At 41.1% G+C, this 115,343-nt stretch carries 119 protein-coding genes, 1 pseudogene and 1 riboswitch (2 of these 121 only partly in view); of the genes and pseudogenes, 88 read left to right on the plus strand and 32 right to left on the minus strand.

The genetic code is table 11. From position 1 onward, the window contains the following. The 3 genes from AC0VZ9_RS04005 to AC0VZ9_RS04015 form a co-directional block, all read left to right on the plus strand. Positions 1-304 carry the 3' portion of a hypothetical protein gene (locus AC0VZ9_RS04005; RefSeq protein ID WP_159865359.1) on the plus strand. The gene continues 128 nt to the left of window position 1, outside the view, so the window shows 304 of its 432 coding nt (coding positions 129-432); its start codon lies beyond the left edge, outside the window; its stop codon occupies positions 302-304. A gap of 297 nt (positions 305-601) precedes the next feature. Then, positions 602-991, plus strand: a complete 390-nt coding sequence (locus tag AC0VZ9_RS04010; RefSeq protein ID WP_159865362.1) for a thiol-disulfide oxidoreductase DCC family protein — start codon at positions 602-604, stop codon at positions 989-991. A 77-nt stretch (positions 992-1,068) separates the two neighbouring features. Beyond that, positions 1,069-1,950, plus strand: a complete 882-nt coding sequence (locus AC0VZ9_RS04015; protein WP_251157617.1) for a TIGR01777 family oxidoreductase — start codon at positions 1,069-1,071, stop codon at positions 1,948-1,950. 194 nt (positions 1,951-2,144) lie between these two features. Here the strand turns inward: AC0VZ9_RS04015 and AC0VZ9_RS04020 are convergent, their stop codons facing one another. Both AC0VZ9_RS04020 and AC0VZ9_RS04025 read right to left on the minus strand, forming a co-directional pair. Beyond that, positions 2,145-2,891: an alpha/beta fold hydrolase gene (locus AC0VZ9_RS04020; protein WP_192908176.1), complete on the minus strand. Its 747-nt coding sequence runs from the start codon at positions 2,889-2,891 to the stop codon at positions 2,145-2,147. 57 nt (positions 2,892-2,948) lie between these two features. Continuing rightward, on the minus strand, positions 2,949-3,479 hold the full coding sequence (locus AC0VZ9_RS04025; protein ID WP_159865371.1) for a helix-turn-helix domain-containing protein: 531 nt from the start codon (positions 3,477-3,479) through the stop codon (positions 2,949-2,951). 171 nt (positions 3,480-3,650) lie between these two features. Here AC0VZ9_RS04025 and AC0VZ9_RS04030 point away from each other — a divergent pair, with 171 nt between their 5' ends. After that, a complete protein-coding gene (locus AC0VZ9_RS04030) occupies positions 3,651-4,178 on the plus strand; it encodes a GrpB family protein (protein ID WP_192908177.1) in 528 nt (175 codons plus the stop codon). A 150-nt stretch (positions 4,179-4,328) separates the two neighbouring features. Here the strand turns inward: AC0VZ9_RS04030 and AC0VZ9_RS04035 are convergent, their stop codons facing one another. Beyond that, positions 4,329-5,567 carry an IS110 family RNA-guided transposase gene (locus AC0VZ9_RS04035; RefSeq protein WP_034297819.1) on the minus strand — a complete coding sequence of 413 codons (1,239 nt, stop codon included), beginning with the start codon at positions 5,565-5,567 and terminating at the stop codon, positions 4,329-4,331. 505 nt (positions 5,568-6,072) lie between these two features. Here AC0VZ9_RS04035 and AC0VZ9_RS04040 point away from each other — a divergent pair. Beyond that, a complete protein-coding gene (locus AC0VZ9_RS04040; RefSeq protein WP_159871975.1) occupies positions 6,073-7,275 on the plus strand; it encodes an IS110 family RNA-guided transposase in 1,203 nt (400 codons plus the stop codon). A 464-nt stretch (positions 7,276-7,739) separates the two neighbouring features. Here AC0VZ9_RS04040 and mleCBF read toward each other — a convergent pair whose 3' ends face one another. Beyond that, positions 7,740-8,582 carry a CBF family alpha/beta fold macrolide esterase gene (gene mleCBF, locus AC0VZ9_RS04045; RefSeq protein WP_192908184.1) on the minus strand — a complete coding sequence of 281 codons (843 nt, stop codon included), beginning with the start codon at positions 8,580-8,582 and terminating at the stop codon, positions 7,740-7,742. Positions 8,583-9,129: 547 nt separating this feature from the next. Here mleCBF and AC0VZ9_RS04050 point away from each other — a divergent pair. Beyond that, complete coding sequence (locus tag AC0VZ9_RS04050) at positions 9,130-10,362, plus strand: cytochrome P450 (RefSeq protein ID WP_009335262.1); 1,233 nt, start codon at positions 9,130-9,132, stop codon at positions 10,360-10,362. A gap of 135 nt (positions 10,363-10,497) precedes the next feature. Further along, positions 10,498-11,037 (plus strand): PadR family transcriptional regulator, encoded by a 540-nt coding sequence (locus tag AC0VZ9_RS04055; protein WP_009335261.1) that lies wholly within the window; start codon positions 10,498-10,500, stop codon positions 11,035-11,037. Between the two features lie 115 nt (positions 11,038-11,152). Here AC0VZ9_RS04055 and AC0VZ9_RS04060 read toward each other — a convergent pair whose 3' ends face one another. Beyond that, complete coding sequence (locus tag AC0VZ9_RS04060) at positions 11,153-12,106, minus strand: arsenic resistance protein (RefSeq protein WP_019379499.1); 954 nt, start codon at positions 12,104-12,106, stop codon at positions 11,153-11,155. Between the two features lie 182 nt (positions 12,107-12,288). On the opposite strand from AC0VZ9_RS04060, the gene AC0VZ9_RS04065 reads away from it, so the two are divergent. From AC0VZ9_RS04065 to AC0VZ9_RS04100, 8 genes are all read left to right on the plus strand, one after another. Continuing rightward, positions 12,289-12,816, plus strand: coding sequence for a CueP family metal-binding protein (locus AC0VZ9_RS04065; protein ID WP_180321086.1), 528 nt, complete (start codon positions 12,289-12,291; stop codon positions 12,814-12,816). A gap of 160 nt (positions 12,817-12,976) precedes the next feature. Beyond that, positions 12,977-14,047 (plus strand): flavin-containing monooxygenase, encoded by a 1,071-nt coding sequence (locus tag AC0VZ9_RS04070; protein WP_475397493.1) that lies wholly within the window; start codon positions 12,977-12,979, stop codon positions 14,045-14,047. 293 nt (positions 14,048-14,340) lie between these two features. Further along, on the plus strand, positions 14,341-14,757 hold the full coding sequence (locus AC0VZ9_RS04075) for an NUDIX hydrolase (protein ID WP_019379495.1): 417 nt from the start codon (positions 14,341-14,343) through the stop codon (positions 14,755-14,757). A gap of 258 nt (positions 14,758-15,015) precedes the next feature. Continuing rightward, positions 15,016-15,639, plus strand: a complete 624-nt coding sequence (locus AC0VZ9_RS04080) for a class I SAM-dependent methyltransferase (RefSeq protein ID WP_009335255.1) — start codon at positions 15,016-15,018, stop codon at positions 15,637-15,639. 107 nt (positions 15,640-15,746) lie between these two features. Then, on the plus strand, positions 15,747-16,223 hold the full coding sequence (locus AC0VZ9_RS04085) for a GNAT family N-acetyltransferase (protein ID WP_071157920.1): 477 nt from the start codon (positions 15,747-15,749) through the stop codon (positions 16,221-16,223). 38 nt (positions 16,224-16,261) lie between these two features. Continuing rightward, on the plus strand, positions 16,262-16,825 hold the full coding sequence (locus AC0VZ9_RS04090) for a ribonuclease FAU-1 family protein (RefSeq protein ID WP_180321091.1): 564 nt from the start codon (positions 16,262-16,264) through the stop codon (positions 16,823-16,825). 449 nt (positions 16,826-17,274) lie between these two features. Further along, positions 17,275-17,601: an antibiotic biosynthesis monooxygenase family protein gene (locus tag AC0VZ9_RS04095; RefSeq protein WP_009335252.1), complete on the plus strand. Its 327-nt coding sequence runs from the start codon at positions 17,275-17,277 to the stop codon at positions 17,599-17,601. Between the two features lie 173 nt (positions 17,602-17,774). Next, positions 17,775-18,209 carry an NUDIX hydrolase gene (locus AC0VZ9_RS04100; protein WP_217027556.1) on the plus strand — a complete coding sequence of 145 codons (435 nt, stop codon included), beginning with the start codon at positions 17,775-17,777 and terminating at the stop codon, positions 18,207-18,209. 367 nt (positions 18,210-18,576) lie between these two features. Here AC0VZ9_RS04100 and AC0VZ9_RS04105 read toward each other — a convergent pair whose 3' ends face one another. The 3 genes from AC0VZ9_RS04105 to AC0VZ9_RS04115 form a co-directional block, all read right to left on the minus strand. Continuing rightward, positions 18,577-19,902 carry a CitMHS family transporter gene (locus AC0VZ9_RS04105; protein ID WP_009335251.1) on the minus strand — a complete coding sequence of 442 codons (1,326 nt, stop codon included), beginning with the start codon at positions 19,900-19,902 and terminating at the stop codon, positions 18,577-18,579. A 280-nt stretch (positions 19,903-20,182) separates the two neighbouring features. Next, positions 20,183-20,878 carry a response regulator gene (locus AC0VZ9_RS04110; RefSeq protein WP_009335250.1) on the minus strand — a complete coding sequence of 232 codons (696 nt, stop codon included), beginning with the start codon at positions 20,876-20,878 and terminating at the stop codon, positions 20,183-20,185. Then, on the minus strand, positions 20,875-22,497 hold the full coding sequence (locus AC0VZ9_RS04115) for an ATP-binding protein (RefSeq protein ID WP_009335249.1): 1,623 nt from the start codon (positions 22,495-22,497) through the stop codon (positions 20,875-20,877). The genes AC0VZ9_RS04110 and AC0VZ9_RS04115 overlap by 4 nt, the downstream gene beginning before the upstream one ends. Positions 22,498-22,962: 465 nt before the next feature. Between AC0VZ9_RS04115 and helD the strand changes: the two genes are divergently transcribed. After that, complete coding sequence (gene helD / locus AC0VZ9_RS04120; protein WP_475397039.1) at positions 22,963-25,299, plus strand: RNA polymerase recycling motor HelD; 2,337 nt, start codon at positions 22,963-22,965, stop codon at positions 25,297-25,299. Positions 25,300-25,360: 61 nt separating this feature from the next. Then, entirely contained in the window at positions 25,361-26,881 is a 1,521-nt protein-coding gene (locus AC0VZ9_RS04125) for a DHA2 family efflux MFS transporter permease subunit (RefSeq protein WP_009335247.1), read from the plus strand. Between the two features lie 61 nt (positions 26,882-26,942). On the opposite strand, the gene AC0VZ9_RS04130 is transcribed toward AC0VZ9_RS04125, so the two are convergent. Further along, positions 26,943-28,718, minus strand: coding sequence for a beta/alpha barrel domain-containing protein (locus AC0VZ9_RS04130; protein ID WP_009335246.1), 1,776 nt, complete (start codon positions 28,716-28,718; stop codon positions 26,943-26,945). A gap of 279 nt (positions 28,719-28,997) precedes the next feature. Here AC0VZ9_RS04130 and AC0VZ9_RS04135 point away from each other — a divergent pair, with 279 nt between their 5' ends. The 4 genes from AC0VZ9_RS04135 (at position 28,998) to AC0VZ9_RS04150 (ending at position 31,046) form a co-directional block, all read left to right on the plus strand. Continuing rightward, the gene (locus tag AC0VZ9_RS04135; RefSeq protein WP_009335245.1) at positions 28,998-29,423 is read left to right on the plus strand and encodes a MarR family winged helix-turn-helix transcriptional regulator; all 426 of its coding nucleotides are present in this window, start codon (positions 28,998-29,000) and stop codon (positions 29,421-29,423) included. 12 nt (positions 29,424-29,435) lie between these two features. Further along, positions 29,436-29,954, plus strand: coding sequence for a spermidine/spermine N(1)-acetyltransferase (gene paiA, locus AC0VZ9_RS04140; protein WP_009335244.1), 519 nt, complete (start codon positions 29,436-29,438; stop codon positions 29,952-29,954). 21 nt (positions 29,955-29,975) lie between these two features. Beyond that, on the plus strand, positions 29,976-30,599 hold the full coding sequence (locus tag AC0VZ9_RS04145) for an FMN-binding negative transcriptional regulator (RefSeq protein WP_009335243.1): 624 nt from the start codon (positions 29,976-29,978) through the stop codon (positions 30,597-30,599). A gap of 159 nt (positions 30,600-30,758) precedes the next feature. Beyond that, positions 30,759-31,046 (plus strand): hypothetical protein, encoded by a 288-nt coding sequence (locus tag AC0VZ9_RS04150; RefSeq protein WP_009335242.1) that lies wholly within the window; start codon positions 30,759-30,761, stop codon positions 31,044-31,046. Between the two features lie 393 nt (positions 31,047-31,439). Here the strand turns inward: AC0VZ9_RS04150 and trmL are convergent, their stop codons facing one another. Together trmL and AC0VZ9_RS04160 are read right to left on the minus strand one after the other, a co-directional pair. Then, complete coding sequence (gene trmL / locus AC0VZ9_RS04155) at positions 31,440-31,910, minus strand: tRNA (uridine(34)/cytosine(34)/5-carboxymethylaminomethyluridine(34)-2'-O)-methyltransferase TrmL (RefSeq protein WP_009335240.1); 471 nt, start codon at positions 31,908-31,910, stop codon at positions 31,440-31,442. A gap of 143 nt (positions 31,911-32,053) precedes the next feature. Beyond that, complete coding sequence (locus AC0VZ9_RS04160) at positions 32,054-32,551, minus strand: PCYCGC motif-containing (lipo)protein (RefSeq protein WP_269465762.1); 498 nt, start codon at positions 32,549-32,551, stop codon at positions 32,054-32,056. 201 nt (positions 32,552-32,752) lie between these two features. Between AC0VZ9_RS04160 and AC0VZ9_RS04165 the strand changes: the two genes are divergently transcribed. The 12 genes and pseudogenes from AC0VZ9_RS04165 (at position 32,753) to AC0VZ9_RS04220 (ending at position 42,984) form a co-directional block, all read left to right on the plus strand. Continuing rightward, a complete protein-coding gene (locus tag AC0VZ9_RS04165) occupies positions 32,753-33,133 on the plus strand; it encodes a FixH family protein (protein WP_071157924.1) in 381 nt (126 codons plus the stop codon). Between the two features lie 183 nt (positions 33,134-33,316). Continuing rightward, the gene (locus AC0VZ9_RS04170) at positions 33,317-33,685 is read left to right on the plus strand and encodes an ArsR/SmtB family transcription factor (protein ID WP_019379488.1); all 369 of its coding nucleotides are present in this window, start codon (positions 33,317-33,319) and stop codon (positions 33,683-33,685) included. Next, positions 33,678-35,813, plus strand: coding sequence for a heavy metal translocating P-type ATPase (locus AC0VZ9_RS04175; protein WP_082919362.1), 2,136 nt, complete (start codon positions 33,678-33,680; stop codon positions 35,811-35,813). Before AC0VZ9_RS04170 ends, AC0VZ9_RS04175 begins: the two co-directional genes overlap by 8 nt. Positions 35,814-36,336: 523 nt before the next feature. Next, positions 36,337-36,882: a copper resistance CopC family protein gene (locus tag AC0VZ9_RS04180; RefSeq protein WP_475397040.1), complete on the plus strand. Its 546-nt coding sequence runs from the start codon at positions 36,337-36,339 to the stop codon at positions 36,880-36,882. 1 nt (position 36,883) lies between these two features. Beyond that, entirely contained in the window at positions 36,884-37,960 is a 1,077-nt protein-coding gene (locus AC0VZ9_RS04185; RefSeq protein ID WP_009335234.1) for a copper resistance D family protein, read from the plus strand. Between the two features lie 173 nt (positions 37,961-38,133). Next, positions 38,134-38,751: an alpha/beta hydrolase gene (locus AC0VZ9_RS04190; protein WP_009335233.1), complete on the plus strand. Its 618-nt coding sequence runs from the start codon at positions 38,134-38,136 to the stop codon at positions 38,749-38,751. Between the two features lie 478 nt (positions 38,752-39,229). Then, the gene (gene catA, locus AC0VZ9_RS04195) at positions 39,230-39,877 is read left to right on the plus strand and encodes a type A chloramphenicol O-acetyltransferase (protein WP_009335232.1); all 648 of its coding nucleotides are present in this window, start codon (positions 39,230-39,232) and stop codon (positions 39,875-39,877) included. 99 nt (positions 39,878-39,976) lie between these two features. Beyond that, positions 39,977-40,320 (plus strand): annotated as a pseudogene (locus tag AC0VZ9_RS04200) (VOC family protein). Between the two features lie 245 nt (positions 40,321-40,565). Further along, on the plus strand, positions 40,566-40,886 hold the full coding sequence (locus tag AC0VZ9_RS04205; protein ID WP_019379484.1) for a PadR family transcriptional regulator: 321 nt from the start codon (positions 40,566-40,568) through the stop codon (positions 40,884-40,886). A gap of 72 nt (positions 40,887-40,958) precedes the next feature. Beyond that, a complete protein-coding gene (locus AC0VZ9_RS04210; protein ID WP_009335229.1) occupies positions 40,959-41,300 on the plus strand; it encodes a DUF1048 domain-containing protein in 342 nt (113 codons plus the stop codon). A 172-nt stretch (positions 41,301-41,472) separates the two neighbouring features. Further along, entirely contained in the window at positions 41,473-42,234 is a 762-nt protein-coding gene (locus AC0VZ9_RS04215) for an ABC transporter ATP-binding protein (RefSeq protein ID WP_009335228.1), read from the plus strand. Beyond that, the gene (locus AC0VZ9_RS04220) at positions 42,235-42,984 is read left to right on the plus strand and encodes an ABC transporter permease (RefSeq protein WP_475397041.1); all 750 of its coding nucleotides are present in this window, start codon (positions 42,235-42,237) and stop codon (positions 42,982-42,984) included. Between the two features lie 111 nt (positions 42,985-43,095). Here AC0VZ9_RS04220 and AC0VZ9_RS04225 read toward each other — a convergent pair whose 3' ends face one another. Continuing rightward, complete coding sequence (locus AC0VZ9_RS04225) at positions 43,096-43,866, minus strand: SGNH/GDSL hydrolase family protein (RefSeq protein ID WP_475397042.1); 771 nt, start codon at positions 43,864-43,866, stop codon at positions 43,096-43,098. Positions 43,867-43,973: 107 nt separating this feature from the next. Between AC0VZ9_RS04225 and AC0VZ9_RS04230 the strand changes: the two genes are divergently transcribed. The 8 genes from AC0VZ9_RS04230 to AC0VZ9_RS04265 all read left to right on the plus strand — a co-directional run bounded on the left by AC0VZ9_RS04230 (position 43,974) and on the right by AC0VZ9_RS04265 (position 53,174). After that, complete coding sequence (locus tag AC0VZ9_RS04230; protein ID WP_009335225.1) at positions 43,974-44,900, plus strand: ABC transporter ATP-binding protein; 927 nt, start codon at positions 43,974-43,976, stop codon at positions 44,898-44,900. A 7-nt stretch (positions 44,901-44,907) separates the two neighbouring features. Beyond that, on the plus strand, positions 44,908-45,891 hold the full coding sequence (locus AC0VZ9_RS04235; protein ID WP_009335224.1) for an ABC transporter permease: 984 nt from the start codon (positions 44,908-44,910) through the stop codon (positions 45,889-45,891). 117 nt (positions 45,892-46,008) lie between these two features. Further along, positions 46,009-46,112, plus strand: a riboswitch (SAM riboswitch). 110 nt (positions 46,113-46,222) lie between these two features. Further along, positions 46,223-47,272: an LLM class flavin-dependent oxidoreductase gene (locus tag AC0VZ9_RS04240; protein ID WP_009335223.1), complete on the plus strand. Its 1,050-nt coding sequence runs from the start codon at positions 46,223-46,225 to the stop codon at positions 47,270-47,272. Positions 47,273-47,287: 15 nt separating this feature from the next. Then, positions 47,288-48,244: an ATP-grasp domain-containing protein gene (locus AC0VZ9_RS04245; protein ID WP_009335222.1), complete on the plus strand. Its 957-nt coding sequence runs from the start codon at positions 47,288-47,290 to the stop codon at positions 48,242-48,244. Between the two features lie 332 nt (positions 48,245-48,576). After that, complete coding sequence (locus tag AC0VZ9_RS04250) at positions 48,577-49,254, plus strand: GNAT family N-acetyltransferase (protein WP_009335221.1); 678 nt, start codon at positions 48,577-48,579, stop codon at positions 49,252-49,254. Positions 49,255-49,490: 236 nt separating this feature from the next. Continuing rightward, positions 49,491-50,222 (plus strand): class I SAM-dependent methyltransferase, encoded by a 732-nt coding sequence (locus AC0VZ9_RS04255; protein ID WP_009335220.1) that lies wholly within the window; start codon positions 49,491-49,493, stop codon positions 50,220-50,222. Positions 50,223-51,824: 1,602 nt separating this feature from the next. After that, on the plus strand, positions 51,825-52,340 hold the full coding sequence (locus AC0VZ9_RS04260; RefSeq protein ID WP_019379450.1) for a DinB family protein: 516 nt from the start codon (positions 51,825-51,827) through the stop codon (positions 52,338-52,340). A gap of 306 nt (positions 52,341-52,646) precedes the next feature. Next, positions 52,647-53,174 (plus strand): P-loop nucleotide/nucleoside kinase family protein, encoded by a 528-nt coding sequence (locus AC0VZ9_RS04265; protein ID WP_251263919.1) that lies wholly within the window; start codon positions 52,647-52,649, stop codon positions 53,172-53,174. 107 nt (positions 53,175-53,281) lie between these two features. On the opposite strand, the gene AC0VZ9_RS04270 is transcribed toward AC0VZ9_RS04265, so the two are convergent. Then, entirely contained in the window at positions 53,282-53,836 is a 555-nt protein-coding gene (locus tag AC0VZ9_RS04270; RefSeq protein WP_251263918.1) for a cysteine hydrolase family protein, read from the minus strand. A 118-nt stretch (positions 53,837-53,954) separates the two neighbouring features. On the opposite strand from AC0VZ9_RS04270, the gene AC0VZ9_RS04275 reads away from it, so the two are divergent. The 3 genes from AC0VZ9_RS04275 (at position 53,955) to AC0VZ9_RS04285 (ending at position 55,790) form a co-directional block, all read left to right on the plus strand. Next, a complete protein-coding gene (locus AC0VZ9_RS04275) occupies positions 53,955-54,401 on the plus strand; it encodes an Lrp/AsnC family transcriptional regulator (protein WP_009335216.1) in 447 nt (148 codons plus the stop codon). 250 nt (positions 54,402-54,651) lie between these two features. Next, positions 54,652-55,527, plus strand: coding sequence for a helix-turn-helix transcriptional regulator (locus AC0VZ9_RS04280; protein WP_475397043.1), 876 nt, complete (start codon positions 54,652-54,654; stop codon positions 55,525-55,527). Further along, on the plus strand, positions 55,524-55,790 hold the full coding sequence (locus AC0VZ9_RS04285; RefSeq protein WP_475397044.1) for a hypothetical protein: 267 nt from the start codon (positions 55,524-55,526) through the stop codon (positions 55,788-55,790). The genes AC0VZ9_RS04280 and AC0VZ9_RS04285 overlap by 4 nt, the downstream gene beginning before the upstream one ends. 254 nt (positions 55,791-56,044) lie before the next feature. Here AC0VZ9_RS04285 and AC0VZ9_RS04290 read toward each other — a convergent pair whose 3' ends face one another. Next, complete coding sequence (locus AC0VZ9_RS04290) at positions 56,045-57,103, minus strand: Ger(x)C family spore germination protein (RefSeq protein ID WP_026041529.1); 1,059 nt, start codon at positions 57,101-57,103, stop codon at positions 56,045-56,047. 361 nt (positions 57,104-57,464) lie between these two features. Here AC0VZ9_RS04290 and plsY point away from each other — a divergent pair, with 361 nt between their 5' ends. Then, positions 57,465-58,040, plus strand: a complete 576-nt coding sequence (gene plsY, locus AC0VZ9_RS04295) for a glycerol-3-phosphate 1-O-acyltransferase PlsY (RefSeq protein ID WP_475397045.1) — start codon at positions 57,465-57,467, stop codon at positions 58,038-58,040. A 95-nt stretch (positions 58,041-58,135) separates the two neighbouring features. After that, on the plus strand, positions 58,136-58,615 hold the full coding sequence (locus AC0VZ9_RS04300) for a DinB family protein (protein WP_019379443.1): 480 nt from the start codon (positions 58,136-58,138) through the stop codon (positions 58,613-58,615). Positions 58,616-59,132: 517 nt separating this feature from the next. Here AC0VZ9_RS04300 and AC0VZ9_RS04305 read toward each other — a convergent pair. Then, the gene (locus AC0VZ9_RS04305; protein WP_019379442.1) at positions 59,133-59,621 is read right to left on the minus strand and encodes a pyridoxamine 5'-phosphate oxidase family protein; all 489 of its coding nucleotides are present in this window, start codon (positions 59,619-59,621) and stop codon (positions 59,133-59,135) included. Positions 59,622-59,874: 253 nt separating this feature from the next. Here AC0VZ9_RS04305 and AC0VZ9_RS04310 point away from each other — a divergent pair, with 253 nt between their 5' ends. The 3 genes from AC0VZ9_RS04310 to AC0VZ9_RS04320 all read left to right on the plus strand — a co-directional run bounded on the left by AC0VZ9_RS04310 (position 59,875) and on the right by AC0VZ9_RS04320 (position 61,558). Further along, positions 59,875-60,066, plus strand: a complete 192-nt coding sequence (locus tag AC0VZ9_RS04310; protein ID WP_475397046.1) for a hypothetical protein — start codon at positions 59,875-59,877, stop codon at positions 60,064-60,066. Positions 60,067-60,122: 56 nt separating this feature from the next. Further along, positions 60,123-60,779: an NAD(P)H-binding protein gene (locus AC0VZ9_RS04315; RefSeq protein WP_475397047.1), complete on the plus strand. Its 657-nt coding sequence runs from the start codon at positions 60,123-60,125 to the stop codon at positions 60,777-60,779. Between the two features lie 176 nt (positions 60,780-60,955). Continuing rightward, the gene (locus AC0VZ9_RS04320; RefSeq protein WP_475397048.1) at positions 60,956-61,558 is read left to right on the plus strand and encodes a hypothetical protein; all 603 of its coding nucleotides are present in this window, start codon (positions 60,956-60,958) and stop codon (positions 61,556-61,558) included. Between the two features lie 59 nt (positions 61,559-61,617). Here the strand turns inward: AC0VZ9_RS04320 and AC0VZ9_RS04325 are convergent, their stop codons facing one another. The 4 genes from AC0VZ9_RS04325 to AC0VZ9_RS04340 form a co-directional block, all read right to left on the minus strand. Then, positions 61,618-62,442: an MBL fold metallo-hydrolase gene (locus AC0VZ9_RS04325; RefSeq protein ID WP_251174062.1), complete on the minus strand. Its 825-nt coding sequence runs from the start codon at positions 62,440-62,442 to the stop codon at positions 61,618-61,620. A gap of 29 nt (positions 62,443-62,471) precedes the next feature. Then, positions 62,472-64,034: a histidine kinase N-terminal 7TM domain-containing diguanylate cyclase gene (locus AC0VZ9_RS04330; protein WP_256815963.1), complete on the minus strand. Its 1,563-nt coding sequence runs from the start codon at positions 64,032-64,034 to the stop codon at positions 62,472-62,474. A 162-nt stretch (positions 64,035-64,196) separates the two neighbouring features. Continuing rightward, positions 64,197-64,847, minus strand: a complete 651-nt coding sequence (locus tag AC0VZ9_RS04335) for a pyridoxamine 5'-phosphate oxidase family protein (protein WP_372675474.1) — start codon at positions 64,845-64,847, stop codon at positions 64,197-64,199. Positions 64,848-64,871: 24 nt separating this feature from the next. Further along, complete coding sequence (locus AC0VZ9_RS04340) at positions 64,872-65,057, minus strand: hypothetical protein (protein WP_071158071.1); 186 nt, start codon at positions 65,055-65,057, stop codon at positions 64,872-64,874. A 196-nt stretch (positions 65,058-65,253) separates the two neighbouring features. On the opposite strand from AC0VZ9_RS04340, the gene AC0VZ9_RS04345 reads away from it, so the two are divergent. From AC0VZ9_RS04345 to AC0VZ9_RS04380, 8 genes are all read left to right on the plus strand, one after another. Beyond that, complete coding sequence (locus tag AC0VZ9_RS04345; protein WP_019379434.1) at positions 65,254-65,475, plus strand: hypothetical protein; 222 nt, start codon at positions 65,254-65,256, stop codon at positions 65,473-65,475. A 341-nt stretch (positions 65,476-65,816) separates the two neighbouring features. Beyond that, positions 65,817-69,647, plus strand: a complete 3,831-nt coding sequence (locus AC0VZ9_RS04350) for a S8 family serine peptidase (RefSeq protein ID WP_009335195.1) — start codon at positions 65,817-65,819, stop codon at positions 69,645-69,647. A 280-nt stretch (positions 69,648-69,927) separates the two neighbouring features. Then, positions 69,928-70,128 carry a hypothetical protein gene (locus AC0VZ9_RS04355; RefSeq protein ID WP_019379431.1) on the plus strand — a complete coding sequence of 67 codons (201 nt, stop codon included), beginning with the start codon at positions 69,928-69,930 and terminating at the stop codon, positions 70,126-70,128. Continuing rightward, entirely contained in the window at positions 70,125-70,325 is a 201-nt protein-coding gene (locus tag AC0VZ9_RS04360) for a hypothetical protein (RefSeq protein WP_009335194.1), read from the plus strand. Before AC0VZ9_RS04355 ends, AC0VZ9_RS04360 begins: the two co-directional genes overlap by 4 nt. Before the next feature lie 248 nt (positions 70,326-70,573). Beyond that, positions 70,574-71,680, plus strand: a complete 1,107-nt coding sequence (locus AC0VZ9_RS04365) for a sensor histidine kinase (protein WP_192908208.1) — start codon at positions 70,574-70,576, stop codon at positions 71,678-71,680. Then, complete coding sequence (locus tag AC0VZ9_RS04370; protein ID WP_009335192.1) at positions 71,665-72,354, plus strand: response regulator transcription factor; 690 nt, start codon at positions 71,665-71,667, stop codon at positions 72,352-72,354. Before AC0VZ9_RS04365 ends, AC0VZ9_RS04370 begins: the two co-directional genes overlap by 16 nt. Positions 72,355-72,995: 641 nt before the next feature. Beyond that, positions 72,996-73,622: a DUF5957 family protein gene (locus tag AC0VZ9_RS04375; protein ID WP_251156644.1), complete on the plus strand. Its 627-nt coding sequence runs from the start codon at positions 72,996-72,998 to the stop codon at positions 73,620-73,622. Continuing rightward, positions 73,619-74,119: a hypothetical protein gene (locus tag AC0VZ9_RS04380; protein WP_192908210.1), complete on the plus strand. Its 501-nt coding sequence runs from the start codon at positions 73,619-73,621 to the stop codon at positions 74,117-74,119. The genes AC0VZ9_RS04375 and AC0VZ9_RS04380 overlap by 4 nt, the downstream gene beginning before the upstream one ends. A 74-nt stretch (positions 74,120-74,193) precedes the next feature. On the opposite strand, the gene AC0VZ9_RS04385 is transcribed toward AC0VZ9_RS04380, so the two are convergent. After that, positions 74,194-76,161, minus strand: coding sequence for a M6 family metalloprotease domain-containing protein (locus AC0VZ9_RS04385; RefSeq protein WP_475397049.1), 1,968 nt, complete (start codon positions 76,159-76,161; stop codon positions 74,194-74,196). 297 nt (positions 76,162-76,458) lie between these two features. On the opposite strand from AC0VZ9_RS04385, the gene AC0VZ9_RS04390 reads away from it, so the two are divergent. From AC0VZ9_RS04390 to dnaB, 4 genes are all read left to right on the plus strand, one after another. Beyond that, positions 76,459-76,899: a GNAT family N-acetyltransferase gene (locus AC0VZ9_RS04390; RefSeq protein ID WP_019379425.1), complete on the plus strand. Its 441-nt coding sequence runs from the start codon at positions 76,459-76,461 to the stop codon at positions 76,897-76,899. 180 nt (positions 76,900-77,079) lie between these two features. Continuing rightward, complete coding sequence (locus tag AC0VZ9_RS04395; RefSeq protein ID WP_475397050.1) at positions 77,080-77,832, plus strand: conserved phage C-terminal domain-containing protein; 753 nt, start codon at positions 77,080-77,082, stop codon at positions 77,830-77,832. Then, complete coding sequence (locus tag AC0VZ9_RS04400; protein WP_033196444.1) at positions 77,825-78,166, plus strand: hypothetical protein; 342 nt, start codon at positions 77,825-77,827, stop codon at positions 78,164-78,166. The genes AC0VZ9_RS04395 and AC0VZ9_RS04400 overlap by 8 nt, the downstream gene beginning before the upstream one ends. Continuing rightward, positions 78,166-79,476, plus strand: coding sequence for a replicative DNA helicase (gene dnaB / locus AC0VZ9_RS04405; protein ID WP_475397051.1), 1,311 nt, complete (start codon positions 78,166-78,168; stop codon positions 79,474-79,476). Before AC0VZ9_RS04400 ends, dnaB begins: the two co-directional genes overlap by 1 nt. A gap of 289 nt (positions 79,477-79,765) precedes the next feature. Here the strand turns inward: dnaB and AC0VZ9_RS04410 are convergent, their stop codons facing one another. Genes AC0VZ9_RS04410 through AC0VZ9_RS04420 form a run of 3 tightly spaced genes read right to left on the minus strand, consistent with a single transcriptional unit; the run spans position 79,766 to position 83,238 of the window. Next, entirely contained in the window at positions 79,766-80,848 is a 1,083-nt protein-coding gene (locus AC0VZ9_RS04410) for a Ger(x)C family spore germination protein (protein ID WP_192908214.1), read from the minus strand. After that, entirely contained in the window at positions 80,835-81,914 is a 1,080-nt protein-coding gene (locus AC0VZ9_RS04415) for a GerAB/ArcD/ProY family transporter (protein ID WP_019379420.1), read from the minus strand. Before AC0VZ9_RS04415 ends, AC0VZ9_RS04410 begins: the two co-directional genes overlap by 14 nt. Further along, complete coding sequence (locus AC0VZ9_RS04420) at positions 81,904-83,238, minus strand: spore germination protein (protein ID WP_019379419.1); 1,335 nt, start codon at positions 83,236-83,238, stop codon at positions 81,904-81,906. Before AC0VZ9_RS04420 ends, AC0VZ9_RS04415 begins: the two co-directional genes overlap by 11 nt. Positions 83,239-83,422: 184 nt before the next feature. Here AC0VZ9_RS04420 and AC0VZ9_RS04425 point away from each other — a divergent pair, with 184 nt between their 5' ends. Then, positions 83,423-83,905, plus strand: coding sequence for a GNAT family N-acetyltransferase (locus tag AC0VZ9_RS04425; RefSeq protein WP_009335178.1), 483 nt, complete (start codon positions 83,423-83,425; stop codon positions 83,903-83,905). A gap of 38 nt (positions 83,906-83,943) precedes the next feature. Here the strand turns inward: AC0VZ9_RS04425 and AC0VZ9_RS04430 are convergent, their stop codons facing one another. Next, the gene (locus AC0VZ9_RS04430; RefSeq protein WP_475397052.1) at positions 83,944-85,371 is read right to left on the minus strand and encodes a polysaccharide deacetylase family protein; all 1,428 of its coding nucleotides are present in this window, start codon (positions 85,369-85,371) and stop codon (positions 83,944-83,946) included. 169 nt (positions 85,372-85,540) lie between these two features. On the opposite strand from AC0VZ9_RS04430, the gene AC0VZ9_RS04435 reads away from it, so the two are divergent. Beyond that, positions 85,541-86,803, plus strand: a complete 1,263-nt coding sequence (locus AC0VZ9_RS04435) for a YeeE/YedE family protein (RefSeq protein WP_252245950.1) — start codon at positions 85,541-85,543, stop codon at positions 86,801-86,803. A 272-nt stretch (positions 86,804-87,075) separates the two neighbouring features. Next, positions 87,076-88,965, plus strand: coding sequence for a Xaa-Pro dipeptidyl-peptidase (locus AC0VZ9_RS04440; RefSeq protein WP_009335172.1), 1,890 nt, complete (start codon positions 87,076-87,078; stop codon positions 88,963-88,965). A gap of 75 nt (positions 88,966-89,040) precedes the next feature. On the opposite strand, the gene AC0VZ9_RS04445 is transcribed toward AC0VZ9_RS04440, so the two are convergent. Continuing rightward, positions 89,041-89,550, minus strand: a complete 510-nt coding sequence (locus AC0VZ9_RS04445; protein WP_019379416.1) for a GNAT family N-acetyltransferase — start codon at positions 89,548-89,550, stop codon at positions 89,041-89,043. Between the two features lie 78 nt (positions 89,551-89,628). Between AC0VZ9_RS04445 and AC0VZ9_RS04450 the strand changes: the two genes are divergently transcribed. Beyond that, positions 89,629-90,237 carry a YitT family protein gene (locus tag AC0VZ9_RS04450; protein ID WP_009335169.1) on the plus strand — a complete coding sequence of 203 codons (609 nt, stop codon included), beginning with the start codon at positions 89,629-89,631 and terminating at the stop codon, positions 90,235-90,237. 88 nt (positions 90,238-90,325) lie between these two features. Further along, positions 90,326-90,520 carry a hypothetical protein gene (locus AC0VZ9_RS04455; RefSeq protein WP_071158045.1) on the plus strand — a complete coding sequence of 65 codons (195 nt, stop codon included), beginning with the start codon at positions 90,326-90,328 and terminating at the stop codon, positions 90,518-90,520. 127 nt (positions 90,521-90,647) lie between these two features. Here AC0VZ9_RS04455 and AC0VZ9_RS04460 read toward each other — a convergent pair whose 3' ends face one another. Further along, the gene (locus AC0VZ9_RS04460) at positions 90,648-91,568 is read right to left on the minus strand and encodes a DNA-3-methyladenine glycosylase 2 (protein WP_071158043.1); all 921 of its coding nucleotides are present in this window, start codon (positions 91,566-91,568) and stop codon (positions 90,648-90,650) included. A 119-nt stretch (positions 91,569-91,687) separates the two neighbouring features. On the opposite strand from AC0VZ9_RS04460, the gene AC0VZ9_RS04465 reads away from it, so the two are divergent. The 16 genes from AC0VZ9_RS04465 (at position 91,688) to AC0VZ9_RS04540 (ending at position 104,316) form a co-directional block, all read left to right on the plus strand. Beyond that, positions 91,688-92,263, plus strand: coding sequence for a bifunctional transcriptional activator/DNA repair enzyme AdaA (locus AC0VZ9_RS04465; RefSeq protein ID WP_251174052.1), 576 nt, complete (start codon positions 91,688-91,690; stop codon positions 92,261-92,263). Then, positions 92,253-92,750, plus strand: coding sequence for a methylated-DNA--[protein]-cysteine S-methyltransferase (locus tag AC0VZ9_RS04470; RefSeq protein WP_251263907.1), 498 nt, complete (start codon positions 92,253-92,255; stop codon positions 92,748-92,750). The genes AC0VZ9_RS04465 and AC0VZ9_RS04470 overlap by 11 nt, the downstream gene beginning before the upstream one ends. Positions 92,751-92,906: 156 nt before the next feature. Beyond that, entirely contained in the window at positions 92,907-93,335 is a 429-nt protein-coding gene (locus tag AC0VZ9_RS04475) for a DUF4181 domain-containing protein (RefSeq protein WP_251263906.1), read from the plus strand. Between the two features lie 107 nt (positions 93,336-93,442). Beyond that, positions 93,443-94,138, plus strand: a complete 696-nt coding sequence (vanR, locus tag AC0VZ9_RS04480) for a vancomycin resistance response regulator transcription factor, VanR-F/VanR-M family (protein WP_251263905.1) — start codon at positions 93,443-93,445, stop codon at positions 94,136-94,138. Continuing rightward, a complete protein-coding gene (locus tag AC0VZ9_RS04485) occupies positions 94,131-95,261 on the plus strand; it encodes a sensor histidine kinase (protein WP_475397053.1) in 1,131 nt (376 codons plus the stop codon). Before vanR ends, AC0VZ9_RS04485 begins: the two co-directional genes overlap by 8 nt. An 89-nt stretch (positions 95,262-95,350) precedes the next feature. Further along, complete coding sequence (gene vanY, locus AC0VZ9_RS04490) at positions 95,351-96,229, plus strand: VanY-A/VanY-F/VanY-M family D-Ala-D-Ala carboxypeptidase (protein WP_019379408.1); 879 nt, start codon at positions 95,351-95,353, stop codon at positions 96,227-96,229. Between the two features lie 195 nt (positions 96,230-96,424). After that, positions 96,425-97,117 (plus strand): AraC family transcriptional regulator, encoded by a 693-nt coding sequence (locus tag AC0VZ9_RS04495; RefSeq protein WP_475397054.1) that lies wholly within the window; start codon positions 96,425-96,427, stop codon positions 97,115-97,117. Between the two features lie 92 nt (positions 97,118-97,209). Further along, the gene (locus AC0VZ9_RS04500; protein ID WP_009335159.1) at positions 97,210-98,100 is read left to right on the plus strand and encodes an EamA family transporter; all 891 of its coding nucleotides are present in this window, start codon (positions 97,210-97,212) and stop codon (positions 98,098-98,100) included. A gap of 71 nt (positions 98,101-98,171) precedes the next feature. Further along, positions 98,172-99,155, plus strand: coding sequence for a DUF3231 family protein (locus AC0VZ9_RS04505; RefSeq protein WP_475397055.1), 984 nt, complete (start codon positions 98,172-98,174; stop codon positions 99,153-99,155). A gap of 160 nt (positions 99,156-99,315) precedes the next feature. Further along, positions 99,316-99,705 (plus strand): hypothetical protein, encoded by a 390-nt coding sequence (locus AC0VZ9_RS04510; protein WP_009335157.1) that lies wholly within the window; start codon positions 99,316-99,318, stop codon positions 99,703-99,705. A 40-nt stretch (positions 99,706-99,745) separates the two neighbouring features. Then, on the plus strand, positions 99,746-100,999 hold the full coding sequence (locus AC0VZ9_RS04515) for a multidrug effflux MFS transporter (protein WP_019379407.1): 1,254 nt from the start codon (positions 99,746-99,748) through the stop codon (positions 100,997-100,999). Positions 101,000-101,050: 51 nt separating this feature from the next. Further along, entirely contained in the window at positions 101,051-101,536 is a 486-nt protein-coding gene (locus tag AC0VZ9_RS04520; protein ID WP_009335155.1) for a nitroreductase family protein, read from the plus strand. 106 nt (positions 101,537-101,642) lie between these two features. After that, complete coding sequence (locus tag AC0VZ9_RS04525; protein WP_019379405.1) at positions 101,643-101,984, plus strand: hypothetical protein; 342 nt, start codon at positions 101,643-101,645, stop codon at positions 101,982-101,984. A 15-nt stretch (positions 101,985-101,999) separates the two neighbouring features. Next, complete coding sequence (locus AC0VZ9_RS04530) at positions 102,000-102,527, plus strand: hypothetical protein (protein WP_475397056.1); 528 nt, start codon at positions 102,000-102,002, stop codon at positions 102,525-102,527. A gap of 122 nt (positions 102,528-102,649) precedes the next feature. Further along, entirely contained in the window at positions 102,650-103,324 is a 675-nt protein-coding gene (locus tag AC0VZ9_RS04535) for a response regulator transcription factor (RefSeq protein ID WP_009335152.1), read from the plus strand. Continuing rightward, the gene (locus AC0VZ9_RS04540; protein WP_009335151.1) at positions 103,321-104,316 is read left to right on the plus strand and encodes a sensor histidine kinase; all 996 of its coding nucleotides are present in this window, start codon (positions 103,321-103,323) and stop codon (positions 104,314-104,316) included. Before AC0VZ9_RS04535 ends, AC0VZ9_RS04540 begins: the two co-directional genes overlap by 4 nt. Before the next feature lie 6 nt (positions 104,317-104,322). Here AC0VZ9_RS04540 and AC0VZ9_RS04545 read toward each other — a convergent pair whose 3' ends face one another. From AC0VZ9_RS04545 to AC0VZ9_RS04565, 5 genes are all read right to left on the minus strand, one after another. Beyond that, positions 104,323-105,519 carry an FtsX-like permease family protein gene (locus AC0VZ9_RS04545; RefSeq protein WP_475397057.1) on the minus strand — a complete coding sequence of 399 codons (1,197 nt, stop codon included), beginning with the start codon at positions 105,517-105,519 and terminating at the stop codon, positions 104,323-104,325. A gap of 24 nt (positions 105,520-105,543) precedes the next feature. Continuing rightward, on the minus strand, positions 105,544-106,278 hold the full coding sequence (locus tag AC0VZ9_RS04550) for an FtsX-like permease family protein (RefSeq protein ID WP_475397058.1): 735 nt from the start codon (positions 106,276-106,278) through the stop codon (positions 105,544-105,546). Beyond that, complete coding sequence (locus AC0VZ9_RS04555; RefSeq protein WP_019379402.1) at positions 106,275-107,021, minus strand: ABC transporter ATP-binding protein; 747 nt, start codon at positions 107,019-107,021, stop codon at positions 106,275-106,277. The genes AC0VZ9_RS04550 and AC0VZ9_RS04555 overlap by 4 nt, the downstream gene beginning before the upstream one ends. Positions 107,022-107,516: 495 nt before the next feature. Then, entirely contained in the window at positions 107,517-107,969 is a 453-nt protein-coding gene (locus AC0VZ9_RS04560) for a hypothetical protein (protein WP_009335148.1), read from the minus strand. A gap of 123 nt (positions 107,970-108,092) precedes the next feature. Then, positions 108,093-108,251, minus strand: a complete 159-nt coding sequence (locus AC0VZ9_RS04565) for an aspartyl-phosphate phosphatase Spo0E family protein (RefSeq protein WP_019379400.1) — start codon at positions 108,249-108,251, stop codon at positions 108,093-108,095. Between the two features lie 189 nt (positions 108,252-108,440). On the opposite strand from AC0VZ9_RS04565, the gene AC0VZ9_RS04570 reads away from it, so the two are divergent. The 6 genes from AC0VZ9_RS04570 (at position 108,441) to galE (ending at position 114,959) form a co-directional block, all read left to right on the plus strand. Beyond that, on the plus strand, positions 108,441-108,908 hold the full coding sequence (locus AC0VZ9_RS04570; RefSeq protein ID WP_009335147.1) for a hypothetical protein: 468 nt from the start codon (positions 108,441-108,443) through the stop codon (positions 108,906-108,908). A gap of 74 nt (positions 108,909-108,982) precedes the next feature. Then, positions 108,983-109,672, plus strand: coding sequence for a response regulator transcription factor (locus AC0VZ9_RS04575; RefSeq protein WP_009335146.1), 690 nt, complete (start codon positions 108,983-108,985; stop codon positions 109,670-109,672). Between the two features lie 14 nt (positions 109,673-109,686). Beyond that, positions 109,687-110,688 (plus strand): sensor histidine kinase, encoded by a 1,002-nt coding sequence (locus tag AC0VZ9_RS04580; RefSeq protein ID WP_009335145.1) that lies wholly within the window; start codon positions 109,687-109,689, stop codon positions 110,686-110,688. An 87-nt stretch (positions 110,689-110,775) separates the two neighbouring features. Continuing rightward, a complete protein-coding gene (locus tag AC0VZ9_RS04585; protein WP_009335144.1) occupies positions 110,776-111,540 on the plus strand; it encodes an ABC transporter ATP-binding protein in 765 nt (254 codons plus the stop codon). Beyond that, on the plus strand, positions 111,515-113,377 hold the full coding sequence (locus AC0VZ9_RS04590) for an FtsX-like permease family protein (protein ID WP_475397059.1): 1,863 nt from the start codon (positions 111,515-111,517) through the stop codon (positions 113,375-113,377). The genes AC0VZ9_RS04585 and AC0VZ9_RS04590 overlap by 26 nt, the downstream gene beginning before the upstream one ends. Positions 113,378-113,966: 589 nt before the next feature. After that, on the plus strand, positions 113,967-114,959 hold the full coding sequence (gene galE / locus AC0VZ9_RS04595; protein ID WP_009335142.1) for a UDP-glucose 4-epimerase GalE: 993 nt from the start codon (positions 113,967-113,969) through the stop codon (positions 114,957-114,959). Here the strand turns inward: galE and galU are convergent. Further along, on the minus strand, positions 114,954-115,343 hold the 3' portion of the coding sequence (gene galU / locus AC0VZ9_RS04600) for a UTP--glucose-1-phosphate uridylyltransferase GalU (protein ID WP_034297303.1). 471 nt of this gene lie beyond the right edge of the window; the window shows 390 of its 861 coding nt (coding positions 472-861); the start codon falls outside the window, past its right edge; it ends in the stop codon at positions 114,954-114,956. The genes galE and galU overlap by 6 nt on opposite strands.

The following is a 115,343-nucleotide window of genomic DNA, read 5'->3' on the forward strand; positions in this document are numbered from 1 at the left end:
AAAAGGTACTTTCAAGTTTCCTTTATTCTTTGTTTTACCAACGTTTTTTATTGATGATGAAGAAACAGGAAAGATGAAACAGCTTCAAATCGATTATCTTATTAATAAAAATAGTAAATGGGTGATTCTTAAAGTAGATTCTAAAGCTCAATTTAAACTAATAACCAAATATTGTGAGTGGTTGCTTATAATAGTTTTGGTTCGTTTATGTTCCAAGGTGAAAACATCCTTTATAAAGACTTATATCCAAATGTGCATTGGGACCATCCAACTGAGTTCCTTAATCTTAATTGGGATAAGGTAGCAACGTTAATTGATATACATAAAGTTGGATACACCGTAATTACTAACGATATTAGAATCAATAGCACAATAAAATTGTTAAACTATATTCCTAAAGAGTATGAAATTGATTTAGAGAATTGTGATATTTGATTTCAAGGTGCTTCAACTGGGAACGTGGGCATTAACCTAAGAACGATTGATTCCTTTTGATCTTGAATTTTCTTAATGTAGAAACGTGGCAGTTTAGTTGAATAACTAAAATTGTAAAACAATATAGAAATAATAAACGTTATACTAAAAGAAAGGTGGGATTGGAATGGAAAGAATTATTTTATTTGATGGAGAGTGTAATTTTTGTGACCAAAGCGTTCAATTTATCATCAAAAGAGACCCAAAAGGACACTTTAAATTTGCTTCGTTACAAAGTTATTTAGGAAAAGAATTATTGAATAAGCATAATGCTCCAGAGGATATAGATAGTTTTGTTCTTATAGAAGATAACAATTGCTACTTTAAATCATCGGCAGCCCTTCGAGTTTGCAAAAACTTGAAAGGAGCATGGAAGATACCTTATGTCCTGTTAGTTATCCCAAAACCCATCAGAGACTTCTTTTATGGGCTTATAGCTAAAAATAGATATAAATGGTTTGGCAAAAAAGAAAGCTGTATGTTACCTTCCCCCGAAGAAAGAAAACGGTTCTTATAATATTTGAAGAAATTGCTTGAGTATAACTATGGGAGGCTAGTAAGAAGCCGATTTATAAAACAGATTGGAGTTTTTTTATGAAAGTAGTTTTAGCAGGTGGAACAGGCTTTATTGGTGAATCTTTTAAGAACAAATTTAAGGAATTAGGATATGAGGTACATATCATATCAAGGCAAAAGCAACATATTTCTTGGGAAGATAAATTGAGTATTAAAGAGGCATTGGAAGATACTGAACTACTAATCAATCTTGCGGGGAAATCTGTGAATTGTCGATACAATGAAGCAAATAAGAATGAAATTATGAATTCAAGGATAAGGACAACTAAAATACTTGGAGAAGCTATACAGGCGTGTACTAATCCACCTGCCATTTGGATGAATTCCAGTACGGCAACTATTTATCGGCACGCAGAAGACCGTCCAATGACTGAAGAAAAAGGAGAAATTGGTTCAGGATTCTCGGTTAATGTTGCAACAAACTGGGAGAAAACCTTCTTTTCCTTTGACTTACCAAAAACAAGGCAAATCGCCTTACGCATAGCTATTGTATTAGGTAAGGATGGTGGAGTTATGACACCTTATCGAAATTTAGTGAAGTTTGGACTTGGAGGGATTCAGGGAACGGGAAACCAAAAGTTTAGTTGGATACATATCGACGATTTGTTTCAAATCGTTCTCTTTTTGAAAGATAAAGAAGAGCTAAGTGGTGTTTTTAATTGCTCTTCACCACAACCTGTTAGTAATCGTGAATTAATGAAAGAACTAAGAAAAACGCTGAATGTTCCATTCGGTTTACCTTCACCCAAATGGATGTTGGAGATTGGCTCATTGCTAATTAAAACAGAAACGGAATTGGTGTTAAAAAGTCGGTGGGTTCTCCCAGACCGGTTAGAACGTGAAGGTTACACGTTTACTTTTAAGACACTTGATAAGACATTGCAAGACATTCTAAAGTAATGAAATGTTCTATAGATAAAGATTGTGAAGAGTTACACTTAAAGTAAAGGGTGCTTTCGTCCAAGATCAGCTGCGAATCAGGCAGCTTTTTCTTATGCAACAAAAGGGGCAGGATAGTTAAATAAAAGATTCAAACTTATACTAATATATTTCCCATCCTGCCGTGTCAGTGGAAATTACAAAATGCAAAATACTTACTTACTTACCATCTCGACCATTTCCCTAATTGCTTCAATAACAGCTTCTGGTTTATCAATGTGAATAGCATGTCCCGCCTCTTTAATGATTATATGTTTGGATTTTGTTGACAAAGTTGCTAGTTCCTTTTGAAAATTCATCCATACGGCCATTGAGTCTGTTGTGTGAATAGGTTGGGTGCAGCCAGTCATTACCATAAGAGGAGTATTCCCAATGTCTGCTCCCCGAACTTGTTCTAGACTTTCTTCAAATTCAGTAAGGCTGCCTTCTATACCTTCTACGTGGAATTGAGCAAAATATCCTTCCTGAGCCTCTTTTGATAATAAAGGAGCCATTACTTTATTCTGGTCTTCGTGGCAAGACTCCAATAGGATTACTCCGGCTATCTCTTTTGGATACATATTCGTATATAATCTAGCGTTTACTCCCCCAAAAGAGTGCCCCACTAATATAAATGGGGGCTTAATATTGGCTTTTTGAAGCAGTGTTCTAAGGTGCTCAACGATTTGTAAACTATGTTTGGAGTTGTTCCCCTGGCTACTATTGCCTACACTTTCTCTGTCATACATAAATATCTTCGCAAATGTTGAAACATCTTCTCTAATCGGTTGCCAATTCTCCAATGGCCAGCCATATCCGGACATAAACACTATAGTTGGGCCATCGTTCTGCTCACCAAGGTATTCATAATATAATTCGGCTCCATCAATATTTATCCATTGACCGCTTACTTTAGTATCCATAATTTCCTCCTATAATAAGTAATGTTAATTTATAAATCTGCTTCCCTTAAAGTTAATTTAATCACCAGTTGGGATGAAGGTGGTTGCTAATTTGATCAATTTCCTGTCAGGCGAAGGTTTCTTACTAACAAATTCTCCAATTAAAACACGGTAACGATCAAAAAATTCTATCATCTCCTCTTCAGATAAGTGAAGAGGGGTAATTCCATATCTAAACCCATCCTCTATATAGTTCTCAACATCACGACTCAAAAGGTACTGCTGCATTTCCATTAAAAGGTGGGTGTTATAAACCATAAAAAAACGAAGGTGTTCATCTTGTGAATAGGCGGCAATATCTTGAGGAGAAAGCTGGAGATGTTCGTCAACCACACTGTAAATCTTCTCCGGTGTTCCCCTTACAAGTCTTTCCTCACTGACCTGAACCAGACCGGCATCAACTAAAGTACTTAGTTGACGGTACATGGTAGCTTGTGGCACATTTCCTAGTTTTTTAACTAGTTGATATACTGTCAATTTTTCTTCTAACAAGGCTTGTACGATACGCATTCGAACAGGGTGCAGTAATATATCTGCTTTATTTTTCATTATTATCACCTCTAACCATTATCATTATATAAAACGATAATGGTTTTGTTACAAAATGTAAAGGCTAAGACATCTTTTTGCATTTTTAACAAACGGGGCAGGTTAGTTAAGGAAGGATTTCTGGGACCAGGACCGAATCATTTACATTATCCCGAGAATGAGGTGGTTATAATGAAGTTGGGACTAAAACGAGATGAAGTAAGGTTAGAAGAACATAGCGTTGAATGGCAGAAAGAGTTTTATAAGGTGAAACAGGATATTCTAAATTCAACCCCTATTCAGGAAAATCGAATTGAACATATTGGAAGCACAGCTATTAAGGATATGGTTGCCAAACCCATATTGGATTTAGTTGTGGGTGTAGATGATATTGAAAATGTTGATAAGGTAATTTTTCAAGGGCTAAAGGAGGTTGGGTTTTTAAGACTTCGGGTTCAACGTCCTGACGAAATCGTGCTTGCAAAGTTTACTGATGAAACCTACGAAGAAAAGACCCACTTTATTCATTTAGTTGACTATAATAAAGAACTTTGGAACAACTTAATCTTTTTTAGGGATTACTTAAATGCAAACGAAACAGTACGGGCCCAATACAGAAATCTGAAAAAGAAATTTCTAGAAGAAAAAAATGGTGGAATTGATGAATATACTGACTATAAGGAACAATTCGTAAGAGAAATTTACGGGAAAAGAATTTAAGTCCTTGTTCAACTAAACCAGCTAATAGTTTGTCAACATTTTTCAATAAAAAGAATAATAACGTCATGATATACTAAAAATGTTCATGCCAAATAACCTTCCTCTATGTTTAATTTGGAAGGTTTTGTTGTATTTAGTTAGATATAGTTTTTAAACTGTATCTTGGAAAATAGTTCTGCTTTTTAATAAGGCAAAAATCCAATGTAAGAGCTTATTAACACATGCAATAACTGCTACTTTGAAGGGTTTTCCTTCTTCACGTTTTTTATCGTAAAACTCTCTTAATCTTTTATTGCGTGCGATGATTTTATCAGTCGTTTTCTTTTTACGAGCATCACGAATACCACTTTGAACTGCCATATACAAGGCATGTCGAAGTCTACTAGAACCTCGTTTGGTAATTCGATTTACAGATGCGGTAAACTTACCAGAAGAGAAAACACTAGGATCTACTCCAGCGAATGCAACGAGCTTTTTGGCATCATTGAACCGATCTATCTCACCAATCTCGGAAATAATCGTGGCGGCGATTTTCTCTCCAATTCCAGGGATAGACTGCAGTATATGATATTCTTCAATTTCTTTAGCGAGGGCATCTATTTCACCTGCAATCTTAGATAGATGCTCTTGGTATTGAAGAACGATCTTGACTAATAACTCTAGATTAAAAATATTACTCTGGTAGAGGTTGCTTTGAAACGGATTACGAAGGGCTGCTTCCCTTAATTTTTTGGCCTTTTCGTTTGCCCATGCATCTGAACGACTCATACATAGCGAAGCTATTTTCTCTGTTATTTCTCTTTCACTCACACTTAACACTACTTCTGAAGTAGGAAATTCTAATAATGTAAGCAATGAGACTTTGGAATATAAACTTCCAAAAACTCCTCTATATTCAGGAAATACCTGATCCAAAAGGGTATGCAGCTGTATTTTAGTCTGTGCTGATACTTCGGCAATACTTTCTTGTTGTCTTGTTAGATTACGAAGATTTAATAGTTGAATTCCTCTTTTTTTATAAGGCTCTAATTCTTCTTTATAAAACAGTTCGCAAAGGTGAAAAGAATCAATTGTATCTGTTTTTACCTTCCTTAAACTCGAACTTTTGGCTCGATGGGAGATAAGAGGATTGACAACAATATAAACAAAACATTGCTCCTCAAGAAATTGAATTACAGGAAAATGGTAATGTCCTGTTGATTCTAAAACCACCGTTGGCTGATGACCACCAGCTGAACTCTCTACTTCATGAAGGAACTCTAATAAACTACCTAAACCATCAGTATTGTGTTTGATACTAAAGCTCTTACGATACGGTTTGCCTTTGTCTAAAAATGCTTGAACCTGACTTTCACCTTTTGAAACATCCAGACCAATGACTGGATTCATAATCATATCTCCTCCTTTGTAAAACAACAATTGTCGGTATCCCCTAAGGCTTCTTGTAATGTCATAGGTTCGCTTGTTAAACGGGATCGTTGTCCCAACCAGCCTGAAACATGTTTATACAAGTAGGGGGTGAACAGTTTAGTTGACGGGATTTAACCCACGGGTGCGACGTTCTACCCCGACTACCGTAATATTAAGACCATAAATAAAAAGGTCAACCAGAAATATCTGGCTAACCTTATATTACGAACGGGTGCTTTCGTATTATAGAGTTAACCAGTTTTTACTGGTTGCTCTTTTTTTTATAGGACCTATTATTTCAGTAGCCAGGGTAGAACGTACGGGTGCGTGGGAGGTAGATCTCGTCAACTAAACTGTTCGCCCCCTACTTGTAGAATGATGTTTGAGGCTGGTTGGGACAAATGATCTCGTATAACAAGCGAAGCTATGGAACTACAGGAAGGTATAGGGGTTACTGGTGAGTAAAACTAAGGGAGAGATATTAATGAATCCAGTCATTGGCCTAGATGTAGCCAAAGGAGAAAGTGAGGTTCAAGCCTTTTTAGATAAAGACAAGCCGTTCGGGAAAAGTTTCAGTGTAAAGCATACCAAGGAGGATTTAGATTCGCTTATTTCTTTTTTGAGAGAGATAGAGGGACATACTGGGGTTAGGCCAGCAGTTATTCTTGAATCTACAGGACATTACCATACACCGATTATTCAATGTCTTGAGGGAAGTCAGTATCTATACATCTTGGTAAATCCCATCATTTCTTATCAAGCTAAGAAAACAAGCCTTAGAAAGGTAAAGACTGATGCAGTTGATGCATATCACCTTTGTGTTCTTTACTACAAGGAAGAATTTGAGCCATATAAGAAAAGAGGACTGAGACTTCTAAACCTGAGAACATTGTCAAGGCAATACGAAACCGTTACGAACCTTTACATCCAGGCAAAACTTCAGTTTCATACTCTTCTTGATCAGATATTTCCTGAATACAGGGGAGTCTTCGGGGATTTATTTTCGAAAGTTTCTCTTAAAATATTAAAGGAGTTTCCAACATCCGAAGATGTACTGATGGCAGGAGAAGCAAAGATTTTGGCACGAATTAAGGAAATGCGTATTAAACGATCCCCAAGTTGGATGAGGGAGAAGGCACACAAATTAATGGCTTCAGCTAAGCGGAATCCATTCCAACAAGGTGTTTATGAAAGCCAGTTGTTCAGTTTGGATATGTATATCAATATGCTTCTTCAATACCAAGAACACCTATCAAGCTTGGAGAGGCAGATAGATGTCCTGGCAGAAGAAATTGAAGAATGTAAGATAATCCAATCAATTCCCGGTATAGGAGAAAAAATCGCGGCAACGATTATTTCTGAAATCGGGGAAATTGACCGGTTTAATCACCCTAAAAAACTTGTGGCTTACGCAGGAATTGATCCAAGTGTCCATTCATCAGGTAAGTTCACAGCTACGATAAATCATATTACCAAACGAGGTTCAAGCCGATTACGGCACGCTTTATATATGGCCGTATTATGCGGTATAAGAAGCTCGAGGAACAAGAAGCTAAAAGAGTATTATGATCGGAAACGAAATGAAGGAAAGCCTTCAAAAGTAGCGATGATAGCTTGTGTAAACAAGCTTTTACACTGGATTTATGCAATCCTAAAAAGGAATGAGCAGTTCCTAGATATGGCTTAATCAACAAGAAAAAGCAGCTAATGAAAAACCTTCCAAAAGGTATTTGGAGGGTTATTTGGCGTGCCTTCCAAAGTATAACACGGAAGAAAAAAATTTTTAATAAGAAGTTCTTGACTCCTATTAGCTGGTTTAGTTCAATAAGACATAGTAATTAAGAACTTTAACAATCGGGCGCTTTTTGAAATAAGAAATGCGTTTTTTCTTTGTGAAAGGAGGAAAATTGCTGGATAGGCTTTAGCCCTTTTCTGATATAGTGTAATCTAAAATTTTTAAACAAATGCACTTATCACAATGGCTGTTTTATTTTAATGCCGTAATTCTGAAGTAAAAGCAGCCCAATTTCCCGCTCATAACATTAAGAAATTGGGCTTTGAACTTTCCTTTAAAAAAACAATTCAAACAATTCAATACAACTAAACCAAGACTTCTTGCGTGAAGGTGTATTTTCTTTCCACTTATTCTTCTTATCTCGCACTAAGCTTTATAACAGAATCTATAATCTGATTCCAGTCTTCACTATGAATCTCATGCCCAGTTCCATCAAGTGTCACTAATTCAGAATGAGGGATGGCTTTCTTAAGAGCAAGCCCGTGCTCGTATGGGAGAGCTGGGTCTTCTGTGCCATGAATAATGAGCACCGGTACACTGATCTCATCCATTCTATCGAAATATACGTCTCCACCTTGCAGCATGGCATGGTTAAATCTGCTCGGCAGATGTTTGGCGCGGTCTGCTTCCCTTGAAGCAAGTTTATATATTCTTTCCTGCTCGAAAGGTTTGGAGCCGGCTAAAGTTTTCCAGCCGCCCGCAAGAAAAGCAATTGCAGCATCCCGATCCGACCAATTGATAGAAGCACTCTTCGCGTGGTAATCCAGTATGTTCTGATCCATTGGAGGCAGCTTTTCCATCTCAGTCCCGAACACACTTGATGCAATCAGCGTAAGCGTCAGTACACGGTCCGGATATCTTAAGGCAAGTATCTGGCCAGTTAGGCCGCCCATGGACATGCCAACGATATGTGCCTGTTCTATATGATAAGCATCCAGTACACCGGCCGCATCGTCAGCCAAGTCCGTTATTGTATAATTTGAAGTACCAGGTTCATAAGTGGTCGATCGTCCCAGATCCCGATGATCGTATCGAATCACAAATCTACCCTTATCAGCAAGGCGGAGACAGAATTCCTCATCCCACCAGTCCAGTGAAGTCATTGCGCCCATAATCAAAAGGATAGCTGGATCCTTAGCATTTCCAAAGCTTTCTGTACATATATCCACATTATTTATTTTCAGAATTCGTTCAGTCATTTTTTACCTCCGTATTATCTAATCATCGTTACTATGTCGCAGATCAAATTCTTTCCGGAGCATGGTTGCCCTGCCCCTGTTAATTATCTGTGCCGAATCCCCTTGATAATCATGACGTGGCCTCCTTTTAAATCTTATTTAACAAGGGACTCATCTCTATATTTATTCCTTAACATATGACTAATCACTAAAAAACCAAAATTCCCATGTGTTTTTTTCTGGATATGCCACTTGTCATACTATATTTAGGCAGTGAATTAAAAAGGTACCTATCTATGAGTTGCAGACTTCGTATAAACAGCATAGGGAGGCTGCTTATACGCATGTTTTCTGAAAAAACCTCTCCCTATATGTAGGTTACATGGACTATATATAAAATTCCCCTCAAATAAAAAAATGGAAATCTTTAGCCGAAATTACTCTTTTTAAACTACTTTGTTTAGAGTAATGTAATAACGGAAGGTACATTTACCTTAGTAGATTATTAAATCTTATTTGGGTGCAGCCCAGTGAATCCCCATCATCTTAAAGGAGGAAAAGAAATAGTATGTTGAAAGAAGTCATTCCCGTAAATGAGATTACTAATTTTAAGTCACGTGCAGAAGAGTTTTTTCCTATTGAGTGGTATAAGGACATGCTTCACCATCATCCCGTGTATTATCATGAACAAACGAATACATGGAATGTGTTTACCTATGAGGGTGTGAAACAGGTGCTGGGCAACTATGAATTTTTTTCAAGTGCCGGACCGAGAACAACGATATTTGTTGGGGCAAATGACAAGCATGAGAAAGCGTCGCCTTTAACAAATCTTACACTTGTAGATCCGCCGGATCATCGGAAAGGGCGTTCCTTGTTAGCAGCAGCTTTTACTCCCCGCAGTTTAAAGAATTGGGAGCCGCGCATCAAGCAGATTGCCGAGGAGCTGGTAGAAAACATCCAGGATAATAATGAAATTAATATTGTTGAGGCTTTAGCAGCCCCGCTGCCAAGTATGGTTATTGCAGATTTATTCGGCGTGCCGATACAGGACAGAGCTCAATTCAAAGAATGGGTGGATATCCTTTTCCAGCCTTACGATAAAGAGAGACTGGAAGACATAGAGCTTCAAAAACAGAATGCTGCGAAAGAATATTTCCAATATCTCTATCCGATTGTTGTTCAAAAGCGGTCGAACCTTTCGGATGATATTATCTCTGATTTAATTCAAGCTGAAGTAGATGGTGAAAAGTTTACCGATAATGAAATTGTGCAGGTGACCATGCTGCTTTTAGGCGCAGGAGTGGAAACAACCAGTCATGCGATTGCCAATACGTTTTATTCATTGCTTTATGATGATGAGTCTTTATATGGAGAACTGCGTAATGACCTGGAATTAGTGCCAAATGCAGTTGAAGAAATGCTCCGCTATCGTTTTCATATGTCGAGAAGAGACCGAACTGTGAAAAAGGATAACAATTTATTGGGCGTTGAGTTAAAAGAAGGGGATGTCGTTATTGCCTGGATGAGTGCATGCAATATGGACCATCGGATGTTTGATGATCCTTTTTCTATAAACATACATCGTCCTAACAATAAAAAGCATCTAACATTCGGAAATGGCCCGCATTTCTGTTTGGGTGCACCTCTGGCACGCCTGGAAATGAAAATAGCACTGGAGACCTTCGTGAAGAAGTTCTCCAGCATCGAACCAGTGGAAGGGTTTGAATTAGAAAAGAATTTAACGGCATCAGCCACTGGCCAGTCTTTAACGAATCTGCCGATGAACGTGTATAAGTAAGGAATAAAGGCTCCCTTAAAGCAGGTACACTGACTGCTTTAAGGGAGTTTTAATATTGGAGAGGTAAAGGATGAGGCTGAAATACCAGCTTCATTTTGCTAAAATAAGGGTAATTCTCTTGAAGGAGCATAAAGAATGACCATTCAAATATTTATATTAACCAAACTGATGGAGGGTAAGAATTATCCTTATAAAATAAAAAAGCAGCTTTCAGAGCCTATTCCATTTGATCAGCTAGCTGGATTGACAGAAAGCAAGCTGTACTACCATTTCGATTCATTAGCGAAACAGGGCTTAATTGCAACAGTCGAAATAATTAAAGAAGAACATCGGCCGGATAAACAAATATTTGAAATCACAGCTAAAGGCCGGGAAGAGCTGCCGAAAAAAATCTACAAATTGTTTGAAACGGCCGATTCGATCGGTGAAATGTTGGTGGGTTTAGCCAACATCAAATATGTAGATCAAGATAAAGCAGTCGCTATCCTTGAAGAGAAATTAAAGAGCTCCAAGGCTAAGTGGGAGTATTATAAAAGTTTTGAACAGCTGATTGAAAAAGACAAAGATAATGAGAAACTGATCGAGTTTCTTGGCGGGTATGTGTCGACCAAAGCAGAGCACTCTATTTATTGGCTGGATAAGCTGATTGGGCAGATTAGAGAAGGGAAGATATGAGGGGTGTTATAACTAATGTATTCACATGAATGTTAGATTAACAACCTTTTTTGTGCTATTGAGACAAGTTAAGAAAGCACATATTCATAAATAAAAAGGATATGTGCTTTCATTTTTATGTTCTTTTCTCTTTAGTGATAAATAATAAAATCTGGGTGATGACTGCCAGGATAGGCAATTCCAGCAGAGGGCCTACTACTAAGGTCAACGCAATCAAAGGCTGGTCTGGAAATGCAGTCATAGCAATGGCTAAAGCAATCGGGGAATTTCTGGCTAAAGTGGTCAAGCTTAAACTGGCTCTGTCGGAGTTCGGGAATCTCATAAGCTGTCCAGCTTTTTGACTGACAAAAAGATTAATCATAAAAAATAAAAGAATAGGTATTGTTATTTTCCACAGTAAATCTAAATGGTTAAGCAATAATTGTCCCTGTGACGCAAACATTGCCACGATGGCAAAGTTTAGAAAAATAATTGGCAGCACGCTAAGGCTGGATACAAGGCTTTCTCTTAACTGATCCTTGTTTTTTAAGAGTATCTTTGTTAAAACAGCCAGAACTAACGGTATGATTAATGCAACCAGAATACTTTCAACTAAAAACCCCAGTTCTATTACTCCTGTCGTTCCGCCAAAGATCAGAAGGCAGATAGGCAGCAATATGACCTGTAAGATTAAGTTTAGAGGCAGGATAGCAGTTGATAAGGCAACATTTCCTTTTGCTATGCCTGTAAAGATTAGGTACCAATCAGTGCATGGTGTAACCATCAGCATAATAAATCCAATATATAGTGATGGATTATCGCCTAAAAATACCATTGCCAGCAGCCATGCCAGGATGGGTGTCCAGACAAAGTTTATGAGGATTGAAGTGTATGTAAATTTTATGTTCTTAAAAGCTATCTTGATATCTTCAATAGGAATTTGTAAGAAAGTAATATATAGCATTGCTACTAATAAAGGCACAATAAAACTTTCCGCATTAGCCCTTATTAACTCTGCTTGCCCTATACTAATACCAAAAATCACTGCTAAAAATATTATAACAGTATATAATTTTTCAATTAAGTTCAATTTGACTCACAGCCTCTGAAAATATCTATGCATAGATAACTTTAGCATAGTTACATTCGAATTGCTTATTTAAGCAGCGGGTGCTGCAAATCATTTCTCCATAATTTCTCCATATTTATTTGCTATTGTTTACTTTGGCAATAGTTATTTAAGCATGAAACTGAATAAGGATGTGAACAAAGATGAAGGTAAAACTATTTCTGTCTGTCTTACTCATTTCAATAGTATTAGCTGGCTGTGGACAAGCCGATTCAAATGATGAGGCCGCTTTGAAGGCTGATAACATCAAGGAATTGGTGAATGATTATAGTGCAGGAAACGTTAAGAGCGAGTCTGCTTCGATTACCTCACAGCAGCTACTGGTAAAAAAAGCGGATGGTGAAGAATTAGTCTATGATCTGCCGAAAGAAGAGTTTTTCGTTTCAATTGCACCTTACGTTAATGAAACCCACCCTTGAACTAATCATAGCTTGACAGGTTGTCAAGGTGAATTAGCTGATAAAGAGTTTGATGTATATATCGAAGATACGGAAGGCAATGTCATTTTGAACGAAAAAGTAAAGTCCCAAGCAAATGGATTTTTTGATTTATGGCTCCCAAGAGATGAAACATATCAAATAAAGATTAAGTATGATGGAAAAACATCGGAATCAGAAATTTCAACTTTTGAGAATGAGGGTACTTGTATTACAACCATGCAATTAACTTAAAGGGGCCTTCGGTTCATTGACAAAGAAGGTCCATTTTTTATGAACAGCTGCCAAGAGGCAGCTGTTTTTATTTTTAAAATGTGTATTCCTTTTTCTGGTTATTATATAATAATATTCAAATCAATATTTGAATAACTTTTGTGTGAGAGGAGTGAGAACCATAATAAATTATGAAGTGGCCATTATTGGTGGAGTTCAGGCAGGATTAGCAATGGGATATTATTTAAAAAAAGAATATGTATCCTTTGTCATATTAGAAAAAAATGGGGACGTGGGGTATCCCTGGAGGAAAAGATACCATTCCCTGGTTTTATTTACCCCACGCCGATATAGCAGTTTGCCTGGATTACAAATGGGAGGTTCATCAAATGAACTTCCAGCGAAAGATGAGATGGCGGACTATTTGATTGATTATGTTAAGCATTTTGATCTTCCAGTCATGCTTAACACTAATGTAATTAAGTTAAATAAGCAGCCTGATGGTTCATTTCTCTTAGAAACTAATAGCGGGAAGATGATAGCTAAGCAAGTAATCATTGCAACTGGAGCATTTCAAAAACCATATATACCTAATGCCATAAAAAAGGGGGCAAATACTTTTCAGCTTCACTCTTCTGAATATCATTCCCCAGGTGAAGTGCCAGGAAGTAAGATATTGGTTGTGGGCGGCGGCAATTCCGGGGCACAAATCGCCGTGGAATTAGCAAAAGATAAGAGCGTCACAATAGCTGTTGGTCACAGCATGAAATTTTTGCCATTAACGATACTTGGAAGAAGTGTTTTTTATTGGCTGGATAAACTCGGTCTGCTGTTTGCAGGAAAAGATACAGGAAAAGGCAGCTGGTTTCAAAAACAGAAGGACCCGATTTTTGGAAAGGAACTGAAAGAACTCATAAAAATCAAAAAGGTTGATGTAAAACCTAAAGTTTTACACATCAATGATACAGAAGTTCTATTTGAAGATCAGACTCGGAGGAAATTCGATAGTATTATCTGGTCCACTGGTTTCGTTCCTTCATACGACTGGATTAATATAAAAGGTGTCATCTCCAATGAAGGAAAACCAATACATAAAAGGGGGATCACTGAAGTTAAGGGCCTGTATTTTATAGGCTTACCCTGGCAATATCAGCGAGGCTCGGCTTTGATTTGCGGAGTAGGATTGGACGCTGAATATTTGCTTTCGGCAATTCTTTCTATTAGATCCCAAAAGTCAGGGTGCCTTTGTTGAGTAACTCCTGTGATGAGATTGAAAGAATTTAAACGGTATCCTAGTCTTTATTATTTTTTCATTTGATTGTTATTGATTGCAAATTTTGGTTTTTATTTTCCCTATGGGGCATGATTACATGGATTATTTCGATCGTGTCGGGACTTACCCTTTATAAACAAATAAGAGAGCCAAAATTGGTATTGTATTCTAGCTTTTTCATGGTTTTTTAGTTTTTGCAATCGTTTTTATTGATTTGGCTGTATCTTCTATGCCATAAAATTGTTTCTTTTAGTGGAGAGGAAAAAGCGTATATGCAAAATATTTTCACCCGTGTCCTGATAAAAGATGAGGACCATCATATTTTAGTAGTACAAGATAGAGGGGATCTGTGGAATTTTCCAGGGGGAAAACAGGAATTAGGCGAAACTCCATCAAAGTGTGCAAAACGGGAAGTAAAAGAGGAAATCGGATTAACCGTTCATGCACTTACTGAGGTGTATCAGGGAAATTTCTATTTCAGAGATATCCAGTGGACGGGTTACTTCTACTTTGCAGATTCTGTCAGCGGTGTACCTTGTATGAATGAATTAAATAAGATAAAGGGAATCCGATTTGTAAGTGATGCTGGGATAGTGAAATTTCCGGATGAGTTATCGGCTGTATATGAAGAATTATTTAAAAACGATCTTATCTTGAGGAAAACTACTTATTGGGTTGAAGGTACATAATATCGCTCCTTAATTATCATGTGCTTTTTCATAGCAGCTGCCAAATCAGGCAGCTTTTTGTTTACTTAAAGGAGCAGGCTGGCTTAACTTAATTGTAGTAAAGAATACATTCTGTTAATTGTTAAGGAATTACATTTACAAAAAAATAAAAAACAATTATAGTTATTAAAGAGTCATTATGTCTATTATTAAAAAATATATAAGTGTTAAGCCGCTAGTGCTGCAATGAAAATAAAACATAAAGGAGATAGAGATCTAATGGAATTCTGGGAATCCAGTTTTATAGAAAAACAAACGATGTGGGGATTTGAGGCTGCAGATTCCGCTATCTTAACAAAGGACTTTTTCCTTGAAGAGAATGTTAAGGATATACTGTTGCCGGGTTTTGGATATGGAAGAAATGCGAAGGTTTTTATTGAAAATGGCATAAATGTGACAGGCATTGAGATTTCAAAAACAGCCATTGATCTGGCAAGCCAACATGGGATTGACAGCAGAATTTTTCATGGCTCAGTAACTGACATGCCTTTTGATGACCAGCTTTACACTGGTGTATTCTCCCATGCCCTTATTCACTTATTGAATAAGGATGAGAGAGAGAAGTTTATTAAAGATTGCTATGATCAATTAAAGCCAAATGGCTATATGATTTTTACAGCTGTTTCAAAAAAAGCCCCCATGTTTGGCAAGGGCAAACAATTGGATAAAGATTATTTTGAGATCATGGAAGGTGTGAAAATGTTTTTTTATGATTCTCACACCATAAAACAAGAATTTGGACATTACGGCCTGATAGAGATTTCAGAAATTGACGAGCCAAATAAGGATATGAAAAATAAACCATCAATAAATTTCTTCATGATAAAATGCAAGAAAAAATAGTGCCAGCTGCCATCACGGCAGCTTATTGTTTGTTTTGGTTTAATAACTAAATTTTAACTGTACAAACATTTGTTCTTATCATACTATTGTACTGAGGGGGAGAATAAATGAAAAAGACAAATTATTTGGAATTGAAACATTTCTCTAATGAACATATGGATATCTTGAATTCTTTTGAGCTTCCTAAAGAGCAGGTTCAATTCACTTCACTGCCAAGCAATTATAAAGAAGTAACAGAAGGCCAGCATCGGATCGTTATCCTTTGTGATGGAGAACCAGTAGGCTTCTTTTTATTGCATTCAACTGAAAGAGTAAAGGAGTATTCGGACAATCCGCAGGCGATGCTGCTAACATCATTATCCATTAACCAGGCTAAGCAAGGACGAGGATATGCAAAGCAGGCTATGTTATTATTAAGAAAATTTGCTGCTGACGAATTCCCTGACTGTAATGAAATCGTGTTAGCTGTTAATCACAAAAACATTGCTGCTCAAAAACTGTATGTAAAAGTTGGATTTCAGGATACAGGACGCAGAAAAATGGGGCCAATTGGCGAACAGTACATTATGAATTTAATGTTGTAAATACATCTTTTCTTATTTGCCATTGGGAGGTTTCAACTATAACAAATTTAAGAACTCATCAATTCAATGGGGCTGAAATAATAGAAAGAAAAATAAGGTATGATTCCGAAGTCGTGGAATATAATTGTATGCTGTTGACAGTGCAAAATCAAAGTGCGGTGCTTTTTCATATTATTGAAGACACTTTTACAATGAAAGCCAATCAAGCTCAATTAACAATACCGAAAGGCAGCTATACAATTGCTTATTACTGGGAAAATCGCCCATATAATCTATATTTCTGGAGAGACCATAAAGGAAAGTATTTGGGCTCATATTTTAACATTGTAAAAAATACATTGATAAGCGATAGAATGGTATGTTTTGAAGATTTAATAATCGATATTTTAGTACTTCCGAATGGAGAATATTTTATTCTAGACGAGGATGAATTGCCTGAGTCATTGGAGAAATTTGAGAATGGTTCTGTCCAGCAGGCTTTAAACTTATTAACAAAATCTATTCATCATGTTCTTCTTCAAACGATTTCAGAATCTGAAGGCATTTATGCGCATGAGAAATTTATTCCTTTGTTGGAGCAGTTTGTGAAAAAGCATACGTAAAGTCATTATCCCGAAATCATAGGGGATTTAAGTGATATTTATATAAATAAAAGTTCATGGATGTTATGTAATGTAAAATTGCCTGACTGTGTGTCTTTTTCGCTGACCTCATCCTGGAGAATCACGGCAAGGACCACATTAGTGAAAAGAATTTATGAGGATTCTGCTAAAGTAAAAAAAATTGGAGGAATTAGTTCAGGCCGAAGCTTGTCAGCATTTATGCGTTTGATAAAAATATTCAAGTTAATGAAAAGTAGCCGAGCATGTCTTGATAATGACTGCGACCCCAGGCAGATTATAAATGGATGCAAATGACCAAATGAAACCATAAGTAAATATCTTATTAAATAGTGTGCGATTGCTCAATAAGGCAGTCGCTTTTCTTGTTTAAAAATATTTATAATAGAATAGTGGGAATTATAAAAATATTAAACTGGAGGAAACAATGTATGAATGGAATTGTAAAAACTCCTGAACCACCTTATTACGCAGTAATATTTTCATCACAGAGAACTGAGGGAGATAGAGGTTACGGAAAAATGGCGGAAAAAATGGCAGAGTTAGCTTCTCAGCAAAAGGGATTCTTAGGCCTGGAAAGTGCTCGTGATGAAGGGTTGGGAATTACAGTTTCATATTGGGCTTCATTGGATGCAATAAAGAATTGGAAGGAATACTCGGCACATCAAGTTGCACAGGATAGAGGTAAAAATGAATGGTATAAGAGCTTCGCACTAAGAGTGTGTAAAGTAGAAAGGGATAACTTTTTCGAAATATAATATTCTTGTCTTATACAATGGTGGATGCTGATGTTCGAGTTCAGCTGCCAAACCCAGTCGGTTTTTTTGTACAGCTGAAGGTGCAGGTTAGCTGAAATAAAAACATAGTAATGGAAGGGAAGTTAATGAGATTTAAAGAAAAATAAATACAATTAAATATTGGGGGACTTAAAATGTTTATTGTAAATGTTGAAGGTGCTATAAGGAAAAATGACAAGTGGCTAATAATTGAAAGAAGTAAAAAAGAGGAACACGCTGGAGGTCTGCTTTCCCTAGTTGGAGGTAAGGTGGATATAGAAGGAAGTTCATCTAATATACTAGAAAGAACTGTAAAACGTGAAATTTTAGAAGAAGTCGGTGTAAAAGTAAAAGACAGTTTAACTTATGTAAATAGCACCTCTTTTGTAACAGATACTGGTCAAAATGTGGTGGATGTTGTTTTTCTTTGCGAATATGAATCTGGTGAGGCGTTACCTATTATTCCTGATGAGGTAGAAAAGGTGTTTTGGTTAACTTCAGAAGAAATTTTAAACCACCCAAAATCACCTATTTACTTAAAAGAAAATATTAAGAAAGCCGAGGCACTGATTCCAATTCAATTGACATGACTCTCATTGTGAAGCAAAAGGACTATCGTAAAATTCAGCTGCCAATAGGTGGTTTTCTTTTTGTTGAACAAAAAAGTTAGGTATGTCTTTTAAAGGTATAAGCAGAAGAGTAATTTATGTTAAAGGGGAACATAAGGACTTGAAGGTTTATTCTATATTTAGATGTACTTTTATAACAAACATTTAAAACAGTAGACGATCATTACTTAAATCGCGTAAAAAACATAAAACGCAGCATCTGACTTTGGTTCATTTTATAGCTGTAAAATAAATAATGTTAAATAAGATTTATGTAGAATTATATTCAAACTATAGGATGCTTTGCAGATTTATAGGGTGATACAAATAATATGCATCACCCTAACTATTAAATCGAAATAACGCCAAATGCAATGGCAGCAATAATCATAAATACTGAAGAGCCAACTGCCCATTTTAAAGCAAAACGCTGATTCTGGCCATAGTCAATTCCGATCATGCCGACTAGAAGGTAACCTGCGGCATAGAGCGGGCTTAACACGTGAGCGGGCTGGCCGAGTACTGATGCACGGGCAATTTCAGCCATAGGAATATTGTAGCTGGCAGCAGTTTCTCCAATGATCGGGATAATTCCATAGTAATAGGGATCGTTTGCCATGAAATACGTAAATGGCATGCTCGTGATAGCTGTAATTAAAGGCAGCTGGGTTCCCAATTGTTCTGGAATGACTTGAACAAGTGCTGTCGCCATTGCATCTACCATTCCAGTCCCGTTCATGATTCCTGTGAATATACCAGAGGCAAAGACTAATGCGACCACTGCGAGAACATTTCCAGCATGGGCGGCAATGCGTTCTTTTTGCTGTACCAGGTTTGGATAGTTGATCATCGCCGCAATCGCGAACCCTAACATAAATAGAACAGGGAGAGGCAGCAATCCGGCAATTAAGGCAATCAGCAGGCCTATTGTCAGTCCGGCGTTAACCCAAATTAACTTTGGACGCTGCAGCTCTGCGGACTTTTCTCCATGATCTATAGCGGCAGCGGTTTGTTCCTTTGCCGCTTGAATCTCACTGGCAATTGGATCATCCATTTTGAAGATCCCAATCCGTTTCCGTTCCTTTAATCCAAAATGCCAAGCAACGAGAAAGGCAAAGGCTATTCCAGCTGCCATTACAGGAATAAGCGGAAGGAATACTTCCTCGGTTGTGAGCTGCAAAGAACTGATGACTCGGGCTGTCGGTCCGCCCCATGGTGTCATGTTCATGACGCCGATGGAGAGAAGTGCGAGTGTTGAGAGCATGTATAAATTCATATTTAGCTTTTTGTATAGAGGCAGCATGGCTGTGACAGTAATAATAAATGTTGTTGTCCCATCTCCGTCCAGGGCAACAAGTGACGCGAGAGCAACTGTTCCGAGGGCAATCTTTAGCGGATCCCCTTTTACAATCCGCAAAATCGTATTCACAATTGGTTCAAATAAGCCGGCATCAATCATGATACCGAAATAAAGGATAGCAAACACAAGCATAACGCCTGTAGGAGCAACTTGCTTTATCCCTTCGAGCATCATATCCCCGATTCCGGTATAAAAACCTCCAATTAAAGCAAAGACAATTGGTACAATAATTAATGCCAGTAGTGCAGACATTCGTTTTGTCATAATTAAAGCCATAAAAACAGCAACCATAATATATCCAAGCAACGCGAGCATATGAACCCTCCTAAATAGTTGTAAGCGCTTCCTTTCGAATTACTTTAACAGGGCTGCTCTCGTAAGAATAGATTAGTTGTTTTATTTGAATAAAAAGCAATAGTTTCATAATTTTCATATTTTTTATGAAAATAAGAGAAATACCGTAATATGTTAGATATCTATCATTCACTAGGAGCTTTCTTCTTAAACTGAACTTCTTGGTCAGGCAATGTTTATCCTATAGAAGCTTTCTTTAAGACATAGCTAAAAAAAGCAAGCCCCTTTATAAGAGGGCTTGCTAAGGTTGTTTGTATCGGCGTTCCGGACGGCCCACGCTGCCATAGACAATATCGACTTCCACCAAGTTAATAGAAACCAGATACTCTAAATAGCGCCTTGCCGTGGAGTGGCTTGCTCCGATTTGCAACCCTACTTCTTCAGCGTTTAGGCTTGTGGATGCAGCTTTCATTGCTTGTGTAACTTTGCGGAGTGTGTGTTTGTCGATGCCTTTTGGCAAATTCTCGGCCTCGTGCTTTGTCTCGGCAGCTGGAGTGTTTTTTTGAAAGAGCCGCTGTATTTCATCTTGTTTGATATGGGCATTTGTTTGCCGGGCATGCCTCGTTTGGCTGTACTCTTCAAATGTTGAAAAAAAGCTGTCAACCATAATCGGTTTCAGCAGATAGCTATATGCTCCTCCACGCATGGCGTCTCTTACTGTTTTGGCATCATTGGAAGCGGTTATCATAATGATATCTACATGACGGTGTGCGTGTTTGATTTGAAATAGCAAATCAATTCCATTTGCATCTGGCAGATGAACATCGAGCAGGATCAGGTCGGGAGTGATAACGTTTAGCAATTGAATGGTTTCTGAAGCTGTTTGTGCTTTTCCGATGACAGTGAAATCTTTTCTGTTTTGAATAAGCTGTTCATATACAGACGAAGCGACAGGGTCATCTTCAACGATCAGCACCCCGATGGATGGGTTAGTCATGATTTTTCTCTCTCCTTCGCAGTTGTGAAATCAGGATTAGCTTTTGGAATGGCGATTGTCATACATGTTCCTTCTGAACGATCTGTACGATACCATTCCCCGCCAAGCTGGCTCAATGCATGCTGCATAATGGTCAGGCCCAGACCATGCTGGGGGTCATTTTTGGTTGTCGCTCCTTCTGTAAAAAAGTAAGCTTCTTCTTCAGATGTCATGCCTTTGCCATTGTCTTCAATATCCATAATCAGCTCGTCTCCGTAGTCTGTAAAGGACAGGTGGACAGTGGCGCTTTTTCCTTTCCATGCAGAAGATGCTTCTAGAGCATTATCAATCAAATTACCAACCACTGTCACGACATGTTCGCTCTGTATGGTGTCAGGGAAGTCTAACCACTGGCTGTTTTCGTCAAATGTGATCAATACTTTCATTTCTTTGGCACGGTTCACTTTCCCTAGAAGAAGGGCAACAATCAAAGGATCTTTAATTGTAGACATTAAAAAGGTGACAGTTTGCTGCAGTTCTTGCACTTCCATCTTCATAAGCGCTTTTGCTTCTTCGTAACGCTCCAATAGCAGGAGCCCGTTTAATGTGTTCAGTTTATTTAAATACTCATGGGTCTGCGCCCGAATATGGTTGGCATGCTGCCGGATTTCAATAAGTTCATTCGCCAAATCTTCAACTTCAGAGAAGGGTCGAATAGTCAGGACGAATCCTGTTATTGCCGTTTCTTCAGCCTGGATGGGCGATATGTCTACAATGTATATCGAGTTGTTTATGAGCACTTGTTTTTGGATGAAAAGGTTGGGATTCTCCAATGCATTTTGTATAAGCGCTTTCAAATGCAGCTCAGTCAGCGTATCTTTTGCATGCTCACCTAAAATGCTGCGCGCTTTTTTATTGGCTGATAAAATTTTTAGATCAGGGCTGATAGCAAGCGTGGCATCCCCGATTGATTCCAGAATTGCCTGCTTTTCAGAGAAGGCGTGAGAAATTTCCTCTGGCTCCAGATTAAATATAAGCTTCTTGACACGGCGGGCGATATAAAAGGCTCCTGGTATGCCAATGAGAAGGGCAAGTCCTCCGAAACCGGCTACCCGCAATTGATAGACAAAAATTTTTCCTTCTACTTCATTCGTCAAGAAGCCAACGGAAGAAACACCGATAATCTTACCTGACTCATCATAAATGGGTGTTTTCGCTTTAACTGCTTCTCCTAAAACGCCATTTCCAATAAAAACAATAGAATCTCCTGCCAGCGGGGCTTTATTGCTTGTTTCTGTAGCCCTGCCAATTTGATTCGGATAGGGATGGGAATAACGAATACCATCCCCGTTCGCTATTACAATATAATCAGCGCCTGTCCGCTCTCTAAGCTTCTCGGCAATAGGCTGAATCATTTGTGCTGGATGATCTGTATTAAACGCATCGATGATGGAATCGTTTTCGGCAACCAATTCCGCAACTGTCAGCGCCTGCTGTCCGGTGGTTTTCTCAATCATTTGGTCAATAATGGATGAAAAGGAAATGATAATTAACAAGATGCAAATTAAGAGTACAGTAAGCACGAGCAGAACCATTTGCCCGAAAAGCCCAGGCTGCTTAAATTTAAAAGGTTTCGACAAAATGGCCACCTCTAGCAATTTTATTTTACTACTAGATTAAAGGAGGCAAATGCTTTCGGCAAGGTAAAGTTCACTTACTTTAAATGAATAAAGCTTTGGATGCAGGACAAGACTGGTGATCTCTCCTTAAAAGGCCATACTATTCGTTAACAATGTAACGGATGGGGAAGCTATTAAGAAATTGTCCTGATGGTTAACGGGGAGGGGATCAGTACAAATAAAGATAGGGGATAAATAAAATTAAAAGAGCCGTACTTAACATTGGGGAACGTTAAATACGGCTCTGTCGAAAATCGACAATCAAAGAATTAAGTAAAAACCATTGAAAAAAGTGAAACCCTGTGGTAAATTTATATAGATGTGCATTATGTAATAAAAAATAAATATATTTTCCCTATCTTAATTATATAATGCAATCAATTCGTTTGTCAACCCTTTTATAAATTTTTTTAAGGAGTGTTTGCTATGAATTCGAAACTTCAGCAGGAGCAAGTACGATTGGACAGTGTCATGGGGACAATTGCGGAGGAAGTCAGCAGATTGGAAGAGGAAACCTCCAGGCGTAAAAACGAAGTGGTTCATATCCGCAAACACTTTTGGGATGAAGTCAAGGTGAATATTGATACCTTTGATGATTACCTGGAGACCATCATCGGGTTGAGGCAGGAGGCTCAAGCTCTTTCGGTCAGCCAAAGCACCCACAGACATGCATCCAAGCGCTTGTCCACGCTGCGAAGGATGGAGGAGGTTCCCTACTTCGGCCGTATTGATTTTATGGAAGAAGGTTCATCAGATCAGGATCAAATCTATATTGGGATCAGCTCGCTAAGGGATGCCAGCGGCGAAAATTTCCTTATTTACGATTGGAGGGCACCGATCTCCAGTGTCTACTATGATTACCAGCCCGGTCCCGCCAAGTATGAAACACCGGGAGGCACAATCCAGGGCACATTGGAGAAGAAGTGGCAATATCTTATCCGCGGCGGCGTTTTGCAGTCCATGTTCGATACAAGTCTCACCATTGGGGATGAGATCCTGCAGGAGGTTCTGGGCAAGGGTACTGACAAACATATGCACAATATTGTAGCTACCATTCAACAGGATCAAAACCGGATCATCCGTCATGATCGCGGAAGGCTGCTCATTGTTCACGGTGCGGCTGGGAGCGGCAAGACATCGGCTGCCCTGCAGCGGATTGCTTATTTGCTGTACAAAGATCGGGATAATTTAAATGCGGAGCAAATTATTTTGTTTTCGCCTAACTCAATGTTTAACAGTTATGTGTCCAATGTGCTCCCGGAACTCGGTGAAGAGAATATGCAGCAGGTCACCTTCCAGGAATATTTGGACCACCGGCTGAGTAAAGAGTTTGAAGTTGAAAATCCATACGGGCAGCTGGAATACGTGTTAACTGCAGACCATACCTCTTCCTACAGGGCAAGGGTTACGGGCATTCAATTCAAAGCATCTGTCCGCTTTTTTGAAGCGATCCATGCATACATGAAGTCGCTGGAGTTATCCGGAATGCTATTTAAGGACATAGTCTTCAGAGGAAAGCCGATTGTCTCCGCGCAGCAAATGGCAGACAGGTTTTATAGCAGCGACACTTCACTTCGCTTTCATAACAGACTTGAAAAGCTGATGGAATGGCTTATTAAGCAAATTAATGAAGCTGAAAAGGCGGAACGGAATAAGCCGTGGGTACAGGAGGAAATCGAGCTGCTCAGCAATGAGGAATATCATAAGGCACATGCCTATCTCGCGAAAAAACGCGGCTTTAAAGAAGATTCGATTCATGATTATGAAATCGAGCCTGAAGTGTTAGCCCGCTTGATTGTCCGGAAAAAGCTGAAGCCGCTGCGAAAACGAATCCGGGCGTTGCGTTTTGTCGATTTTAAGGGGATATACAAACAGATTTTTACTGATCCCATAAAGATCAAACATTGGATAGAAGGGGAGATACCAGCAGAATGGACGGATATTTGTCAGGCGACGCTGAAAATGCTGGATGAAGGTCACCTGCTTTATGAAGATGCTACCCCGTTTTTATATCTGAAGGAGCAGATTCAAGGCTTTCAGACGAACAGCTCGATTAAGCACATCGTCGTTGATGAGGCACAGGATTATTCGCCATTTCAATTTGAGTTTCTAAAGCGCCTGTTTCCTGCGTCCAAGATGACGGTCCTCGGCGACTTTAATCAGGCGATCTTTGCCCATGCCAGCGAAATGGCTGATTTTCAACCGCTTGCTGGCCTGTACGGACCGGATGAAACAGAAGTGATCAATATAGCACGAAGCTACCGCTCCACAAAGCCGATCATTGAATTTACGCGAAGACTCGTTCCAAACGGCGAAAGGATCATCCCTTTTGATCGCAGCGGCAAGCGGCCCGAGCTGAAACAAATAACCGATCACGCACAGCTGCACAGCTGCATCGCCTCTAAAGTCGCGGATTTACGAAGCCAAGGGTTAAAAACTATTGCGATCATATGCAAATCGGCTGAAGAAAGTTTGCGTGCATATGAGGCTCTGTCCGGCATCGATGGAATTAAACTCTTGAAAAGCAACTCGACTGAATATGAACAAGGAGTGGTTGTCGTACCGTCGTATTTATCCAAGGGCATCGAATTTGATGCCGTCATTATTTATGATGCATCAGAGCATGTCTATGGTGATGAAAGCCTGCGCCGTGTATTCTACACCGCCTGCACGAGAGCAATGCATGATTTGCAGCTTTACAGCGTAGGGGCACCGAGCCCGTTTTTGCAAGACGTTTTGCGTGAAGGTTTCATCCAGGTCTGACTCGGTCGGGTTATCCGATAAACAAATCTATATTTAACATAGAAAGAAGGATTGATTCTATATGCCGCAGGAAACCAATACGGGTCAAAACAAACCGCCATATGGCATGATCGCCATTTTATTTATCGGGGCTTTTGTTGCGATATTGAATGAAACATTACTGAACGTTGCCCTCCCATCCATCATGGAAGAATTCGGTGTGAATGCAACAGCCGTACAATGGCTGTCTACAGGCTATATGCTTATTAACGGGATTTTAATACCGGCGAGTGCATTCTTCATTCAGCGATTTTCTGATAAGAAATTATTCATTACAGCCATGGCATTATTTACTTTGGGAACATTCCTGGCCAGTATTGCGCCTGCATTTGGTGTGTTATTAGGGGCTCGGATGATTCAAGCTTCAGGATCGGCGATTATGATGCCATTATTAATGAATGTCATGCTTACCGCATTTCCGGTCGAAAAAAGAGGGGCGGCAATGGGGATGTTTGGTCTTGTCATGATTACTGCTCCAGCGATTGGGCCGACTCTTTCAGGATGGCTGATTGAACATTACAGCTGGAGGATGTTATTTGACCTTGTTCTGCCAATTGCCCTGTTAACCGTAGTTTTGGCAGTCTTTAAATTAAAAGATATCACACCCCAGAGAGCTATTAAGCTTGATTTCATCTCGCTGGTTTTATCAAGCATCGGATTTGGCGGCTTGCTTTATGGCTTTAGTTCAGCAGGGGAAAAAGGATGGGATAGCCCCCTCGTGTACGGCACGATTGTGATTGGGGCACTTGCTTTAATTACCTTTGTACTCCGTCAGCTTCGGATGGATGACCCTATGCTTGAATTTCGCATCTACAAATATCCGATGTTTGCCCTGTCATCGGCCATTTCAATCGTGATATCCGTCGCCATGTTTTCAGCGATGATTTTGATGCCCATCTATGTACAGACCATACGGGGAATTTCACCAATGGAGTCGGGTCTATTGATGCTTCCGGGAGCGATTGTCATGGGGGTCATGTCTCCCATTACAGGGAAACTCTTTGATAAGTATGGGGCAAGAGTTTTGGCGGTAATTGGGCTGACCATTACCGTTGTAACATCTTATTACTTCAGCAGAATCGGCATGAATACAGCCTATTCTACTCTTGTTCTGCTGTATACCTTTCGGATGTTCGGGATGTCAATGGTCATGATGCCTGTCATGACAAATGGATTGAATCAGCTGCCGGCGATAAATAATCCGCACGGAACCGCTATGAATAATACGCTGCAGCAGGTATCCGGCGCCATTGGATCCGCGCTGCTGATTACCGTCATGAACAACCGCACGAAAGAAAAAGCAGAGGAACTGTCTGCTGACTCACTGGCCAATATGAGTGCCAGTGCAGCTCAGCCATCTGCACAGGCCGCAGCTGACATGCAGCAGCAAATCATGAATGAAGCGATGCTGCATGGCATTAATTTCACTTTCTTCATTTCTGCATTGATTGCGGTGATTGCACTCATACTTGCTTTCTTTATTAAAAGAGTGAAACCCCATTATGAAAATCAAACAGGTGAAGAAGCGGCAGTTAAAGATTGATCAAAAGGCCGAAACCCGGGCGGTATCCAGTTCTGATACCGTCCGGTTTTTTATTTACCCATTATTTTTTAAATAAAAAAGGGGCGGTTGCGATAACGCCAATCACATATAAAACCAATGCGAAATAAGCAGGAAGCAGGTGGATAAAATCCGTATAGTTAATAAAAAAATGAGTTAAGATCCCGGCGGCGAATGCCGGAATCGCCCCAATGGTGAAGGTCCACCACACCCATCTTTCCCCCTCGCGGATCCCCCATAAAGCCAGCATCAAGACGAGCAAGCCTACACTTAAAAGTGCGCTCCCAAATCCTGCACGGTCATGTGCGATCACAGGAATTAACCGATCGTTAAACTCGTTCAGAGCTTCAGGAGTCATGCAAAGATAAGTAAGATCAGTTGGTACAAATACATGTGAAGCCCCAATGACGGAAATGATCATCCCGCCAATAGCTAATGAAAACCCCAGAATCACAAAGCAAAGCTGGCCGAATAAGCTCAGCTTCCACTGCGGACTGTTGAAAAGATTTGAACTGGAGGGAGATGCACTTGCTGTTCTTGATTTTGCATATCCCAATATAAACAAGGGCAGTAATATAAGCCAAAACAGCCCATGGAGCCAATCGAAATAACCGTAGCCAATAAACAGGACAATGCCCAGGAAGCCGATAGCTCCTGCTATATTTACCGCTTTTCTTGCCCAGTGGAGGCCATTTCTTATTCCATGCCTGGCAAGCTGCATATAGATGATTCCGCCTGAAATCATTGTTCCTGACAGCGTCATTCTGTCATGAGCCATAAAGTATAAAATGGCAGGGTTAAAGGAAATAATATCTTTCCTAAAGATCCCCAGAAAGCTCTCGTCATAGGGAAGGATCACCGAAGTCATGCTGAAAAACAGGGCTATGAGCCCTGCAACGGCAATAGCTAAGCCGAACAGCCAGTACCAGCGCCATCCTTTCACTTCGACAGGCTCCTTCGTAAATGTGCTGGTATAAGCCTCGTTAATCCTCTTCGGCAATCCAGGTCCAGTGAAAATGTACTCATCGCCTAACATGATTAAAGAAGCTCCGCTTTCCAGCAGTTTAATAGCATCTGAAGGCTCTTTTACACAGCCTGAAGTAATGATGGGCAATTCTTCGCAGTACAGCTTCCTGAGAGCTGACAGCTTATGAATGAGTTCTTCCGGTGAAGCATTGCCTGTAAGAAGAATTCCGTCCGGGCCATAGTCCAGGCTGAGAGTATCATCCTGTGAAATAGAAAGGATGATAGGTTTATTTAATTCATATTTAAATTGGTTAAATTGACTCGCTGATTGAAAAATATGGCTGCCCAAAATAAATCCGTCGCTAAAAGGAAGCAATTCTTCACAAATTTGCAAGGCTTCCTGATAAGTTCCTTCAACGTTTATAAGAAGCGGAATCTTCTTTTTCTTTAAGGAAAGCAGCTGTTCCTTAGCTGCCATTAACTCCATTGAAGCGTCAGTTAATCTATGTATCTTCTCTAGTTTCGGGTCCATAAATAGTTCTCCTGATGACCCTCGAATGGAAACAGGTCCAACTTCAATAAAACCAAAGCCCAGATTCTGAAAAGCCTTCATCCCTGATAAGTGAGGATCAATCCTGCCGGTAAGTCCGACTGGAGTGGAAAAATGAACACCAAATAAATTTTTCGCATGCTTGCCGGAGGGTTCCATATGACCAAGAAATTCGATTAATCCTTCCCCTATACGGCTGGATGAAATCATGCTCATTCCGCGATGGATAAACTCCCGGCTGAAGGAAGGCGGGAGCTTCTGAAGTATGGGCTTAAAAATAGGATGATACGACCAATCCGGCAAATAAAACACCTCCCATTTTTATCTATTTTAGCATACGAGTTTGGATGGATAGGCAGTTTATTGTGGTGAAAGAGTGCTCCTTCTATTTAAACAGACCGTCAATAAAGGACTAATGACAATTGGATCATTGAAATTCATAGCAAGGAATACAAATTATATTATTTTTATTGCAAATGCAACAAAATTAAGGTAGATTGAATATATGGTATTATTATTGCATTTACAACAAAAATTCATGTTGAGGAGCTGAGTACACTGGAAATTCTCCGTGAAATTGGCATGATCGCTAGGGCACTGGATTCCATAAGCAATATCGAATTTAAAGAGCTTGACCTTACAAAAGGGCAGTACCTGTACCTTGTGCGAATATGTGAAAATCCAGGAATTATTCAGGAAAAGTTAGCTGAGATGATAAAAGTTGATCGGACAACGGCAGCCCGTGCGATTAAAAAGCTTGAAATGAATGGCTTTATAGAAAAGAAAGATGATGAACAGAACAAGAAAATCAGGAAGCTCTTCCCAACAGAGAAAGGGAAAAAAGTTTTTCCTCTTATAAAGAGAGAACATGAATATTCCAATGCGATTTGCTTAGAGGGGCTTTCCGAGAAAGAAGCAGAAACCATTTTCAAGCTGCTTCAAAGAGTTAGAAAAAATGTAGAGAAAGACTGGGAATATGTGAAAAAGGGGAACAAGAGAAATTATTAAAGGAGAGGCATAATGACTATTAATATGAAAAAATGTACACTTGAAGATTTAAGCAGACTTCAGGAAATTAGTTATGAAACCTTTAATGAAACGTTTAAGGAACAGAATTCTCCCGAAAACATGGAAGCCTATTTGGAAAAGGCGTTTAACCTAAAGCAATTAGAGACTGAACTATCTCAACGTTCATCACAGTTCTACTTTGTTGAAATTGATGGCGAGACTGCCGGGTATTTAAAGGTGAATACCGATGAGGCTCAGACTGAAGAAATGGGCGATGAAGCACTCGAAATTGAGAGGATATATATCAGAAGCCCATTTCAGAAACAGGGGTATGGTAAATATCTGTTCAATAAAGCCCTGGAAGTTGCGATGGAACAAAATAAAAAGAAAATTTGGCTGGGTGTATGGGAAAAAAATGAAAAGGCAATTGCCTTTTATAAGAAAATGGGATTTGTCCAAACGGGAGCCCATTCCTTTTATATGGGTGATGAAGAACAAACGGATTTTATAATGGCCAAGATTCTCAAATAATATTTTGAAGGGCGGATGATCATGTATATTCCTAAATATTATAAAGTCACAAATGCGGATGAAATATGGGAGTTTGTTCAAAGTAATTCGTTTGGCACGATGGTCACGACCAAACATGGAAGACCCATAGCCACTCATCTGCCATTGCAGTTAATAAAAGAAGGAGATACGTGCTATTTAACAGGGCATATGGCTTATGGAAACCCGCAATGGAGAACATTCGAAGCCTCTGAAGATGTACTGGTGATGTTCCAGGGACCACATGCTTACATTTCATCCTCATGGTATGAGGAAGAAAATGTCCCGACTTGGAACTATCAGGCTGTCCATGTATATGGTCGAGCCAATATTCTGAGTGAAGAGGAATTAAAGCAGGACCTGGCCATGCTGCTTCAAAAATATGAAAAGCATCGCAGGAATCCAGTTTTATGGGATAAGCTTTCTCCGGAGCTTTTAGAACAGCAGCTAAAAGGAATTGTTGGATTCAAGATTAGGGTAGAGGAAATTCAAGCTGCCGATAAACTAAGCCAGAACCGCAATGAAAGAGACTATCAAAATATAATTCATAAACTCCATGAAGAGAATGATCTTAATTCTAAGCAAATGGCCCAACTGATGGAGGGTAAGGTAAAAAAGAGATTGTAAGTTTATAGGAAAAAACAGAGGAACCAGGATGTCCCTCTGTTTTTTGGCATCTGGAATATTATGTTAGTATAGAGGCGAGGACGTTGATCTTATTTTTCATGAAACGAATTAATATCATTCTCATACAGTAGTTATTAAAAAGGGAGTGAAGCATCGAATATGAAAATCATTTTATTTTTGGCCATACTCGGTTTATGCTTGATTGGTTTTAATTGGCTTATGGGCTATAGAAAAAATCATATCACCATTGATTTGGATGAGAGGTACGTGGACTTTAAAGAGTATGTTGAAGCGATTCAGAGTGAACTTATCAAACAAGGGCGAGAGGTCAGTTATATGGGGAATCGAAAATTTATTATTGATGGCCAGACCTATATTTTCATAGAACGCAATGTTTCGATGGGAGGCGTTCCCCTGCAAAGAACTATTCTGAAACCGGAAAAGTGACTGACCTGAAGGTGCTCAGTTAATCAATTCGATAGCTGGATTCTGGACTGTCATTCGGCAGCTTTTTCTTATGGAGATAGCGGGATATTTGGACAATATAAGTTAATGAGTTTAATAGGGGGATAGGAAGGGACTTGAGGTTATTTATTGTTATTTTACTAATTCTTTTTGGGAGTTTTTTAATTGGTTTAACCATCGATAACTTTGGTAAGATAGGTAACTTTATTATGAATTTAATTGGGGCTGGGATAAATTTATTAGCTGTTATTATTGCGAGGAACAAGAAAGAAAAACAGCATTCCGTTTAAGCAGAACATAATTTAATTAGCGTGACCTACTAAAGTGCTAATTGGAATGAAAACAAACAAAACATCTTCCAGCGAGGAAGATGTTTTATTTCAGATGGGGAAATCCCTGCTGGCGCAGAGCCTCATACACCAATATAGCAGCTGTGCTTGAAAGGTTGAGTGAACGGACATTATCATTCATGGGTATTCTTAAAAAGTGATCCTTATTTTCTTCCAGTAAGTCTTTTGGCAAGCCCGTTGTTTCTTTTCCAAACATGAAATAATGCTCCTTTGAAGCATCGCTGAAATCAAAGGATGAATGTGCCTGTTCACCAAAGGTTTCAATATAGTAGAACTCGCCTTGGTTTTTTGAAAAAAAGTCATCCATTGAATCATAATACGTTATGTTCACAGAGTTCCAGAAATCAAAGCCTGCCCGTTTGATCATTTCTTCATCTGTTGAAAAGCCAAGCGGCCGAATTAAATGCAAGGATGTATCCGTTGCAGCACAAGTTAGAGCAATATTTCCGGTATTGGCCGGAATATCCGGCTGATATAGTACGACATGTATGGCCAAGGATTGTCACCTCTATCTTCAATTTACCCTCCAAATTATAGCATATTGATTGGGCGTATTAGTAATATGCTAACGGGACAGGGACGTTAGTTAAATAATAGGATCTGCTGACGATTAAAAAACACGCTGATGATTAGCGTGTTTTATACTTCTTCAGGCATAGGTGTTGGAGTAGATTCTGTCCCCATGCTTTCGTATTTTTTATCAATCATATGACGAATATCTTTTAAGCTTGTGCCTTTTTCAAACTCTGATTTAGCCTCACGGGCTATGTCCACACAAACCCCTCAGCCAAAGCCCATGGTATCAAGTGTTACCGTGGTCCCTTTTACGTTATCAACGAAGCAATTCGTATTGCTGGTGTGACCATCTTCTTCATAACAGCCGCAATAACATGGCATGTAATCCAATACCTCTGGATGTGCGATAGCGAACTGATATGCTTCTAAAACTTTAGGGCTGTCGCTGTATGTGGTGACGGCTGACCAGTCATTGCTGCCGATTTCATACGTTAAGACAGGAGCAGCCTGTTCTTGATGGCCGCTATGTGAATGGCTATCCTCTGATGCCTGATCTTCTGCCGGCGAACAGCCAGAAACTAGCACAATGGCTGTTAGTATAGGGAAAATGAAATTCTTCATTAAACCTTCCTTTCTATCAAATTGCTATTTTAATGTAAGAATACCTAATTCTAATTACTGATTCAATGATTCTATGCCTATTAATAATTACCAAGGGCACAATGAATTCATAGAATAGTCATAAATAAAACACCAGCCATCGCTATAATGAAAAGGTACATACAATTTTTTGAACATGTAAACAAAGGAGACGTGCTATATATGAGGAAAGCCATTTTTCTTTTTGCCTGTGTTTTATTTTTGCTGGCAGGGTGTTCAAAGGAGAATGACGCTGCCGAAAAAGTTCCTGAATTATTGGAGGTTTCGGTTAACATTCCAGAAGTGATACAGGAAAATCAAGAGGCTGTCATCCAGGCCGCCGTCACACAGGGGGAGGAAAAGGTTGAAGATGCCAATGAGGTTAAGTTTGAAGTGAAAAAAGCAGGTCAAGATACATCAGAAGAAATGATTGGGGAGCATCAAGGCAAAGGTGTTTATTCTATTACAACAACGTTTCAAGAGGCGGGAATCTATTCAGTAACAGCACATGTAACGGCAAGAGGTATGCATAATATGCCAACAAAAGAATTTAAGATAGAATAAAGCAAATAATAATTTTCAGTTAATGGTTCATCCTTCAATTTGGATGAACCATTTGTGCTGTTGGATACTCATTTTCTTATGACATAAAAATATCTTCCTAATAATCAAATGAATGTTTGACTGTTTGGTAATAGATGCATATACTAATAATCAAATAATCGTTTGATTAAGGAGGTGGCTTCCTTGAAGCATGAAGATGTTTGTGAAGTAACCTGCGTAGATGAAGAAAAAGTAAGACGTGTTAAAGAATCTGCCTCACACCACAATACCTCTGCTGTTGCCCAAATATTTAAAGCATTATCTGATGAAACTAGGGTTAAGATTGCCTTTTCCCTATGTGAGGAAGAAGAACTGTGCGTCTGTGATGTAGCCAATATTGTGGGGTGCACAACGGCTACGGCTTCTCACCATTTACGGCTTCTTCGGAATATGGGATTGGCGAAGTATCGTAAGGAGGGCAAATTGGTCTTTTATTCACTGGATGATGATCATGTCAAACAGCTGATTCAAATTGCCTTTACACATCAAAAGGAGGTGGCGCACTATGAGTGAGGCTTTAGCGAAGTCAGATGAAAAAACGGTCTATCGTGTGCAGGGATTCACCTGAGCAGGCTGCGCCACAAAGTTCGAAAAGAACGTAAAACACCTGGATGGTGTTTCTGATGCAAGTGTAAATTTTGGTGCTTCAAAGCTGACCGTTTATGGAGATGCAACCATTGAAGAACTGGAAAAGGCCGGAGCTTTTGAGAATATAAAAATTATCCCTGAGAAGGAGCGGTTTGAAGAGAAGGAAGAACCTTTTCTGAAAAAGCATGCGACTGTCATCGCTTCCTTTGTCCTCCTCGTTATTGGATGGGCTGCGGGGGAACTGAATGGGGAAGGGAGCATTTTCTCCGTTTTAGCGTATGGCGCATCGATGGTTATTGGCGGATACCGCTTGTTCACAACAGGGTTAAAAAATCTAATCCGCCTTCAGTTTGATATGAAAACACTGATGACTATTGCTGTCATTGGTGCCGCCTTTATAGGGGAATGGGGCGAAGGAGCGACTGTCGTCATCCTCTTTGCCATCAGTGAAGCACTTGAAACATATTCCATGGATAAAGCGCGTCAATCCATTCGCTCTTTAATGGATATTGCTCCAAAGGAAGCCTTAATCCGAAGAGGAAATCAAGAAATGATGGTTGAGGTGGATGATATTCAGCTTGGCGACATTATGATTGTCAAGCCCGGGCAAAAGATCGCGATGGATGGCATCGTAGTAAAAGGGGTGTCATCCGTTAACCAAGCGGCTATTACGGGTGAGTCGGTCCCTGTTGCCAAAACGGCTGAAGATGAAGTCTTTGCAGGAACCTTGAATGAAGAGGGACTGCTTGAGGTTAAAGTAACAAAGCATGTAGATGATACGACAATTGCGAAGATCATCCACTTAGTGGAAGAGGCTCAGGCTGAGCGAGCACCTTCACAAGCCTTTGTCGACAAATTTGCTAAATACTATACGCCGCTTATCATGCTTATTGCCTTAGGTGTGGCCGTTGTTCCTCCGCTGTTTTTTGGAGCTGATTGGGATACATGGATTTACCAGGGATTAGCTGCACTTGTGGTTGGCTGTCCTTGTGCGCTCGTGATCTCGACCCCTGTTGCAATTGTTACTGCGATTGGGAATGCGGCAAAAAATGGCGTACTGATTAAAGGCGGTATTCATTTAGAAGAGATGGGCGCAATCAAAGCCATTGCCTTTGACAAAACGGGAACACTAACAAAAGGGATTCCCATGGTAACAGATTACCTTCCGCAATCCCATGCAAATTCTAATGAGCTTTTGTCCATTGCTGCCGCATTGGAAAAAGGATCACAGCATCCACTGGCTTCAGCTATCATGAAAAAAGCGGAAGAAGAAAATGCGGCATACCAGGACATCAGTATTGAAGAATTTTCTTCCATTACGGGAAAAGGTATTAAAGGAATCTTTCAAAATCAGATGTATTATGTTGGAAGCCCGAATTTGTTTGAGGAATTATTATCAAACGGCATTCCTTCTGAATTAAAAGCAACCATTGCCCGCCTTCAAAAGCAAGGAAAAACGGTCATGGCAGCAGGTACCTCAAAGGAAGTATTGGGTCTGATTGCCGTAGCGGATGTGTTAAGAGAAAACAGCAAAAATGTTATTGGAAATCTCCATTCTATGGGGATTCAAAAAACCATTATGCTTACTGGCGATAACGAAGGAACTGCAAACGCGATTGGTGAACAAGTCGGCGTATCAGATATTAAAGCCGAATTATTGCCACAGGATAAATTAAGGTATATTAAAGATCTTAGAAAGAAATATGACCGTGTGGCGATGGTTGGCGACGGTGTAAATGATGCCCCTGCATTGGCTGCTTCTGCTGTTGGAATAGCCATGGGGGGAGCTGGAACAGATACGGCTCTTGAAACAGCGGATATTGCCCTGATGGCAGATGATCTTGGCAAACTGCCATTTACCGTAAAGTTAAGCAGAAAAGCCCTTAGCATTATTAAGCAAAATATTACGTTTTCATTAGGGATAAAGCTAGTCGCATTACTTCTGGTCATTCCAGGCTGGCTAACGCTTTGGATTGCGATTTTTGCAGATATGGGTGCGACTCTTATTGTCACATTAAACGGCTTGAGATTACTCAGAATTAAAGATAAATAAGATAAGAGCTTCCCATTTTTCATGGGAAGCTCTTTTGCTAGGGGGATACTTTGGGATACGACGTTTTGGTTACTGGGGCAGGCCAAGCAAGCCTTTCTGCAGGCTAATATCCTAAAAAGAGAAAAATTTGCTCAAAGACGGAGGAATAAAGCAGAAATCGAAGGCTTTATCTGCCAATGATCATAGCCCCTTCTTTAAGGACCAAAGCACAGTGAAAGTAGGAAATCTGATTTGGTCCACTGGCTTTAAATCGGGTGATAGCAGGATAAAGCTTCCCGCAATCTTTAAGGAGAAAGAGATGCCAATACATAAAGGAGGAGTTACTGATAGTCAAGGGTTATACTTTTTAGGGCTCCCTTGGCAATATAGAAGGGGTTCGGCGCTGCTCCAAGGGGGTGGGGAGGTTGCTGATATTTAGTTCATGAAATGGTTAAGAACCTGCAGCCTCTCAGTGATGATTAAAGTCAAAATAATAATGGTATACTTCTGTTGGGAATTAAGTAAATGAGAAGGGAATTTTACTATGAATAAGATCCTAATGTCATTCCTATGTTTTTTCATCATATTGCCATCAATGGCAACTGCTCACACTGGGCTGGAATCTTCAACTCCAAAACCAGGACAAATAGTAACGGAACATCTAAATGAAATTACTCTTACCTTTGCTGGTGAAATTGAATCTTTGAGTACAATGACTCTAGTCATGGAAGGACAAGAAATCCCTTTTTCCGATGTTGAACCAAATGGCAAGCAAATGAGCGGAACATTCGAAGCACCACTTGAAAACGGATCCTATGTTATTCGCTGGAAGATAGTCGGGGAAGACGGGCACCAGATTACAGGGGAAATCCCCTTTACTGTAAAATCTGAAGAAAATACAAGTCAAGAATCAGAAATGGAAGAATCTCAAATTTCTGATGAAGAAAAGATGCAGACAGAAGAAACAGAGAAAAGGGCAGAGAGCGAAAAAGAATCCTCTCCAAATAGGATTATGAATATCTTTATTCCAATTTTAACATTGGCTATATTAGTGTTGGGATTGTTCCTTCTGTTCAGAAGGAAGCGTTAAAATGAGTGTAGCCGTACCGTTAGCCGAAGTCGTAACATATCTTTTATTTTCGATTTTAATCGGAAACACAGTACTTCAGTTTATATCTGAAAAGAAAAAGCCCAAAACAAATATCTCTAAAAAGACGCTGCTTTTATCAACGTTAGGCATTTATATTTTTACATTTGGACCGGTCGCACAGACGATTTCTTATTTTAGCGATGACGTAGGTCTTACACTCGCAGCGTATTCAGTTCTGACAGATTTTCAAGTAGGTAGAGCCTGGATCTTCATTGGGTTTATGTCGGTATTCCTATGGATGACATTGTTATTAAATGGTTCAAAATATCTGCAGGCGCTTTGGCTGCTGCTGATGGTTTTTGCCATTGGGTACTCCAGTCATGTTGCCTCATTGTCCTTTTGGAACGGGTTTATTGCACATTCCATCCATTTTCTTATGGTGACACTTTGGACAGGGATTCTAATCCACGTCGCCTGGTTTTCAAGTGATGAAAAAAAGTGGCCATTGTTCCTGCGGTGGTTTACCCCATTTGCCATGATAAATTTAATGATCTTGCTTATAAGCGGCTTTGCTCTAATGTTCTATATGGTTGAACCAAAGGATTATGTGAATTCATGGGTCCTCCCATATGGGCAAATGCTTCTGTTAAAACATCTAAGCATTATTCCTTTATTGGTATTCGCATTTTTAAATGGAGTGCTAACCAGAAAATCATTAATAGTTTCCTCTTTTGACCCTCGGCCATGGATTAAGGGGGAGAGTATTATTATTTTCCTTGTTTTTTGTTTTACAAGTGTATTGGGAACTTTATCGCCACCCCACGAAGTTGAATTTACGGTCCAGTCGGAAGGTGCTTCGATTTGGGTGGAATGGCTTTTGGGAACTGACATTCCTTCTGTAAATAATGTTCATTTAACACCAAATTTTTTATCATTATTTCTATTGGCTAACTCTCTGCTTTTCTTAGCTTTAATTGTGATCAGCTTTAAGAAAGTAAAACCTTATATTGCAATTCTTTTCGGAATGAGTTTTGTTTTTGCCCTTTATTTTGGTTTGATGATTTCTCTATCTATATGATATGCGGTGTCAAAAGATAAGTGGCCAAAACCCCTGGAACAAACATTGAATTAAAGTTCGGAGCTGTCATTATGGCAGCATTTCTTCTGCTATCGGTGCAGTTCATATGAAGGAGGAATATTTGGTAATAGTCAAGAATAGATACCAATAAAAACTTAGGAAGTGAGTAAACGGTGACTAATCGCAGTATTGCTGGTTCAAAAAGTATTCCTTTTAGATTGATAGAACAAAAGAGAGAAACAAGCAGTTTAGTTATTGTCTTGCCTGGGGCTGGCTACACAACAAAAGCACCGCTGCTGCACTTTGCCACAGGGTTATTTTACACAAAGGGTTTTGATGTATTACACATTAACTATACACTTAGCAGGGAAGAGATGTCTGTTCTAAGTGAAGGGGATTTCTCGAGAGATGTACAACATGCAATCGATAGCGCCATCAAGAACAAGGAATACAGTAATTATTATGTAGTGGCTAAATCAATCGGAACAATAGCTTTGAGTTATCTGCTAAATAATACTATGTTGAAAGATGCAAAAGCCGTATGGCTGACGCCATTGCTGCAAAGAGAAGACGTATTTAACGCAATGGGTAATAGTGATCATAAGGGACTTTGTATAATTGGAGATCGGGATAGTTGTTTCATTGAGGAGCGCTTTGAAAAATTGAAAAAGAACCAAAATCTTATATTAAAAGTGGTTGAGGGTGGAAATCACAGTCTAGAGCTTGATGAAGAACCTATAAAATCAATTGAAATATTAAAAGGTGTCATATCAAATATTAATGAGTTTTAATATCTGAATAGGCTAATCTTTAGTACTGCTTTTTGAACTGAGGAGCTTGTTAGTGGAGAAAGCTGGTTGAAACTAGTTAGGGATACTTGATAATATAAGGCTGTTTTCGCAAGGTTTGTTGCTTTTTGTATATTATTTGCTGAGTTGATTGCAGCGGAAGGTGCGAGATCCTTGAAAATGCATTTGCATTTTCTTCGTGCGGTGTTTGCTCGAGGAAGCATATTCAATGTCCTGCGGGAGTAGCGGGACAGATGAGACCCCGCAGACGCGGAGCGTCGAGGAGGCTCACCGCCCGCCCCGCGGAAAGCGAGCAGCCTGGAGCGGAAATCAACGGACAACATTGATAGGTGAAAAACAACAATTTATACGAAAAGAGCCTAATATAAAGAAATATTTAATAAAAAAGGATGACTGTCATGAAAAAAGCAGTGAATATAGCCTCCTAAGATAAATTTGATTATATTAGGAGGCGTTGAGTATGAAATTTAACAGTATTAATCGTGACAATTGGGATCGAAAGGAATATTTTGAACACTATATACAGCAGCAGACAACATTCAGTCTGACGAATGAAATAAATATTACGACGCTTATGAAGAACTTAAAGAAAAAGAATTATAAGTTATATCCTGCGTTTATTTTTATGGTGACAAAAATCGTTAACGCCCACAGAGAATTTAGAATAAATTTCAACTCAGAAGGTAATTTAGGTTATTGGACAGAGATATGCCCTCTCTATACCATTTTTGATAAAAAGACACACACATTTTCTGGCATCTGGTCACCAAACTTATCTATTTTTTCTGAGTTTCATTCTCAATATGAAAAAGATGCAGAAGAATACAATGGTACGGGGAGATTATTTCCAAAAATACCTATACCAGATAATACTATTCCGATCTCTATGATTCCTTGGAGTTCTTTTACCGCATTTAATTTAAATATAAATAATGGCGGGGATTTTCTCTTACCCATAATAACTGGAGGGAAGTATTCACAAGTAAATGATGAATTTTTCCTGCCTGTCTCTTTACAAATGCACCATGCTGTTTGTGATGGCTATCATGCTGGTGTTTTTATGAATGATTTACAAAGGCTTGCCGACGAAAGTGCAGATTGGATTTAACTGGTCATTGGTGGAGTATATCGAAGGAACTGTGTGCAGCAGTTCCTTTTTTATAGAAATACTAAAGTTTGTAAATAAAAAAGACAGGAGTTAGTTGCGATGATAAAAGGTTTCGGCGGAATATTTTGGAGAACTAGGAATCTTGATGCTGTGAAAAAATGGTACAGTGAAGTGCTGAAGATTGAAATAGAAAATTGGCATGGGAACTTGATTAAACCCCCATTAGGCAATGAGATTATCTTTTCTTTGCCGAGTATGACAGTTATTTTCCAGCAGAGCAACAAGTGATGTAAAATTTTCAAGTAGATGATTTAAACGAAACTATTAAGCATCTTGAACAAATTGGTGTCCCTCTTGCTAAGGAAAAAGAGGTTAGTGAGTTTGGAAAGTTTATTTGGATCGAAGACCCTGATGGCCGACTGGTCGAGCTTTGGGAGAAATAGCTAGTTGTCATATATTTGTTACTGAGCTATCGTTGCTCATAAGCTTATTATGCTTGTGGGGCAGTTGACCAAATTAAATTATTCTTATGAAAATAGTTGACACTCTTCGCTACTCGGTGTTACGATATACCTGTAATAAGCAATACTGAATAGCGGAGTTTCACAAGTGCTGTTCAGTAAAAAAATTTTCCCTGGTACTAAGTATCACTGAATATAAGTCAGACACAATAGAGGAGGCTCTGAATATGGAAAATTTAACTGAAATGCTGAAGGGATCGCTTGAAGGCTGTGTACTGGAAATCATCAGCCGACATGAAACCTATGGCTACGAGATTACCCGCCGGCTGAACCAGCTTGGTTTTACCGAAGTAGTGGAAGGGACGGTGTACACCATCCTCGTGCGATTAGAAAAGAAAAAGCTGGTGAACGTGGAAAAGAAACCTTCAGATATGGGACCGCCCCGCAAATTTTACTCACTAAATGATGCTGGCCGCCAGGAACTTGAATTATTTTGGGAAAAATGGGATTTTGTATCTTCAAAAATCAACGTCTTGAAGTCAACCTAGTTTCATAAGATATTCTGTCGGATATTTTTGGAGTGTCTTGTTCAGCTTTATAAAAAAAGGAGGAAAAATAACATGTTTGATATGTTTAAAAAAATGATTGGTGATAAAAAAGAATACAAGATGATGATGGCGAGGGTTGAAGCCCTTCCAGAGGATTACCAGTTTGTATTTAAGAAAATCCAAAACTATATGTGGAATTTCTCAGCGGGCAACGGGATGGATATGCTGCACATGCAGTATGAATTAATCGATTTGTTCGAAGCCGGTGCGGCGGAAGGCAGACAAGTGCTGGAAATCACCGGAGATGACGTGGCATCCTTTGCCGACGAACTAGTGGCAAATGCTAAAACCTATGTTGCCAAGTATCGTGAGGATTTGAATGAGAGTATCATGAAGCGATTGGGAAAAAAATAAATTCTATATATAATACCGACTGAATAGGTGTTTTACAAATGTGGTTTATCACCTGCACTATTCAGTTTCATTTTTACCTCGGTACTAAGTTATACAGAATATCTGTCAGACTAAGTAGGGGTTTGTAGGCAATCCAGCTCCGCAAGGCGCTAATTATAAGGAGGAAAAAAGTATGAGCAATGCAGCGATTTTTGTAAAAGGGTTAAAAAAATCCTTTAAAGATAAGGAAGTCTTAAAGGGGGTGGATTTTGAGGTGAGGCGTGGCGAAATTTTCGCCCTGCTGGGTTCAAATGGAGCGGGCAAGACGACGACCGTCAACATCCTCTCGACGCTGATGAAGTCTGATGGCGGAGAAGCTAGTATTTGCGGCTTTGACGTCCAGCGGCTACCGGATCAGGTTCGCCAGAGCATCAGTCTGACAGGGCAGTTCTCAAGCTTAGACGGCATGCTCACCGGGCGGGAAAACCTGATGATGATCGCCAGGCTGAGGGGAGTTTCTAATCCCGCAGAAGTCGCTGACAATCTGCTTGCAAGATTCAGCCTGGCCGATGCGGCTAACCGCCGGGCTGACAATTATTCCGGCGGGATGAAGCGCCGGCTTGACATCGCCATGAGCCTGATTGGGACGCCGGCAGTCATTTTTCTCGATGAACCAACGACAGGGCTTGACCCGGAAGCGCGGATTGAAGTCTGGGATACCGTCAAGGAGCTTGCCGGCGGCGGCACGACCATCCTGCTGACGACCCAGTATCTGGAGGAAGCCGAACAACTGGCAGACCGAATCGCCATTCTGCATGGCGGAAAAATCATCACGACCGGTACTCTAACCGAACTCAAGGAGATGTTCCCGCCAGCGAAGGTGGAGTATATCGAGAAGCAGCCGACATTGGAGGAAATTTTCCTCGCAATCATCGGCAAAAAGGAGGAAATGTAAATGAAAAGTAAAACAGGGGTATTACTAGGTCGTTTAATGCGCAACATTATGCGCAGTCCGGATACGATTATCACGGTGGCGATTACGCCGATTATGATGATGCTGCTGTTTGTCTACGTATTTGGCGGCGCCATAGAGACAGGAACGGACAACTACGTCAATTATTTATTGCCGGGAATTCTGCTGATGGCTATCGCGTCCGGCGTTGCTTACACTTCCGTCCGGCTGTTTACGGATGTAAAGAGCGGGCTGATGTCGCGTTTCATTACGATGCCCATCAAGCGCTCGTCGGTATTGTGGGCTCACGTGCTGACCTCGCTTGTTTCCAATGCGCTTACTATCTTGGTGGTTATCCTCGTTGCTCTCTTGATGGGTTTTCGTTCCAGCGCTGATGTCCTGGAGTGGCTTGCGGTAGCTGGAATACTCGGGATGTTTACACTGGCGCTGACATGGCTGGCGGTCATTCCCGGATTGAGAGCGGGGTCTATGGAAGGGGCGACAGCCTACTCATACCCGCTGATTTTCCTGCCGTTTATCAGTTCGGCCTTTGTTCCCACCGACACCATGCCTAAAATAGTCCGTGCGTTCGCTGAAAACCAGCCCGTGACTTCAATCGTGGATGCGATCCGTGCCCTCTTGTATGAAGGGTCTGTTGGCAGCGGCATCTGGATCGCGCTTGCCTGGTGCGTCGGCATCATGCTCATCTCTTACTTCTTCGCTGTTAAAGAATTCAAACGCCAGTTAGGGTAAGCACACCATTATAGGATAACGGATTCATAGCCCTATAGGGCCTTTTGGCTAAAGGTTAATGAAGCATACAAATAATGAAAAAGGTGAATCTGCCGTGGATTCACCTTTTTCTTATTGGATGATACTTTTTTCAATGACAAGTGACATGCTTTCAGCTATTTGCTGATAAGTAGCATCATTCGGATGAAAGACATTACTGGAAAGATCGCGTTTGGCGTCTGTGACCAGATTGAAAGTATCCACTACTTGAACTTTGTATTTCAAGCCTAGTGTACGGGCAGACTCATTCCATTTTTGGATGATGGAATCAAATGAATCCCCGTTTGGCGATTGCTTGAATGGATTATATAGCCCCATATAGAGTATGACTGCATTGGGATTACTTTCACGAATGTTTTTAAACGTCTTTTCCAAATTCGGAATTTCGGTCTCCAGGATGCCAAGGGCGGTTTCTTCTGAATATTTTTCGAGGATCTCCCCGCTATTAAAAAGGTTATTTCCCCCTATTGTAATGGTAATGATTTTGGCGTCTTTAAGAGATCTCTTGACTTCCTTTTGTTCTAACTGGGCCAGCAAATCTTCAATTCTGGCACCTCTTACACCCAGGTTTTGGAAACGTTCTATAGTATTATTTTCTTTAAGTTCATTTCCAACCGGCTGGACAAAGCCTTCTCCCTTTGATGAGCCGACACCCCTGGTCAATGAATCGCCAAGTGCAACATATGTATCACCAGGTGTGACAGGAACTTCTTCTGTTTTCGCTAGTATCCCTGCTCGAGGCGGACTGGTAACATCCATGTAGGCACTGACTAGGCCATACCCAAAAAGAACTGTCAGCGCAAGGGACAATGTTAAAAATAACTGCCACATCCATTTTTTCATCGTTTGACTTCTCCTTTTAATGTAATTGTATCTAAATTTTTCTCAAATTGAGTATTTAAAAGAGTCATTGTTCGAAAATTTAGTTAGAATAGAACAAGGGTGATGCTATGAGCTTAAAGCCGACAGTTCAATTGGAAAATGTAACGAAAATCATTGGAAAGAAAACGATTATTGATAATATATCATTTGACATTTATCCAGGAGAAGTATTTGGGTTCCTGGGTCCTAATGGTGCCGGTAAAACCACCACGATCCGGATGCTCGTTGGGCTCATTAAGCCAACGTCCGGGAAGGTTGAAATATGTGGTTTTGATGTAAGAAAGCAATTTGTTCAAGCGATGCAGCGCCTCGGTTCTATCGTCGAAAATCCAGAGCTGTATAAGTATTTGAGCGGCCGCGAAAACCTGCAAATCTTTGCACGGATGCTGCCTGATGTGGATGAAGAACGGATCCAAGAGGTCATTGATTTGGTTGATCTGACTGTAAGAATTGATGATCAGGTTCGGACCTATTCATTGGGAATGCGTCAGCGCCTTGGTATTGCACAAGCATTGTTAGGCCGTCCGGATGTGCTGATACTGGATGAACCTACAAATGGACTGGACCCGATGGGAATCAAAGATCTGCGGACATTTATCAGGAAGCTGGTCGATGATACGGGCCTAACGGTGCTCGTATCCAGTCATATTTTAAGTGAAATCGAGTTGCTGGCGGACCGTGTGGCTATTATGAGCCATGGGAAGATCGTGAAGGTCGGCAGCGTCAGCGATTTAGTTGGTGCACTGTCATCTGGTGTGGATTGGAGAGTCAGTGATTCTTTTCGTGCACTTGCTATTCTTAAAGAATCCCCATATGTCCAGGCTGCAGAACTATATGATGACCATACTATACACACTCTTATGGATGATAGCAAAACCTCGCTCCTGAATGAAGCTTTAATGAAGGCGGGTATTGATGTATGGACGATCGAAAGGAAAGTGCAGACATTGGAGGATCTATTTATTAGTTTGACAGGAGGCGATCATATTGTCTAATCCAAATATGGTTGGCCTGATTCATAATGAAGTGATGAAGATTGCTTCCAAAAAACGCATGGCGGTTGTCATCGTTATTTTAGTCATTCTAGTCTCTATGTTTACATACGCACAATACCGGGAGATACAGGAGAAAATCGAAAAACAGGGTACTCTGGACTGGAGAGTGGAGCTTCAGCAGGAGATTGTCGATCGGCAAAATCGGCTGGCATCGAGCGGAATCCAGGACGAGTTTAGACAGTTCCTTGAATTTGATCTGAAGCAAAAGCAGTATTATCTGGACAACGATATTAACCCAAACTATCCTGGAGCCCCTACGTTTATCCGCATCTTTTTCTCACAGGGAATTACGCTTGTCCTGCCTTTATTCATTATTATTATAATGGCTGATATTGTGAGCGGGGAATATAATGATGGCACCATCAAAACATTGCTGTCCCGGCCGGTTAAACGATGGAGAATCCTGATGGCTAAATGGCTGACGGTTTTGCTGTATACGTCATTGCTGATGGCGGCAACCGTGATTGTCTGTTATGGGGTTTCAGGAATCGTGCTCGGTTATGATGGCTGGACTGCACCTATTTTGACCGGATTTCAAGCTTCTGCATCTGGTGAGTTTTCAACGGAATACATCCATATCCTGTCGATGTGGGAATACCTGCTGATGTCAGTTGGGCTTGCCTGGGTGGTAACAGCGGTTGTTGGAACCATAAGCCTCATGATATCGGTTCTGGTGAAAAATACAGCGACTGGAATTGGGGCGATGATGGCCGTGTTAATCGCAGGCACCCTGTTATCTTCTATCGGTTCGAGCTGGACGAGCTCCAAGTATTTAGTGAACTTGAACTTTGATCTGATTAACTACTTAGAAGGTCAAGCTCCGCCGATTGAAGGGATGTCACTGCCATTTTCATTAACCATGCTTGGGATTTGGGCTGCCGCCTGTCTTGCTGTTGCGTTTTGGAATTTTACCCAGAAGGATATGTATTAAGAGTGTCATTATATAAGGATAATCCTTATTAGTATTTAGAGTTCAGAAATAATTGATTGACAATTGGGTGAATTTAAATTATTATCGCTTTAATTAATTAAAAAATTGAATATTTTCTTCTTATCCAGAGAGGTGGAGGGACTGGCCCTTTGAAGCCTCGGCAGCAGGTTCTGATGAATACTGTGCCAATTCCAGCAAGCGCATCGCTTGAAAGATGAGAAGAGGGTTGATAAAACTCTCTTCTTAGGAGGAGAGTTTTTTAATTGTTTATAAATCCAACTTAAGTTATGCGAAAAGTAGATATTTAAAAATGCAAGAGGAGAGAAGAAAAATGAAATATGGTTTCTGGTTGCCGATTTTTGGAGGCTGGCTGCGAAATGTAGAAGACGAAAATATGCCGCCAACCTTTGAATATGCTAAAAACGTCATTCAGTCGGCTGAAAAATGGGGATACTCGACTACGTTAATAGCTGAATTATATTTAAATGATATTAAAGGACCGGACCATGATTCTCTTGAAGCCTGGTCCACGGCAGCCGCACTTGCAGCCGTGACGGAAAAAATTGAAATTATGACCGCGGTCCGCCCTGGTTTTCATAATCCTGCTGTAGCAGCAAAAATGGCAGCCAATATTGATCAAATCAGCAACGGCCGTTTTACTCTAAATGTGGTTTCTGCCTGGTGGGCCGAAGAAGCGCGTCAATATGGCGGTATTTTTACAGAACATGATGAGCGTTATGCCCGCACTGAGGAGTTCATTGATGTTCTAAAAGGGTTATGGACGGAAGAAACCTTCCATTATTCCGGTCAATTTTACGACTTAAGGGACACGAAGCTTGCTCCAAAGCCAGTTCAAAGACCTAACCCGATTCTTTATGCAGGCGGTGAAAGCGAAAAAGGCAAGCAGACCATTGCAGAAAAATGTGATGCTTATGTTATGCACGGCGGAACGGCTGAGGAGATTGATCTGAAAATAGGAGAAATGAAGGCACGGCGTGAACAAACGGGCAATGCGCCATTCAGTTCTTTCGGAATGGCTGCTTATGTTATTTGCCGTGATACAGAAGAAGAAGCTCTTGCTGAGCTTGAAAAAATCACGGCTGTGAAGGATTCCAGCGGTTACGCCGGTTTTAAGGATTTCACTACAAAGTCACAATTAGAGCAGCAGATTCAGCTGCAGGATTACTCTGTCTCTAACAGAGGTCTGCGGCCAAACTTAGTAGGAACACCAGAGCAAATTGCTGATCGGATTTTACAATATGAAGAAGCTGGCCTAGACTTATTATTATTGCAATTTTCACCTCAGCTGGAGGAAATGGAACGCTTTGCAAAGACGGTTATGCCATTAGTGGAACAAAAACGCAGTTTAATAAAGAGCTAGAAAGGGGCCATAATAATGAGCAAGGTATATGTAATTCATGAAAATAGTGAGTGGACAGTCCATTTGACAAAAAGGCTGGAGGAACTGGGTGTTCCTTATGAAGAATGGCATTTAGACGAAGGAACGGTAGATTTATCGGCAGAACCTCCAGAAGGAATCTTCTATAGCCGGATGAGTGCTTCTTCTCATACCCGTGATCATCGCTTTGCAGCTGAATTTTCGGGACAAGTATTGGCCTGGCTTGAAGCACATGGCCGTACAGTGTTGAATGGAACGAGCGCTCTGAAGCTTGAAGTTAGTAAGGTTTTGCAGTACTTGGAGTTAAACAAATCTGGTGTCAGGACTCCCAAAACGATTGCAGCGGTTGGAAAACAACATATTATTAAGGCAGCCGAAGCATTTGCCGGACAGCCGTTTATCACGAAGCATAACCGTGCCGGTAAAGGCCTGGGTGTTCAATTATTCCATAGTATTGAAGCTCTAAAAGCTTATGTGGAGGGACCTTCCTTCGAAGAGCCTGTTGATGGCATTACCCTTATTCAGGAATATATTCAATCTCCTGAAAGCTATATCACCCGCTGTGAATTTGTCGGAGGCAACTTTGTTTATGCCGTCAGGGTTGATACATCGGAAGGATTTGAACTATGCCCTGCGGACGCATGCCAGATTGGCGACTTATTCTGCCCTGTTGGAGAAGAAGCAGAAGAGAGGCCAAAGTTCAAGATCATTGAAGGTTTTGAGGACGAAATTTTAGAAAAATATAAAGACGTTCTGGCCAGGAATCATATTCAAGTCGCTGGCATTGAATTTATCAGAAATGCTGAAGGTGACATTTTTACTTATGATATTAATACAAACACAAACTATAACTCTGAAGCAGAAGCGAAAGCTGGAAAATATGGAATGCTTGAGTTAGCTTCATTGTTAAAGAAGACATTGGAAGAAAAATACGCTGCAACTGCAACGGCTTAATTTGTGAGGACCTGCTATAGCAGGTCCTATTGTCTTTTACTGCAGCATGTTTTATAAAGAAGCAATCCCAATCAATCTTGCGATGAGAGGGATTGCTTCTTTAGTGCTTAAGAGAGCTGCCTAAACCAGGCAGCTTTTTTTTACAAACTGGGCAGGTTAGAAATTGGAAAAATAGGTGGGGTTTTATTGATTTAGCTCTAAAAATATAGATATGGTTGTTAAGAGATAAAGGAATTATCCATACATAGGATTGGACTATAAATGAAAACGCTGCAGGAGATGACAGTGTAATCTTGAATATTAGACAGAAATGAAGATTGCGGAGGAATAGTATGATCTCTGATTTAGAATTGATGGAGCTTCATGTGAATGTGTTATTTAGACATGATAGTGAAAATCGAGTGATAGCTGTGAATGAACCCCCTTACGGTGCAGCGCCACGAATTTTCATTGGTGCCACTAGAATGGGTAGTATAGTAAGGTATTCAAACTCACTGGATAAGAGTACTGTAGAGAAGTTAGACCAAGTTATAGGAGCTAACCCTGGTGCTCATCCAGGGAAAATAATAAAGGCATTAAGCATTGACCATCTTTTAAGCAATGTATGGACTGGGCCAGCGTATGTATTTCCTGATGTAAGGGACAGGACTTATTCAAGAGCAATTAAAATAACTCATGAAAACAAAGAAATTTTAAAGTCTCAGTTTCCATATACCTATGAAGACTTTGAATACAAGCAACCCTGTTTTGTAATAATTGAAGACAATATACCAGTTTCAATTTGCTGTAGTGCAAGGAAGACTTCAAAAGCCGACGAAGCAAGTTTGTTTACACATGAAGACTACCGTGGAAGAGCATACAGTGCAGATGTTGCAAAGGCCTGGGCTGCAGAAGTTCAGATACAAGGACGCATTGCTCTATATAGCACTTCTAAGGACAACTTAGCATCTCAATCTGTGGCAAGGAAGCTGCAATTAGCTCAGTATGGAACAGACATTCATATAAGCTGATTACACATGACTGCTTTTGCATCTAATAGGGCATTAATCCAGGAAGGATTAGTGCTTCTTTTGTTAAAGACACTATTAGACAAACGGGGCGGTTTGTTTAATAAGCAATGTGTTATATTAGGTACAGTTATTTTTAATGAGGTGAAAGAAATGGTTAGAAGGAGATAGATAGCCTCCTGAATTAGATGCTGTTTTAATTTTAGGAGGCTAACTAATATTTTTAGGAGTTGCATAAAATGAAGCAAAACAAGTATGATGATGTGAATTTCTTTTCTGAATATAAAAAAATGGCACGTTCAGTCAAAGGACTTGAAGCTGCTGGAGAATGGCATGTATTAAAAGAACTTTTACCCGAGCTCCGAAATAAAAGTGTACTAGATTTGGGATGCGGTTTCGGTTGGCATTGCCGTTATGCTCGTGAACAGCAAGCAAGGTCTGTTATTGGAGTAGATATATCTGAAAAAATGCTTGACCAAGCTCGTGAAATGACTCATGATTCCTTCATTTCATACATTAAAATGCCAATTGAAGACATTGATTTTTCAGACTCTCCATTTGATGTTGTCATCAGCTCATTGGCTTTTCATTATATTAAGTCCTTTGAAGCAATTTGTAAGAAGGTCTATGATTGTTTAAAGCCTGGAGGTTCTTTTGTCTTTTCAGTTGAACATCCAATCTTCACTTCTCGGAACGAACAAGATTGGCATCATGATGACAAAGGGAATCGTTTGCATTGGGCAGTTGACAATTATCAATTGGAAGGATTACGTGAAACAACATTTCTAACTGAAAACGTTATAAAATACCATCGCACATTTTCAACTTATATCAATGCCTTAGTTAATGCTGGATTTAATATAAGGGCAATTAAGGAACCTATTCCCTCTGAGGAAATGTTAATCAGTATTCCTGAAATGAAAGATGAACTCCGTAGACCTATGTTCTTAATTATCTCAGCAGAAAAGTAATTGTTTAAACGTTCCTGCGTAAATGCAGGGACGTTTTTCTTATTTAACATGCGATGCAGGTTAATTAAGGCAGTAATTTCCAAAATACAGGAATTCCTTTAATTAATACAGAATAATTTATTAAAAATTACAGGTATTTCGGAGGAAGTATTTTATGTTTTTACAAGCAGTTTTTTATTGGTAGGGATGGAACTATCGGTGGAAGTGGCAGTGTTATTTATCCAGGAGACTTTAAATTGTTTTCCGATGTTGCAGAGTCAATACAGCAATTGAAAAAATCCGGGGTCTTAAATTGTTCTTTCACTAATCAATCTGGTAATTCATTTCGATTAACTACCATTTTCCCCAGCCTTCGTCCTTTTGGTCGTTAAACATCCCGATTAACTACCATTTTCCCTCGACCCATGTTATTTTCGTCGTTAAACCTCTCGATTAACTACATTTTCCTTTGGCCCTCGTCCTTTTGGTCGTTAAACCTCCCGATTAACTATCATTTTCCCTCGACCCATGTTATTTTGGTCGTTAAACATCCCGATTAACTACCATTTTTCCTGGCTCCATGTCATTTTCGTCGTTAAACCTCTCGATTAACTACCATTTTTCCTCGACCCATGTTATTTTCGTCGTTAAACATCCCGATTAACTACCATTTTCCCCGGCCTTCGTCCTTTTGGTCGTTAAACATCCCGATTAACTACCATTTTCCCTGGACCCATGTTATTTTCGTCGTTAAACATCCCGATTAACTACCACTTTCCCTGGACCCATGTTATTTTCGTCGTTAAACCTCCCGATTAACTACCATTTTCCTTCGTCCCTCGTCCTTTTGGTCGTTAAACATCCCGATTAACAACCATTTTCCTTTGGCCCTCGTCCTTTTGGTCGTTAAACCTCTCGATTAACTACCACTTTCCCTGGACCCATGTTATTTTCGTCGTTAAACATCCCGATTAACTACCATTTTCCCTGGACCCATGTTATTTTCGTCGTTAAACATCCCGATTAACTACCACTTTCCCTGGACCCATGTTATTTTGGTCGTTAAACATCCCGATTAACTACCATTTTCCCTGGACCCATGTCATTTTCGTCGTTATTCCTCTCGATTAACTACCATTTTCCTTTGACCCTCGTCCTTTTGGTCGTTAAACATCCCGATTAACTACCATTTTTCCTCGCTCCATGTTATTTTCGTCGTAATACATCCCGATTAACTATGGTTGCTGCTGGTTAAAAAGGGGCAAGTAGTTAAAGAAGGCTTAGTTTCCTAAGCCTTCTTCAGTTCATCGATTTTATCTTGAATTGTAAAATGGTGATATATTGTTAAAGCAATAATTGTGATACTAAGAGCACTAGATAAAATTGTACTTCCAATAAGCAGTCGGTTAGTTCTTGAATTAGCCATTCGGATTCACCACTTTTTTTCTTAGTTTGATTAGCAGGTATAAAAATTATGTACTTTACTTTTTAAGTTAATTAAAAATACGAGGCAGTTAATGATTGGAAATCCAAAATTTCTGGGGTGCAGCCATGAAAAAAGAGGAGGTAATTTAAGTATGAGGGAGAATGTTAATATGAGTATAAATTGAGAGGAGTCTGAAAATGTATCATAGCTTAAGCGATTTTTTTAAATCCTGGGAATTTGAGGCTGGGGCTACAAGCAGGGTTCTTAAGAATCTCACAGATGAATCATTAAAGCAGGAAGTCACTTCAAATCAATGGTCTTTAGGGCGTATAGCGTGGCATACCGTCACTGCTATTAAAGTGATTAGTTCACAGGCAGGTTTAAGGTTTGCAGCTCCTAGTGAAGACTGGTCTGTTCCATCTTCAGCTAATTTCATTGCTGAGAGCTATACTAATGCTTCAAATAACCTAATTGAGGCGTTGGAAACTCAATGGGCCGATGAGACCCTGTTGGAACAAATTGATTTCTTTGGCATGAAAATGACAAAGGGAAGTCTGTTGTTATTTTTAAACCAACATCAAACTCATCACCGGGGACAAATGACTATACTAATGAGACAAGCAGGACTTAGTGTTCCAGGGATTTATGGTCCCTCAAAAGAAGAATGGGCACAATTTGGAATGGCTGAACCTAGACAAACTTTATTTAATTAAACTCTAGAGCCACTATTGTAAGTAGGTTTAATCAATATAGAAAGACATAATAACCGATTTAAGATCCAGCTGCCAAACTAGGCGGCTTTTTATTTTTAACTACAGGGGCAGGTTAGCTTTAAAAGGTATAGACGATAAAATATAGAATATATTCACTGTAGAAACTATTGTTACTGAAACGCCTGAAGATAAAAGAGAACGATTAAAAAATAATCCTGCTGGTTCTTGATTCGATTCATTAAATATAGCAAGGGGCATTTACTATAAAGGTAGGAAGGAATTCCCAATTGAATGGGGGATATAAAGGTGTTTGAAAAATTTAATTTTGACTTGATTTATGGTGAACGAAATAATTTAACCCCATTAGTGGTGATGATGTGTGGCGTGGCTGGTTCTGGGAAAACTACTTTCTCAAAAAGAATGGAAAAAGAAGGTTTTGTACGTCTTTCTATTGATGAAGAAATATGGGCTGTTAATGGTCGTTATGGGATTGATTTCCCAATTGAAGAAATTGAGGAATACAAGAAAGATGCAGAAAAAAATTTACGCAATCGTTTAATAAAGTTAATACACGATAAACAACAGGTGGTAATCGACTTCAGTTTTTGGGATCGTGCAAGAAGGTACCAATATAAAAAACTTATTGAGGATTCTGGGGGTAAATGGAAACTTATTTATTTAAAAGTTCAGCCTAATGATTTACTTGAACGGCTTAAGTTACGTAACAAACGATTTGATGCAAACTCGTTCCCTATTTCAGAAGAAATTTTAACTTCTTACCTTAATGGTTTTGAAATACCAAATGGTGAAGGAGAAATGGTGATTGATAATTAGAACTATCAAAAAGGAAAAAATTATTCAATTAACTGAGCAGGTTTGTACTCTATAAACAACAGCCAAAAAGGGAATTTGTTTTTAAACAAACTCCCATTTCAATTTAATTAGTTGTTCTGCTGCAGGAAATCCTCGGTCGAAATTACATTGGCATACATACCGTTAAGTGCGCTGACAAACGCATAATGAACCTGTTCAGCTGGCACGACCTTGTCTTGATAAGATAAGTCTCTTGTCGCACACGCATCTTCTATCAATGTAGTTTCAAAGCCTAGATCCACAGCAGCTCTTACTGTTGCATCAATACACATATGTGTCATCATACCTGTGACCACTAACTTGGTTATTCCTTTTTCTTTTAATTTGCTTTCTAATTGTGTCTTTAAAAAGCTGTTAGCGAAATTTTTAATAATAATGCTTTCGTTTTCTAATGGCAGAACAGCTTCATTTAGTTTAACTCCCTCCGTATTCGGAAGGAAGAAGCCTAACCCTGGATCACTTGCGATATGCTGCACATGGAAAATATTATCTTTGTTATTCTGTCTAAACCAATTGAGAACTTTAGCAGCATTAGCGGCTGCTTTTTCAGGATTGCTTAATTCCATCTTTCCATTAGGAAAATAGTCATTTTGAATATCGACAATGATTAAAGCTGTGCTCATTTTTTCCACCTCATTTAAAGATTCAGTATAATAAAATGATAAATAATATCTTGATTTTTATCGATACTTTGATGAAAGACTTTTATATCAAATAATTTCACGGTGAAAGGATTTTATTATGGATATTGATCAAATTGATTTTCAGATCCTCCGGTTACTAACTGAAAATTCACGTATTCAATGGAAGGACTTAGGAGAACAAATTCATATGACTGGCCAGGCAGTAGGGAATCGTATTAAAAAGCTTGAGGAAAGTGGTGTAATTAAAGCCTACTCCCTTATAATCAATGAACTGAAACTAGGGCTTTTTTATACAGCGTTTGTCATTGTTCATATGAAAACAGCTAATCATGATGCGTTTATCCGTTTTATTCAAGGTCAAATAGAGGTAGTTGAAGCTCACCGAGTATCTGGAGAAGGCTGTTACCATTTAAAAATAAAAGTTAAATCCCAAGAACAATTAAATCTTTTTCTTAATAAACTTCTCGAACATGGAAACTATAGTTTACACCTATCAATACAAGAGATAAAACAGCTTCACCCATTGACTGCTGCAATACAATAGAAATCTTAATGAAAAACACAGATTGTGATGATTTGTACTTAAGCTAACGGGTCCAAATGCTCAAGATCAGCTGCCAAACTAGGCGGCTTTTTATTTTCTTACAAATGAGCAGGTTAGTGGAATAAGGAATTTAATTTTACACCATAGTTGCCTTTGAGATTAGATATTATGAGAATATTAGTAAAAATGGCAAATGATATCAAAAAAGTCGTATATAAATACTCTAAAATTAGTAAGTGAGGTGAGCAATATGTATAGCGAAGTAACTCAAGATGTAATTTATTTTTTAGAACAAAGTTTATTAGATGATTGGCATTTAGATGATTATGCATCACAAATTGGTTATTCGAAATACCATTTATCACGTATTTTCAAACAGGAAACTGGATTGACGATAAGCGAATATATTCGAAAACGAAGACTGGCCACAGCAGCAATGTATTTATTACATTCAGATGAATCGATTATTCACATTGCGTTTAAATTGCATTTTCAATCACAAGAAGCTTTTACACGTTCTTTTAAAGAGCTATATAATATGCCGCCTGGAAAATATCGCAAACAAATGCGAACTCTTCAAGGGATGGAGGAAAAAAACATGAGTGATTTTGAAGCAATCAAAGGCTGGATTTTGAGTGGTTATCACCCAGCTTTTTATGAAATGAAAACGGATGGACAAGTATTTCATACGGGTACGAAATCAGGTTTACTGACTTCAAAAACGGATGCAGGTGAAGAACATTTCGGGACAATGATGCAAAGCTTTTCAGCAAATAACTGGAAAGGAAAACGCATTAAGGTGTCTTGTTTCTTAAAGACAGAGGAAGTCGAAAAATGTGGAGTTTGGTGTCGAGTAGATAATGCTTCAAGCGATGTGATTCAGTTTGATAATATGGATAATCGTCCGATTCACGGTACAACGGACTGGAACTATTATTCGATTGTATTAGATGTTCCAAAAGAAAGTGCTTCTATTCACTTTGGTATCCTATTAACGGGAACAGGCAAGGTTTGGGTTGATGGATTTAAGTTTGAAGAAGCAGATTTATCCGTTGCATCAACAAATATGCTTACACAGGATAAATTACCATTAGAGCCGATTAATTTAGGATTTGATGAAGATTGATAATTATTGATTTAGTTATTGATTTATTTTTTACACTCTATACATCACTAGGCTTTGGGACAAAGGAATATAAAATTCAAATGAAAATGGAAAAACTAGGTGAAGAGTATCCTAATATGCTGCAATGCTATCAGCACAATCAACGAATTTTTGAAACTGACGATAACCTGGCAGAGTTAGTTCTAAGTCTAAATTTAAAAAGCGAAGTAGAAAAAAAGAAATTTGTCTCGTTAGTTAATCAGCGTTTTAAAGATTACACTTAAACAATCAGGTGCAAGAGTATGGCATGTAACAGACGTCAGCAATCAGGCGCTTTTCTGAAATAAAGGAAGCGCCTTCCATTAAGTTGTCATTTAAAAGAGGTTGTGAGGGACTGATTAAATAACAGATCGATAAAAAAGAGTGTTAGATTGCATTTCAACAACATTCTTTCGACCATTTCAATTTTATTTCGATCTATTTTAAAAAAACATTTTTTCAACCTGGAAAGCTGGGAATACAGACTTATGGTCCGCTCTTATTCAAGAACGCCTGTTTCTTCAATTACTACATTGCATTTAACATCGAAGCTTAACATTTTGTAATCGTCTTCCCACTTTTTAAAGTCAAAGTTCCGATTCCGGTTTTTTTTCTTTTGACCGAGGCCAACAGGATCTATTCCGAGATCCTGAAATTGCAGTAATAATCTTAAGCATTCCTTTTCAATTTTTTTCTCCAGTTTCTTTTCAACCTCTCCAACAATCTGTGGGGTTAAAATATCTCCCGTATATTCATCAATAATACCTTCAAGATTAATGGTTATGGCGGCATGATTATTAGTCACCCTTGTTTTATTCTTTGATTTAATGCTCTTTACAGCAGCATATGCTTCTTTTTTTAACTTAACATCGAAGTTTCCTTCGCTATATTTATCTACCAGCAATTTAAAAAAGAACATGTCCTTCACAGGGAGGATGGCCACTTCTTTATCCTTTTGGAAAAGACTAATTCCAGTTATCTTCACCTTATCATTCCCGGCTTTCTTTAGTCGGGGCAAGAAGGGATCCTTACCATCCTGATAGTAATCACGGGAAAAAATATGTAAATTGGTTATTGGAATATCGCGATGTTCAATATTATGCTGAATCAAATTAGAGATATACGTAGCGTTTCCCCTGGTTCCATAATCGCCGTTTAACAATTCTTCTGATTTTCCCTCTGCGGTTGCAACAAATACGCGTGCCCCCATACTTGCATCTCTCTGAAAAGAATCTATCAAGTCGAAAATTCCTTTTTTGGAAATTTCAGGTCCAAATATAGCCAGCTTTAATCCACCTGTGACTACTGGTTCTGATGTTTGTTTAGAAACATCGAGACGTACGTCCTGCCCAAGTTTTCCATTTCCAGAAAATGTTCTGTTAATTACACTTTGATCTGGCTGGAATTCCTGGAATAATACAGTTCCTCTAAACTTATCTTTCTCATCCTCTGCTAAATCGTAGCCGACACCTACTTCAATATTTATATCATCAATGATTTCTTTATCAACACAGCCCGAAAGCAGCAAGAACAGGCATATTAGTATAAGCTTTTTCATTTCTGCTTCACCTTTAATATTGGCAATACGGATTCCATTCAACATAATTAAAATCGCTATGCCAATTGCTATTGGCATGATCATAACTATGTCATGGTTACTGCCTTCAATGAAAATAAGTACAAAATTAGTATGAATCTTTGTGTGGAAGAATATTCGTAATAAGGGAATTCCTGAATAAGGGGTTTTAGTTATTAAGATGAAAGTAGACGCTTTAGGGGGCTGGCTTCTCTATAAAGGTTTAGCAGATCGGTTACAGCTTTTTGTGCGAAAGGGGCAGAAATAGTTGAACATGAAGGAAGGAAAATAAGGTTATTAACTGGAATATCCATATACATAAGCTAAGTAAGAAAGGAATAGCATGCTCAATATTTTAACTCTATTTTTAAGTTATTTGATTGGTTCATTTTCATTTGCTTTAGTTATCGGTAAACTTTTCTATAAAACCGATATTCGAGGTTACGGCAGCGGGAACCTTGGTGCAACCAATGTTTATAGGGTTCTTGGAAAGAAAGCAGGACTAATTGTTGCAATTGCTGATTTATTAAAAGGTACATTTGCTTGTTTACTTCCTCAAATCCTTAATTCTGCGGTTAATCCCATTATCTGTGGTTTATTGGCCATATTGGGCCACGTATTCCCTATTTTTGCAGGGTTTAAAGGCGGGAAAGCTGTTACGACAGCAACCGGTGTCTTATTATTTTTGACACCCTTCGGTACTTTAACTGGCTTTGTTGTATTTCTATTAACTTTGATACTATCTAAGTATGTTTCATTAAGTTCAATGTTAGCTGGAATAGCCATATTTATTTACAGCCTTATATTTGAGGATAAAGTCATTATTGCTTTTTCATTATTTATTAGTGTATTAGTGATCATTTTGCATAGACAAAATATCAAAAGATTGATAACAGGAACTGAAAACAAACTATGGTAATGATATTCAAAAAACACAAGGTATTCGGCAAAGGCAAAAAATAATTGGATTTAGAGATTGCTGAATAGTAACTAATCAAAGGGAGCGTGGCGAATATGTCTCATGCTATCGATGTTTTGGCCGATCAATTGTCAGCAAATGCAAATGACCCTAGCTGGTACATTCCATTTTCAGAATCAGTTGCAGACTTATCAGAGGAAGATGCGTTTTGGAAACCCAATGAGGAGAGCAATAGCATCGCAGAAATTGTTCAGCATCTGCTTTATTGGAATGAAACCTGGCAAAAGAGGTATCAAAAATCTCACGTAAATGCTGTTCCACCCCTAGCTGATAATAATGAAAGCTTTATAATTCCGGAAAATGCAAAGTTTACTGACTTAAAAGAACAGCTATTAGAGGTACTCTTGCAGTGGCAGGAACTGCTCTCCCAAGAAAAACTGGAAAGTGAAATTGAGGGTTTCCCCGAAGCTGCAGAGTGGTGGGCAATACTTGGGAATCTATCCACTCATAACGCCTACCATATAGGACAAATCATTTACGTCCGGAAACTGCAAAGGAGTTGGGAAAATAAGTAAGATAATTAATGAGGTATCGAAAGTATCAAAAGAAAAAATATTCAGCAGCTAAGCCAATCATTTTTATTCAAGATCAGGGCAGGTTAGCGAAATAGATGTAAAGTAAATTTATGAGCAATTGCCAACAAGGCAGCTTGTTTTGAGGTGTTATGGTTAACTACAGAGGAATTAGTAAACACCTAGGAACTTAAAACGAAAGCATTAAACATGCTGAGGCGTTGATTCCAATTCATTCTTCTATATACTTTTATTAAATTAAACCTGGGTCGTCATAGCAGGGGTCTTTTTTACAAGATGAACTATTGCGAAAGGTTTCAAGTGAAAATAGTTCTTGTTAAATAGATGGAGCTAGGCTTAGTCTGATAAGGAATGACAAAGGCAGTCTACTTTTCAGTATTTAAAAGTACTAAATTAAAAATCAGCTAAAGAAAACCCAGAGATTAATATAGAAACAAATGGATCAGCAATTACACAACAAAAATGAGTTGTCCTATAATTAGACAACCCATTTTTGCTGTTATTTATTCAATTCAACCGTTTCATTTACATCTGTCGATTTAGAACTTTGCCCTGTCATGCGTTTAAAGAGAAAGGCTACTTTCTTCGTAAAGTTACCGGTTTCCCAATATTCGACTGCTTCTGCTTTTATTTTTATCAGGACAACGTTTGGATCATCATAAGAAGTTTGCATAATTTCCTCATATGCTTTGCTCCACAATTCTTTTTTCTTATCTAAATCTTCAACTATTTCCGCTTTTCCACGGACGGAAACATAGGATTTACCTGCATAGGCTACATTAACATCTTGATCATGTAAAATTTCATCATATTTATTAGTCTCTTTTTTAGTGAAAAACCATAAGTCACCATCAAATTCTACTTCTTGTGTTTTCATGGGCCGGGACACAAGCCCTTCTTCAGTTACCGTTGTCAGCATGGCCGTGTCTATGTCTTTGATTAACTCTCTTAATGTTTCTATTTCTTCTTGATTTATCATATTAGACATTCCATCACCTCGTTAAAGTTATATAGAGGTATATTACCCTTCATTCCTGCTATTATTCAGGTGTAGCCTAACTATATTCAAAGTGAAACCGAAAAACCGTGTTCAGACCACTGCTTGGCAACTTTTTTTCTTTTTGAACATAGAGGCACTGTAATCGAACAAGGAAGTCAAATAAATAGCATTACACACCTGATAAGTATTAAGAGGAAAGCGGATTGAAAGTGAAATGCTTAAAAGTCAGGAGGAGGTATAAATGGTTTTGGGTTCATTCTTATTTTCTATCATTCTTTGGATTGCTGGAATATTTATTCTGTATATAGTCATTTCCGCAGCAGTCAGGGATGGTATTAACAAGTCTGTGGCTGGTCAATTGATCGAAACAAAGTATGGGATTAATAAGAAAAGGGATTCATTTCTTGATCGTGATTTAGATAATGACAAATAAAGAACGAACGTGGTATATAATTTGGAATAGACTATATAAAATATAAGGAGAAAAAAATGCACGCATTATTAATAGGAGCAACGGGAGCAACTGGCAAGGACTTGCTGGATATATTGCTGGAGGATGATTCTTTTCATCGGGTTGATATTTTTGTCAGGCGTGATCTTCATATCCAGCATGAAAAATTAAAGGTGCATGTGATTGACTTTGACAACGAACAATGGAAGTATTTGGTGAAGGGGGATGTTTTGTTTTCTTGTTTGGGAACTACACTAAAAGCTGCGGGAAGTAAAGAAGCTCAATGGAAAATTGATTACGATTATCAATACCAGTTTGCGGAAGCCGCCAGAGAAAACAATGTGAGTCATTATGTATTGGTATCATCAGGTTCTTCCTCGCCTGATTCTCCCATTTTTTATACAAGGATGAAGGGGCAGTTAGAAGAAGCTGTAAAGGCTTTAGGGTTCCCAAAGCTATCAATCTTCAAGCCGCCTGTATTGATACGAAAAAATAGTGATAGAACAATGGAAGTTGCCGGATTGAAGGCCATACAGTTTTTTAATAAATTTGGAATACTTCGTTCTCAAAAGCCTCTGCCGACAGAAATATTGGCGGAAGCCATGGTCCATTCCGCTAAAACAAAGGATAACGGATTTTTTACACTAGAAGGCAAAGCGATTTGGGAATGTGCAGGGCTAAATAATATCGAGTAATCAATATGTACCTCATAGAGTATGATACTAATAACTTTGGACAAAAAGGTCAAAGTTATTTTTTTATAAAGTGAACAGGGGATTTATATGGTGTTTTAGGTGATATTTGGGAATATAGTTATGATGCGGGATGGCGCTGCAAGCCAGAATTTCTGGCTGGGATAGGAGGGATTTGATTGAAAAAAAACTACATAACTTATGCTTTTGCCGTTCTATTTGTGATTGCCATTTTGGCTATCATGGACGGTTTAAATAATTCAAATGCGGCTGAGGAGCTGAGAAAAGAAAAAGATAGATTAGCTGAGAAAGCCGCAAGTTTCGAAGAAGAATATGAAAATAATGCTAAGATGCTGGATGTGGCAAGGAAGGAGATTGATGAATTGAAGAAGGAAATCGAATCTTTAAGGTCTGCTATTGAATATAGGGAATTTTCAGCAGCGATAAAGACGATTGAATCCTACAAGGCAGCACAATCATTTAAGGAGGCGAATGCGTTTATAGCCAGAATAGATGGTTCGGGATACTATGCAGGAGAAAGATCCGGCAAGTGCCATTGCGGGTTTATATTCAATGGTGAGGGGTTTGAATGGATACCCAATTCCGTTCTTGATCTTAAAGAGTTTAGAGTCGAACAAGATAAAATCCGCCTCACCTATCAAACAGCAGAAGAAGTTACACAGGATTACCAATTTGTTATGGCCAAGGCGCCGGGACAATACGACAGTGAGGAAAAGTGGAGGGTTGAAGAAATTACACTGGTGGAAAAGGTTCCTCATTAAGAAAAAGTGTGACTCAGTGGATCAAACAAATAAGAAAACTCGCCCCCTGGCGAGTTCACTTACGGTGTGCGTGTGCTGCTTTCCTCCAGTATTGATGTGACAATATGCCGTGAATCCCATTCCCCGCCTGAAAACTTGACGATCGGATATCTTTTCGGAAAAAGCTTTTGCTGAATCGCGTCGGCTGAATTCCCTTCTTTGTGCAGAGCGAATACGTCATCCTGGATAGATAACAGATAATCCCGCTTTCGCTTGAGTGCTGCGCGTCCATCTTCTACATAGCCTGCATGGCTGCAGAATACATCTTCAAAGTCGTAAGTGAGAACGCGTTCAAGTGATCGGATAATTTCCGGTATGCTTTCTTCCGCTAAAACGACCTTGGTCTTTTCGCTGACGAATAAATCGCCAGTAAACAGCTGGCCTGTTTCCCTGTTTAAGAAGGCTTTATGATCGGAAGCGTGGCCGGGGGTGTCGATGACATCCCATTGTGCTTTACGGGATGAAAATGAGTCAGGCATGGCCTGGGCATTGAATGGCTTTCTTCTTCCCCAAAAGAGCTGCCTGTATAAAGGGTAATCGGCCCTTTTAGCACAGGAAATGATAGATTTTTCGTTTAAAAAGATAGGCAGTTTCTTTGTTTTTTCAGCATATGCCGCGCAGCCTGTATGATCTTCATGAAAATGGGTGATCATGACCTGGTCAAAATCGCCTTCATCCATAAATGGCTGGAAAAATGTATGTAAGGACTGGGCGCCAGTGTCAATTAAGATTCCATCCGTTAAATAGCTATAGACATTTAAGGAAACACCCTGAAACTTAATTTGGCCATTCAGGTAGGAAACACCGTGTTTCTCTCCCGTGGATGCCTTTTTCTTAACAAACAAAACATTCAGCTCCTTTCCTGATATCAGGGTCATGCATGAAGTATTTCGCCGTAACGCTGTACATTGTTTCTGCCATTCCTTTTTGCATCATAAAGTGCGAGATCGGCGTGCTTCAATAGGGTTTTGGATGGATTATCCAGATTATCCGCTGAGACGTTTGTATGTGACAGGCCGAAGCTTGAGGTGATGGAAATTCTGTTATCATCCACAATGATCGGGCTCCCGGCAATGTCCAGGCGGATCGCTTCGATCAGCAGGTGTGCATCGTGTGCAGGCGTGTCAGGCAAATAAATCATGAATTCTTCTCCGCCATATCTCCCGATGATATCCCTTTTTCGAAGGCTGTTTTTCACGAGGCCTGCAATCTGAACCAGCACGAGATCGCCAGCTTCGTGGCCATATGTATCATTGACATGTTTAAAGTGGTCAATATCAAACATAATAAGTGAAACATCCGAACCTGGAGATAGGGTGCTCAGGGAGCTTTCCATCTCACTTAAAAAATAGGCCCGATTATAAATCTGGGTTAAGCTGTCAACGCTGGCCAAACGTTTAAGGGTTTTCTGCATATTTACTTTTTCAGTTACATCAGCCAATGAGATAATTCGTCCAATGGGGTCTTTGTTCAGGGAATAGACGGGTGAAAATTGTACTTGGAAATGGACCTGCTCCCCCTCATTTTCCCATACATAATCCCCATTCTTTCCAGAACAGATAACTTTTCTAAGCGTGCTGTTTCCATGCAGAACATCATGAATATGCTTGCCGATGGCAGATTGCTTCAGATCAGGCATAACAGGCAGCATCGCCTGGTTATAATCCACGATTGCCCCGTTCTGATTGAGAACGATGACACCCTCCTTCATGCTTTCAAAAACCGTGTCCCTTGCTATTGGAGCGAGATTGAACATCTGGAATGAGAAGAGCGCTATGCCATGCAGGATGAAGGAAATACTCATGGATACAGGGCCTAAATCAATGCCGTAGGGACTCAGGTTATTCAGATAATAATGATTGGCGACAATCGGAACAGCCAGTCCGGCGGTCATCAAAAGGATTTGCATTCGGAAACGCCAGAAGGATCTTCTTAAGCGCAGAAGCAGGATGATCATACTGAACATCAGGCACATGAAAAGGAAAATGGCGTGCACGTAAAACCAGAATCCATATTCCAGATCCAATACGGGAAATGGCGTATCCTCTCTCAGCCTGACTGCTGAGTAGTAGAAATGATGAAGCTTATTGGTATGATGCATAAAGATGGTTAAAATCGGGATGATGAACAGGGAAAAATATAGGCGCTTGCCCAGCTTGTGTCCGGCATATTCCAGACACATCAATAAAGTGAAAACAGGAATGAATGGCATGAACAAATATTCAATGCCCAGCCAGAATTGAATTTCTGCTAAAGTGGAGCCCGACAGTTCGAATGCATAAGAAAAGGCAAAAATTGCGGACAGCAGTGTTAAGATCTTATAAGGTCCGGCACCCGGTGCATTCCTTAGTTTAAAATGTGCAAAGAGACAAAGCGATAAGCTGAGTGTCCCTGAAAAAGTGAGAATGAGGATGTACATCCATAATTCGTGCCCCATATGAGTTTTCTCCAAATGAAAATATTTTTCCCCTATTATATAATTCCTTTTTCTATAAAACTAGCTTTATTAGATATAGGGCTCATTGCGTTTCCGGAAAGGTCATTTCATTGCAGCAGCAGCGCCAAGTGCCAGGACAGCCGCTCTTTTCTGGAGGCTGCCTTAATATAATCTATTTTTATAGCTATCCTTGAGGTCCTTCGCCACTTGTTCGGATGTATCATTCGGCAATTTTGCATGAGCTGCCAGCATTGCAGGGGCAGAAGGAAGGGCTTCTTTCGCGGGCCATGATTCTCCGTTCCATAATCCCGATCGGATCAATGCTTTCGCACAATGGATAAAGCATTCCTCTGCCTCTACTAAAATTCCAAATAAAGGAGCTCGGCCTTTAACCTTGCTCTTCTCTAAGAGCTCAGGGTCACGGCAAATATAAGCTTTGCCATTTATTCTTAGCGTTTCTCCAAGCCCGGGTATGAGAAAAAGGAGTCCAATATTGGGATTTCCAATGATATTATGAGCGGAATCCATTCTTCGATTGCCCGGCCGTTCCGGAATAAAAAGATGCTGCTCGTCAAGAACCGTCACAAATCCGGGGGAATCCCCCCTCGGAGAAACATCACATTTTCCGTCAGAATCTGAAGTGGACAAGGTTAAAAAGGGGGATTTGGAAATAAAATCACTGCAATGCTCATCGATGAAAGTAATGACTTTGCTGGCGGCACGCGCACTGGGCTGGCCGATTTCTTCCCGAAAAGATTCGAATTCTTCCTTGGTAGTGATAATATCTGTATATTTTGACCTCATAAATTTCACCTTTTTCTATTGGAATAAGTATCCTTAGTGGTCTGTCTTAGGTGATCTTTTGACAATACGGAAAACAAAGTAATAAACCCCGCTAAGCCCCAATATCCCCAGCACAGTCAGGAAAGGCACTTTTTCAGCAAATAGTATTCCAACAACAAATAGGGCAAAGCTCAAAATGATGGCTAATAGGGTTAATAAAAATCGCTGCGATTTATTCAAAATATCTACCGCCTTCAATTTTATAAAATTCTGTGTGTGCGTTTTTTCATATTCGTTGCCTATAGGCAGCATGAAATGAAGAAAGAGCAGGAATATATCACAAAATTAAATCATGAGATTCTGGATGAATTAAAGAATAAAGAAAGGCTGTAAACTATATTTTAACATAAATATCCATATTTAAAGGAGGGAGTAAATGAATATTTCTAACAAGTTATTAGACTATGCAATTGTTTATGATGATCGAAGGCAAGTAATCTCAGGAAAGTATGAGGATAAGAGAATCATTATCGAGGAGATTAAAAACGGATTTAAGGCTGAAGTGGAAAACAGGACAGATAAGAGCGTACTGGTCGTTTATGATTGGTGTAAGACACATAGCGGGATTGAGATTATATTGTATGCCTTTGAAAGCTGACAAAGACCGCCAGACGAAACCGGATATTGAAACGGAATATCGGAACTAGAATCAATCTGGTTGAGGTATGGTCAGGCAGGGCTGCTGTCTGGTTATGCCTTTTTTTCTTTGTTCATGACTGGATCCTTTAGTGGGACAAAGAACCTGTTCACCTGTCCCGTTAAATCTCATATTCTGTTAAAATATGAAATTTTTCAACAGCATTTTTCGTTAAAAATAGGACTTTTTCACCGTTGGTCGAAGTGTTAATTAGGTCTTTTGATCCTTATATGAAAAATTTGGATTTGATACCTTTATAGTGTATTAGAAAAATTCTGAATAATATAACTAGGAGGTAGGGGATGAGGTTTAAAAGATCAGCAGTGGCCTTATTAATGTTCATGCTAATGTTCTCCAGTTCGGTGTCAGGGGCCGTTTTACCCGAAAAGTCACCGAGCACCAAGGGAGAAGAAAACCGCAAGACCATCCAGGAAATAAAGAAAAGTGAATTGGACAAGCAGTACAGCAAAACAGATATAGTCAGGGTCATAGTGGAGATGAAGACAGAGCCGTCTGTCCTTTATGCCCAAAAGCAGAAAAAGAAGTATAAAGAACTTCCGGAAGCAACGAAGCAGAAGCTGAAAACTGAAAAGCTGTCTGAACAGCAGAAGGTAAAGGATCGCGCTAAAAAGAATAAAGTTAAGATGATTGAGCGTGAAAGCTTTACTACAATAGTAAATGGTTTCAGTGCTGAGATGATGTATGGAGACATTGAGCTTGTAAAAGAAATGCCGGAAGTGGCCGAAGTACAAGTGGTGAACGAGTACGAAAAGCCACAGGAAAAGCCGGATATGCTTTACAGCAAAGAGCTCGTACAAGCTCAGGAAGCATGGCGTGATTACGGCTTTAAAGGTGAAGGAATGGTAGTCGGTGTCATCGATACCGGTATGGATCCTTCCCATCGCGACATGGTATTAGCAGAGGAAACGGAAAAGGAATTAACGAAGGCTGAAATCTCCAAATTTAAGAAAGACAATGGCCTTCTTGGGAAATATTATTCTGAAAAAGTGCCATATGGATACAACTATATGGATGAAAATGACACCATCGGCGATATCGGCCCGGATGCCTCTATGCATGGAATGCACGTTGCCGGTACTGTCGGAGCGAATGGCGATGAGGAGAATGGAGGCATTAAAGGGGTAGCTCCTGAAGCCCAGATCCTTGCGCTTAAAGTATTCGGAAATGATCCGAATATGCCTTCTACATACAGTGATATTTATGTAAAGGCGATTGATGATGCGATTATCCTTGGTGCAGACGTGCTGAACATGAGCCTTGGTTCTACAGCCGGGTTTGTCAGCCCTGAATCAGCTGAGCAAAAAGCAATTGCCAGAGCTGTGGAAAATGGTATTTTAATGTCTATTTCTGCAGGGAACTCTGCTCACTTTGGAAATGGTTTTGCAAATCCAAGCAGTGAAAACCCGGATATCGGTGTTTCCGGATCACCTGGTGTTTCCTATGATTCTCTTCAGGTAGCGTCCATTGAGAATACTTTCATGGATCTGGATGCAGTCAACTACCAATTCGGTGAAGAGTCTGGAAAAGCTGCATTCTTGTCAGCTGGAAATGTACACCCGAACGATGTTGAGACGAAAACATTTGAAGTGGCCTACGGCGGATTGGGCAAGCCTGAAGAGCTGTCCGGTGTTGCTGGAAAATATGCATTAATTCAGCGGGGGGAATTGGCATTTGTTGATAAAGCCATTAATGCCCAGGCAGCTGGAGCCCTTGGGGTCATAATTTACAATAATGCTGACGGATATGTCAACATGGCGAGTGATCCGTCCATTACAATCCCGCAGCTGTTCATGCTGAAGACAGACGGAGACAAGCTGGCAGCAGCGATACAGGGTGGCCAGACAGTCACGCTTTCTTTTAACGGGGAAAAGACAAAATCAGCAAACCCTGAAGCAGGCAAAATGAGCGCCTTCACTTCTTGGGGATTAACGCCTAACCTGGACTTTAAGCCTGAAATTACAGCTCCGGGCGGACAAATTTACTCAACTCTTGAGAATAACCAGTACGGAATGATGAGCGGTACATCCATGGCAGCTCCTCATGTTTCCGGGGGTGCGGCACTTGTTCTTGAGCGAGTGGATACAGAATTTGGCGTAACCGGCTTTGACCGTGTTAACGTTGCGAAGAACCTGATGATGAATACAGCGGCGCCGGTCATGGATAAAGGAACCGTAAACAGTGCATTTGAATGGAATATCCCTTATTCTCCACGCCGCCAGGGTTCCGGCATCATGCAGCTTCATTCGGCATTATCTTCTCCTGTTATCGTAACGGAGGCTTCAACGAATGAAGGGAAAGTGGCTTTAAAAGAGGTTGGCAATACGTTTGAATTCACGTTAAAAGCACAAAACTTCAGTGATGAAGATGTGGATTATGATGTGGCAGCAAATCTGCAGACTGATTTTGCAGCCTATGGAGAGATGGGCTGGGCAGCAGATGAGCTTGAAGCTCAGAAGATTTTAGATGCTTCTGTAAAAGTGGATGGCCAGGATGCAGCAGAGGTAACCGTTCCTGCGAATGGATCTGTAAGCTTTAAAGTAAGTGTGGATGTCAGCAATGCAAAAGTGGTAGATCCTTCGATAACAGGTAACTTTGAAACACCTGTAGATATTGAAGAGATATTCCCGAACGGATACTTTGTTGAAGGGTATGTCACTTTGACAGATTCTTCTGATGTGAACCCGCAATTAACGGTTCCTTATGTAGGCTTCAAGGGTGATTGGGATAAAGCTCCGATCCTTGACGGCATGAAATATGATGACAGTTCATTCTACGGAATGGCAGGAGCTGTTTCTGAAACGGCCGAGGGCTATTCTTATTTAGGATATGATCCGGTAAATGACACATTCAGCGGTGACGCGATTGCCATTTCTCCGAACGGAGACAAAGTTCAGGATCAATTGATCCCGGTTCTTTCATTCCTGAGAAATGCTAAACAGATAGAATTCGCGATTACAGATGAAGATGGAAAAACACTAAGAAAGCTTCGCACGGAAAACAGTCTTCGCAAGCATTATTACGATGGAGGACTTGGTCCGAACTATACGCTTAACCCGAATTGGGGCTGGGATGGAAAAATCAGCAATCAGCTTGCACAGGATGGACAGTACTATTTTGAGATCAAATCTGTTATCGACTATGCAGGGGCTGAATGGCAGTCCGTGAAAATCCCTGTGAAAGTGGACACGGCAGCCCCAAGTGTTCAGGCTGAACTTATCAAAGGAAACACAGCCTTAAAGCTGGAAGCTGCTGATAACCCTGAAGGTTCGGGCATTTCGTATATTGATATTTTCGTAGATGAAGAGTCTATTCTGGATGAAGCGCTAAGCGGCGATACAGAAGAATTTACACTTCCGGAAGAATTAGAAGCTGGCACAAATGTTAAGGTTGTAGCCTATGACTTTGCCGGAAACTCTTCAGAAGCAACTGTGGAAATAGGCGAAGTGAGCAATGACAAGACAGTTCCATACGTGTACCTCGTAGAGCCTGAAGCGCTTGAAGTGTACAACACAAATGAACTGAATGTCAGCGGCACGATCAAAGAAGAGTCTGGCATGAAGGAATTCACCATTGCCGGAACCCCTATTGAGACTACTTACAATGAAGCAAAAGGGGAATATGAATTTGAAACAACGATGACGTTTGAAGATGGCGTTCACAGCCTGGAAGTGAAAGCGGTGGATACTGCGAATAATGCGATTTCCTTCAAGCGCACAATCATCGTCGATGCGACTGGCCCAACTGTCGAAATCGATGGACTTCCTTCAAGCAAGTACATTAAGCACAACAAAAAAGACCCTGTCATCAATATCACCGTGACAGATAACTTTGACCAGCTTCGCTTCTACCAGGACGGCAGCGAGCTTTTCTACCAGGAATTCCAGGAACCGTATGCAATGAGGGGAATTGAAAAAGAATTCAATAACATTAAACTCTCATTGAAAGAAGGCTTAAATGTCTTTACTTTCGAAGCTGAGGACCTGGCAGGAAATAAAACGACCAAAACAGTCGAACTGTATAAGCTGAAAAAAGGCGAGCAGCCACCCCAGAATCATGAAACCCCTGATGGCCCGGCAAAGCCTGGGAAAGGGAATGGGAAGAAAGATAAATAAATAGGTTTGGAGAAACCCGGATTCCTTTCAGAGGAGCCGGGTTTTCTTTTTGGGGAGTGGTTTGCAAATAGGAAGGGGCAGCCTGCAAATAGATCGACTGTTTTTGCGAATAGGATGGGGAAACCTGCAATTAGAAACGTTGAACCTGCAAATAGAGTCCCCGATCCTCCAAATAGTAGTTTTGTAAATAAGATTTTGCAGCTTGCCGGGCATTTTTAGAACTGGCCATGAAACTTTCCCTTCAGTAAAATCGTAAACTATCATAAAAGGGGGAGTAGTTTTGAAAGAAAATAGCGGCAGGTTTGATTTTTACTCGGCCATCATCATTTCTGTAATAGCCATATTATTGATGATTAGAAACATGATAACGGGTATAGAATTCTTTTCCGTGACTAATGCTCTGGCTGTTTTTGCTCTCGTTGTATCCCTCAGGCATTTATATAATTTAACAATGGCATCTCAGAAAGGGGAATCTTCATGAATTTCTTAATTCTGGCTCAGGCTGGATTTAATGCTGGCGATATTTTATTTCAGCTGTTGGCTTTTGTCTTTTTACTGAGGATTCCGGCGATTCTCGTTATTTTATTTTTCATTTTCAAGAGAAGAAACGACAGACTGAAGCGTATGGAGGAAAAAATCGATCATCTCCTTTTGAAAATGGAAGAGAAGAATGGGTAGAAGGTAATTAAATGAAAAATGGCTTTCCGAATGTTGGTGTGCAGAAAGAAATCTGTACACTTTTTTAGTTGAAAGCAGCCCGATCATCAATCTTTTTATATCAGCTTTTTGTTAAGAAAAATGTAATAACTACATAATGATTTGGTTAGAACCTTTGGTTACACTTATTATTCCCGGACTATGATGTAAAGAATAAAGAGTGCCTGGCTGGGAGCGATAGTCAATTTTTAAAAAATTGGGGTGACAGAGTGTCCATAAAAAGACGTTTGCTTTTATCGAATATAGGGATGGTTCTGCTTCCTGTTGTCTTATTTTTAGTACTGGAAATGATTATTGGATATCTATTGTTTTATCCTGTGAAAGGCGAGGTGGATCAGGAGGATCTCATTTTTTTTCGGTCAATTCGGATTTATTTGTTAGTTGGGGTGCTGGTCTTAACAAACGGGCTATTAACATACCTTGTTTCAAAAAGCATTATTAAGCCGCTCCTCAGGCTGAAAGAAGCTGCTAACGATATCAGCAGAGGAAATTTGGATACAAAAATAGAGGTTTCCGGGAAAAAGGATGAGCTGAACGAATTGGCGATGGCATTTGATATCATGCGCGGGAGATTGAAGGAAGCCGCTGACATACAAATGCAATATGAAAAAAATCAGAAGGAATTGATTGCGAGCATCTCCCATGATTTAAAAACGCCGTTAACGAGCATTAAAGGCTATATCAGAGGAATATCAGATGGTGTGGCCAATACACCAGAGAAAATGGATCGATATATCCGCACGATTGAAAAGACATCGGATGAAATGGAATCCTTAATCTCTGAGCTCTTATTATATTCTAAGCTTGACTTGCCAAATGTGCCTTATGATATGAGGGAGATGGATTTAGTGTCCTATTTTGATCATTATTTGGAGGAGCTGCGTTTTAATCTTGCGGGACAAAATGTCAGTCTAAGCCTTGAGTGTCAGCCGAATCAATCCTATCGGGTGCATGCGGACAGGGGGAAATTGAATCGCGTCGTTGCCAATATTGTTCAAAACAGCTTGAAATACATGAATGAGGAAAAGAAAGAATTAATGTTCAGGCTGTCGTCAAAAGCGGAGGAAGTCATAGTTGAAATTCGGGATAATGGAGCAGGTGTTTCAAAGGACGAGCTGCCCTATTTATTTGACCGTTTTTACCGTACAGATGTATCCCGAAACTCTGCTACAGGAGGCACCGGGCTGGGGCTTTCGATCGTGAAAAAGATCATTGAAGGCCATGGGGGGACCATTTGGGCAAGAGGAGGCACCGGACATGGACTGAGTATATGGTTCACGTTAAAAAAGGGGGGTAACGATTGGAAAGAATCTTAATTATAGAAGACGAGCTTAATATTGCCGAGCTGGAACGGGATTACCTCGAATTGAATCATTATGAAGCCGACATTGCTGCAACAGGACAGGAAGGGCTGGAGCGATTAAAGCAGAGCTCCTACCGGCTGGTTCTATTGGATCTGATGCTTCCGGATATGGACGGGTATGAAATCTGCAGGCAAATCAGGGAGATTTCAGAGATCCCGATTATTATGGTAACGGCCAAGAATGAGGAAATTGATATGATTCGGGGATTGGGCCGCGGAGCGGACGATTATATCGCAAAACCCTTTAATCCCAATCAATTAATTGCCAGGGTGAAGGCCCACATAGCAAGGTTTGACCGGCTGGTTTCCCGCGGACAAAACAAAGAAGAAGACATGAGGATCAGGGGTTTGCATATTCAGCCGGTGACCCGGAAAGTTTTTGTGAACAGCCAGGAAAAAGTGCTTACGGCCAAAGAGTTTGACCTGCTGCTGTTTATGGCTTCATCACCGAACCAGGTTTTCAGCAAAGAGCATCTGCTGGAGCAGGTGTGGGGATTTGATTTCTATGGGGATGTGACAACCGTTACAGTTCATATCAGAAGACTGAGGGAGAAAATTGAAAAAGACCCGTCCGATCCTGATTATATTGAAACCGTTTGGGGTGTGGGTTATCGATTTAAGCGGTAAGAGCGTATAGATTTCTATGCGTTCTTTTTATATTCCCGGATTTAATATTTTTGTAAGAAATTGATAAGAGTGATGTTAGAACCCTCGCTTAGAATAGGTTTTGTAAAGGAAATCTGGTCGCCATGAAGCTTCTTGAAGCCGAAAATTCGAGAAGAAGGCCGAAAATGGTCGCCATGGAGGCTTCATGAAGCCGAAAAATCGATGAGAAGGCCGAAAACGGTCGCCATGAGTGCATCATGAAGCCCAAAAATCGAGAGTAGGGCTGAAAAGGGTCGCCATGAACGCTTCATGAAGCCGAAAATTCGAGGAGAAGACCAAAAACGGTCGCCATGAGTGCATCATAAAGCCCAAAAATTGAGAGTAGGGCTGAAAATGGTCGCCACGAACGCTTCATGAAGCCGAAAAATCGATGAGAAGGCCGAAAACGGTCGCCATGAGTGCATCATGAAGCCCAAAAATCGAGAGTAGGGCTGAAAAGGGTCGCCATGAAGGCTTCATGAAGCCGAAAATTCGATGAGAAGGCCGAAAACGGTCGCCATGAGTGCATCATAAAGCCCAAAAATCAAGAGTAGGGCTGAAAATGGTCGCCATGAGTGTTTCATAAAGTTCAACATTCAAGAAAAGAGCGGGGAGGGAACGAAATGAAGGAGAAATTGCCAAAAAGAACATTGGCTGAAAATAGTTATATAGGACTGGGTATGATTTATCTGGGCTGCCTGCTGATTCAATTTTTTCTGGCGGGCATGTCGATTTTTGAGGATCCATCCAAGTGGGCCGCCCATAAACTTTTTGTGCATATGTTTGGCTATGCCATTCCAGTGCTGATGATCATAACTGCGCTGGCAGGAGGGTTTTTCACGCTGATCTATAAGGAGATCATGGTCATTTTCCTGCTGCTGTTTGCCATGTATTTCACGGCAAACATGGGCTGGAGAGTCGGCTGGCTGGGTGCTTTTCACCCGATTGCGGGGGTTCTGCTGCTGGGGGCAGGCGCGGCAGCGGTTTGGAAGGTCTTGAAGGGGCATCGGGAGGCAGGCCACTCAAAAGAAAAGAACAAAGGGATGCTGATTTGGGCATTGGCAGGTGCAGCCGGCGGATTAACGGCGGGCGTCATTTTGTCCAATTTAATCGGGATTTTTGGCTTGATTTTATTCGATAAACCAATGGGCATTAAATTTCTGCCGTTCTATCTGGCTGCATGCTCCGCAGTGCTTCTGCCGGTTTGGCAGTTAAAAAAGAGACGCAAAATGGAGGAGGAAAAGGAATGAAACAAAAACTGACATTTTTCTTTATGGCTGCGTATTTATGGATCACGTTCATTATGCTGGGTGCCTTTATATTGGAGGTGTTCATGGTTTATCCGAATATCTTTCATAACATCCCGAAATCGTTTGAAGTATCGATGGATTTTATGGAGGCCGCAAGTCCCCATACCTTTTTCCCGCCGCTCGGTTTTGCAAGCTGGGTCACTGGAGCCGGGGCGCTACTCCTGGTTTGGAAAATGAAAGCTGCCCGTAACTGGGTTCTGGGAAGTATCCTTGTCATGATTCTGCTAGGTGTCATATCCATGGTGTTTGAATGGCCGAGAAACGAAATTATGTTTATTGAGGGGCAGACTGTCCATTCAGTTCAATTTCTGAAACAGACAGCGCGTGAATTTCTGATGATCAATTGGATAAGGGTTGCATGCAACACGTTCGGGGCAATCATGGTGTTTGTCGGGTTTTTGAAATTTTATCAGTGCAGATTGCGTTATAGTGAGTAGGCAAATGAAAAGGGACAGGCGGGGCCTGTCCCTTTTCATTTAGATGGAGACACTAAAGAGTGTCCCCCCATAGATTATTTCCCTGCCCCTGGACCAACCCGTCGTGCAGCAGTATCTTTTTTGGCGGGATCTGTTTCAGATGTACTTGTAAATGTAAGGTTTGTCGGAACAGGCTTGGTTTTTGGAATTTTCACGTAAACGGGAACTTCCACGGTTTCGCCGGCTTGCACTTCAATGACATTATGCTCGAGCATGAGCTCCCATCCAGCTTCTGTCTTTGCATTGAGGCGGATAAGATCCGCTGCATTGCCCGTATTGGTTACCTTGAAATAATAGGCTGCAACCCTGCCAGGAGCGGCAAATTGGACTTTGCTGTTCTCTGCAGCAACTCCCCTCATAGACGAGCCGGAGTCATCCATATGTCGTACAGCGACTCGATAGGAGAGTGCCCCTTGATTATCGAGCTTTTTATCTAAAATGTAAAAGTGAAGCCGGTTATGCTCGTCCTTATATTCGCTGACAACACCATCTGCAGTACCTGCCTTAAAGAGGGAATCGGAAAGCTGCCTGTAATCCCCTTTGGAATACATGGCTTCTGTTCCGTCAGGACGTTTAAAGTCAACCTGGTTAATATCTTCCGCATGCGAGTCAATGACCCAAATGTTCGGTGCTGATTCAGAATTTTTTGTCTTTGCAAGAAGAACGCCGGAATCTGGAGTGAAAGAGTCGAATCCTACTCGGTCAACAACTTCAACAGTATAGTTGTTATACCATTTTTCCCCGCGCTGCATATCAGCACGCCAGTCGTCCTCAAGCGAGTTTTTCGGAGTCAGATCCTCCATGCTGATGTTAATGCCGTGAAGGGCACTACGGCCAAATTCTTCACCAGCGGGTACGGCACGTGCAAGGATATCCGCAAACACAGGTCCGGATTCAGCCAATTCTTCCCGGCTGATGTTCAGGTATTGGTCTTCCGATAAGAAGCCTTGCTTGATCTTGTTCCGGAGCATATGATGGGACGGCGCTGACCCGCCTAGAGTAGGGAGTACCATCCAGCGCGTATGCGGCCCTGCAGGCCCATTAAAGCTTCCGCGGCTCATTAATTCCCAAGGTCCGGAATAGGAGCGGGATACAGGCTTTCCATATGGATTGTTGTAGTTATCCCCTAAATTCATAATATGGCCAAATTCATGAGCGAAGGTGCCCATTCCATCATTTTCGCCTTGGATCGAAACCCCTCGGCTGGCACTTGACCAGATGCTTTTCGCAGCAAGCCATGAAGTCCAGGGAACATAGCGTGTATTGGCGGAATTAGGGAACCCTTCAAAAGGCGGGCCGAATTCCTTTGCTACATCCTCTGCGGTTTGGAACATCATTTCCCCAAACTCCTGCCAGACACCTGACTCATCATATCCGGCATGCAGGATGAAGGTAAAATCATAATTCTTTCCTGAAGCTGCAATATCAGCTTTCGCCTTCTCCATAGCTTCAGTTCTTAAATTTTTTGCTTCGTACTCTCCTGGCATATTGCCTTGCTGTCCAAACTCGTTAAGTCCGTATTGGAATTCATTGTGATCCATCCGATAAGTTCCAAATGAATCCAGTTCTACAGCCCATTTGCCATACGAATTTTCTCTCCAATATTCATTTATGGTCCGGTAATTATTCAATGGCTGCGGTTTGTTCAGGAAATCCACCCAGAACTGGCCGATTTCATCCCGTGGGATATTGCCGGTGCCAATGGGGTTGCCTGCTACTTCAGAACCTTCAGGCTGACTTAAAATAAACTCCCTGTCAGGAAAATCGACAATAACAAGTGCTCCCCTTAATACTCTTTCAGGTTCAATATCAGCCGTGCGCCAGTCAATTCCCGGAACTGGCCGGTAATCTTCCCAGGTCATATTTTCAGGAAGTTCCCATGACTGCGCATCTGCAGGATCCGGGAAGTCTTCGAGACCTGGCTTTTCTGCATATGCTGCAGAAGAGACTGTCAGTAAAAGAAATGTAACTAGCATGATAAAAGACCTTTTCAATTGCCTCAACTTAATTCGCCTCCCTTAATTCTAGCATTCTGGTAAATTATACAATTTTATTTCGTTTTTAAAAATATAAAATATTTAAAATATTCAAAATGATAGAGAAGTCCTAAAATTGGTGCTTGTCACCTCCCGAAATTTGTCGAAAAGGTCCTGCTGGAAGCAGGGGTATTCTTTAGTTAATAGAGTTGCTAACCTAAAAAAATAGCGGGGAAGAATTTGAGAAATTTTACATAGAAAGAAGGTCTGGTGAGAATTTGGTTGAAAAAATATATATATCATTGATAAAAGCTGGAGGCACAAATGAAAATAACTATCTTTTGCACGATGCCAGATGCTGGCATATTAAATGGAATCTTAGAACTTCATAAAAACATATTCGGTGATTCTGATGATTTGGTGAGCAAAATGAAAAGCAAACCCCAATTACTGGTGCTGACGGCTATGGATGGAGAAAAGGTGATCGGGTATAAAATGGGGTATGCCATTGATGAGGATACGTTTTATAGCTGGCTTGGCGGGGTGGCCCCTAATTACAGGAAAAGTGGGATTGCTTCCATGCTGATGGAAAAGCAGCACGGATACCTAAAAGAAAAGGGCTATAAAGTGGTCAGGACGAAGACGATGAACAAATGGCGAAGCATGCTGATTTTAAATATTAAGCATGGATTTGATGTGATTGAAACTTATACGGATGTAAAAGGATTGCATAAGATAGTGCTGGAGAAACGATTACATACTTGAGGCTGCCGAAAATGGGCAGCCTTTATTTGTTTGTTCACGAAATCTTCATAATTAATTAAAAATATTTATAAACCCTGCCTTTTTTAATGGTTAATTTCGATTTTATAAGTGTGATCTAATCGTAATTCCAAAAAGAATTTGCGGACGGTGCAAAAACAAAAAACGGGTGGAGGGGTTAAGATGAGCAAACTTTTGGTGAAGGAGAATCCAATTATGATTCTGCCTTCTCTGGCAGAAAAGATTGGTTTCAATGAAGCTGTGATGCTTCAGCAGATCCATTATTGGCTGTTGAACAGCAAGCATGTAATAGAAGAACGAACCTGGATTTTTAATACATATAAAGATTGGAAAAAGCAAATGACATTTTGGTCTGAGACAACCATTAAGCGGACGATTCGCTCGCTTGAAGATCAAGGCTTTTTGATATCGGGGAATTTTAATTTTTCAAAGATGGATAAGACAAAATGGTACACGATTGATTATGAGAAGCTTGCTGCTGAGGTGGAGGGCTGCCAAGAGTACTTTCTGGCATCTGGAACCAGTCAGATGGAACTGTCGAGCCAGCCAGAACGCCCTATGGAGGATGCCGGGTCGGAACAACCAATACCAGAGACTACTGCAGAGACTGCAACAGAGAAAAAAGATATTGCTTATGCTGCGGTTATCGAATACCTGAACAGCCAAACCCATTCAGCATACCGGACAGGCTCGAAGAAAACGAAGAAGCTGATCCGGGCACGGTGGCTGGAGGGATTCAGGCTCGAGGATTTTAAAAAAGTGATCGACCTGAAGTCGGAGGAATGGCTGCATGATCCGTATTGGAGGAAGTTCCTGAGACCGGAGACGCTGTTTGGCACCCGCTTTGAATCGTACCTGAATCAAAAGCCGCTTGGTAAGCGGATGCGGGAGGAGGATTTTAACCTTGATGACTAAACGGGAGACGTATACGCTGCTTGCGCTGATTGCCGTTTATTACGAGCAGTTTGAGGTGAATCAGCAAAAAATTGATTACTGGCATGAGGTGCTGCGGCATCATGAGGTTGAAGACCTGCGGCAGAATTTGCTTCAGCATGTGGAGGTGTCACCTTATCCTCCGAAGATTTCGGATCTGATGCGAAAGTCTGCGGCTGTTTCGAGAGCGATTCCAGATTGTAGGGATTCGGCCTTTATTGTTCCGATTTCCTGGAAGCCGGCAAGCGAGGAAGTGGTTCAGGCTGAACTGGCGAAAATGCGGCAGATTCTCGGCATAGTCAGGGGGGAAGTCTGATGCAGGGGTACGGGCTTTACAGCCAGGAAGCAGAAGAGGCGACAGTGGGAGCGCTGTTTTTGGAGGATGGGCTTATTAAAGATTGCACGCTGCGGCCGGAACACTTTTATTTGGCCAGACTAAAACGGCTGATGTCGCTTATTCTGCAGCTTGATGCGAAGGGGAAGCCTGTTGACGTGATTTCGGTTGTGGAGGAAGCGGGCCAGCACAATCTTGAGAGCATTGGTGGAATCAGCTATATCACCCAGCTTGCCGGAAGTGTGCCGACTGTGGCGAACTTTACATTTTATCAGGACACGGTTCTTGAATATTACCAGAAGCGCAAGGCGGTAGAAATTGCGGGGCGGATTCAGGAACATGCACAGAATGGTGACATTGCCTCCACTTTGAGGGATGGCATCCATGATCTCATGCAGGTTGAGGATCATCTTGGGGATGATGACTTGGGCGAGATCATGCCTGCTTTGGTTGAGCTTTACGGGGAGGCGGAAATGGATCTTGGCGAAATGACTGGGATTCCGTCTGGTTTTAGGAACCTGGACAGGCTGACCGGCGGGTTTCAGGAGTCTGATTTGGTCATTGTCGGAGCGAGGCCAAGTGTCGGGAAAACAGCCTTTGCTCTGAATATGGCCTTGAACGCGGCTGATCAGGAAGCGGCCCTTATATTTTCACTGGAAATGTCCAAAAAGCAGCTCCTGAAAAGGATGATCAGCTGCAAAGGGGAGATCAGTTCGATTAAAATGAGGAACCCGAAGCGGTATTTTAATGATGGAGACTGGGCTCATTTATCCGGTGTGATGGGAGCGTTCGGCGAGGTGAATCTGCATATTTTCGATCAGGTGGGAATGGATATTCAGTACATCTGGTCCAAGGTCCGGAAAGCTCGCAGGAAGTACGGCGAGGGTAAACGGATACTGGTGGTGATTGATTATCTGCAGCTGATTGCGGGTGATCCCAGGCATCAGAACCGCCAGGCGGAAATAAGCGAGATCAGCCGGAAGCTGAAGACAATGGCAAGGGATTTGAATGTAGCAGTCATTGCCTTGTCTCAGCTTAGCAGGGGTGTGGAAAGCAGGCAGGACAAGCGGCCGATGCTTTCAGATTTGCGGGAAAGCGGGCAGATTGAGCAGGATGCGGATGTGATTGCGTTTTTGTACCGAGATGATTATTACCATAAGGAATCCGACCGCAAGGATACAATTGAGATCATTCTCGCCAAACAGCGGAATGGACCGATTGGGACAGTAAGATTGGCTTTTATGAAGGAAATAGGGAAATTTGGGGATTTGCCGCCGGGGGAGTTTGGGTGAGCTGCTGCTTTTTAGGGAAGAGAGTTGTGAGCGGGACGAATAAGGGAATCGTCCTTTGGGTGGGGAAGTTGTTGATGAGGGGCACGAATGAGGTGGAATCATACCCCTTGTGCGGAAAAATGGAGAGCACGAATTGGGTGAAATCGTTCCCTTCGCAATGAAAAATTGATAATGAACGGAACTAATCGAGCTGAAAAGTATCCTCAAATAAAGCAAACCGGCATCAAGCACAATTAATTGTCACACTTATTAAACGCGTAACCGGAAAAGGGACAGGTTCACTGTCCCATCAGGTTGTTTTTAAATACCCTTCATTTTGAATGTCTATCTGAAATTGGATATCAGATTTCAAATTTGGATAGTAAATGGATCTCCAGTTTTTTAGCTCGTTTCGATCGATTTTAGTGCGATACAATTGTCCCAAGCCCAGAATATCTGCTTCGCTTTCCTGGAGTTTGGCTAACATGCTGCTGAATCGGCCTGACAGGAGATGGCTTAATTCTTTCTTGATCATGGCACTGGATGTTTTGCCCCGTGTTTCGAGGACGACAACCTTCAGGTTTATTCGGCTCTGCAAAAACGGCTGTTTATCAGTCAATTCAATATGCTGGTCCATGGAGTTGCCGATGATCATGACACTTGCGTGATCCAGGACTTCGATTTGTCCATGGGTGCTTTCATTATTAAATGCATTGAATAGCAGGGTTTCGTCATTGCTGATCTGCTCTACCATCTTTCCGTTTTTGATAACAGCAGAGCCAACTTGCTTGTAAGTTGTCGTTTCTCCCGTCATTAACAGGGGGATGGCTACATCGCGTGTATAGGAATGAATGCTTCGGTAGACTTCCCATATCCTTGTAAGGGCAATTTCCGGATTCCAGCCTGCATTTTTTTCGAAGTAATCGAACATGTTGGTTCCGTGAAGCTCCTTTGATTCTGTAAGTATTGAAAAAAACTCATCCATGTTCTGGTCACAAATGGCGATTAGCACTTTGGGTGAAACTTCCCGGGATCTCATGAAACCGGCAATAATGTCCTTCATGCCTTCCTCAGCCGTTTTACGCTCAATCATGATTACTTTTACATGAAGCAGGTCTACGCTAGTCTCCATGTTTCGGCTGATCACATCGACGGCGTGGGAGATAGTTTCTCCAGTTCCGGTAACGACTTTCACTTCCAAATTATCTTCGATGGGCTCAACGATTTTCAAGAATACCTTGTATTTGCCATCTTCATCTGTAGAAATGCCAAGGACAACGGGGAGTGTCCGGTGATTGATATCCCTAATGTCCCAGCAGCCGGTTAAAGTCATCATTGCCAGAAGCAGACAGACCGTAATAGGGGCTTTAGATTTTAGATTAATTGGTTTCATTTTTACCCTTCCTCTTTATGCGGCGTCCAAAGAAAAAGATTGAAAATGGGACTGCAATCAAAATGTAAAACCTCAGAAACGTATTCCACCAAAATAATTTCTCGACATCCTTCCAGTCCTGGATGAAGAAACATGAAAGATAGACTGCGGCAGATAGGGCTAGCAACAATTTTACCGGTTTAATGGAAGGAAGGTAATGAGTTAAGATACGGATTGTCTTCCAGGACACAAGGGCAAGGTAAAGCATGATAAAGGAGATGAGGCTCAATAGAAAAAACATCGTGACCCTGTCGAACATCAGCCAATTAATATTGATGGCGTCCACGGCCACAACATATGGAAGGAAGGTTGTGGCTGAGGTGGCCTGCCCAAAAGTCAGCACGGGAATATAGACTGAAAAAAGGAAAAAGGGAATAAGGAAGGCAGCGGCCCATAATATATATTTTCTGTTATAGGAGAAATAAGGCTGAACAAAACCCAGAAACAAAAAGCCTCCGGAGAAAGCAAAAAAGCTTTCCAAATATGTTCGTTTTATAATAAATCCGAAATCTGCATCTAAAGGAACCACGTACCTCCAATCCACGTTTTGAAAAGAAGTGAAGAAAATAAAGATAATGATGGGAAGAAATAAAAGGGATAGAAGAAGACCGGTGCGAAAAATGGTTTCGGCTCCTTTGGCTGCTATATAGGTCGAAATGGATATCAATAATAGCATGATGGCCCATAATGGTGTGTTTGATAAAAAGACAATCGTAATAATTTCTGAATAAGCCCGGAGTGTTATCAATAAAATCATGCAGAAATATAAGAAAACAGGGGCAATAAAAAGGATAGCTGTCCCTTTTCCGATTCCTGCATAGATGCGAATGATGTCTTTTTTCGGAAAATAGCTTAGCCCCTTCATATAAATAGTAATAAAAATGAAATGAATGACCACACCGACCAGAACAGGAAGCCAATGGCCCTGCTCTGTGCTTGAAATAACATTGCCGGGATACATAAAGAAAATAAGGCCCAAATGACTGATGACGTACATCAGCATGACATGCAAACTTTTATCCGCCATTGCTCTCATTCCCTTTTAAATTTAAGTAGAGATAGGACTTGCCATAAGTATTGAGGCTTGCCAGGTAAGCGCCTACGAAAACCAAACCGGCAACCAGTCCTAAAATGCCAAAAATTGCTGCCAGGACCACAATGGCATATTTGAACAGCCGAATGGAAACAGAATTTTGAAAGCCGACGATGGTTGAGTTGGCAATGGTAGTGGCGGCTAGAATGATGATCAGCAGGTTGCTGACTAATTTCGCTTCCACGGCAGCCTGTCCCAGGATAATTCCCCCGACCATGGTAATGGTGGGGCCAATGGATTTAGGCAGCCTTACACTGGCTTCCAGGATTAATTCCAGAATAAGCAGCATGAAGAAAATTTCCACCAATGCCGGGTAGGGAACTCCTTCACGGCTTTGGGCAACTGATAAAGCAAGCTGGAGCTGCAAGACTTCAGGGTTTACGGAAACCAGAGCCACATACAGCCCTGGTGTTATCAGCGTGATTAAAATGCCGATGATTCTAATTAACCGAATGGCTAACATGAGGGGCAGGGGAAAATTCCGGTCATTTTCAATAGCAAACATATCCCAGAACAGACTTGGAAGAATGAGCGCAAAAGGCAAGCGATCCACGAATAGAACCACTTTTCCCTTTCTCAGATTCTGAACCGCATGATGGGGCAGCTCGGTCGTATTAAACTTTGATATAGCATTCCATGATGGAAACCCCAGCATTTTAGCCAGCCCCTGAAGATCACATGCTTCCATTTGGATATTTTTTTTAATATTATCACGTATGCTATTAACTAGATCCATATCCGCTTGGCCGTCTATATAAAGCAAGGAAAGTTTGTTTTTGCGGCTGTGTCCAGCCGAAAAAGAATCGATTCTAATTTCCTCCGAGTTCACCAGTTTTCGGACGATGCCGATATTGGCATCAATACCTTCTGTAAACGAATCCAATGCTCCTTTAATAACATTTTCATTTGTTGGCGTATCAATCGAACGATCGAGCATAGCAGGTACAGGCTCCATAATGATAAAACGGGAGGTGTTTTCAAAATGGATAATCAGTTTGCCTTCATATATGGATGAAATGGCTTTCCGGACATCGCCTTCAATCACTTCCCCTATGGCCCGCCATAAATCCTCAGAAGGCTGATTCTGCGAAAGGATGCTCTCCGCATGCTTGTGAAGCACCGTTCTCGTTTTGATAAAATCAATGAGTGTATTAAATCCCATCAGCATCACGGCAGCATCCGCAAGATAGTCCCTTTGAAGATGAAAATCGCCATTGTTTCCAAGCTCTGCTTTTATTTCAATAACAAATCGATCCATTGCGGGTTACCCCTTTATAAAGACATAAATATTATTAAGTTTCGCTTGCTGGAAAATTTTATTCCTATAAACTTTATCTGGTGTTTTAAACCTCGGCTAAAGAGGTATCTTTCGTCTTTGAACAAGAGTTCAGCCAGGAATTATCAAAACTCGAGAGGAATAGTTAATGTGGGGGGGAAGTTAAATGAAAATTATCGCAGTTCACGAACATCCGCATTTGGTTGAGGGCGCAGTCCAATTTTTCTGGGAACAGTGGGGGAATGAGCAAAACTTCCGCTTTTATGAGGATTGCATGATCCATTCAGGGAAATCGGGGGACGGCATCCCGAGGTTTTATGTTGGGATCGAGAATGAAGAAATCATAGGCACGTATGCGTTAATCCGCAATGACCTCAATAGCCGGCAGGATTTGCATCCGTGGCTGGCATGTCTGTACGTTGATCCCAGCAGCAGGGGAAAGAAGCTTGGCGCCCGGCTGCTTGATCATGCTATTGAAGAAGCGGCGAAGCTTGGATTTAAGAAGCTCCATCTCCAGACGGATTTGCAAGGGTATTATGAAAAATACGGCTGGACACATAGCGGAGAGGTGTACGGGGCGAGCGGGGATTCCATTAAGTTATATGAAAAGGATACTGGCGCATCTTCGAGCAGGAACGACAAAAACTAAACGCCCAGGAGTTTCCTGAGCGTCTTGTTGAATGATTATTACCGTTTTCCAAAGAACGTACCGGTCACTTCCTGCTCCTGCAAGGAGAGAAGCTGGGAGACGGTAATGAATTCGTAGCCTTCTTTTTCAAGATAGGTCAGCAGGTCTGGAAGTGCTTCAGCAGTTGGCTTATGGATATCGTGCATCAAAACGATTGCGCCTGGCACTGCATTGGCCTTCACGATTTTTTGAATAGCCGCGGCATTAAGTGTTTTCCAGTCCAGTGAATCGACCGACCATAGAATAAGCGGTGTATGGGCCATTCCGGCAATTTTTTTCACATCTTCATTCATGGCCCCATAAGGCGGGCGGACGGTTGCTGGAAGCTGGCCGCTTGCTTCTTTGATTTTGGTGCTGGCTTCTTCCATTTCTTTGCGGATTTCGATTTCACCGAGGGATGAAAGGTCCGCATGGCTGTCACTGTGATTTCCGATTTCATGACCTTCTTCAGCCACTTGGCTTGCGAGGGCAGGATAGAATTGTGCCTGGCTGCCAAGCATATAAAAGGTAGCCTTTGCGTTATGTTTTTTTAGAATATCCAGAATAAGCGGTGTGACTTTCGGGTGTGGCCCATCATCAAAGGTAAGGGCAATATACTTGCCGTTTGGATCCAGCGGAGCCGCTTCTGGTTCCTTGACTTCCGGTTCAGGAAGCTGAATGTCAGGAAGCTTCAAGTGCTGGGCGATTTCATCCTTTAAGAGGGGACGGATCTGTTCGATTGGAATTTTCACTTTGACCGCTCCGGCTGCACCGGCCGCAATTTCATATTCGTTAAAATAAAGGGTGAAATTCTTGCCGCTCAGTGCCCATTTCCAGCTCGACGGATTTTCCAGCGCTTCGTCAAGCAGGTCCTCAAACAGATAGTCCTGGAGTTCTTCTTTCTCGCCGATTTGTTTTTTTATCAACGGCCTGAGAGTCGCCAGGGACTCCTCATCCATACGAATCACATCGGCAAGATGTACCATTTTCTGATTCGCAAGGTCGATAGTGAACGTTTTGACCGCAGCCTGCCCATTTGCGCCGCCTGTGTACTGGTAGGCTACAAATACTAGGGTGTACATGGTATCGGAGACTTTTTTCGGCTCCGCCTTGATATTAAGATGGGCACGGAATTCTTCACTGTCCAGCACCTGCCGGTTTGCCTTCACAAGTTCCAGGAATTCCATTTCCTGCGCCTGAATCCATTCTTTCATGGGTTTGTTCAAATTTTCAATTTCAGTGATCGGAGTACTGATCGCAAGGGTATAAGATTTCGTTTCCTTTGTCCGGGTTTCAAGGTTTAATCCGGGGAAAGCTGCCGGGGAAGTGGTTTCTGTTCTGGAAAAAGCCTGCAGGCTGGTGTCAGCTCCAGAGCTGATGAAATAATAGATGCCTGCAATGAAGATGCAAAATAATGCCCATGATGGCCATTTTAACCGCTTAAGCAATGATATCCTTTCCTTTCCTGTCTGTAAAATTATGACTCTCCAAATATATAATTATATCAGGTGAAAAAGGGAAAATCATCGGTCTTGTGAAAAATTCACCATTTACTTTTAAAAAAATATAGTATAAAATAACACTTTAATCCGACTAAAAAGATAAGAAAAGGAGTGAATGAGGTTGGCTCAAGTAGAAGTTAAAAGCAAATCATGGGTTTCAGCACCAACAACAGTTGTTTCAAACTTAAATCCAATTCAAAAGCCTTTTGTTGCAGCTGGCGTTCTTGCAGCTATCATTTTGTTCATTTCCATTATAAATGCAGCGAACATGACACAGGGAGTTCTATTTATTATTGGAATTGCACTCGGCATGACCTTGCTTCATGCCCGCTTCGGCTTCACATCTGCATTCAGGCGCTTCGCAAGCGTCGGAAACGGGCAGGGGCTGCAGGCGCATATGCTGATGCTGGCAGTTGCTTCAGCCCTATTTGCGGTTATTTTAAGCACTGGCTTTAGTTTTACAGGAATCGAGCCTAAAGGATATGTGTCTCCTGTAGGAGTTAGCGTCCTGTTTGGTTCATTTATTTTTGGGATCGGGATGCAGCTTGGGAATGGCTGTGCGTCCGGTACTTTGTATTCGGTAGGCGGAGGACAATCCTCGATGATTCTGACACTGATTTCTTTCATCGCTGGTTCCACGATCGGGGCGTACCACTTCTCATTCTGGATGGAAGAAACACCGGCATTGCCGCCAATCTCCCTGGCTACATCTACGGGACTCGGCTACGGCGGAGCATTGGTTCTGCAGCTTGCTCTATTTGCATTAATCTATTGGGTAACTCTGCAAATCGCGAAAAAGCGAAAAGCACCAATGATGAAAGCTTTGCCTACAACAGCCGGATGGAAAAAAATCCTGAGAGGATCCTGGCCATTGTTTGCAGCAGCGATTGTGTTGGCATTGCTGAATGCACTGACTCTGACTGTGCGCGGAACGCCTTGGGGCATCACATCCGCATTCGCATTATGGGGCGGTAAAACATTGATGGCAATGGGCATTGACGTAACATCATGGGGTTATTTTGCGACTGAACCGAACTTAGCCGCATTAAAAAATACCGTTCTTGCTGATTCTACAAGCGTTATGAACTTCGGCATCATCCTGGGTGCCTTTATTTCAGCGGCATTACAGGGAACGTTCAAGCCTGGGAAAATCAAGCCTGGTGTTGCCGGTGCTGCGATTGTCGGCGGACTGCTGATGGGATATGGTTCCCGCCTTGCATTCGGCTGCAACATCGGCGCTTACTTCGGCGGAATCGCATCTTTCAGCCTGCACGGCTGGGTATGGGCCATCATGGCCATGCTTGGAACGGGCGTGGCGCTGTTCATCCGTCCACTGTTTGGATTGAAGAACCCGAAATCTACTGATTCGGTTTGTTAATGGAAAGCCTGGCACTCTCAATGAGTGCCAGTTTTTTTTTTGCAAAGTAATTAGTTTCTGCTGCCATAAATGATTACTCTCCAGCTGCACCTGGAAATCCCCGACTAGTCTTTTACCGTTCCGTTGATAGGAATCCCGCTATTCCCCAGACTTTCCTACTATTAGTAACCGAGTAACATTTTTTGAAAAATATTGAATTTTAGGAAAAAGTAATCTATTAATATTTCCATACTCGAAATATAATGAGTGGCAAATAGTAGAGGAGGGATTATATGAAAAAGAAAAAACTTCTCAGACCTGCAGCTGTGTTAGCTGTCATTTCTATGACTCTATCATCACTTGCCTACACACCCGGAAATGCAGCAGCGAAAGAAAAACCGGTACAGACAGCACAAATTGAGGATGTAAAGTCTCAGCCAATCTATTCATATGAGGAGGCGATTCGTGAGACTGTGTATGTCGAATCCACACTTGATTCGGATGAAAACGGAAAAGCAGATAGGATTGCTGTGGATATCATCCGTCCGAAGGAAACAGAAGAAGGCCTGAAGGTTCCCGTAATCATGGATGCGAGTCCATATTATGAAAGCATGGGGCGTGGAAATGAAAGTGAAGTGAAAGACCGGGACAAGGATGGCATTAATGAGAAGTTTCCTCTATTTTATGATAATTATTTTGTTCCAAGAGGGTATGCAGTCGCTTTGCCAGAGATGGTTGGAACGAACAATTCGGATGGCTGCCCGACAACAGGCGGATATGAGGAAATTGAAAGCATCCGGGTCGTGATTGACTGGATGAATGGCAGGGCAAAAGCTTGGGATCAAGATAATAATGAAGTGAAAGCAGACTGGACAACCGGGAATGTCGGAATGATCGGAAAGTCCTATGATGGCACGCTGGCTAATGGGGTAGCGGCTACAGGCGTAGAAGGCTTAAAGACAATTGTTCCAATTGGAGCCATTAGCAGCTGGTACAATTATTACCGCTATGAGGGACTTACATATTACAACAACGGACCAGGAGGCTTGGCCAGCAGAGTTGCCAGCAGCTCCCGCAAAGATGTCTGTAAGCCCGTGTTCGATCGCTTGAATGCGGAAGCGGATGATCCATCAGGAGATTATAATGAGTTCTGGGATGAAAGAAATTACGTTAAGGACGTAAAAAATGTAAAAGCAAGTGTGTTTGCTGTCCATGGATTAAATGATTTCAATGTGAAAATGAATCACCTCGCGGATTGGTGGTTAGCCCTATCCAAAGAAGAGGTTCCGAGAAAACTTTGGCTCACCCAAACTGGCCATGTCGATCCATTTGACTTCCGCAGAGCAGAGTGGGTTGATACACTGCATCGCTGGTTCGACTACTGGCTGATGGATATCGAGAATGGCATTATGGACGAGCCTGCCGTTGATATTGAAAGAGGTGCGGATAATTGGGAAACCCAGTCCTCATGGCCGGATCAAAATGCGGCAAATGTTAAAATACGATTAGCGCCAGGCGAGAATGATCAGACAAATGGCATGCTGACCACAGGGCCTGTAAAGGGGAATTTTCAGCAATCCTTTACAGATAACCCAACACAAACCGAGCAGCAGATGGTAACCAATGAAACGGCTGTCAAAAGCGACCGCCTGGCATTTTTATCTCCACAGCTTGAAGAAGATGTCCGTTTGAGCGGCATACCTGAAATTTCACTTCGGGCAAAGGTCAATAAAGAAGACTCTAATTTGACAGTTCTCATTGTCGATTATGGAGAGGATACCCGCATTCATCATGAAGGCCCGGGAGAGGGAGTCCGAACTCTGAATACAGAAAGCTGTTGGGGAGAAAGTATTTCAACAGATGATGGATGTTACAAAGAAACAGAAAAAACCACTCACACAGCACCATATGAAGTCGTGACAAGAGGATGGTTTGATCCGCAGAACTGGAAAACGATTGAGAAGGATGACCCTTTAAAAGTAGGCAAGAGCTATAAGTTTGAATGGGATGTATTGCCTGAAGACTACGTATTTAAGGAAGGTCACCGAATCGGCATCATTATCGCTGGAAGCGATCGAAGACGTACGATTCCATCAACAACAGGGGCCACGTTTGAAGTAAAGCTTGGGCAAAGTTATATCAGCCTGCCTGTTGTGGGCGGAAAAAAGGCAGTTGGATTTTAATAGAATAGAAGAGGCGGGTCTGCAGCAAGAGCAGACTCGTTTTTTTTTTCTCAGCAAAATAAGAAGGATAATTGTTTACGCAAGTTCCATTTCATAACAAAGTTCTTCCTGCTGTGTATCTTCAAACCATTTCATTCCGGCCGCAGTCATGCCGATTTTCCTGAGCACTTTTCCGGATGCAGGGTTGGCCGGATCCACAGCCGCGATTATTTTCCGGACGTTCGGGCCATTTTTCCTTAAAGCGGCCACGCATGCAGCGGCAGCTTCAGCTGCATATCCCTTTCCCCAGCAAAGCTGATTAAAATGATAGAGGAGCTCGGCTTCGTGTTCATTTTCTGCCGGATTAAACCCGCAAACCCCGATGATGGAGGAGTTTTCTTTTAGCAAAACAGTATAAACAGAGTAGCCTTTTTCATTCTGCAGCCGCCGGTAAAATTTGATGGAGCGCTGGATTTGGCTTTTTGTGCTGGCGCCGCCGCAGTATTTCATTACCTCCGGGCTGCCCCAAATCTCATAAACTGCATCCAGGTCATCGGCCTGCATGGTCCGGAGCAGGAGCCGATCCGTTTCAAAAGGAATGGTCATTCTATTCACCTCGTGCGGTTTTCTCTTCTATGAAAATATTATAAGATAGAGTAAGGAAAAACGTTAGGAGTTTTTGTCATGCATGTACTCTATAAATCTTTGATTTTGGGAATGGCCGCCAGCATCCAGGGGATCGCGATGACCTTTTTCTTGTTTCCGCATTTTATCCCGTCCGGCGGTGCGGCAAGTCTGGCGGTTTTATTCAATTATCTATTGGACACGCCCTATTCGGTGACATTGTGGGTTTTGAATGCGGGCCTGCTGCTGGCAGCGGCCAAATGGCTCGGGAAAAGCAGTGTGATTTGGACGCTGTTTTGTGTTTCGGTTACTTCGGTTACGATTGATTCTCTGACACCATACATAACGGAACCGCTGAATCCGGTTCTCCTGGATCTTTTGCTTGGAGCGGTAGTCTTTGGAGCAGGAGTCGGCATTTTATTCCGGATGGGCGCTTCGTCAGGAGGCATGGATATCCTCGCGTTAATCATTTCCAAAGCAAGGGGAAGTGCGCCGGGACGGACGTTATTTTACATAAATGGCAGTCTGCTTTTGCTTACAGGGGTTGTCGTGGACTGGAAGGTTATTGTTTATGCGGTGATCTGCCAGATGATTGGGACGCGGATGATTGATCTTATTTACAAGGTTGATATAAAAATCCTTGCGGAGAAATATAAAATTCATTACTAAAAGAAAGGGCCGTGCAGGCCTTTTCTTTTTAATGGAAAAAAAATAATTTACTACTATTCCAGGTTAATAACAGGAAAGCGGGGATACAATGATTCAGCTGCAAGAAGATAAGGAGAATAGCAAGAAGAATAATGAAGAAGAGGATAATGGCTGGGATGTAGGCGAGAATACGTATGAAGCAGGGGAGCAGCTGGCGGATGAGGGCTGTCTTGGCTGTGCCGGCGGATGCTTTTTTCAGGCTTTATTTCTTGTGATGACACCACTATATTTTTTTCTGACATAGAAAGGACAGGGGAACCTGTCCTCTACCAGATCTATCGGCCAAGATGTTATGGATATTGGACGGATTTTCATTTTATCGGCCACTCCGCTCCACATTAGCTTTTCAAAGATGTCATGGTGAAAATAATTTAATATAATACTCTCCACAAATAAAAAGTAGCATACGCTTCCCAATTCTTCCATGCAGCCGAATAATTCAAGATTTCCGATTTGGCCGGTTTTCTTTCAGAGCCTGTGATCCCTTTGATTGCGTTATGAAGGCCGACATCATCGATTGGAAAAGCATTCGGGAAGCGCAGGCACCGCATGAGGACATAATGGGCGGTCCATGGGCCGATCCCGCGTATTCTCGTTAGCTTTTTTTCTGCAGCTTTTACATTTCCCTCTTTCAGCAAGTCCTCTTTTGAAAGCTTGCCATTTGCAATTAAGCTTGCCACATCAATGAGATATTCGCATTTTTTAACGGTCATTTTTAAGTCGGCCAGATCTTCGATGGTTAACCCGGCAATCGTTTTCGCTGCGGGAAAGAGCCAGTATCTGCTCCCGCCGTATTCCAGGCACTCCCCATATTTTTCAACGAGCCGCCGTTTTAGTGTATATGCGTATGTAAGGTTGATCTGCTGCCCCAGGATTCCCCACGCAAGAGCCTCGAATAAGTCGGGAATTCCCATCACTCTGAGCCCGAAAAATTGCTCCGCGGGCTTTTGCAGCAAGGGATCTGTTTGTGCCATCTCATAAAATGGGTTCAGATTTGCTCCAAGGTCGAACCAATCATGAACATATGCCGCAATTTCTGCTTTCAATTGATGCGTGACAGGCTTATGAATACTGACGGATAGGAACTGATCTGACTCACCACTTATTTCAAGCAGCAGCTTATCCTTCCCAAAGGAAAGGGCACGTCTAATGGTCTCGCCGGAAATCTCATAAAGGCATTCGTTTGCCGATCTTGATAAGTATCGCAGGTTTTCGGAAAAGCTGAATTCATGCGGAGTGAAAAGGACCAGGCCATTTTCATCCTCTTTCCAATTAACAGTATGAGAGCTCATTTGGATTCCTCCTTTTCTTTATTGTAAATCCTCAGGATTACGTTATCTTGCGTTTATATTTAGGAAATCGCTGATGATGAACATTTTTTGTGTATACTTTTTAGCAGAGGTGAGCGCAGGTGGCTTATGAACAGATTCCGGAAGAATATTGGAACGCGATAAAGGATTGCGACAAATCCTATGATGATCTTTTTCTTTATGGTGTTAAAACGACAGGGATATTCTGCAGGCCATCGTGCCGGTCGAGAGTTCCGAATATCGGCAATGTCGCTATTTTTCAAAATGCCGCTCAAGCACTGGCGGAAAATTTCAGACCGTGCAAGCGCTGCAAACCGGAAGGGCTCAGCCTGCCTGCAGAAGAATGGATTAAGCAAATAATTGTGTGGATCGATCAGCATTATTGCGCCCCGATTACATTGCATCAATTGGGGGACCTGTTTCATGGTAGTCCATATCATCTGCAGAGGGTGTTCAAACGGGTCACCGGGAAGTCGCCCACAGAGTATATTCAGGATATCCGGCTTGAAAAAGCCGTTCATATGCTGGAGGCAGGTGAGCAATCGATAGCCGATGTCGGTGCATCAGCAGGATTCCCCAGCACCCCTTATTTTATCTCTTTATTTAAAAAGAAGCTGGGCACAACACCTGCAGCATATCGAAACAAAACAAGGGAGGAGCGGAAGAATGAACATTGAATGGGCGAACATGCAGGAAGGTGAGTGGAGCCTGTATCTCGCTAGAACAGAAAAAGGTCTCTGCTATATAGGCTCTGACCCGGAGTTTAAGGATTTTGAAAGGTCACTGAAAAAATATATTCCAGCTGCAGTGCTTGTAGAAAATAAAGCAGCACTGCAGCCATACATGATGGAATTACAGGAATTTCTTCTCGGGAAAAGACAAATTTTTTCAATGGACCTGGATGTGAAAGGCACTCCGTTTCAAGAGGAAGTCTGGGAGGCATTAACTCAGATTCCTTACGGTAAAACTGTCTCCTATTCGGACATCGCAGAGAAAATAAACAGGCCGCAGGCAGTCCGGGCAGCAGGGAAAGCAATCGGTGCCAATCCGCTGTTAATCGCGGTCCCATGCCATCGTGTCATTGGTAAAAATGGTGCGATAACCGGCTATCGCGGGGGCATAGAAATGAAGCATCATTTACTTGAATTGGAGGAACAAGGCTGAAGAGATGGTCCTCTTCGGCTATTTTTAATTTGCTTTAACCAGCTTGGGCGTTTAATTGGATTCTGCAATGACAGTAAAGGGAACTTTTTCCTCCAGTAACCGTAGAAAAAGGTAAGTGAACGCAGCGTACGCGTAAAGGCAGAGGAGGAGAAAAAGATGTATGTAATTGATCCCATGTTCTGGCCAAAGCTTTTACTTTTAATAACGATTGTTGGAGTATTAATCTATTCTTTCGAATTGGGTTTAAGAAAATGGCTGAAAGTGGAGAAGAAGAAATTTTTTTCTTATAACCATATCAATGATAAACATAAAAAGGTGGATTGGACCATTCGGATTGGTTTTTTAGTTACCCTCTTGACCGGATATGTTATTAACATGAAGCGGTACCCGATGGAATTTATATGGTATTTGGAGCCAGCGGTTCTGCTGATTGTTTTTATTGTTCTTTCCGAAACGGCCCGAGCTTTTATGGAGTGGAAATATGCAGAAAATCGCAAGGCTTATCTTGTAACGATTTTCCACCTGGCCTTTGTTTTATTTTTGTTATTCATTGTTATTAAGACTGACTTTTTCTGGATGCTGTAGAGCTGCTAAACAGGCGTCAGCAAATTTTTGAAAAAGAATAGGAAATAATAGAAAATGAATAAGACCTAATCTATTGCTTTTGGTTAACTTTATTTAGGAGTGGAATGATGAGAGATATTTCGATATTGATTGCGGACGATGAGGAGGAGATTGCTGATCTGATTGCCATTCATTTAGAAAAAGAAGGGTACCATGTTATTAAAGCATCGGATGGACAAGAGGCCGTACGTATTGTTGAGACTCAGTCGATTGATTTGCTGGTTTTGGATATTATGATGCCGAAGATGGATGGATATGAAGTAACCCGCCGCATTCGCGAACAGCATAATATGCCGATCATATTTTTGAGTGCGAAAACATCTGATTTTGATAAAGTGCAGGGCCTGGTGATTGGAGCAGATGATTATATGACGAAACCATTCATCCCCATAGAATTGGTTGCTCGTGTAAATGCCCAGCTCCGGCGTTTTATGAAGCTGAATCAGCCCAAAGCAGATATTAAAACCAGCCTGGAATATGGCGGATTAGTGATTACTCCTGATCAGCGTACAGTCACTCTTTATGGAAAAACCATCGACCTGACACCGAAAGAATTTGATATTCTGTATTTACTGGCGAGCCATCCAAAGAAGGTGTTTAATGTGGAAAATATCTTTCAGCAGGTGTGGGGCGAAGCCTATTTTGAAGGCGGAAATACCGTTATGGTCCATATACGGACGCTTCGAAAAAAGCTTGAGGAAGACAAACGAAAAGACAAATGGATCAAGACTGTATGGGGAGTAGGGTATACCTTCAATGGGTAAAATAATGCGCAGTTTTCGATCAAAAATGGTGCTGTTATTCGGTTTGAGTATGCTCCTCTCAGGGCTCGTAACTTATCTAATCTTCAAAGGACTGCAATACTATTATCACACGATGGTGCAGTATGAGGATCCTATGGCTCAGTTCCGCATCTTTTTGGGGAGATTCGGGGATTTTAATCTTTTTTTCATCTTATTCATTTTACTATCTTTCCTTTTTTTCTTTTTCCTTACGAAGCCCTATTCTGCTTATTTTAATGAGATTTCCAGCGGCATTCGTTATCTTGCTCGGGGTGATTTTCAACACAAGGTGCATATCCAGTCAAATGATGAATTCAGGGATATTGCGCTGGACATTAATTTGGCAAGTGAAAAATTGCAGGAAGCAATTCAGCGGGGGGACTTTTCGGAAAGCAGCAAGGATCAATTGGTTGTTAATTTAGCTCATGATTTGCGGACCCCTCTTACATCCGTTTTAGGATATTTGGATTTGATCCTTAAGGATGAAAGCCTGACAAAAGAACAAGTCAGACATTTCTTAACCATTGCCTTTACTAAATCTCAACGATTAGAAAGGCTGATTGATGAATTATTCGAGATTACCAGGATGAACTATGGAATGCTGCCTCTAGAAAAAAAGAGAATCAATTTAACAGATCTGCTTAATCAATTAAAGGAAGAATTGTACCCTGTATTCGAAAAAAATCATTTGATTGCACGGATGAATAGTGAGCCCCACTTGCCGATTTTTGGTGATGGAGATTTGATCGCACGCGTTTTTGAAAATCTTATGACGAATGCAATCCGCTATGGGTATGAAGGACAGTATGTTGATATTAACGGGTATATAGAGGCGGAGGAAGTAGTCGTCCAAATTGTGAATTATGGAGATAGCATTCCTTCGAATGAACTGCCTTATCTATTTGATATGTTCTATACCGGTGACAAAGCGCGAACTCATCAAGAAGATAGCACAGGTCTTGGATTGTTCATTGCGAAAAATATTGTGGAACAGCATGATGGATCGATTGCGGCTGAGAGCAGCGTCATTCAGACCGTTTTTGAAGTCCGTTTACCAAAAGACAATGAACTGGATACGAAAGAACTAGTAACTTCCATTACATGATTTAAGAAAAATTTAATCTTTTCCCTACTCTTTATTTTAATAGTTTTTCCTATTCTTTTAATCAAATAAGATTTAGGAGGAAACTGAAAATGAAGAAGTGGGGATTTTTATTGCTGCTAGTTTTGTGCTTGGGATTATCTTATATAAATATGGATTCTCTTTTTGAGCCAAAAATAGAGATACAACAATATAATCAATATGAACCTGATCAGGAAGAAGATGAGAGGACTGAAAGTAACAGCTCAAAAAAAGAGATAACAGAAGATCAAATCTATTTGGGAAATCTGCTTTTGGTCAACAGCAGCTATCCGGTACAGCCGGAAAGTGTTAAATCGGATATCATCAATCTGTCTGCTCACGGTGAATTGACACAGGGTTACGGATTGCTGGGCAGTGAAATTTATTTATCAGAGGATATAGCACACAGATTTTCAGAGATGATGGCTGCTGCAGAAGAAGAAGAAGTTCGCAATTTCTCTATTACGAGTGGATTTCGGGACTTTGACGAGCAGAATGCACTTTATCAGGAAATGGGTTCTGACTATGCCTTGCCAGCCGGCTATAGCGAACATAATCTGGGTCTATCGCTTGACGTAGGCTCCACTCAAATGAGAATGGCTGAAGCACCCGAAGGAAAGTGGATCGAACAAAACGCCTGGAAATACGGGTTTATTTTACGCTATCCAAAGGATAAAACGGATGTAACAGGAATTCAATATGAACCTTGGCATATTCGCTATGTTGGTTTTCCGCATAGTGCAATTATGAAGGAAAAGAATTTTGCTTTAGAAGAATATTTGGATTACCTAAAGAAAGAAACACACATTTCCATGAGTATGAATGGCGAAAAATACAATATTGCCTATTATCCAATTTCTCAAAGCAAGACGATTAACGTACCGGCTCATAGTCATGTTGAAATTTCAGGAAACAATATGGATGGAGTCATAGTGACCGTGAAAGAATGAAAATTAATGTCTGATTCGGAGCAGTTGCCGACAGGGGTGCGAGAGGCAAGAATGTGGAAATAACCTTTTTTTCGCTGGAAATCCCAGGCTAAAATAAACATCTTAATGGGAGTTATTTTTATCATTTAGCTTCATCTTTCACCTTTATTTCATTAGAATGATAATATACTCAAAGCATGATGAGGGGGGAGTAAAATGCAAAGCATCACCTGCGAAAAAAGATCCTATTCCAGAGAGTTTCATTCGCACCAGCATGAGTTTGGCCAGTTTCTTTTCCCCTTGCAGGGCTCCCTGGATATCAAGACGAAGTGGCAGGATATCAAGCTTGACCCCGACTATTGTTTTTATCTTCCGCCAGGGTCTGATCATAACTATCGGTCGATGGACCGGAATGAGTTTTTGATCCTGGATACCCCGACGGCCTATTTGCCGGAGGAGTCCAGCAGTATGTACATTCAGCTGGATCAGCAATGGTCTTCGATCCGTTATTTGCTGCTGGAAGAGGCGGGGAATCAGGGGAATGCATCCTCCCTGGCTGATTTGACCAGGTTTGTGGCCGGCAAACTGCAAATCGCCAAGCCTCCGTCGATTGATTATATTCATAAGCATTATAAGGAGTCGATCCGATTGGAGGGTCTAGCGAAAATCGAACATTATCATCCTGCCTATTATTCCGCATGGTTTAAGAAGAAAACCGGGAAAAGCCCAAAAGGCTATATATCTGATCTGCGCTTGAAAGAGGCGAAGCATTTATTAATGTCAACCTCCTGGTCTATGTCGGTGATCAGCGGGGAATTAGGCTTCGAAAATTCTTCCTCCTTTACACGGTGGTTTACCCGCTGTGAAGGAATAGCACCACAAAAATACAGAATCCTTAAGAATGGATAAAAGGGATATTAAACTTGGTAAAGAAAATTCTCAGGGAATTTTCTAAGATAAGTTTAATGATTCCTTTTATCTTTTTTTATTGAGGTGATAACATGAACGGGAAAACGGCTCCATTTTTCATATTGCTTGCCGGAGTGCTCTGGGGGACTACGGGTACCACGCAGGCATTTGCGCCGGAAAGCGCACACCCGATTGCCATTGGGGCTGCCCGTCTGGCGGCAGGCGGTTTATTTTTATTATGCATGGTTTTTCTGGCGGGGAAACTGGACCTGAAAAATTGGCCTATTAAGAACACCTTGATGGCATCACTTTGTATGGCCCTGTACCAGCCATTGTTCTTTTCAGCGGTCACTCTTACAGGGGTAGCCATTGGGACTGTGACAGCGATCGGGAGTGCACCGGTCTTATCGGGTCTTCTTGAATGGCTCTATTTGAAAAAACGCCCCTCTGCCATTTGGTGGTGTTCTACCTTTCTGTCCATTTTGGGCTGTGTCCTGCTATTCATGAACAAAAACTCGGTTCATATGGACCCGGCTGGCCTATTACTGGCATTGGGGGCTGGTTTAACATTTGCAGGCTATACGCTTGTCAGCAGGGACCTGGTTGAAAACTATTCATCCTTGTCAGTAGTGGCCGTTGTTTTCACCTTAAGTGCCATCTTTCTTTCGCCATTCTTATTTATTTTTGACATGTCCTGGCTTGGGAGTGTTCGGGGTTTGACTGTCAGCCTGCACCTGGGGATTCTGGCTACGGGAATTGCCTATTTTCTTTTTTCAAAAGGGCTTGTCCATGTTTCCTCTTCAACGGCTGTCACACTTGCGCTGGCGGAGCCTTTAACTGCAGCATTATTAGGAGTTTTCCTATTGGGAGAATCGTTAACCGCAGTTTCCTGGCTAGGGATATTCCTCATAATGATGGGGATAGGGGTATTAATCGGTTCATCTCAAAATTCGGGCCGCAAAATAAGAGCAGCAGAGTCTTAATGGAAACCATTCATCGTATAAAAACTCCAAAAGAACACATACTATTATTTAGTCAAAATGGAGGTGTTCTTATGCCTGAAAAATCTAAAATCAGTTCATCCGAACTGGGTGCATTATGGATGACGTATCAAAAAAAAACGATGATTCTTCGTATATTAGAATATTTTATTGAGAAATCGAAAAACCCAAAAGCGAAAAATTTGATGTCAGGATTGAGGGAAAAACTTCATCCTAAAGTTGTTGAAATAAAAAAACTGCTGCAAAATGAGGGGGCGGCTGTCCCTAACGGCTTTACGGATCAGGACGTTAATTTAAATGCTCCTATATTGTTTGAGAACGGATTTGATATAATGTTTTGCCGGATCTTAAAGGAAATTAGCATGGGCATGTATGTCCTCCATTTAACCATGGCTTATCGAAAGGATATTATTAAGCTTTATAGGGACATGACCGATTTAACTCAGGAATATTATGGTAAATTTACCCAATTTCTTTTGGATGAAGGGCTGCTTCCAAGTCCCACCTTTATAAACTTCCCTCAATCAGCTGATTTTGTAACCAGTAATCACTATTTAAAAGGAACTAATATTCTTGGTCAGAAGCGCCCCATTAATACGGTGGAATTTGGGCTGCTGTATCACGGGATTGAAACAAACATCACCGGCATGCAGCTGATGGCTGGATTTGCTCAATGTGCAGAAGGAGAAGAAGTTAGAAAATATTTTTTAAAAGGGAAAGAGCTTTCGAAAGAAATTATTAAAGAGTTTGGGGAAAAGCTCCTTCAAAACGATATCCAGCCGCCTGCCACTTCAGGGGGAACAGTGACAAATTCAACAGAGGCTCCATTTTCGGATAAGCTAATGATATTTTGCACCTATCTTTTATGCGGGTTTAGTATTGGCGGACAGGGATTTGGCATCGGCTTCAGCCTTCGCAATGATCTAAATATGAATTTTGGTAAATTTGGAATTGAGGTTTTTGAGTATATACGTGAAGGTGTAAAGATCATGATTTCCAATGGGTGGCTTGAGGAAGCACCGCGGATGGATGTATAAAAATATAATGAAAGCCTAATTTCTTCCTGATGTGCCGGAGAGAGTTAGGCTTTTTTTATGCTTATTTCTCCATAGTATTTTTTGTTCTACAAAAAAGATTGCATTGTGAATTAATATTCTTTATTATTTTTTGTAGAACAAAAAATAATCCGGAGGGTTTATGAAAGAACAAACCTTTACATCATTCGAACAATATGAAGAGTATCTTAGAAATAAGATGATTTATAAAGCAAAAAGGAAAGGTCTGGAAGGTGAGGGTCTTGCAGAATATCTGAAAAAACATGAGAATGATGCAGCGCGTATTTGGAAGGAAAACGATCTTCAGAAATGGCTGGAAAAAGACGGGTATGTGACCATAGCCGTCTGGAGGGACGAAACAGGGCAGCGGAAAATTGGAAGGGGCCGGCCCAAGAAGCCTGAAGGCCAAAAGCTTAAGCATTCCATCCATGTCCGGCTGGATGAAGAAATGTTCAAAAAGCTGAATCATTTCTGCCAGGAAAAAAAGGTGGATGTTTCAGAAGCCATACGGATTCTTATCCATAACCTTTGAGCTTAAAGTCCAAAAATCATAAGAAAAGGCAGGACAATCAATGAATGATTCTTTAGGAAATATAAGAAATGCCCCGGGTGCACCTTCAAAGTCAAGGCGATTATGGATGGCGATCGTACTTGGTACTTTAGCTGCGTTTGCCCCGTTATCCATCGACATGTATTTGCCGGCTCTGCCTGATATAGCTAATGATTTGCATACCAAGCCGTCCCTGGTCCAGCTTAGTTTAACCTTTTTCCTGCTCGGTCTATCCCTAGGCCAGCTGCTTGCAGGGCCGCTCAGTGATGTGCGCGGACGCCGGAAGCCGCTTCTTATAGGGCTATTGATTTATTTTGCTGTTTCTCTCTTGTGCGCCTTTAGCCAGTCCATCTGGGGCTTGATTGGGCTGAGGTTTATTCAGGGTCTGGCCGGGGCAGCAGGAATTGTCATCTCCCGTGCGATTGTCCGGGATCTTTACTCAGGCACTGAGCTGACTAAATTTTTCTCTCTGCTGGCTTTAGTGAATGGTGTGGCCCCCATCCTTGCTCCTATACTTGGCGGCCAGTTATTGCGGATTGCTCCCTGGCAGGGAGTGTTTATCGTTTTGAGTGTAATCGGCTTGGTGATGTTTCTTGTCGTACTATTCGGTCTGCCAGAGACGCTGTCTGAAGATTCCCGTTCACAGGGCGGTATAAAAAACACATTAACCACCTTTCAGCAGCTCTTATCTGATCGAAGTTTCATAGGGTATGCATTGTCTCAAGGACTGGTGTTTGCTGCCATGTTTGCGTATATATCCGGCTCACCTTTCGTCCTTCAGAACATGTATGGGGCCTCCCCGCAGATGTTCAGCCTGATATTTGCCATCAACGGTCTAGGAATCATCATTTCCAGTCAAATCACGGGAAGGCTGGCGGGGCGGATCAGCGAAAGGAAGCTTTTTACGGCTGGCATATGCATCTCTTTCATTGGAGCTATTGCTCTATTAATCATGCTTCTTTTAGATGCAGGCTTGTACGCTATTTTGCCGCCGTTATTCTTTGTGGTTGCAAGTATTGGGGTGGTGAGTACTTCAGGCTTCTCGCTTGCCATGCAAAATCAGGGCAAGTCGGCAGGGAGTGCCTCCGCATTACTGGGAGTACTATCCTTAATCTTTGGAGGAGGTGTGGCTCCCCTTGTTGGCTTAGGAGACAGACCGGCGATATCGATGGGGATTGTCATAGCATGTGCAAGTACCGGGGCTGTACTGTCCTATATGTTCCTGGCAGCCCGGCCCAGTGGGAAATCCATTGATAATGAGAAAGCTGCCATGTAAATAACCTATTAATCTAGTAAAATGAGTTATAAATGAAAGGGGAAATTAACAGTGGATATACAGAAAATAATCACGACTCGCCGCAACATAAAAAAGTTCAAATCTGATAAAGTGGAGCATAGTTTAATCACCTCCTGGCTAGAGGCTGCGAGCATGGCACCCAACCATAAAATGACGGAGCCATGGGAGATATTATTTGTTGGTCCGGAAACAAGGGCAAAGCTGAATCACAAAACCGATTTTTGCCAGGCGCCAGTCGTGCTGGCCATCCTGTCCAGGCATGGAGCAACCGACCTGGAACGAACTGAGAATATGGCTGCAGTATCCTGCTTTATTCAGAACTTCATGCTGATGGCGTGGGAATCAGGAGTGGGGACATTCTGGTCTTCCCTGGGGGTTTCAGCTGCAGCAAGAACTGCTTTAAATGTCCCGGATGATTATGATGTAGTTGGTATTTTAGGAGTAGGCTTTCCTGAGGAGGTACCTGAAGCGAAGGAGCGTACACCGATTGAAAGGAAAATAAGGCATTTATCATAAGTATTTTTATAGGGCGCCTATCCAATGGATGGTGCTCTTTTTTGTTTTTGTTAGAATATGGTATGATTTTGAAGTAATAGATTTATATCTTCCCAGAGGGGTTCATATGATGATCTTTCAGGCTATTATAATCATTTTAATATGGGCGATTCCGATTTTCCTTTTTATAAAAACTTATAAAAAAATGGAAAAAGAAGAACAGCAGGATGCTAGAGACGAGTTGAAAAACCCTTCATTTCTCCTGATTTTTGTAGGCGGCTGCATTGGTTTTCAAGTCTTTATTACCGGCAGCATTTCAGAAATCAAAATCATTCAGCATATAGGTGCAGGCTTAGTGTTCATCGGCTTTGTTTCAGGATGTATGGCTGCTTTCAGACAGAGGAAGGTTATAAAGGGCCTGGCCTTAATGATTGTTGGGATAATTGGCACAATTGTTTATAGTATCTAGGCAGAGGTGATGAGTATGACAAGAATGACGAGAGAGATTTCTTATATATTGCTAATTCTACCCATGTTACTAACAGCTTGTACTCAAACCCCTGACTTCGAGCCGTATGATGGAAGGGCATTAAGGATTGCGGTAGTTGGAGAACCGCCAGAAGCAAATGAAGAACAAGTGAAGTTTCATGAAATTTCTTTTGATGAACTTACAAATGAGGAATTGAGCTCTTATGATGCAGTTATAATGACGGAAGAAAATCTTCCTAAAGCAGCTGAAGCCAAATATGCAGATACATATTCAGATTCATCCATTCCATTCTTTTTTATATCAGCCAGCAGTTATATCCCGTTTACTGTTAAAGACCCAGAATATAATGATTCATGGAAATGGGAAGCCGGTAAAAGCTATGCTGTGGGAGTTCTTAAATCCAAAGAAAATGATTCATTTCATAGTTGGGGGTATGGGTTGTATAATGACGAAATGACTGATGAATCTATTCATGATGTGTATTCGAGAATTTTTAAGACCATTGATGAGTTTAATCACTAATGGAAAAAAGATCATTTCAAATATACTGCTTGTGGAATAATAGAGACTGCCCTAGCCTAAGACTTAAAAAAATTGTGCCAGAATGAATGACGTGACCATTATTCCAGTAAAGAGGGATATTTATGTATAGAATCATGATGATAGAAGACGATCTTAAAATAAGACGGATTGTCGCTGATACGCTAAAAAAATGGCAATATGATGTGGTGGAGGTAACCCAATTTGACCAGGTGCTGACGGAATTTGAGCAGACAAGTCCACACCTCATTTTATTAGATATCAATCTTCCCGTTTTTGATGGATACTACTGGTGCCAGCAAATACGCTCTGTTTCAAAAGTGCCGATCATTTTCCTTTCCTCCAGAAATCAAAATATGGATATAATAATGGCCATTAATATGGGCGGGGATGATTTTATCCAGAAGCCCTTTGATTTGGATATCCTTCTCGCGAAGATCAGTGCGCTCATCCGCCGGAAGTATACATATCAGGAAGATGAGAATATCCGTTTTATCCATCGCGGCCTGAAATTAAATGTGACCAATTCAACGATTGAATTTAATGGACAAAGCAATGAGCTAAGCCGGAATGAATTCATCCTTTTGCAATTGATGATGCGGAATATCGGGAAAATTGTCTCGAGGGATGACTTAATGCAGGCACTATGGAATGAGGAACAGTTTGTCGATGATAATACACTTACCGTGAATGTGAATCGGATGCGCAGGAAAATTGCAGCAATTGGACTAGAGGACTTCATTGTCACTCGGAAAGGGTTAGGGTATTTAATTGAATGAACTTCCTTAGTTTTCTATCCTATGAAAAACCTTATATAGTCCTCTATCTGATCAGTTTCCTGATTTCAGCAGCGATCTTTTTTACTGATATCAATGGCAGCCTGGCATGGGGGACATTCCTTTATGCCTTCGCCTTATCTTCGATTGTATTAATCGGGTTTTTATTATATCGGTACCAGCAAAACCTGCGCGTGATTAGGCAATTGGAAAGGGCGGATTATGACAGCCTGTCTCTGGAAGGAGAGTTCGCTAAAACCCACATCGATGAGCTGAAGCGTGAACATATCCGTGAAATGAATCGGATTCAGGACAGGCAGAAGGAACATTACGATTTTATCGTCTCCTGGTTCCATGAAATAAAAACACCGATTGCTGTTCTTCGCCTGCTGCAGCAAACCGATATGGACGCAGGCAGTTTAAGAGAAGAAATCACAAAAATTGAGAATTATGTTGATCAAGCACTCTATTACGCTAAACTAGACAGCTTTAATCAGGATTACGATATCCAGAAATGTGATATTATCAAGATTCTTAAGGATATTGTAAAGTCTCACTCCAAAACCTTTATTTCAAAAAATATCCGCATCCACATTCAGGCAGATATGCTGGAGGTTCAAAGTGATCCTAAATGGCTCCAGTTCATCGTCAATCAGCTTCTGACAAACAGTTTGAAATATACAGAACCTGGCGGAGAGATCACCATTTCCATATCGGAAACCCCACAAGAAAAACAGCTCTTGATTCGGGATAATGGGATTGGCATCAGCCAGAAAGATCTTCCGAGGGTATTTAATCGCGGTTTTACCGGAGAAACGGGGCGATTGTATTCGAAGTCGACCGGAATGGGATTATATTTAGCCCAGCAGTTAAGCAACAAGTTAGGGCATTACATTAGCTGTACGTCGAATGTGAGAGAGTACACCCAATTTATCGTTCACTTCCCGCTCGATAGCGATCCGTTTTTGATAATGCAAAAAACACACGATGAGTAATGTAACTCATCGTGTGTTTTTTTCGCTGACAATTTTGTAGTAAATAGATACGGATGAAATGTAAAAGATTAGATACGTTAACACATATAGTCCCATGACTGAAAAAATAATCGCCGTTAAAGAAGGCAAATCTTTTATCACCAGGATGACTGTGTAATATAAAAGGAACCAGCTGTGCAGCAACCCCAGCAGGAGCGGCGGCAAAAATACGAACAGCAATTGTTTTCGGATAATCTTTTTCATTTCTTTGTCATCCACACCGATTTTTCGTAAAATGGCGTAGTGCTCCCGCTCTTCTGTAGCTTCTCGCAGCTGTTTAAAGTAAATGACACTCCCTAATGCAAACAATGCAATAACGGCAAAAAAGGCAACGGAGAACAAGATTAAAGAAGAAGACTCCGTATCAAGGGAATACATATCAATATAGGCCGAATAATAGGCTCCTTCTGTTTTCATAACGAGGTCGTATATTTCCCGTGATACATCATTGGATGTTTTAGGATCTTCGATTTGATAAATTTCAAATGAAGAAAGGGTGTGATGTTCTCTTAAGTTCTCAAAAGCTTCGTTTGAAATAATGAGTACAGAAGGCTGGGGCTGGGTATTTCCGCCTGGGCTCGTTGGGATGCTTAACAGCGGGTATCGTATTTTTTCGACTACACGAAATGTATTGTCTTCCAATACGGTCATTTCAGGCTGAGAACTTTTATATTTTTCCGGTTCATCAATTCCTCTTGTTAATACAATTGCCTCTTCACCTTCTAAATCTGCTTTTTCACCAGCTTTGCGTAAATCAACAATTGCATTTAATTGGGACTCCGGAAAAAGGTAAAACTCTTCGGTGTAATATTCGGGATGGCTAAAAAATGCGTTTCTATTCTGGATTTTTTCTGTTTGAATCCCTGTAATGGTTTCATGATCAATGATTGGATGTGAGTCATTCATCAGCTGTTCAATTTGTCTTTGAGTTGCATCATCCTGGGTCGAAAAGGCAATATGATTTGGAAATTCTTTTTTCACAACCTCGCCTTTCACAGCGTAATCTACAGCAATAAATCCGACTGTAAAGATGACAATCGCACTAATCAGTGAATTGAATGTAAAATTGACTGTATTTCCTCGAATAGAAAAACGGAGAGAGGAGATCCATAACATCTTACTGCCAATAAAATAGTTTTTCCTTTGACTCAGCTTTTGTAACATCCAACCGGAAAACTGGCGGAAAAATTAATACGTCCCGGCAATCAGAGCCACTGTTACAGCTGCTAATGTTTCTTTAAAATGATCTTTCCAGATGTCCGTATCTCCTATGGTAATCATATAGTAAGACCCGGCAATCAATATAATGGACAATAACGCCAGGCAAAAAGAAAATGTAAACGGTTTATCCCTTTTTTCCTTTGCATGAAACAATTCCACTAACTGGACACGCCGGACGTTAAAATAACTTTGAATTGTAATAATGATGATTAATAAGGCGAATAACAGAACTGTTGATACAATGGCTTCCAGTGGAAAAGCAAAAGAAATGTCCTCATTGTAGCGCATTAAGTTCATTAATACCGCACCGAAAAATTTCGATAGCAAGCCACCGATTAATATACCGCTGAAGACCGAAATGGCGCTCAAGAATAATGTTTCAAAGAAGACCATTGCAGCAACTTGTCTTTCCTTCATTCCGTAAAGTAAATACATGCCGAATTCTTTTTTTCGCTGCTTCATGAAAAAGGAGTTCGCGTACAAAATAAAGAAGACAATAAACAAAAAGACAATTACCGAAGCAAGGGAAATGACCATTTTGTAGTTTTCTTTATTTTGAATGGCTGCGACTACATCTTTGTTAAACATTAGACCAGAAAAAGTAAAGTAAATGACAACCCCGACAAACATGGAAATGAAATAAATGGTATACAGCCGGAAGTTCCGCTTCATGTTCCTCCATGATAAATCTACTAAGTTCATCGCCAGTCACTTCCTATAGCACTTTGGATCGTCAGGATGCGGTCAAAGAATTCCTTTTCCGTCTGCTCGCCTTTAAACATCTCATTGACGATTTTTCCGTCACGGAGAAAAACTACGCGCTGACAGTAGCTGGCTGCATACGGATCATGCGTAATCATCAGAACGGTTGTCTTGAAGGTTTCATTGAGCAATTGAATTTGTTCCAGCAGCTGAGTAGCAGATCGGGAATCGAGTGCACCCGTTGGTTCATCAGCAAATACAATTGCGGGGCTGGTAATAATCGCCCGCGCGGCAGCCGTGCGCTGTTTCTGTCCGCCGGAAATTTCAGAAGGATATTGATGTAAAATTGATTCAATATTTAAGGCATCAATCAATTTCGCTAATCGCTTTTCCATTTCTGCAACAGGTGTTTTTTGCAGCGAGAGCGGGAGGAGGATATTCTCCTTCACCGTTAAGGTATCCAGTAAGTTATAGTCTTGAAAAATAAATCCCATTCTTTTTTGGCGGAACTCCCGCAGGGCTTTCTTTTTCATATCTAAAAGGGAATTTCCCTCAATCCAAACATTCCCCCCGCTAAAGGCATCAATGGTTGATAGGGTATTCATTAACGTCGTTTTTCCAGAGCCGGAGGGACCCATAATGGCAGTGAATTCCCCTCGTTCAACAGTCAAATCAATATTTTTTAAGACCTGTGTTTTTCCATAAGATTTCGATAAGTTTTTGGTTTGTATCATTTTAGTCATGGTTTCGACCTCCTTCACTACCATACTATATCGGCTATTTTTCCCGCGAACCATCGATGTAACAGGATCTAAAGTGACAATTTTGTCATGTTGGGGGAAGAATCGGCATAAACGTGTCCAATATAAAATATGGCTCTTTGCTTACATAATGGTATTTTTCGCCTATCAATGTTGTCCGTTGATTTCCTCTCCAGGCTGCCCGCTTTCCGCGGGGTCTCACTTGTCCCCGCTACTCCCGCAGGACATTGTATAAGCTTCCTCGGAAAAACACCGCACGAGGAAAATGCGATAGCATTTCGAGGATCTCGCACCTTTCGCTACAATCAACTCAGCATAAAATATACAAAATGTAAAATACCTTGAGAAACAGCCTAAAATGAAGAAAAACAAGCGGTTCACATTAGTGAGAAACTGCTTGTTTTTGCATTGATCTTTATATGCATTTTTTTGAGATACTGTTTCTCTGCGTAACTTTGACTGTGTACCGATCCTTGTTTATAGTGGCCTTTTTTCTTTCCTCATAAAACGAAAATGCCAGCGCATATAAAGGCAGGCACCAATATAATAGAGGGCTGACCACCATACATGCCAGCCCTTATAAACTACGTAGCCAAAGTAACTGGAGAGGACTTCGTAACATACAGAAAAACCGACCCAAAACAAAAGGTAAAGCAAAAATTTCTTCCTAGGTTTAGGCATGAAGTTTACATATAGGATTCCAAATGTTGCTGGCAAGGTGATTTCAATAAACAAATCAAATGGCTGGGGGCCTGAATCCATTAAGTCGTATAGGTCTAACACATGGCCAAAAATTAAATCTGCAAGAAGCACATTTACAGTGACAGCCAGCCAGGTTGTGTAAAGCTCCTGCCGGGTTAATTTTAACGGAATAATGAACAGCAATATGGAGTTGATAGCAAGTGTTGTAATTGTATAGATATAGACCATACAGATTCTCCGGGTTTTTATATATTTATGTCTTATCTATCTTGCCCTCTTTTAGAATTTTATCTGCTTATTTGGCGGTAAAGTGAGTTTCTATTAAAAGTATATCTTTTACGATAATGAGTCCTATTTACATTTGGACTGGAACCTAAAGATAAGTTGATCCAATATCTGACTGTTTTTTATAGTCTCAGGATGCTCTAATCCTTTTTTTATTCCAGTTTCAATAAGTGTTTTTCTAAAAAGTTGAATCTTTTTTCTAAGTTCACTGCAAAAATGACACATTGATTTACTCCTTTAAATAATAAAAGTCCAGGAACTATTATTGCAAACAAAGGAAAAACATTGAATCATTTCGACAAAACTAGTCTCTAACTGACAAAAAAATTATGAATAAAAGGTCAGAGAGTGATTTAGAAGGATTAAATTCCCAATAAATGCAAATAATATCTAAAAAACTTTCCGGAGTGGAAAATGATCTTACAAATTACCTCAGTTGTTCTGTTTAATTTTATTATATATAAGACCATTAAGGGGATATCAGCCAATAAAATTGTCCATATTTGGATTTTTACTATTGCATTCCAATTATTATTTGATATTTTTATCGATTTGAAATACAAAGGATACTGGTACTTTACACAAGAGATAGATTGGGTAGCATTTCCTGCTTACACAATCTTAGTCCCGCCAGTAAATTTGATGTTTATCAATTGGTATCCTTTTACGGGTTCTTTCATGAAAAAGATACGTTACTTTATTATTTGGGAAATCTTTTTCCTGAGCTATGAAGCTGTTGCCATGCTGCCTCATCCATTTGGTTTCTTTCATTATGGATGGTGGAGTATATGGCATTCTGCCATTGTTAATCCGATTTTATTAACCATACTAATAGGGTATTACAAATGGATTAGTGCATTAGAAAAGAAAGCTTGTGTCTAAAAAGGGCTGCTGAGGCAGCTCTTTTTTTCCTATTCTCCTTATGGCATAATTTTCTAAGACAAAGGAGTGAGAGGATGCAGAAAGTATTCATTATTGAGGATGATCCGAAAATCGCGGAGCACCTGCAGTCACACTTAGTGAAATATGGCTATGAAGCTGCGGCTGCGAAACAGTTCGATAATGTGATGGGGGAATTTCATAAGCATAAACCGGATCTTGTGCTCCTGGATATTAATCTCCCGAGCTTTGACGGCTATTACTGGTGCAGGCAAATCCGGAAGGAGTCGATTTGTCCGGTTATCTTCATTTCCGCACGGGTAGGGGAGATGGACCAGGTGATGGCTCTTGAGAATGGCGGCGATGACTTCATCACCAAGCCGTTCCATCCGGAAATTGTGATGGCGAAAATCCGCAGCCAGCTTCGGCGGGCTTACGGGGAATATGCCACGCAGGCCCAGGAACGAGTTCTCGAGGCAGAGGGATTGAAGCTGTTTCCGGAAAGGCTGGAATTGTGTTTCCGTGATAAAACCGTTCCGCTGTCCAAAAAAGAAGCTGATATTATTGAGAATTTACTGGAGCGGTACCCGCGTGTGGCCGGTCGTGAAGACTTGCTGGAAAAGCTGTGGGATGAACAGGTCTATGTGGATGAAAATACGCTGAATGTGAATATGGCGAGGGTAAGAAAAAAATTTGAGGCAATCGGGCTTTCAGGAGCGGTCGAAACAGTGAGAGGCGCAGGCTACCGTTTGATCGTAACCTGGTGAAAGGCTGGAGAAACATGAAATTATTCCTTAAAGAGCATGCGTTACTAATCGCTGTACAGGTCGTTCAATTTTTTATAATTCTGGCCATTTACTGGCTGGATGGCTATCGTCATCTATTGCCAGCCCTCTATGGCATCTTTCTCGGGTTATTCTTTCTCACGGCCTATCTGACATACCACTATTTTAGCCGCCGCAAGTTTTATAAGAGGCTGACGGAGGAACTTGCTTCCCTTGACGATTCCTTTCAAACAACAGAGAACTCACCGATTTCACAGGCGCTGGATCATCTGCTGAAGGAACAGTACAGACATTACCAGACGAGAATTAAAGAGCTGGAATCCAGGCAGGAGGAGCATCTTAAGTTTATGGATCAATGGGTCCACCAGATGAAAACCCCGCTTTCTGTCATTGAACTGATTGCGCAAAACTTGGATGAACCTGATTCCTCCAGTATTCGAGAAGAGACGGACCGGATGAAAACGGGCTTGAACACCATCCTCTATATGGCGAGACTCCGGACGATCGAACAGGATTTTCATATCAAACCTGTACACTTATCCCAAATCATTCATGAAGTGAATGGAGAAAACAAACGGCTTTATATCCGGAACGGGGTGTATCCAAATCTCCTGCAGGAGAAGCAGGACATGATCGTGGAGACAGATGAGAAATGGCTTTTCTTTATGCTTTCTCAGCTGATCAATAATGCGGTCAAGTATTCCAGAGGGAAGAGCAATCGAATTGATATTTCCATTTTTGAAAAAAACGGAGAAGCTGTTTTAGAAGTGAAGGACTTTGGCGCCGGGATTCCGGAAGCAGACAAGCGCCGTGTGTTTGAACCTTTTTATACGGGTGAAAATGGAAGGAAATTCAGAGAATCCACAGGTATGGGGCTGTACTTGACGAAGGAGGCAGCCGATCATCTTGGCCATCGCATTGAGCTGGAATCCAAGATGGGGGAAGGGTCTCTTTTCCGGCTGATCTTTGGAAAAACACAGAACCTTACAGCCTTGTAAGGTAAGTGAAAGAGAAATCGATTTTTTGAAATAGGTATAGAAGATATACTGATCACAAGTCAACTGAATGTGAAAGGAGAACTTGTGATGCTAAAAGTGAAGCAAGTAAGCAAGATTTATGAAGGAAAGATCGCCTATCGTGCGTTAACAGATATTAACTTAACCATTGATGAAGGTGAGTTCGTCGGAATCATGGGTCCTTCGGGAAGCGGAAAAACGACACTGCTGAACATGATTGCCACCATTGATGAACCGACAACAGGGGAAATCCTGATCAATGAAAGAAATCCCCATGTCTTAAAAAAAGAGGCATTGGCCCAATTCCGCCGCCGTGAATTAGGATTTGTCTTCCAGGACTTCAACCTTCTTCATACCTTGACGGTTGAAGAAAATATAGTCCTGCCGCTAACATTGGACGGGAAAAAAGTGAAGGAAATGAAAGACAAGGCATACGAAATCGCTGAAAAACTGGGAATTACAGGCATTATGAAAAAGCGGACGTATGAAATATCAGGCGGACAGGCGCAAAGAGCCGCTGTGGCTAGAGCGATGATTCATACGCCGAAGCTGCTGCTGGCGGATGAACCTACAGGGAATTTGGATTCCAAGTCTTCCAAAGATGTAATGGAAATGCTTGAGTCGATTAATAAGACTGAGAAGACAACCATGATGCTCGTCACACATGATGCGCAGGCCGCGAGCTATTGCAACAGGGTCATTTTTATCCGCGACGGAAAATTCTATTCGGAGATTCACCGCGGTGATAACCGCCAGGCCTTTTTCCAGAAGATCATCGATACACTTTCTTTGCTTGGAGGGGATGCACATGACCTTTCGTCAGTTCGCGTTTAATAACGTCATACGGAACAAACGCTTATATGCAGCCTACTTCCTCAGCAGTTTATTTACAGTCATGGTCTTCTTTACCTTCTCGATTTTTGCGAATCATCCAGCATTAAGCGGGGATGGCATGAACTCAACTGTAACGAAGGGAATGAATGCAGCAGCAGGCATTATCTATGTGTTTTCGTTCTTTTTTGTTTTATATTCTATGAGTTCTTTTCTGCAGTCCCGGAAAAAAGAGTTTGGGTTATTAATGATGCAGGGCATGTCCATGAAACAGATTCGTCTCATGGTGTTTTTGGAAAATATGCTGATTGGCTTTCTGGCAACCCTAAGCGGAATCCTCCTCGGTGTTGTATTTGCAAAGGCGATTTTGCTGCTGGCTGAAAATGTGCTGATTATTGAGCGGGCACTGTCTTTTTATTTTCCAGTGAAGGCCATCCTGATCACCTTCATTTCTTTTATTATTTTATTTTTCTTTATCTCCTTATTTGTGACGTATGTACTGCGCAGCAAAAAGCTGATTGAATTAATAAAGGGAAATAAAATGTCAAAGGGTGAGCCAAAAGCAAATCTTTTCTTAACGATGCTGGCTGTCCTATTATTAGGTGCGGGGTATGCTGTTGCACTAATCGCAAAAGGGTTAGTCGTTGTAGCGGCAATGGTGCCGGTGATCATCGTTGTCTGCATTGGCACCTACCTGTTATTTACGCAATTAAGTGTTTATATTATTAGAAGATTAAAGAAGAATGAACGTGTTTTTTGGTTTAAGACCAATATGCTGCTGTTTTCAGATCTGGCCTTTCGCATGAAGGATAATGCGCGAACCTTCTTCATGGTTGCGATGGTTTCAACAGTTGCGTTCAGTGCAATTGGTTCTTTATTCGGTTTTCAAACCGTGCTGACCTCAAACATAAAAAATGTCAATTCCACAACGTTTTCCTATAAAACTTCTGAAGAAAATGAAGTGAAGAATGTTGAGTTTATCAATCAAACGTTAAAGGATGAAAAGATTGAAGCGGATTCGGAGCATACTATTTTACGCTACTTTGAAGTTGGCGGGGATTCCATTCTGATTGCGGGTCAATCCGATTTTAACCGCTTTGCCGCGCTCATTGACGAAGATCCGATTGACTTAAAAGACGGGCAAGTAATGACAGTTGAGTTTGAAGGGACCAACTTCGGGCAAACGAAGGAACTCCTGAATGAAACGATTACACTGAAGTCCGGCACTGTTTTAAAGCCAAAGGAAGTCATTCATTCGAAAGCACTGCCGGCAACAGATTCCTATTTTATCGTGTCAGATGAAGACTATCAAAAGCTTCCTGAACCAGAGTTTCAGGAAAGCTATTACGCCTGGCAGGCAACAGATGGAGAGGAAAGGGTAATGGCTGCCTCTGAAAAGCTGTACAAGGAACTGCCAAGATATGAAATTACATCAGTAGACTACGAAATATATGAGATTATGAAAGGCTACGGGCCCATTTTATTTGTCGGTCTGTTTATCGGGATTGTCTTTTTTGTATCAGCCGGCAGCTTCCTGTACTTCAGGCTCTACATGGACCTGGATGAAGATAAACAAAAATTCAGATCGATTTCCAAGATGGGGTTAACCGAGAAAGAGCTGAAAAAGGTTTTAAACAGACAGACCATGATTCTGTTTTTCGCACCGATCCTCGTCGCTCTTATCCATGGTGCTGTAGCCCTGACAGCGTTATCGAACCTGTTCTACTTTAACCTGTTTAAGGAATCAGTTGCTGTTCTGAGTGTTTTCCTGGCCATCCAGGTTGTTTACTTCTTTATAGTGCGCTTTTTCTATACGAAGCAGATAAAGGCATCGATTTAAATTTAATTAGAATTGTGGGGGCCAGATGAATCTGGCCCTTTTTTAATGACAGGGGAGAGGGGAATAGAATAAACCTGGTGCTGATTCGGACAGGAGAAGAGAAAACCCGGTCAGTGTAGTTCGAACCTGATGTAACTTCGGACAAGAAAAGGAGAAATCCGGTCAGAGCAGTCCGAACCTAGAGCAACTTCGGACAGGAGGAGAGGAAACCCGTTCAGAGCAGTCCGAACCTGATGCAACTTTGGACAGGAGAAGGAGAAATCCGTTCAGAGCAGTCCGAACTTGATGCAACTTCGGACAGGAGAAGAGGAAACCCGTTCAGAGCAGTCCGAACCTAGAGCAACTTCGGACAGGAGAAGAGGAAAGCCGGTCGGAGCAGTCCGAACCTGATGCAACTTCGGATAGGAGATGGAGAAACCCGCGCGGAGCAGTCCGAACCTAGACCCACTTCGGACAGGAGAAGGAGAATCCGAACAGAAGAGCCGAACCTGATACTCATTCGGGGAAGGAGGGACTCCGCAGTTTTATCATACTCAACCTCACACCTGCATATAGAAAAGGGAAAGTAAATCTATGCAGGAGTGATGGAATGGCAATCTTGGTTACAGGAGGAGCAGGTTATATTGGTTCACATATAGTAGATCTTCTCATTCGAAAAGGGTATGAAACAGTGGTAGTTGATCATTTGGCTGCGGGCCACAGGCAGGCGGTCCATCCAAAGGCAGCTTTCTATGAGGGGGATATCAGATCGCAGGATTTTCTGAATAGTGTCCTTTCAGGCGAGCAAATAGAGGCAGTCTTTCATTTTGCGGCCTCATCCCTGGTAGGGGAATCGATGAAAAATCCGTTACATTACTATGATAATAATGTACTTGGTTCTCTTAACCTTCTAAAGGCTTTGGACACGCATAAGGTGAAACAGCTCGTGTTTTCGTCAACTGCAGCCGTATATGGTGAGGCAAAAAGCCAGCCTATACAGGAAGACGCGCCCCTCAAACCGGCAAGCCCGTATGGCGAGACGAAGCTTGCCATTGAACGAATGCTCCATTGGTGGGCGCAGGCATCAGGGGCAAGGTTCGTGTCGCTCCGTTATTTTAATGCTGCAGGGGCAAAAGCTTCAGGGGAAATTGGCGAAGACCATCAGAACGAGACCCACCTGATCCCGATTATCCTGCAGGCGGCACTTGGAAAAAGAGAATCTGTCTCCATTTTTGGAGATGACTATCCAACAAAGGATGGTACCTGCATAAGGGACTATATTCATGTAGAGGATTTGGCTGAAGCCCATCTGCTGGCACTCCGCTACCTGGAAGCTGGAGGGGAAAGCAATGTCTTTAATCTTGGAGGCAGCAAAGGGATCTCTGTAAAAGAAGTGATTGAAACCGCTGCAGAGGTAACAAACAGATGCTTTAAAGTGACGATTGCTCCCCGCCGGTCTGGAGACCCGGCAGAACTGGTTGCTTCATCAGAAAAAGCAAGGTCACTGCTGAACTGGCAGCCGAAAAAAACAAGTATCCGCCAGATCGTCGAGGATGCCTGGAGCTGGCACAGGTCCCATCCTGACGGATATCGTAAATCATAAGCGAGCTTGCCTTAAGTATAGTGAAAGCTTTTCCTTCAGTTCAGGTCTTTGCAGGGCATAATCAATCGAAGCTTTAAGAAAGCCGAATTTATCTCCAATATCATAACGCTTTCCCTGGATTAGATACGAATAAATTCTTTCCCGGCGAAGCAAAGCATCGAGGGCATCTGTCAGCTGCAGCTCGCCTTTGCTGTCCGGGCTTCCGTTTTCAAGCATGTCAAAAATTGCGGGTGTTAAGATATACCGGCCAATAATTGCATGCGCAGAAGGTGCCTTTTCAGCAGGAGGTTTTTCAACGAGGCTATCCACTTTATATAATGGGCCCCTCTGTTCTGAATAGCCGACAATTCCATACTTATTGACTTCAGACAGGGGGACCTCACT

This window comes from Cytobacillus sp. QJM3NY_8 (assembly GCF_056173585.1).

Coding starts and splice junctions, on each gene's coding strand:
- AC0VZ9_RS04010 (WP_159865362.1), top strand. CDS start 602: ATGGAAAGAATTATTTTATTTGATGGAGAGTGTAATTTTTGTGACCAA.
- AC0VZ9_RS04015 (WP_251157617.1), top strand. CDS start 1,069: ATGAAAGTAGTTTTAGCAGGTGGAACAGGCTTTATTGGTGAATCTTTT.
- AC0VZ9_RS04020 (WP_192908176.1), bottom strand. CDS start 2,891: ATGGATACTAAAGTAAGCGGTCAATGGATAAATATTGATGGAGCCGAA.
- AC0VZ9_RS04025 (WP_159865371.1), bottom strand. CDS start 3,479: ATGAAAAATAAAGCAGATATATTACTGCACCCTGTTCGAATGCGTATC.
- AC0VZ9_RS04030 (WP_192908177.1), top strand. CDS start 3,651: ATGAAGTTGGGACTAAAACGAGATGAAGTAAGGTTAGAAGAACATAGC.
- AC0VZ9_RS04035 (WP_034297819.1), bottom strand. CDS start 5,567: ATGAATCCAGTCATTGGTCTGGATGTTTCAAAAGGTGAAAGTCAGGTT.
- AC0VZ9_RS04040 (WP_159871975.1), top strand. CDS start 6,073: ATGAATCCAGTCATTGGCCTAGATGTAGCCAAAGGAGAAAGTGAGGTT.
- mleCBF (WP_192908184.1), bottom strand. CDS start 8,582: ATGACTGAACGAATTCTGAAAATAAATAATGTGGATATATGTACAGAA.
- AC0VZ9_RS04050 (WP_009335262.1), top strand. CDS start 9,130: ATGTTGAAAGAAGTCATTCCCGTAAATGAGATTACTAATTTTAAGTCA.
- AC0VZ9_RS04055 (WP_009335261.1), top strand. CDS start 10,498: ATGACCATTCAAATATTTATATTAACCAAACTGATGGAGGGTAAGAAT.
- AC0VZ9_RS04075 (WP_019379495.1), top strand. CDS start 14,341: ATGCAAAATATTTTCACCCGTGTCCTGATAAAAGATGAGGACCATCAT.
- AC0VZ9_RS04080 (WP_009335255.1), top strand. CDS start 15,016: ATGGAATTCTGGGAATCCAGTTTTATAGAAAAACAAACGATGTGGGGA.
- AC0VZ9_RS04085 (WP_071157920.1), top strand. CDS start 15,747: ATGAAAAAGACAAATTATTTGGAATTGAAACATTTCTCTAATGAACAT.
- AC0VZ9_RS04095 (WP_009335252.1), top strand. CDS start 17,275: ATGAATGGAATTGTAAAAACTCCTGAACCACCTTATTACGCAGTAATA.
- AC0VZ9_RS04100 (WP_217027556.1), top strand. CDS start 17,775: ATGTTTATTGTAAATGTTGAAGGTGCTATAAGGAAAAATGACAAGTGG.
- AC0VZ9_RS04105 (WP_009335251.1), bottom strand. CDS start 19,902: ATGCTCGCGTTGCTTGGATATATTATGGTTGCTGTTTTTATGGCTTTA.
- AC0VZ9_RS04110 (WP_009335250.1), bottom strand. CDS start 20,878: ATGACTAACCCATCCATCGGGGTGCTGATCGTTGAAGATGACCCTGTC.
- helD (WP_475397039.1), top strand. CDS start 22,963: ATGAATTCGAAACTTCAGCAGGAGCAAGTACGATTGGACAGTGTCATG.
- AC0VZ9_RS04125 (WP_009335247.1), top strand. CDS start 25,361: ATGCCGCAGGAAACCAATACGGGTCAAAACAAACCGCCATATGGCATG.
- AC0VZ9_RS04135 (WP_009335245.1), top strand. CDS start 28,998: ATGATCGCTAGGGCACTGGATTCCATAAGCAATATCGAATTTAAAGAG.
- paiA (WP_009335244.1), top strand. CDS start 29,436: ATGACTATTAATATGAAAAAATGTACACTTGAAGATTTAAGCAGACTT.
- AC0VZ9_RS04145 (WP_009335243.1), top strand. CDS start 29,976: ATGTATATTCCTAAATATTATAAAGTCACAAATGCGGATGAAATATGG.
- AC0VZ9_RS04150 (WP_009335242.1), top strand. CDS start 30,759: ATGAAAATCATTTTATTTTTGGCCATACTCGGTTTATGCTTGATTGGT.
- AC0VZ9_RS04165 (WP_071157924.1), top strand. CDS start 32,753: ATGAGGAAAGCCATTTTTCTTTTTGCCTGTGTTTTATTTTTGCTGGCA.
- AC0VZ9_RS04180 (WP_475397040.1), top strand. CDS start 36,337: ATGAATAAGATCCTAATGTCATTCCTATGTTTTTTCATCATATTGCCA.
- AC0VZ9_RS04185 (WP_009335234.1), top strand. CDS start 36,884: ATGAGTGTAGCCGTACCGTTAGCCGAAGTCGTAACATATCTTTTATTT.
- catA (WP_009335232.1), top strand. CDS start 39,230: ATGAAATTTAACAGTATTAATCGTGACAATTGGGATCGAAAGGAATAT.
- AC0VZ9_RS04205 (WP_019379484.1), top strand. CDS start 40,566: ATGGAAAATTTAACTGAAATGCTGAAGGGATCGCTTGAAGGCTGTGTA.
- AC0VZ9_RS04210 (WP_009335229.1), top strand. CDS start 40,959: ATGTTTGATATGTTTAAAAAAATGATTGGTGATAAAAAAGAATACAAG.
- AC0VZ9_RS04215 (WP_009335228.1), top strand. CDS start 41,473: ATGAGCAATGCAGCGATTTTTGTAAAAGGGTTAAAAAAATCCTTTAAA.
- AC0VZ9_RS04220 (WP_475397041.1), top strand. CDS start 42,235: ATGAAAAGTAAAACAGGGGTATTACTAGGTCGTTTAATGCGCAACATT.
- AC0VZ9_RS04225 (WP_475397042.1), bottom strand. CDS start 43,866: ATGAAAAAATGGATGTGGCAGTTATTTTTAACATTGTCCCTTGCGCTG.
- AC0VZ9_RS04230 (WP_009335225.1), top strand. CDS start 43,974: ATGAGCTTAAAGCCGACAGTTCAATTGGAAAATGTAACGAAAATCATT.
- AC0VZ9_RS04235 (WP_009335224.1), top strand. CDS start 44,908: ATGGTTGGCCTGATTCATAATGAAGTGATGAAGATTGCTTCCAAAAAA.
- AC0VZ9_RS04240 (WP_009335223.1), top strand. CDS start 46,223: ATGAAATATGGTTTCTGGTTGCCGATTTTTGGAGGCTGGCTGCGAAAT.
- AC0VZ9_RS04245 (WP_009335222.1), top strand. CDS start 47,288: ATGAGCAAGGTATATGTAATTCATGAAAATAGTGAGTGGACAGTCCAT.
- AC0VZ9_RS04250 (WP_009335221.1), top strand. CDS start 48,577: ATGATCTCTGATTTAGAATTGATGGAGCTTCATGTGAATGTGTTATTT.
- AC0VZ9_RS04255 (WP_009335220.1), top strand. CDS start 49,491: ATGAAGCAAAACAAGTATGATGATGTGAATTTCTTTTCTGAATATAAA.
- AC0VZ9_RS04260 (WP_019379450.1), top strand. CDS start 51,825: ATGTATCATAGCTTAAGCGATTTTTTTAAATCCTGGGAATTTGAGGCT.
- AC0VZ9_RS04270 (WP_251263918.1), bottom strand. CDS start 53,836: ATGAGCACAGCTTTAATCATTGTCGATATTCAAAATGACTATTTTCCT.
- AC0VZ9_RS04275 (WP_009335216.1), top strand. CDS start 53,955: ATGGATATTGATCAAATTGATTTTCAGATCCTCCGGTTACTAACTGAA.
- AC0VZ9_RS04280 (WP_475397043.1), top strand. CDS start 54,652: ATGTATAGCGAAGTAACTCAAGATGTAATTTATTTTTTAGAACAAAGT.
- AC0VZ9_RS04290 (WP_026041529.1), bottom strand. CDS start 57,103: ATGAAAAAGCTTATACTAATATGCCTGTTCTTGCTGCTTTCGGGCTGT.
- plsY (WP_475397045.1), top strand. CDS start 57,465: ATGCTCAATATTTTAACTCTATTTTTAAGTTATTTGATTGGTTCATTT.
- AC0VZ9_RS04300 (WP_019379443.1), top strand. CDS start 58,136: ATGTCTCATGCTATCGATGTTTTGGCCGATCAATTGTCAGCAAATGCA.
- AC0VZ9_RS04305 (WP_019379442.1), bottom strand. CDS start 59,621: ATGTCTAATATGATAAATCAAGAAGAAATAGAAACATTAAGAGAGTTA.
- AC0VZ9_RS04310 (WP_475397046.1), top strand. CDS start 59,875: ATGGTTTTGGGTTCATTCTTATTTTCTATCATTCTTTGGATTGCTGGA.
- AC0VZ9_RS04315 (WP_475397047.1), top strand. CDS start 60,123: ATGCACGCATTATTAATAGGAGCAACGGGAGCAACTGGCAAGGACTTG.
- AC0VZ9_RS04330 (WP_256815963.1), bottom strand. CDS start 64,034: ATGGGGCACGAATTATGGATGTACATCCTCATTCTCACTTTTTCAGGG.
- AC0VZ9_RS04345 (WP_019379434.1), top strand. CDS start 65,254: ATGAATATTTCTAACAAGTTATTAGACTATGCAATTGTTTATGATGAT.
- AC0VZ9_RS04350 (WP_009335195.1), top strand. CDS start 65,817: ATGAGGTTTAAAAGATCAGCAGTGGCCTTATTAATGTTCATGCTAATG.
- AC0VZ9_RS04360 (WP_009335194.1), top strand. CDS start 70,125: ATGAATTTCTTAATTCTGGCTCAGGCTGGATTTAATGCTGGCGATATT.
- AC0VZ9_RS04375 (WP_251156644.1), top strand. CDS start 72,996: ATGAAGGAGAAATTGCCAAAAAGAACATTGGCTGAAAATAGTTATATA.
- AC0VZ9_RS04380 (WP_192908210.1), top strand. CDS start 73,619: ATGAAACAAAAACTGACATTTTTCTTTATGGCTGCGTATTTATGGATC.
- AC0VZ9_RS04390 (WP_019379425.1), top strand. CDS start 76,459: ATGAAAATAACTATCTTTTGCACGATGCCAGATGCTGGCATATTAAAT.
- AC0VZ9_RS04395 (WP_475397050.1), top strand. CDS start 77,080: ATGAGCAAACTTTTGGTGAAGGAGAATCCAATTATGATTCTGCCTTCT.
- AC0VZ9_RS04400 (WP_033196444.1), top strand. CDS start 77,825: ATGACTAAACGGGAGACGTATACGCTGCTTGCGCTGATTGCCGTTTAT.
- dnaB (WP_475397051.1), top strand. CDS start 78,166: ATGCAGGGGTACGGGCTTTACAGCCAGGAAGCAGAAGAGGCGACAGTG.
- AC0VZ9_RS04410 (WP_192908214.1), bottom strand. CDS start 80,848: ATGAAACCAATTAATCTAAAATCTAAAGCCCCTATTACGGTCTGTCTG.
- AC0VZ9_RS04415 (WP_019379420.1), bottom strand. CDS start 81,914: ATGGCGGATAAAAGTTTGCATGTCATGCTGATGTACGTCATCAGTCAT.
- AC0VZ9_RS04420 (WP_019379419.1), bottom strand. CDS start 83,238: ATGGATCGATTTGTTATTGAAATAAAAGCAGAGCTTGGAAACAATGGC.
- AC0VZ9_RS04425 (WP_009335178.1), top strand. CDS start 83,423: ATGAAAATTATCGCAGTTCACGAACATCCGCATTTGGTTGAGGGCGCA.
- AC0VZ9_RS04435 (WP_252245950.1), top strand. CDS start 85,541: ATGAGGTTGGCTCAAGTAGAAGTTAAAAGCAAATCATGGGTTTCAGCA.
- AC0VZ9_RS04440 (WP_009335172.1), top strand. CDS start 87,076: ATGAAAAAGAAAAAACTTCTCAGACCTGCAGCTGTGTTAGCTGTCATT.
- AC0VZ9_RS04445 (WP_019379416.1), bottom strand. CDS start 89,550: ATGACCATTCCTTTTGAAACGGATCGGCTCCTGCTCCGGACCATGCAG.
- AC0VZ9_RS04450 (WP_009335169.1), top strand. CDS start 89,629: ATGCATGTACTCTATAAATCTTTGATTTTGGGAATGGCCGCCAGCATC.
- AC0VZ9_RS04455 (WP_071158045.1), top strand. CDS start 90,326: ATGATTCAGCTGCAAGAAGATAAGGAGAATAGCAAGAAGAATAATGAA.
- AC0VZ9_RS04460 (WP_071158043.1), bottom strand. CDS start 91,568: ATGAGCTCTCATACTGTTAATTGGAAAGAGGATGAAAATGGCCTGGTC.
- AC0VZ9_RS04470 (WP_251263907.1), top strand. CDS start 92,253: ATGAACATTGAATGGGCGAACATGCAGGAAGGTGAGTGGAGCCTGTAT.
- AC0VZ9_RS04475 (WP_251263906.1), top strand. CDS start 92,907: ATGTATGTAATTGATCCCATGTTCTGGCCAAAGCTTTTACTTTTAATA.
- vanR (WP_251263905.1), top strand. CDS start 93,443: ATGAGAGATATTTCGATATTGATTGCGGACGATGAGGAGGAGATTGCT.
- AC0VZ9_RS04485 (WP_475397053.1), top strand. CDS start 94,131: ATGGGTAAAATAATGCGCAGTTTTCGATCAAAAATGGTGCTGTTATTC.
- vanY (WP_019379408.1), top strand. CDS start 95,351: ATGAAGAAGTGGGGATTTTTATTGCTGCTAGTTTTGTGCTTGGGATTA.
- AC0VZ9_RS04495 (WP_475397054.1), top strand. CDS start 96,425: ATGCAAAGCATCACCTGCGAAAAAAGATCCTATTCCAGAGAGTTTCAT.
- AC0VZ9_RS04500 (WP_009335159.1), top strand. CDS start 97,210: ATGAACGGGAAAACGGCTCCATTTTTCATATTGCTTGCCGGAGTGCTC.
- AC0VZ9_RS04505 (WP_475397055.1), top strand. CDS start 98,172: ATGCCTGAAAAATCTAAAATCAGTTCATCCGAACTGGGTGCATTATGG.
- AC0VZ9_RS04510 (WP_009335157.1), top strand. CDS start 99,316: ATGAAAGAACAAACCTTTACATCATTCGAACAATATGAAGAGTATCTT.
- AC0VZ9_RS04515 (WP_019379407.1), top strand. CDS start 99,746: ATGAATGATTCTTTAGGAAATATAAGAAATGCCCCGGGTGCACCTTCA.
- AC0VZ9_RS04525 (WP_019379405.1), top strand. CDS start 101,643: ATGATGATCTTTCAGGCTATTATAATCATTTTAATATGGGCGATTCCG.
- AC0VZ9_RS04530 (WP_475397056.1), top strand. CDS start 102,000: ATGACAAGAATGACGAGAGAGATTTCTTATATATTGCTAATTCTACCC.
- AC0VZ9_RS04535 (WP_009335152.1), top strand. CDS start 102,650: ATGTATAGAATCATGATGATAGAAGACGATCTTAAAATAAGACGGATT.
- AC0VZ9_RS04540 (WP_009335151.1), top strand. CDS start 103,321: ATGAACTTCCTTAGTTTTCTATCCTATGAAAAACCTTATATAGTCCTC.
- AC0VZ9_RS04545 (WP_475397057.1), bottom strand. CDS start 105,519: ATGTTACAAAAGCTGAGTCAAAGGAAAAACTATTTTATTGGCAGTAAG.
- AC0VZ9_RS04550 (WP_475397058.1), bottom strand. CDS start 106,278: ATGAACTTAGTAGATTTATCATGGAGGAACATGAAGCGGAACTTCCGG.
- AC0VZ9_RS04555 (WP_019379402.1), bottom strand. CDS start 107,021: ATGACTAAAATGATACAAACCAAAAACTTATCGAAATCTTATGGAAAA.
- AC0VZ9_RS04560 (WP_009335148.1), bottom strand. CDS start 107,969: ATGGTCTATATCTATACAATTACAACACTTGCTATCAACTCCATATTG.
- AC0VZ9_RS04565 (WP_019379400.1), bottom strand. CDS start 108,251: ATGTGTCATTTTTGCAGTGAACTTAGAAAAAAGATTCAACTTTTTAGA.
- AC0VZ9_RS04570 (WP_009335147.1), top strand. CDS start 108,441: ATGATCTTACAAATTACCTCAGTTGTTCTGTTTAATTTTATTATATAT.
- AC0VZ9_RS04575 (WP_009335146.1), top strand. CDS start 108,983: ATGCAGAAAGTATTCATTATTGAGGATGATCCGAAAATCGCGGAGCAC.
- AC0VZ9_RS04580 (WP_009335145.1), top strand. CDS start 109,687: ATGAAATTATTCCTTAAAGAGCATGCGTTACTAATCGCTGTACAGGTC.
- AC0VZ9_RS04585 (WP_009335144.1), top strand. CDS start 110,776: ATGCTAAAAGTGAAGCAAGTAAGCAAGATTTATGAAGGAAAGATCGCC.
- AC0VZ9_RS04590 (WP_475397059.1), top strand. CDS start 111,515: ATGACCTTTCGTCAGTTCGCGTTTAATAACGTCATACGGAACAAACGC.
- galE (WP_009335142.1), top strand. CDS start 113,967: ATGGCAATCTTGGTTACAGGAGGAGCAGGTTATATTGGTTCACATATA.